Annotated in this window: 104 protein-coding genes and 1 tRNA gene (2 of these 105 cut by a window edge); 67 read left to right on the top strand and 38 right to left on the bottom strand. The window is 58.1% G+C overall.

Translation table 11 applies throughout. From position 1 onward, the window contains the following. The 6 genes from J3362_RS18075 to J3362_RS18050 form a co-directional block, all read right to left on the bottom strand. Window positions 1-403 carry the 5' portion of a 50S ribosomal protein L25/general stress protein Ctc gene (locus J3362_RS18075; RefSeq protein WP_349521637.1) on the bottom strand. Its footprint begins 245 nt before the window's first position, so the window shows 403 of its 648 coding nt (coding positions 1-403); its start codon is at window positions 401-403; the stop codon falls past the left edge of the window. A 166-nt stretch (window positions 404-569) separates the two neighbouring features. Further along, complete coding sequence (locus J3362_RS18070) at window positions 570-1520, bottom strand: ribose-phosphate diphosphokinase (RefSeq protein ID WP_008176348.1); 951 nt, start codon at window positions 1518-1520, stop codon at window positions 570-572. 52 nt (window positions 1521-1572) lie between these two features. Then, window positions 1573-1647, bottom strand: a tRNA-Gln gene (locus tag J3362_RS18065). A gap of 19 nt (window positions 1648-1666) precedes the next feature. Next, window positions 1667-2530 carry a 4-(cytidine 5'-diphospho)-2-C-methyl-D-erythritol kinase gene (gene ispE / locus J3362_RS18060; RefSeq protein ID WP_349521636.1) on the bottom strand — a complete coding sequence of 288 codons (864 nt, stop codon included), beginning with the start codon at window positions 2528-2530 and terminating at the stop codon, window positions 1667-1669. Further along, window positions 2527-3159: a lipoprotein insertase outer membrane protein LolB gene (gene lolB / locus J3362_RS18055; RefSeq protein ID WP_349521635.1), complete on the bottom strand. Its 633-nt coding sequence runs from the start codon at window positions 3157-3159 to the stop codon at window positions 2527-2529. The genes ispE and lolB overlap by 4 nt, the downstream gene beginning before the upstream one ends. Beyond that, window positions 3156-4904 (bottom strand): tetratricopeptide repeat protein, encoded by a 1749-nt coding sequence (locus J3362_RS18050; RefSeq protein ID WP_349521634.1) that lies wholly within the window; start codon window positions 4902-4904, stop codon window positions 3156-3158. The genes lolB and J3362_RS18050 overlap by 4 nt, the downstream gene beginning before the upstream one ends. 247 nt (window positions 4905-5151) lie before the next feature. Between J3362_RS18050 and hemA the strand changes: the two genes are divergently transcribed. Genes hemA through J3362_RS18030 form a run of 4 tightly spaced genes read left to right on the top strand, consistent with a single transcriptional unit; the run spans window position 5152 to window position 9128 of the window. Then, window positions 5152-6441, top strand: a complete 1290-nt coding sequence (gene hemA, locus J3362_RS18045; RefSeq protein ID WP_008176344.1) for a glutamyl-tRNA reductase — start codon at window positions 5152-5154, stop codon at window positions 6439-6441. After that, window positions 6438-7526, top strand: a complete 1089-nt coding sequence (prfA, locus tag J3362_RS18040; RefSeq protein ID WP_349521633.1) for a peptide chain release factor 1 — start codon at window positions 6438-6440, stop codon at window positions 7524-7526. Before hemA ends, prfA begins: the two co-directional genes overlap by 4 nt. Continuing rightward, the gene (gene prmC, locus J3362_RS18035; protein WP_349521632.1) at window positions 7516-8367 is read left to right on the top strand and encodes a peptide chain release factor N(5)-glutamine methyltransferase; all 852 of its coding nucleotides are present in this window, start codon (window positions 7516-7518) and stop codon (window positions 8365-8367) included. Before prfA ends, prmC begins: the two co-directional genes overlap by 11 nt. Window positions 8368-8381: 14 nt before the next feature. Next, window positions 8382-9128: a molybdopterin-synthase adenylyltransferase MoeB gene (locus J3362_RS18030; RefSeq protein ID WP_349521631.1), complete on the top strand. Its 747-nt coding sequence runs from the start codon at window positions 8382-8384 to the stop codon at window positions 9126-9128. 183 nt (window positions 9129-9311) lie between these two features. On the opposite strand, the gene phrB is transcribed toward J3362_RS18030, so the two are convergent. After that, on the bottom strand, window positions 9312-10715 hold the full coding sequence (gene phrB, locus J3362_RS18025; RefSeq protein WP_349521630.1) for a deoxyribodipyrimidine photo-lyase: 1404 nt from the start codon (window positions 10713-10715) through the stop codon (window positions 9312-9314). A gap of 165 nt (window positions 10716-10880) precedes the next feature. Here phrB and J3362_RS18020 point away from each other — a divergent pair, with 165 nt between their 5' ends. The 10 genes from J3362_RS18020 (at window position 10881) to J3362_RS17975 (ending at window position 22252) form a co-directional block, all read left to right on the top strand. Continuing rightward, on the top strand, window positions 10881-11690 hold the full coding sequence (locus J3362_RS18020) for a DUF432 domain-containing protein (RefSeq protein ID WP_349521629.1): 810 nt from the start codon (window positions 10881-10883) through the stop codon (window positions 11688-11690). A 51-nt stretch (window positions 11691-11741) separates the two neighbouring features. After that, the gene (locus tag J3362_RS18015) at window positions 11742-12602 is read left to right on the top strand and encodes a mechanosensitive ion channel family protein (protein WP_349521742.1); all 861 of its coding nucleotides are present in this window, start codon (window positions 11742-11744) and stop codon (window positions 12600-12602) included. Next, window positions 12583-13080 carry an ATP-dependent zinc protease family protein gene (locus J3362_RS18010; RefSeq protein ID WP_349521628.1) on the top strand — a complete coding sequence of 166 codons (498 nt, stop codon included), beginning with the start codon at window positions 12583-12585 and terminating at the stop codon, window positions 13078-13080. The genes J3362_RS18015 and J3362_RS18010 overlap by 20 nt, the downstream gene beginning before the upstream one ends. Beyond that, window positions 13077-13982, top strand: coding sequence for a 30S ribosomal protein S6--L-glutamate ligase (rimK, locus tag J3362_RS18005; RefSeq protein WP_008176329.1), 906 nt, complete (start codon window positions 13077-13079; stop codon window positions 13980-13982). Before J3362_RS18010 ends, rimK begins: the two co-directional genes overlap by 4 nt. A 3-nt stretch (window positions 13983-13985) precedes the next feature. Then, the gene (locus J3362_RS18000) at window positions 13986-15050 is read left to right on the top strand and encodes a succinylglutamate desuccinylase/aspartoacylase family protein (RefSeq protein ID WP_349521627.1); all 1065 of its coding nucleotides are present in this window, start codon (window positions 13986-13988) and stop codon (window positions 15048-15050) included. A gap of 14 nt (window positions 15051-15064) precedes the next feature. Continuing rightward, entirely contained in the window at window positions 15065-15490 is a 426-nt protein-coding gene (locus tag J3362_RS17995) for a secondary thiamine-phosphate synthase enzyme YjbQ (protein WP_349521626.1), read from the top strand. A gap of 224 nt (window positions 15491-15714) precedes the next feature. Next, on the top strand, window positions 15715-16692 hold the full coding sequence (locus J3362_RS17990) for a TAXI family TRAP transporter solute-binding subunit (protein WP_349521625.1): 978 nt from the start codon (window positions 15715-15717) through the stop codon (window positions 16690-16692). 90 nt (window positions 16693-16782) lie between these two features. Next, window positions 16783-18972 (top strand): TRAP transporter permease, encoded by a 2190-nt coding sequence (locus J3362_RS17985; RefSeq protein ID WP_349521624.1) that lies wholly within the window; start codon window positions 16783-16785, stop codon window positions 18970-18972. Between the two features lie 116 nt (window positions 18973-19088). After that, the gene (locus J3362_RS17980) at window positions 19089-20903 is read left to right on the top strand and encodes a sensor histidine kinase (protein WP_349521623.1); all 1815 of its coding nucleotides are present in this window, start codon (window positions 19089-19091) and stop codon (window positions 20901-20903) included. Beyond that, window positions 20900-22252: a sigma-54-dependent transcriptional regulator gene (locus tag J3362_RS17975; RefSeq protein WP_349521622.1), complete on the top strand. Its 1353-nt coding sequence runs from the start codon at window positions 20900-20902 to the stop codon at window positions 22250-22252. Before J3362_RS17980 ends, J3362_RS17975 begins: the two co-directional genes overlap by 4 nt. A 38-nt stretch (window positions 22253-22290) precedes the next feature. Here J3362_RS17975 and J3362_RS17970 read toward each other — a convergent pair whose 3' ends face one another. From J3362_RS17970 to J3362_RS17960, 3 genes are all read right to left on the bottom strand, one after another. After that, the gene (locus J3362_RS17970) at window positions 22291-23676 is read right to left on the bottom strand and encodes a PhoH family protein (RefSeq protein ID WP_349521621.1); all 1386 of its coding nucleotides are present in this window, start codon (window positions 23674-23676) and stop codon (window positions 22291-22293) included. Window positions 23677-23700: 24 nt separating this feature from the next. Further along, on the bottom strand, window positions 23701-24192 hold the full coding sequence (locus J3362_RS17965; protein ID WP_349521620.1) for a CBS domain-containing protein: 492 nt from the start codon (window positions 24190-24192) through the stop codon (window positions 23701-23703). An 82-nt stretch (window positions 24193-24274) separates the two neighbouring features. Continuing rightward, window positions 24275-25009 (bottom strand): START domain-containing protein, encoded by a 735-nt coding sequence (locus tag J3362_RS17960; RefSeq protein ID WP_349521619.1) that lies wholly within the window; start codon window positions 25007-25009, stop codon window positions 24275-24277. A 137-nt stretch (window positions 25010-25146) separates the two neighbouring features. On the opposite strand from J3362_RS17960, the gene J3362_RS17955 reads away from it, so the two are divergent. Next, window positions 25147-26154, top strand: a complete 1008-nt coding sequence (locus J3362_RS17955) for a DUF2804 domain-containing protein (protein WP_349521618.1) — start codon at window positions 25147-25149, stop codon at window positions 26152-26154. Window positions 26155-26191: 37 nt separating this feature from the next. Here the strand turns inward: J3362_RS17955 and minE are convergent, their stop codons facing one another. The 5 genes from minE to J3362_RS17930 form a co-directional block, all read right to left on the bottom strand. Then, on the bottom strand, window positions 26192-26443 hold the full coding sequence (gene minE / locus J3362_RS17950) for a cell division topological specificity factor MinE (protein WP_349521617.1): 252 nt from the start codon (window positions 26441-26443) through the stop codon (window positions 26192-26194). A 3-nt stretch (window positions 26444-26446) separates the two neighbouring features. Then, complete coding sequence (minD, locus tag J3362_RS17945; RefSeq protein ID WP_349521616.1) at window positions 26447-27259, bottom strand: septum site-determining protein MinD; 813 nt, start codon at window positions 27257-27259, stop codon at window positions 26447-26449. Window positions 27260-27336: 77 nt separating this feature from the next. Continuing rightward, entirely contained in the window at window positions 27337-28098 is a 762-nt protein-coding gene (gene minC, locus J3362_RS17940; RefSeq protein ID WP_349521615.1) for a septum site-determining protein MinC, read from the bottom strand. Further along, window positions 28095-28484 carry a HopJ type III effector protein gene (locus J3362_RS17935; protein WP_349521614.1) on the bottom strand — a complete coding sequence of 130 codons (390 nt, stop codon included), beginning with the start codon at window positions 28482-28484 and terminating at the stop codon, window positions 28095-28097. Before J3362_RS17935 ends, minC begins: the two co-directional genes overlap by 4 nt. Beyond that, window positions 28484-28762, bottom strand: a complete 279-nt coding sequence (locus J3362_RS17930; protein WP_088829593.1) for a DUF1244 domain-containing protein — start codon at window positions 28760-28762, stop codon at window positions 28484-28486. Before J3362_RS17930 ends, J3362_RS17935 begins: the two co-directional genes overlap by 1 nt. Before the next feature lie 115 nt (window positions 28763-28877). On the opposite strand from J3362_RS17930, the gene dinB reads away from it, so the two are divergent. Continuing rightward, complete coding sequence (dinB, locus tag J3362_RS17925) at window positions 28878-29942, top strand: DNA polymerase IV (RefSeq protein ID WP_349521613.1); 1065 nt, start codon at window positions 28878-28880, stop codon at window positions 29940-29942. Here dinB and J3362_RS17920 read toward each other — a convergent pair. Next, entirely contained in the window at window positions 29939-30487 is a 549-nt protein-coding gene (locus tag J3362_RS17920; protein ID WP_349521611.1) for a phosphatase PAP2 family protein, read from the bottom strand. The two genes, dinB and J3362_RS17920, sit on opposite strands and share 4 nt — an antisense overlap. After that, window positions 30453-31661 carry a glycosyltransferase family 4 protein gene (locus J3362_RS17915; RefSeq protein ID WP_349521741.1) on the bottom strand — a complete coding sequence of 403 codons (1209 nt, stop codon included), beginning with the start codon at window positions 31659-31661 and terminating at the stop codon, window positions 30453-30455. Before J3362_RS17915 ends, J3362_RS17920 begins: the two co-directional genes overlap by 35 nt. Window positions 31662-31787: 126 nt before the next feature. Here J3362_RS17915 and J3362_RS17910 point away from each other — a divergent pair, with 126 nt between their 5' ends. The 4 genes from J3362_RS17910 to J3362_RS17895 all read left to right on the top strand — a co-directional run bounded on the left by J3362_RS17910 (window position 31788) and on the right by J3362_RS17895 (window position 36183). Beyond that, window positions 31788-32825 carry an NADP(H)-dependent aldo-keto reductase gene (locus J3362_RS17910; protein ID WP_349521609.1) on the top strand — a complete coding sequence of 346 codons (1038 nt, stop codon included), beginning with the start codon at window positions 31788-31790 and terminating at the stop codon, window positions 32823-32825. 226 nt (window positions 32826-33051) lie between these two features. After that, window positions 33052-33375: a hypothetical protein gene (locus J3362_RS17905; protein ID WP_349521607.1), complete on the top strand. Its 324-nt coding sequence runs from the start codon at window positions 33052-33054 to the stop codon at window positions 33373-33375. 127 nt (window positions 33376-33502) lie between these two features. Continuing rightward, on the top strand, window positions 33503-35713 hold the full coding sequence (locus J3362_RS17900; RefSeq protein WP_349521605.1) for an acetyl-CoA hydrolase/transferase C-terminal domain-containing protein: 2211 nt from the start codon (window positions 33503-33505) through the stop codon (window positions 35711-35713). Then, window positions 35713-36183: an FKBP-type peptidyl-prolyl cis-trans isomerase gene (locus J3362_RS17895; RefSeq protein WP_008176279.1), complete on the top strand. Its 471-nt coding sequence runs from the start codon at window positions 35713-35715 to the stop codon at window positions 36181-36183. The genes J3362_RS17900 and J3362_RS17895 overlap by 1 nt, the downstream gene beginning before the upstream one ends. On the opposite strand, the gene J3362_RS17890 is transcribed toward J3362_RS17895, so the two are convergent. Both J3362_RS17890 and J3362_RS17885 read right to left on the bottom strand, forming a co-directional pair. Further along, window positions 36101-36898 carry a lysophospholipid acyltransferase family protein gene (locus J3362_RS17890; RefSeq protein WP_349521740.1) on the bottom strand — a complete coding sequence of 266 codons (798 nt, stop codon included), beginning with the start codon at window positions 36896-36898 and terminating at the stop codon, window positions 36101-36103. The two genes, J3362_RS17895 and J3362_RS17890, sit on opposite strands and share 83 nt — an antisense overlap. Before the next feature lie 80 nt (window positions 36899-36978). Further along, window positions 36979-37740, bottom strand: coding sequence for a GNAT family N-acetyltransferase (locus J3362_RS17885; protein ID WP_349521602.1), 762 nt, complete (start codon window positions 37738-37740; stop codon window positions 36979-36981). 246 nt (window positions 37741-37986) lie between these two features. On the opposite strand from J3362_RS17885, the gene J3362_RS17880 reads away from it, so the two are divergent. From J3362_RS17880 to glpK, 3 genes are all read left to right on the top strand, one after another. Further along, window positions 37987-38724 carry a response regulator gene (locus J3362_RS17880; RefSeq protein ID WP_349521600.1) on the top strand — a complete coding sequence of 246 codons (738 nt, stop codon included), beginning with the start codon at window positions 37987-37989 and terminating at the stop codon, window positions 38722-38724. Window positions 38725-38746: 22 nt separating this feature from the next. After that, the gene (locus tag J3362_RS17875; RefSeq protein WP_349521598.1) at window positions 38747-40366 is read left to right on the top strand and encodes an ATP-binding protein; all 1620 of its coding nucleotides are present in this window, start codon (window positions 38747-38749) and stop codon (window positions 40364-40366) included. A 257-nt stretch (window positions 40367-40623) separates the two neighbouring features. Further along, window positions 40624-42105 (top strand): glycerol kinase GlpK, encoded by a 1482-nt coding sequence (glpK, locus tag J3362_RS17870; RefSeq protein WP_349521597.1) that lies wholly within the window; start codon window positions 40624-40626, stop codon window positions 42103-42105. 9 nt (window positions 42106-42114) lie between these two features. Here the strand turns inward: glpK and J3362_RS17865 are convergent, their stop codons facing one another. Beyond that, window positions 42115-43188, bottom strand: a complete 1074-nt coding sequence (locus J3362_RS17865; RefSeq protein ID WP_349521595.1) for an ABC transporter ATP-binding protein — start codon at window positions 43186-43188, stop codon at window positions 42115-42117. Window positions 43189-43192: 4 nt separating this feature from the next. Continuing rightward, entirely contained in the window at window positions 43193-44107 is a 915-nt protein-coding gene (argF, locus tag J3362_RS17860; RefSeq protein ID WP_349521594.1) for an ornithine carbamoyltransferase, read from the bottom strand. A 239-nt stretch (window positions 44108-44346) separates the two neighbouring features. Between argF and grxD the strand changes: the two genes are divergently transcribed. Then, window positions 44347-44673, top strand: coding sequence for a Grx4 family monothiol glutaredoxin (gene grxD, locus J3362_RS17855; protein WP_349521593.1), 327 nt, complete (start codon window positions 44347-44349; stop codon window positions 44671-44673). A gap of 10 nt (window positions 44674-44683) precedes the next feature. On the opposite strand, the gene J3362_RS17850 is transcribed toward grxD, so the two are convergent. From J3362_RS17850 to J3362_RS17830, 5 genes are all read right to left on the bottom strand, one after another. Continuing rightward, window positions 44684-45436 (bottom strand): energy transducer TonB family protein, encoded by a 753-nt coding sequence (locus J3362_RS17850; protein ID WP_349521592.1) that lies wholly within the window; start codon window positions 45434-45436, stop codon window positions 44684-44686. Between the two features lie 5 nt (window positions 45437-45441). Continuing rightward, window positions 45442-47673: a DUF1631 domain-containing protein gene (locus J3362_RS17845; RefSeq protein WP_349521591.1), complete on the bottom strand. Its 2232-nt coding sequence runs from the start codon at window positions 47671-47673 to the stop codon at window positions 45442-45444. A gap of 195 nt (window positions 47674-47868) precedes the next feature. After that, window positions 47869-48471 (bottom strand): Yip1 family protein, encoded by a 603-nt coding sequence (locus tag J3362_RS17840; protein WP_349521589.1) that lies wholly within the window; start codon window positions 48469-48471, stop codon window positions 47869-47871. A 157-nt stretch (window positions 48472-48628) separates the two neighbouring features. Then, window positions 48629-49915, bottom strand: coding sequence for an HlyC/CorC family transporter (locus J3362_RS17835; protein ID WP_349521587.1), 1287 nt, complete (start codon window positions 49913-49915; stop codon window positions 48629-48631). Between the two features lie 85 nt (window positions 49916-50000). Beyond that, window positions 50001-50807, bottom strand: coding sequence for a cytochrome C assembly family protein (locus tag J3362_RS17830; RefSeq protein WP_349521586.1), 807 nt, complete (start codon window positions 50805-50807; stop codon window positions 50001-50003). Between the two features lie 182 nt (window positions 50808-50989). On the opposite strand from J3362_RS17830, the gene ffh reads away from it, so the two are divergent. The 13 genes from ffh (at window position 50990) to ung (ending at window position 64475) form a co-directional block, all read left to right on the top strand. Continuing rightward, the gene (gene ffh / locus J3362_RS17825; RefSeq protein ID WP_349521584.1) at window positions 50990-52381 is read left to right on the top strand and encodes a signal recognition particle protein; all 1392 of its coding nucleotides are present in this window, start codon (window positions 50990-50992) and stop codon (window positions 52379-52381) included. A 163-nt stretch (window positions 52382-52544) separates the two neighbouring features. Next, on the top strand, window positions 52545-52784 hold the full coding sequence (gene rpsP / locus J3362_RS17820; RefSeq protein WP_349521582.1) for a 30S ribosomal protein S16: 240 nt from the start codon (window positions 52545-52547) through the stop codon (window positions 52782-52784). A 27-nt stretch (window positions 52785-52811) separates the two neighbouring features. Further along, window positions 52812-53339: a ribosome maturation factor RimM gene (rimM, locus tag J3362_RS17815; RefSeq protein WP_349521580.1), complete on the top strand. Its 528-nt coding sequence runs from the start codon at window positions 52812-52814 to the stop codon at window positions 53337-53339. A 3-nt stretch (window positions 53340-53342) separates the two neighbouring features. After that, the gene (gene trmD, locus J3362_RS17810) at window positions 53343-54089 is read left to right on the top strand and encodes a tRNA (guanosine(37)-N1)-methyltransferase TrmD (protein WP_349521578.1); all 747 of its coding nucleotides are present in this window, start codon (window positions 53343-53345) and stop codon (window positions 54087-54089) included. Window positions 54090-54126: 37 nt separating this feature from the next. Further along, a complete protein-coding gene (gene rplS / locus J3362_RS17805) occupies window positions 54127-54483 on the top strand; it encodes a 50S ribosomal protein L19 (protein WP_215983577.1) in 357 nt (118 codons plus the stop codon). A 114-nt stretch (window positions 54484-54597) separates the two neighbouring features. Then, window positions 54598-55500 (top strand): site-specific tyrosine recombinase XerD, encoded by a 903-nt coding sequence (gene xerD / locus J3362_RS17800; protein WP_349521576.1) that lies wholly within the window; start codon window positions 54598-54600, stop codon window positions 55498-55500. Window positions 55501-55629: 129 nt separating this feature from the next. Then, the gene (locus tag J3362_RS17795) at window positions 55630-56361 is read left to right on the top strand and encodes a DsbC family protein (protein WP_349521574.1); all 732 of its coding nucleotides are present in this window, start codon (window positions 55630-55632) and stop codon (window positions 56359-56361) included. Window positions 56362-56506: 145 nt separating this feature from the next. Next, on the top strand, window positions 56507-57808 hold the full coding sequence (locus J3362_RS17790) for a homoserine dehydrogenase (protein WP_349521572.1): 1302 nt from the start codon (window positions 56507-56509) through the stop codon (window positions 57806-57808). Window positions 57809-57819: 11 nt separating this feature from the next. Further along, the gene (thrC, locus tag J3362_RS17785; protein WP_349521570.1) at window positions 57820-59220 is read left to right on the top strand and encodes a threonine synthase; all 1401 of its coding nucleotides are present in this window, start codon (window positions 57820-57822) and stop codon (window positions 59218-59220) included. Window positions 59221-59226: 6 nt separating this feature from the next. Continuing rightward, window positions 59227-60960, top strand: a complete 1734-nt coding sequence (gene recJ, locus J3362_RS17780; RefSeq protein ID WP_349521568.1) for a single-stranded-DNA-specific exonuclease RecJ — start codon at window positions 59227-59229, stop codon at window positions 60958-60960. 94 nt (window positions 60961-61054) lie between these two features. After that, window positions 61055-62150, top strand: a protein-coding gene (gene prfB, locus J3362_RS17775; RefSeq protein ID WP_148608074.1) for a peptide chain release factor 2 whose coding sequence is annotated in 2 segments (ribosomal slippage) — window positions 61055-61126 and window positions 61128-62150 — 1095 coding nt in all. Because the reading frame shifts where the segments join, the coding sequence is not laid out codon by codon here. Window positions 62151-62201: 51 nt separating this feature from the next. After that, the gene (gene lysS / locus J3362_RS17770) at window positions 62202-63737 is read left to right on the top strand and encodes a lysine--tRNA ligase (protein WP_349521566.1); all 1536 of its coding nucleotides are present in this window, start codon (window positions 62202-62204) and stop codon (window positions 63735-63737) included. A 3-nt stretch (window positions 63738-63740) separates the two neighbouring features. Then, a complete protein-coding gene (gene ung, locus J3362_RS17765) occupies window positions 63741-64475 on the top strand; it encodes a uracil-DNA glycosylase (RefSeq protein WP_349521564.1) in 735 nt (244 codons plus the stop codon). Between the two features lie 168 nt (window positions 64476-64643). Here the strand turns inward: ung and J3362_RS17760 are convergent, their stop codons facing one another. The 5 genes from J3362_RS17760 to nadB all read right to left on the bottom strand — a co-directional run bounded on the left by J3362_RS17760 (window position 64644) and on the right by nadB (window position 68984). Beyond that, complete coding sequence (locus tag J3362_RS17760) at window positions 64644-65477, bottom strand: HDOD domain-containing protein (protein ID WP_349521562.1); 834 nt, start codon at window positions 65475-65477, stop codon at window positions 64644-64646. Window positions 65478-65602: 125 nt separating this feature from the next. Continuing rightward, a complete protein-coding gene (gene ygfZ, locus J3362_RS17755; RefSeq protein WP_349521560.1) occupies window positions 65603-66598 on the bottom strand; it encodes a CAF17-like 4Fe-4S cluster assembly/insertion protein YgfZ in 996 nt (331 codons plus the stop codon). A 21-nt stretch (window positions 66599-66619) separates the two neighbouring features. After that, window positions 66620-67084 (bottom strand): hypothetical protein, encoded by a 465-nt coding sequence (locus J3362_RS17750; RefSeq protein ID WP_349521559.1) that lies wholly within the window; start codon window positions 67082-67084, stop codon window positions 66620-66622. Then, window positions 67068-67340 (bottom strand): FAD assembly factor SdhE, encoded by a 273-nt coding sequence (locus J3362_RS17745; RefSeq protein WP_349521557.1) that lies wholly within the window; start codon window positions 67338-67340, stop codon window positions 67068-67070. The genes J3362_RS17750 and J3362_RS17745 overlap by 17 nt, the downstream gene beginning before the upstream one ends. 39 nt (window positions 67341-67379) lie before the next feature. Further along, on the bottom strand, window positions 67380-68984 hold the full coding sequence (nadB, locus tag J3362_RS17740) for an L-aspartate oxidase (protein ID WP_349521556.1): 1605 nt from the start codon (window positions 68982-68984) through the stop codon (window positions 67380-67382). Between the two features lie 203 nt (window positions 68985-69187). Here nadB and rpoE point away from each other — a divergent pair, with 203 nt between their 5' ends. From rpoE to pdxJ, 13 genes are all read left to right on the top strand, one after another. Then, window positions 69188-69805, top strand: coding sequence for an RNA polymerase sigma factor RpoE (rpoE, locus tag J3362_RS17735; RefSeq protein WP_502882450.1), 618 nt, complete (start codon window positions 69188-69190; stop codon window positions 69803-69805). Window positions 69806-69820: 15 nt separating this feature from the next. Next, complete coding sequence (locus J3362_RS17730; protein ID WP_349521552.1) at window positions 69821-70381, top strand: sigma-E factor negative regulatory protein; 561 nt, start codon at window positions 69821-69823, stop codon at window positions 70379-70381. Window positions 70382-70448: 67 nt separating this feature from the next. Then, window positions 70449-71423, top strand: a complete 975-nt coding sequence (locus J3362_RS17725; protein ID WP_349521739.1) for a MucB/RseB C-terminal domain-containing protein — start codon at window positions 70449-70451, stop codon at window positions 71421-71423. After that, complete coding sequence (locus tag J3362_RS17720) at window positions 71420-71869, top strand: SoxR reducing system RseC family protein (RefSeq protein WP_349521550.1); 450 nt, start codon at window positions 71420-71422, stop codon at window positions 71867-71869. Before J3362_RS17725 ends, J3362_RS17720 begins: the two co-directional genes overlap by 4 nt. 134 nt (window positions 71870-72003) lie before the next feature. Continuing rightward, the gene (locus J3362_RS17715; RefSeq protein WP_349521738.1) at window positions 72004-73428 is read left to right on the top strand and encodes a DegQ family serine endoprotease; all 1425 of its coding nucleotides are present in this window, start codon (window positions 72004-72006) and stop codon (window positions 73426-73428) included. A 127-nt stretch (window positions 73429-73555) separates the two neighbouring features. Beyond that, complete coding sequence (locus J3362_RS17710; protein ID WP_349521548.1) at window positions 73556-76282, top strand: bifunctional diguanylate cyclase/phosphodiesterase; 2727 nt, start codon at window positions 73556-73558, stop codon at window positions 76280-76282. 104 nt (window positions 76283-76386) lie between these two features. Next, window positions 76387-78189 (top strand): translation elongation factor 4, encoded by a 1803-nt coding sequence (gene lepA, locus J3362_RS17705; protein ID WP_088829587.1) that lies wholly within the window; start codon window positions 76387-76389, stop codon window positions 78187-78189. Between the two features lie 12 nt (window positions 78190-78201). Further along, a complete protein-coding gene (gene lepB / locus J3362_RS17700; RefSeq protein ID WP_349521547.1) occupies window positions 78202-79008 on the top strand; it encodes a signal peptidase I in 807 nt (268 codons plus the stop codon). A gap of 26 nt (window positions 79009-79034) precedes the next feature. Then, window positions 79035-79424: a DUF4845 domain-containing protein gene (locus tag J3362_RS17695; protein ID WP_349521545.1), complete on the top strand. Its 390-nt coding sequence runs from the start codon at window positions 79035-79037 to the stop codon at window positions 79422-79424. After that, entirely contained in the window at window positions 79421-80110 is a 690-nt protein-coding gene (gene rnc / locus J3362_RS17690; protein ID WP_008176185.1) for a ribonuclease III, read from the top strand. Before J3362_RS17695 ends, rnc begins: the two co-directional genes overlap by 4 nt. Further along, a complete protein-coding gene (era, locus tag J3362_RS17685; protein ID WP_008176182.1) occupies window positions 80110-81027 on the top strand; it encodes a GTPase Era in 918 nt (305 codons plus the stop codon). The genes rnc and era overlap by 1 nt, the downstream gene beginning before the upstream one ends. 7 nt (window positions 81028-81034) lie before the next feature. Next, complete coding sequence (gene recO, locus J3362_RS17680) at window positions 81035-81763, top strand: DNA repair protein RecO (protein WP_349521542.1); 729 nt, start codon at window positions 81035-81037, stop codon at window positions 81761-81763. Beyond that, on the top strand, window positions 81753-82493 hold the full coding sequence (gene pdxJ, locus J3362_RS17675; RefSeq protein ID WP_349521540.1) for a pyridoxine 5'-phosphate synthase: 741 nt from the start codon (window positions 81753-81755) through the stop codon (window positions 82491-82493). Before recO ends, pdxJ begins: the two co-directional genes overlap by 11 nt. Window positions 82494-82505: 12 nt before the next feature. Here the strand turns inward: pdxJ and J3362_RS17670 are convergent, their stop codons facing one another. Further along, window positions 82506-85379 (bottom strand): ATP-binding protein, encoded by a 2874-nt coding sequence (locus J3362_RS17670; protein ID WP_349521538.1) that lies wholly within the window; start codon window positions 85377-85379, stop codon window positions 82506-82508. Between the two features lie 225 nt (window positions 85380-85604). On the opposite strand from J3362_RS17670, the gene cysM reads away from it, so the two are divergent. From cysM to J3362_RS17645, 5 genes are all read left to right on the top strand, one after another. Next, window positions 85605-86498, top strand: a complete 894-nt coding sequence (gene cysM, locus J3362_RS17665) for a cysteine synthase CysM (RefSeq protein WP_014576290.1) — start codon at window positions 85605-85607, stop codon at window positions 86496-86498. A 26-nt stretch (window positions 86499-86524) separates the two neighbouring features. Beyond that, a complete protein-coding gene (rlmD, locus tag J3362_RS17660) occupies window positions 86525-87874 on the top strand; it encodes a 23S rRNA (uracil(1939)-C(5))-methyltransferase RlmD (protein ID WP_349521536.1) in 1350 nt (449 codons plus the stop codon). Between the two features lie 57 nt (window positions 87875-87931). Next, the gene (gene relA / locus J3362_RS17655) at window positions 87932-90169 is read left to right on the top strand and encodes a GTP diphosphokinase (protein WP_349521737.1); all 2238 of its coding nucleotides are present in this window, start codon (window positions 87932-87934) and stop codon (window positions 90167-90169) included. Next, window positions 90166-91023 (top strand): nucleoside triphosphate pyrophosphohydrolase, encoded by an 858-nt coding sequence (mazG, locus tag J3362_RS17650; protein ID WP_349521534.1) that lies wholly within the window; start codon window positions 90166-90168, stop codon window positions 91021-91023. The genes relA and mazG overlap by 4 nt, the downstream gene beginning before the upstream one ends. Window positions 91024-91159: 136 nt before the next feature. Further along, window positions 91160-91504 carry a hypothetical protein gene (locus J3362_RS17645; protein ID WP_008176163.1) on the top strand — a complete coding sequence of 115 codons (345 nt, stop codon included), beginning with the start codon at window positions 91160-91162 and terminating at the stop codon, window positions 91502-91504. A gap of 32 nt (window positions 91505-91536) precedes the next feature. Here J3362_RS17645 and J3362_RS17640 read toward each other — a convergent pair whose 3' ends face one another. Beyond that, complete coding sequence (locus J3362_RS17640; RefSeq protein ID WP_349521532.1) at window positions 91537-91770, bottom strand: hypothetical protein; 234 nt, start codon at window positions 91768-91770, stop codon at window positions 91537-91539. 103 nt (window positions 91771-91873) lie between these two features. Between J3362_RS17640 and ppc the strand changes: the two genes are divergently transcribed. From ppc to J3362_RS17610, 6 genes are all read left to right on the top strand, one after another. Next, on the top strand, window positions 91874-94519 hold the full coding sequence (gene ppc, locus J3362_RS17635) for a phosphoenolpyruvate carboxylase (RefSeq protein ID WP_349521530.1): 2646 nt from the start codon (window positions 91874-91876) through the stop codon (window positions 94517-94519). A gap of 78 nt (window positions 94520-94597) precedes the next feature. Then, window positions 94598-95968: an HDOD domain-containing protein gene (locus J3362_RS17630; protein ID WP_349521528.1), complete on the top strand. Its 1371-nt coding sequence runs from the start codon at window positions 94598-94600 to the stop codon at window positions 95966-95968. Between the two features lie 201 nt (window positions 95969-96169). Next, on the top strand, window positions 96170-96823 hold the full coding sequence (adk, locus tag J3362_RS17625; RefSeq protein WP_202347133.1) for an adenylate kinase: 654 nt from the start codon (window positions 96170-96172) through the stop codon (window positions 96821-96823). A gap of 31 nt (window positions 96824-96854) precedes the next feature. Continuing rightward, window positions 96855-97550, top strand: coding sequence for a tRNA (adenosine(37)-N6)-threonylcarbamoyltransferase complex dimerization subunit type 1 TsaB (gene tsaB, locus J3362_RS17620; protein ID WP_349521525.1), 696 nt, complete (start codon window positions 96855-96857; stop codon window positions 97548-97550). Between the two features lie 133 nt (window positions 97551-97683). Continuing rightward, window positions 97684-98046 carry a UDP pyrophosphate phosphatase gene (locus J3362_RS17615; protein ID WP_349521523.1) on the top strand — a complete coding sequence of 121 codons (363 nt, stop codon included), beginning with the start codon at window positions 97684-97686 and terminating at the stop codon, window positions 98044-98046. Next, window positions 98046-98885, top strand: a complete 840-nt coding sequence (locus tag J3362_RS17610) for a class I SAM-dependent methyltransferase (RefSeq protein WP_349521521.1) — start codon at window positions 98046-98048, stop codon at window positions 98883-98885. The genes J3362_RS17615 and J3362_RS17610 overlap by 1 nt, the downstream gene beginning before the upstream one ends. Before the next feature lie 6 nt (window positions 98886-98891). Here J3362_RS17610 and plsB read toward each other — a convergent pair whose 3' ends face one another. Further along, window positions 98892-101360, bottom strand: a complete 2469-nt coding sequence (gene plsB / locus J3362_RS17605; RefSeq protein WP_349521519.1) for a glycerol-3-phosphate 1-O-acyltransferase PlsB — start codon at window positions 101358-101360, stop codon at window positions 98892-98894. A gap of 153 nt (window positions 101361-101513) precedes the next feature. Between plsB and nudC the strand changes: the two genes are divergently transcribed. Together nudC and murI are read left to right on the top strand one after the other, a co-directional pair. Continuing rightward, complete coding sequence (nudC, locus tag J3362_RS17600) at window positions 101514-102329, top strand: NAD(+) diphosphatase (RefSeq protein ID WP_349521517.1); 816 nt, start codon at window positions 101514-101516, stop codon at window positions 102327-102329. Further along, window positions 102326-103189, top strand: a complete 864-nt coding sequence (murI, locus tag J3362_RS17595; protein ID WP_349521515.1) for a glutamate racemase — start codon at window positions 102326-102328, stop codon at window positions 103187-103189. Before nudC ends, murI begins: the two co-directional genes overlap by 4 nt. Here murI and J3362_RS17590 read toward each other — a convergent pair. From J3362_RS17590 to J3362_RS17575, 4 genes are all read right to left on the bottom strand, one after another. After that, window positions 103167-104174 carry a DUF2156 domain-containing protein gene (locus tag J3362_RS17590; protein ID WP_349521513.1) on the bottom strand — a complete coding sequence of 336 codons (1008 nt, stop codon included), beginning with the start codon at window positions 104172-104174 and terminating at the stop codon, window positions 103167-103169. The genes murI and J3362_RS17590 overlap by 23 nt on opposite strands. 48 nt (window positions 104175-104222) lie before the next feature. Beyond that, on the bottom strand, window positions 104223-104876 hold the full coding sequence (locus J3362_RS17585) for a class I SAM-dependent methyltransferase (RefSeq protein ID WP_349521736.1): 654 nt from the start codon (window positions 104874-104876) through the stop codon (window positions 104223-104225). 233 nt (window positions 104877-105109) lie between these two features. Next, window positions 105110-107284, bottom strand: coding sequence for a putative bifunctional diguanylate cyclase/phosphodiesterase (locus tag J3362_RS17580; RefSeq protein ID WP_349521511.1), 2175 nt, complete (start codon window positions 107282-107284; stop codon window positions 105110-105112). Between the two features lie 24 nt (window positions 107285-107308). After that, window positions 107309-109294: an HDOD domain-containing protein gene (locus J3362_RS17575; protein WP_349521509.1), complete on the bottom strand. Its 1986-nt coding sequence runs from the start codon at window positions 109292-109294 to the stop codon at window positions 107309-107311. Window positions 109295-109501: 207 nt separating this feature from the next. Here J3362_RS17575 and J3362_RS17570 point away from each other — a divergent pair, with 207 nt between their 5' ends. The 4 genes from J3362_RS17570 to J3362_RS17555 all read left to right on the top strand — a co-directional run. Continuing rightward, window positions 109502-110827 carry a MinD/ParA family ATP-binding protein gene (locus tag J3362_RS17570; protein ID WP_349521507.1) on the top strand — a complete coding sequence of 442 codons (1326 nt, stop codon included), beginning with the start codon at window positions 109502-109504 and terminating at the stop codon, window positions 110825-110827. A gap of 221 nt (window positions 110828-111048) precedes the next feature. Next, on the top strand, window positions 111049-112584 hold the full coding sequence (locus tag J3362_RS17565; protein ID WP_349521505.1) for a fatty acyl-CoA reductase: 1536 nt from the start codon (window positions 111049-111051) through the stop codon (window positions 112582-112584). Between the two features lie 303 nt (window positions 112585-112887). Beyond that, on the top strand, window positions 112888-114837 hold the full coding sequence (acs, locus tag J3362_RS17560) for an acetate--CoA ligase (protein WP_349521503.1): 1950 nt from the start codon (window positions 112888-112890) through the stop codon (window positions 114835-114837). Window positions 114838-114881: 44 nt separating this feature from the next. Further along, window positions 114882-115343 carry the 5' portion of a response regulator transcription factor gene (locus J3362_RS17555; protein ID WP_008176124.1) on the top strand. It continues 204 nt past the right edge of the window, so 462 of the gene's 666 nt are visible here — the first part of the coding sequence; the start codon lies at window positions 114882-114884; its stop codon lies off the right edge, out of view.

Below are 115343 nucleotides of genomic sequence, written 5' to 3'. Positions count from 1 at the left end.
CTTCGTTGATCTGGTGGTTCGCTACGCCGCCGTGCAGCTTGATAGCCGGAGCGGTGTCTTCGTTGACGAAGTGCAGCGGTACGTTGACGTGGATCTCGTGGTCCTTGTCGACGCGCAGGAAGTCAGCGTGGGTCAGGATCGGCTTGTACGGGTGACGCTGCAGATCCTTCAGGATGACGCTTTCTTTCTTGCCGTTCAGTTCAACGGTCAGAACGTGAGAAAAGAAGGCTTCGTTCTCCAGGGCTTTCTTCAGCTCGTTGTGCCAGATAGCAATCGGAGTTGCATCCTTGTTGCCACCATAGATGATGGCCGGGATTTTCCGTTCCTCACGACGCAGGCGGCGGCTCGCACCTCTCCCCTGATCGTCACGAGGAAATGCTTCGATAACAAATTCCTGAGACATGGTAATAACCTCAATCGTCACCTGAACTGCCCGCGACCAGGCGTTGGATCAGGTGATGTTTTTGAAAAGCCGGATTTTTCCGGCTGACTAAAAGCGTCGGGAGCCTGTGTAGGCTCCCGACCCGGTAACTGCTTGTAATGCCTTGATATTACGACCGAAAGGTCACTCAGGCATTCTCGAACATGGCACTGATGGACTCTTCGTTGCTTACGCGGCGAATAGACTCCGCAAGCAGCCCGGCCATTCCGAGGACGCGGATTCTATCACAATTGTGCGCTTTGTCACCCAGCGGGATGGTATCGCAGACCACAAGTTCGTCCAGCTGCGAGGCATTGATGTTATCAATGGCCGGGCCGGAGAGAACCGGGTGGGTGATGTAGGCAACCACGCGGGCCGCGCCGTGTTCTTTCAGGGCGTTGGCCGCTTTGCACAGCGTGCCGGCGGTATCGATGATGTCGTCCACCAGGATACAGGTCTTGTCTTTGACATCACCGATGATGTGCATCACCTGGGACACGTTCGCTTTCGGGCGACGTTTGTCGATGATGGCAAGGTCGGCGTCGTCCAGGCGCTTGGCCACGGCACGGGCGCGAACCACGCCACCAACGTCCGGAGATACCACGACAAAGTTCTCGAAACGCTGCTTGAAGATGTCCTCGAGCATGACCGGTGTGGCGTAGATGTTGTCCACCGGAATATCGAAGAAGCCCTGGATCTGGTCGGCGTGCAGGTCAACGGTCAGAACCCGGTCAACGCCGATGCTGGAAATCATGTCTGCGACCACCTTGGCGCTGATGGCAACACGGGTAGAGCGTACCCGGCGATCCTGGCGCGCGTATCCGTAATAGGGGATAACGGCGGTGACCCGTGTAGCGGAAGCACGGCGAAGTGCGTCGGCCATCACGATCAGTTCCATCAGGTTATCGTTGGTGGGGTAGCAGGTCGGCTGGATGATGAACACATCATGGCCGCGGACATTCTCATTGATCTCGACGGTGGTTTCCCCGTCGCTGAAACGGCCTACAGTGGCCTGACCCATGGGAATGTGGAGTTTGCGGGCAATCGCCTGAGCAAGTTCAGGGTTGGCGTTACCAGCGAAGATCATCAGTTTGGACACGACGGCATCCTTCTCAGTATCGGCGTTTGATTCAGAAGAAGCGGGAGAAAGGTGGCTGGGGTGGCAGGATTCGAACCTGCGCATGACGGGATCAAAACCCGTTGCCTTACCACTTGGCGACACCCCAGTATCGTGCTTTTTTGGCATCATTTCAGCTCTGTTAGCTTTTTGTGTAGAGGTGACTTGTTCACCCCTTTAGCTACGAACCCCGTGACGCCGGAGGGTTTGCTTTCCCAGATGATCCGGGCTGCGGATTCTGTCGGGAAACGTCCAAATATGCAAGCCCCGGTTCCGGTTAATCTTGCAGGTCCGAATTGTGCAAGCCATTCCAGGCTCTGGTTAACCTCAGGATACAGTTTTCGAACTACATCCTCACAGTCGTTTCGGTACCTCGAGGCGTCTCCCTCAAAAGCGGGCGCTATTTTGATTCTCGGGGTGTTCCTTGTCAACCCTTGCTCGGAAAAAATCTTGCCAGTGTTTATGTTGCAGTCTGGCTTGAGAATAACGAACCAGTCTTCCGGTGGATTCGCCTTGGTTAATGTTTCACCAACGCCTTCGCCGAAGGCGGCATGGCCACGGACAAACACCGGTACATCGGCGCCCAGGCTCAGGCCGACTTCTGCAAGCTCATCGGTACTCATCTCGAGCTGCCAGAGATGGTTCAGTCCCAGCAAGGTGGTTGCGGCGTTCGAGCTGCCGCCGCCCAGGCCGCCGCCCATGGGCAGCCGTTTGGTGATGCCGATGGTAACTCCGGGCCGGTCGCCCTGAGCCCGTTCCTGAAGAACTCTGGCGGCGCGAACGATGAGGTTGTCGTCATCTTCGACGCCCGGAACAGGCTCCGCGAGCCTCACGCCGGGCTCGCCGGGCGTGAGGGTGAAGGTCAGTTCGTCTCCGTAGTCGAGAAACTGAAACAGGGTCTGAAGTTCGTGATAGCCGTCGTCCCGGCGCCCGACAATGTGCAGGAACAGGTTCAGCTTGGCCGGTGAGGGCAGTATCAGGTCGGGTGTCACTCGCGCTGCTCCTGCCAGTCGCTGACCACCAGCCGGACACGCTTTTCTTTCTTGAGGGCGGTGATGCGAGCGGGGAGTGCAGGATAACTGGAGAGGAAGGTCTGCCAGCGGTCATAGCGGATCTCCCAGCCGTTCTGGCGGATTATGGCAAGGGTGCCCTGATCATCAAACAGCAGGCGGTAATCGCTGGCCGGAGATGGCAGGCCCCGAATCCACCAGGTCAGGTTTTCCAGCGGCAACTGCCAGCCCGTGGCAGCCTCGACCAGCGCTTCCGGCTCGCCCGAGCGATAGGTTTCGCCGTTCGGTAGGGTCAGCTCGATAAACCCGGGAACCCCTTTGAGTGTTGTGCTGCCCATACCGAGGAAAGATGAGGAGAGGGCAAGATCGTAAGCTTCGCCATCCTGGATCCAGTGATTGATGATGGCGGTTCCGCTGTCGGATGGCTGGCGCACGGCCAGCTTCCCGGACAGCTTCCAGTGGTCGAGTTTGTCGAGACTGGCGGCGCGAGTGGTCCAGTTAGCCGGAGGCTGGTCTGTCATGCCCTCCGGCAATGGATCGATCTGGATCGTAGTACAGGCGCCGAGGGTGGCAAGCATCGTCAGTGCCGCCAGAATTCGCGCCAGTCTCATTCGGATTCACCACCATTGGTCAGCCGATCAATAGTTTCTCTGAGCACTTCGTGATTGCTGTCCTGCTCCAGGCCTTCCTGCCAGATGATTCGGGCCTGTTCTTCGGCTCCGTTCATCCATAGCGCCTCACCATAGTGAGCCGCAACTTCCGGATCGGGGAAGGCGGCCCAGGCACGAGAAAGGTAGTCGAGCGCCGGCTCGAGCTGGCCTTCTAGGAACAGGACCCAGCCCATGCTATCAAGGATGGCCGGATTGTCCGGATCCAGCCGCAGTGCTTTCTCGATATAGCCGCGGGCTTCTCTCAGTCTGTCTGTCCGGGTGGTCAGGATGTAGCCCAGGGCATTCAGGGCAACAGCGTTTTCCGGGTCCTGTTCGATAATCTGCTTCAGATCGGCTTCGGCTTCGGCAGGCTGTCCGATGCCATCGTAGAGCATGGCCCGGGCGTACCGGATCTCGATGTTGTCCGGATGTTCGTCCAGAGCCTCTGTGGCGGTGCTCAGGGCCTGCTGTTGCTGTTCCTGATCCAGCAGCAGGTTTACTTCCAGTAACCAGAAGTTCTCTGCCTGCCGCGGATTGGCTTCGCGCAGCCTGCGGATGCGGTCAATGGCGTCTTCAAGCTGTCCGTTTTCAGTCAGCAGGGAACTGGCGCGGGCGAGGGCCGGAAAGTAGTAATTGCCCTGTTCCACGCTCTGGTAATAGCCAATGGCCTGCTCGGTATTGCCTGCCTGGTCCTCAATTCGGCCCAGGTAGTAGTTGGCTTCGCTGGTATGGTGGCCCTGTTCGGCCAGCTGTGTCAGCTCTTGCCGTGCCAGGTCGGTCTGCCCATTTTCAAGAGCGACCAGCGCATGAGAGAGTCGCAGGCCCGGGGTGTCCGGGTGACGCTTTACGAGGCGGTTGAATTCATCCTGGGCAGCCTGTAATTCGCCTTCATTTATAAGCATGCGGCCGTAAAGCGTGCCCATCTGTCGGTTGCCCGGAAAGCGGCGGGTGTTGGTCAGCAGGTAATCCAGGGCGCTGCTTTTCTGACCAGTCTGGTAGAGCAGGTCGCCCTTGAGAATGATAGCCGGCTGGAAGTTCGCGTTTTCCTGCAGGAGTGGTTCGAGTCTGTCCAGGGCTTGCTGTGGCTGCCCGGTTACTTTCAACAGGAGCGCGATGCTGTATTCCAGTTCCGGTGTGTCGGGGTGGCGCTCCGACATCTCTTTATAGAGGGTGAGCAGTTCCTGCTGTTGCTCTGGTGGCAGATTGGCAGCCATCGCGGCAAGGCTGTCGAAGTCGGCATCGCCGCCCTGATCCATGATCCGTTCCATGTGATGAATGGCAGTCTGGAGGTCGTTTCCCTTTACGGCCTGAATCGCAGAGATTCTGTGGGCCTGGAGGTTATCCGGGTTGATCTCCAGCCACAGCTCGGCGAGCTGTTTCTGGGCGTTATCGCCGTTCAGGGACTGGGCGATTCGCATCGCCCGCTCAATCACCACCTGGTCTCGGGACTGTTTGGCAGCCTTCAGGTAGTTAACCAGGGTAATGTCGTAGCGTCCGCGCTGGGCTGCAATTTCGGCAGACAGAAGCAAATAGAGGGTTTCGGGCTCAAAATCGGCGTATTCAACCGGCGGCTGTGGTTCTGTCTTTTCCCCGGCGGCGACGGTTTCGCTCTTGGCGGGCACTTCCTCTGTGCCGGTGAGGCTGGCACAACCCGCCAGCGTGAGGCCAAGCAGGCAGGTAACCAGAAACGGTACGGATTTGTGCATGCAACTTCCCATGATCTGTCGAAAACGCATCTGAAATAACCACGCTCCAGCCCCGGATTTGAGGTAGATCGGGTCGCGGCCTCAGCCGAATCCCTATAATGGCATAAGCGCCTGATCTTGCCCAACCTGTCCGCACTTGCCGAAGCTGCGGTGGTTTTGGGTGGCAGCTCAGGCCGCTGGCCGTTAAAATGTTCTGTAATTGCGCGTATCTAAACCGCTCATCGGCAAAAGGTTGTACAACCACGAAATGGCACTGGTAACGCTGGGAATCAATCATCGCACGGCCCCCGTAGAATTGCGGGAGCGAGTAGCGTTTACGCCCGAGCGTATGGCGGAGGCATTTGCCGAGCTGCGTGCGACGTCAGGCGCCACCGAGGCTGCGATACTCTCTACCTGCAACCGAACCGAGCTGTACCTGGCCGGCGATGACGACTGCGCTCCCATGGTGCTTCGCTGGATGGCAGGCTTCCATGGTATGGACGCCGCGGAACTTGAAGAAGCGCTGTACGTGCACCGCGACGGTGATGCCGTCAGGCACATGATGCGAGTGGCCGCCGGCCTGGACTCCATGGTGCTGGGCGAGCCACAGATCCTCGGGCAATTGAAGGATGCCTATTCCCTGGCCCGGGAACACGGCGCCAGTGGCTCGTTCCTGTCCCGATTGTTCGAGCATACCTTCTCGGTCGCCAAGCGAGTGCGCACCCAGACAGCCATCGGTGAAAACCCCGTTTCTGTTGCCTACGCAGCGGTGAGCATGGCGCACCATATCTTTGCCGACATGTCCCGCAACAAGGCCTTGTTGATCGGTGCCGGCAAAACCATTGAGCTGGTGGCCCGGCACCTTGCAGATGCCGGAGTGAAAGATTTCCTGGTGGCCAACCGTACCCTTGAACGGGCACAGGCACTGGCAGAATCCCGCGGTGGCAAGGGCATTGTGCTGTCCGAGATCCCGGAACACCTGGCCGATGTCGACATTATAATTTCTTCAACGGCAAGCCCATTGCCGATCCTTGGTAAAGGTGCCGTTGAGCGTGCCCTGAAGAAACGCAAACACCGTCCCTATTTCATGGTGGACATTGCGGTGCCCCGGGATATCGAGCCGGAGGTGGCCTCGCTGGACGACGTCTATCTCTACACGGTGGACGACCTGCGCCAGGTTATCGAAGAAAATATCCGCTCTCGTGAGGGCGCGGCCCGGGAGGCCGAGAATCTTGTGGCGTCCGGGGTTCAGGACTTCCTGAACCAGCTAAGGGCGCTGGATGCGGTGTCCACGCTCAAGCAGTTCCGGCAGCGTGCCGAAGTGCTGCGCGATGCGGAGACCGAAAAAGCCCTGCGCGCCCTGCGCAATGGCACAGATCCTGAAACCGTGCTGCGCAGTATGGCACGCGGCCTAACCAACAAACTCCTGCACGAGCCCTCTGTGCAGGTTCGCAAGGCCACCACAGAAGGTCGCACCGAGGTGACAGAGTGGCTGCGTGAGTTGCACCAGCTGGATGCACTGGACGCGGACACGACGACAACCCCGGAAAAACTATGAAGCCATCGATCCAATCCCGCCTCGAGCAGCTTTCCGACCGCTTCGAGGAAGTCAGCGCATTGCTTAGTGATTCCACCATTATCTCCCAGCAGGCCAAGTTCCGGGACCTTTCCCGGGAGTTCGCCGAGATTGAGCCCATTGTTCATTGCTTCCAGGCGTGGCAGCACTCCCTGGATGACATCGAGGCTGCGCGCGAGCTGGCGAAAGATGGCGACGCCGATATGCGGGAAATGGCCGAGGAAGAACTGCAACTTGCCGAGCATAAGAGCGAGGAACTCGATGAAGAGCTCCAGCGCCTGATGCTGCCGAAAGACCCGAACGACGGCAAGAACGTATTCCTGGAGATTCGTGCTGGCACCGGTGGTGACGAAGCTGCCATTTTTGCCGGCGACCTGTTCCGGATGTATCTGCGCTATGCCGAGCGCCGGCGCTGGCAAGTGGAGGTTTTGAGCGAGAGCGAGGGCGAGCACGGCGGCTTCAAGGAACTGATTGCGCGCGTGGCCGGTGACGGAGTTTACGGTGCCCTGAAATTCGAGTCCGGTGCCCACCGGGTGCAGCGTGTTCCGGAAACCGAATCCCAGGGCCGGATCCATACCTCGGCCTGCACCGTGGCGGTAATGCCCGAGGCCGATGAGGCTGAGGCCATTGAGCTCAACAAGGCGGATCTGCGGGTAGACACGTTTCGTGCGTCAGGTGCTGGCGGCCAGCACGTAAACAAGACCGATTCGGCGATCCGGATAACGCATTTGCCAACTGGCATCGTGGTGGAATGCCAGGAAGAGCGTTCCCAGCACAAGAACCGCGCCAAGGCGTTGAGTCTGCTGGCCTCTCGGCTTCAGAATGCCGAGACCGAGCGGCAGCAGAAGTCCATGGCTGAGACTCGCAAGAGCCTGGTGGGCAGTGGCGACCGGTCCGAACGGATCCGTACGTACAACTTTCCCCAGGGGCGGGTGACGGATCATCGGATCAATCTCACCCTTTACAAGCTCGACGAAGTCATTGCCGGTGACCTGGACGCCGTCGTCGTGCCTCTGCAGCAGGAACACCAGGCCGAGCTGCTCGCCTCTCTCGCCGATGACCAGTAAGCCCTCGCTGACCTGCGAAGCCCTTCTGACGGAGGCATCCAGCCGAATTGAAAGTGATTCGCCGAGACTGGATGCCGAGCTGCTGCTGAGCCACATTGCGGGGCTCAGCCGAACCAGTTTTCGGGCCTGGCCGGAACGTGAGGTTACCGATGCTCACGCCGATGCCTTTGAGGCGCTTGTGCAGGATCGGGTGGCCGGCAGGCCAGTGGCGCACCTGTTGGGACAGCAGGAGTTCTGGTCGCTGCCGCTGAAAGTCAGTGCCTCCACCCTGATTCCAAGACCGGATACCGAATGTTTGGTGGAAGTCGCCCTGGACCTGGCGTTACCCCGGCAGGCCCGAGTGCTGGATCTGGGGACGGGTGCCGGCGCCATCGCCCTGGCTCTCGCCAGTGAGAATCCGGACTGGAGAATTTCTGCTTGTGATGCCGTGGCTGAAGCAGTCGCGCTTGCTCGTGACAATGCCGATGCGCTTGGTCTGACAGTTTCTGTGGTTCAGAGCTCCTGGTTTTCAGCACTCACGCCCGGAAGGTTTGATCTGATCGTCTCCAATCCCCCCTATATTCCGGATAGTGATCATCATCTGACCGAAGGCGATGTCCGGTTCGAACCTGCCTCGGCCCTGGTTTCCGGCAGTGATGGTCTGGATGATTTGCGGCTGATTATCAGCCAGGCGCCGGATTGGCTGGTTGAAGGCGGCTGGCTTCTGGTTGAGCATGGTTTCGATCAGGCGGAGGCCGTGGCAGAGTTGTTTCATGCTCGCGGGTTTAAAACCGTTGAGACCCGGCAGGATTATGGCAACCGGGATCGGATGACACTTGGGAAATGGTATTCCGGTGCCTGACAGTGGAGATGCAGATGCTCAGTGACGACGAATTATTGCGCTACAGCCGGCAGATCCTGATGCCCCGGTTCGATATTGCTGGCCAGGAAAAGCTGCAGTCGGCCAGGGTTCTGGTGATCGGTGCTGGCGGCCTGGGGTGTCCTGTCGCTCTGTATCTGGGCGCCGCAGGTGTCGGGACCCTGACCCTGGTGGATGACGATAATATCGAACTGGCTAACCTTCAGCGCCAGATCGGTTTCGAAACCGCGCAGTTGGGTGAATCGAAAGCGGAAAGTCTTGCCGATCGGATTCGGCGGATCAACCCGCTGGTCTCGGTCACCGCCCTGAATCAGCGCCTTGAGGGTGAGGCTCTGGCGCGGACGATCGCGAAGGCGACCCTGGTGGTGGATTGCACGGATAACTTCAACACCCGGTTTGCGCTAAACCGTGCCTGTGTGGCGGCAAAAGTGCCCCTGGTGTCCGGAGCGGCCATTCGGGGCGAGGGACAAGTTTCGGTTTACGACAGCCGGCGGGAGGAGAGCCCCTGCTACCACTGTCTGTATCCGGAGCAGGGCAATGAGGATCTGACCTGTTCCGAGGCGGGGGTGATTGCGCCGCTGGTAGGGATGATCGGGGCGACCCAGGCGATGGAAGCTATCAAGGTGATTTCTGGAGTGGGGACGCCGCTGGTTGGGCGGTTGTTGATTCTGGATGCGTGGGAAATGCAGTGGCGGGAGATGAAGCTGGCTCGGGATCCTTCCTGTCCGGTTTGTTCTGGCTAACTGTGTGCAGGCGGGCTTTCGAACTTTCGGGCTGCAGCGCCGGGGACGGCCTTCCCAAAACACGCTCCTTGCGGCACGTCCCTGTGACGCTTGGGCTCCGCCATCCATGGCTCCGCACAGTTTTGGGAAGGCCGTCCCCGCCACTGCGTCAGAGCTTTGATTTAGCCCGCCTAGTTGTGTATCTCAGTTCTTCAGCGCCTGAAACTTTGCGATAGCCTCTTTCCTGCTTTCTTTCAGATCAACGATCTGCCTCGGATACCCCTTCGGAATCACACCACTTTTCGCACCCGGATCATGGATCCGTTTGTTGTCCAGCTTGGCCAGTTCAGGGACCCACTCCCGGATGAAATCCCCATCGGGATCGAATCGCTCGCTCTGGGTAACCGGGTTGAACACGCGGAAGTAGGGGGCGGCGTCGGTGCCGGTGGAGGCGCTCCATTGCCAGCCGCCGTTGTTGGAGGCCAGGAAGCCGTCGATCAGTTTTGACATGAAGTAGGCTTCGCCCAGGCGCCAGTCGATGAACAGGTTTTTGGTGAGGTACATGGCGGTGATCATGCGCAGTCGGTTGTGCATCCAGCCGGTCTGGTTGAGTTGGCGCATGGCGGCGTCGACGATGGGGACGCCGGTGTTGCCGGTTTTCCATGCTTCGAACCTGTCGCCCGGTGTGTTCCATTCAAGGGCTTCGGTTTCCGGCTTGAAGGAGCGGTGCATGCTGACCCGCGGGTAGTGGTACAGGATGTTGATGTAGAAATCCCGCCAGGCGATTTCGGTGATCCAGGTTCCCAGGCCTTCCTGGTTGCCGCCGGCGCCTTGGGCCTGTTGACCGGCTATCAGGCATTGCCGGCCAGAGAGAACACCGTTGGCGAGATAAGGGGATATCTGGCTGGTGCCATCGATGGCGGGGAAGTCACGCTTTTCCTTGTACGCACCGCCGCGTTTTTCGAGGAAGCGCTCGAGCTGGTCGTGGGCGGCATCTTCACCGGTTGCAACGAGGGGCTCGGGGGCGTCTCGAAAGGCTTCGGGTATGGAGTCAATCTGTTCCGGGCTTACGGCGTTACCCCTGGCTTTGGGCGTTGGGAAAAGACCCGGATGGGTTTCTTCTATCCAGCTGCGCCAGCGTCTCGAAAACGGTGTGAATACGGAGTAGGGGTCATTCTGTTGGGTGAGGATCTCGCCTACTGGTGCAACTGTCTGGTCGCGGTATTTGCGAACGGCAATGCCGAGTTCATCAAAGCGATGCTTCACCGCTTTATCCCGTTTGCGCTCGTTGACGCCGTACTCTTCGTTGAAGTGCAGCGCTGTCGCCTTGTGCTGTTCACAGTAGTTCTGGAGTTTGCCGAGGCTGTCTTCGAAGCGCTTTGCGTGAATAAAGGACAACGGTATACCCAATTTGGCCAGCTCTTCGGCCAGGGCGTTGGCGTGGGCGATGACGAAGTGCACCCTGGCCGGCGACCAGTCGTGTTCCTGCCATTGCTCTGGCGTGAGGATGAAGCAGGCTCGCACCTGCTCGTTGCTCTCGCAGGCGGCTGTGAGGGCAGCGTTGTCGGCAATCCGGAGATCGTTTCGGAACCAGACCAGTTGTGTCATCCGTAATCCATAGTTGTCTGAGGGATTGATGTAAGTGTAATTACAGGCCGGTGTTTCAATAAAATCACCAACTTGGATATTCGCCCGGGCTGGCTGATTGGATTATAGTTAGGACACTTTTACAGCAAATCAGCCGGCCGATCCTCAAGGAGTTCTGTGGCGGGAATGGAGAACAACAGCGAAGGTCGCCGTGACGGCGTTTGGGCCCAGCCTTATTCACTGGCTTCCGGCCAGACCCAGTATCACCAACTGGGTCATATTCGTTTGTGGGTTACCCTTCTGGATCAGGAGTGGCAGATTCGTTCCGAAACGCTGGAACTGGATACGGATCCGGCCAGCTGGACAGAAACCATCGGCCATACCCTGCCTTCTGCCTCGGTGCCGCTGCAGCGGTTCATTCGGGAAAACCAGTCGTCGACCGTGACATTCCTGCCGGCACTTGCAAACCTGCCTACCGTGATTCGTCCTTTCCAGCCCCTGACGATTCCTGCCGGTGGCCGCTGCACGATCTACGTGGGCACGCTCGTCTGGATGAAGGTCTGCGCCGGCGACAAGCAAACCGTACTGACGGAGATCCCCCTGGCATCGGCTTCCCAGACCTGGGTAGGCCGAAACACCATGGAGGGGGAGCTGTGTTACGCGTCTCCCAGTTTTGCCCGTCTGGTACTGGAGGCAGTACCTAAACGTCCGTGGCGGGCCGTTACGCCGGTGACGTTGATCAACCGGCGGGATGAGCCCCTGCTGCTTGAGCGCTTCAGTCTGCCAACGCCGTTGCTGTCATTGCACCAGAACGATCGTGGTCAGCTGTGGACGCCGGGGGTAACGGTTGAAGTTGAGACCGACATGAATTCGGCGAGTCTGCATGTGGAGCAGTCGTTGCTGCCGGCAGCGGGCACCTGCCGGCCTGTGGCGAATGCTCGTGAAAAAATGGCACGCGGCCGGCTTGTCCGGGCGTTTGACCGGATGTTTGGCTGAAACGGATCTGACGGAGTCGACGTTTTGCTGGAAACAATGCAAACAGGCGTAATGAAGTTCTTTACCGATATTGCCTGGGGGCAGTGGATCAGTTCCGCCTTTCTTGTGGTGCTGGGTCTGTTTCTCGGGTCTCTGGCGGCCCGCAGTGTCGGCCGTTTCATGGCGCAGCGCACTTCACGCCATCATACCGTCATGGTTCGGCGGCTGGTGTTTTACGTCATCGTGGTGCTGTTTTTTGTGGCGGCCCTGCGGGAGGCCGGGTTCTCTTTGGATGTGGTGCTCGGCGCTGCCGGTATCCTTACCGTTGCCATTGGTTTTGCCTCTCAGACTTCGGCGTCGAATATGATCAGCGGCTTGTTTCTGCTGGTGGAAAAACCCTTTGAAATCGGTGACTTCATTGAGGTAGACGCGACCATCGGGGAAGTCGTCGGCATTGATATGCTGAGCGTGAAGTTACGCACGCCGGACAACCTGTATGTGCGGATTCCCAATGAAACCCTGATCAAGACAAGAGTGATCAACCGTTCCCGGTTTCCGATACGCCGGCTCGACCTGACGGTGGGGATTGCCTACGCTGAAGATGTAGAGCGGGTGGAAAGTCTGCTTCTGGATCTGGCAGAAAAGAATCCGGTCTGTCTCGAAGAACCCAAGCCGTTCACGCTGGTAACAGCATTTGGCCCATCCTCGGTGGATCTGCAGTTCTCTTACTGGGTGCCGAAGGAAAAGGTGCTTGAGGGGCGAAGCGGCATGATGGTCGCGATCAAGAAAACCCTGGATCGGGAAGGCATTGAAATTCCGTTCCCCCACACCAGCGTTTATGCGGGTAGCCATTCAGAGCCGTTCCGTGTTCAGCTGTTGGGGCCGGAAAAAATCACTGAAAAGGATCTCCCGGATGTCGATAAAGACAGCTGAAGTTATCAAAACCATCCCACCGACCCCCGCCGAGAGCAAGATGAGTCTTGGCTGGCGGGAATGGGTGGCGCTGCCGGACCTGGATATCAGCCGTATCAAGGCGAAAATCGATACCGGAGCCAGAACTTCCTGTCTCCACACGTTCCGTACCGAGCCGTACACTGAAAATGGCGAGCGGCGGGTGCGCTTCTGGGTGCACCCGGTGCAGAACGATCTGCATCAAGTTGTTGAGTGCGATGCCAGGGTGCTGGATGAGCGGAACGTCTCCGACTCCGGTGGCCACAAGGAAATGCGCCTGGTCATCGAAACCACGCTGCTGATTGGCGGCCAGAAATGGCCCATTGAAATGACATTGACCAACCGAGATTCCATGCGGTTCCGGATGTTGCTGGGCCGTACCGCTATGTCAGGGCGCTCAGTGATCTATCCCGAAGCTTCCTATCTTGCCGGCGAGCCGGCCTTAAGGACTGAAAAATGAAAATAGCGGTACTGTCACGAAACCGTCACCTCTACTCGACCCGCCGTCTGGTGGAGGAGGGCATTAATCGTGGCCACGAAGTGAAGGTCATCGACTGCCTTCACTGCTCCATGAATATCACCTCGGCCAATCCCCAGATCCACTACCACGAGGAGGTCCTCGAGGATTTCGATGTGGTGATTCCGCGGATCGGTGCATCGGTGACTTTTTACGGAACGGCGGTATTACGCCAGTTCGAGATGATGGGCGTGTTTCCGGTGAATGAATCCGTGGCCATCAGCCGTTCCCGGGATAAGCTGCGCTCGCTGCAACTGCTGGCCCGTAAGGGTGTCGGAATGCCGATTACCGGTTTCGCGAACAAGCCGGACAACGTTCCGGAGTTGCTCCAGATGGTGGGCGGGGCGCCGGTAGTGATCAAGCTGCTGCAGGGTACCCAGGGCATCGGCGTGGTGCTGGCAGAAACCCGCAAGGCTGCGGAAAGTGTGATCGAAGCCTTCATGGGCCTGAAAGCGGATATCCTCGTGCAGGAATTCATCAAGGAAGCCGGCGGTGCCGATATCCGTTGCTTTGTGATTGGCGACAAGGTGATCGCGGCCATGAAGCGTCAGGGCGCCGAAGGCGAGTTCCGTTCAAACCTGCACCGGGGCGGCACTGCCTCGCTCATACGCATTACCCCGCAGGAGCGCAGCACCGCAATCAAGGCCGCCAAAGCCATGGGCCTGAACGTTGCTGGTGTTGACCTGCTCCGCTCCAGCAGAGGGCCATTGGTAATGGAGGTGAACTCGTCGCCTGGCCTTGAGGGCATCGAGAACGCCACTGGCAAGAACGTTGCCGGCATGATCATCAACTGGACCGAAAAGAATCAGAAGCCCTGGAAGACCCGGACCAAGGGGAGAGGCTAAAGCATGGCCCGTGCCCCCTATGAAATTGCCGGGACCCAGGTAAAGGCCGGAACCCGGCAAACCGTGGAAGTTCCGGTTGCCAAGCTTTACACCCACACGCCGCTGCACATTCCCGTTGAGGTTGTGCACGGGCGGAGAAATGGCCCGGTATTAATGGTGTGTGGTGCCATTCACGGTGACGAGATCAACGGCGTGGAAATCGTTCGTCGGGTGCTCACCAATTCGGCTCTGAGGCATCTTCGGGGTACATTGGTTGCGGTGCCTATCGTCAATATTTTCGGATTCGTGCAGCGCACCCGATACCTGCCGGACCGGCGGGATCTGAACCGCTGTTTTCCCGGCACTGAAAGTGGCTCCCTGGGCGGGCGTATTGCCTACCTGCTGCGCACCCAGATTATGGAGCGGGTGACCCACATCATCGATTTGCACACAGGTGCTATTCATCGCTTCAACCTGCCGCAAATCCGTGCCGAGCTGAAAAACCCGGAAACCGTGCGCATGGCCGAGGCCTTCGGTGCTCCTATCATAATCAATTCGGGGCTCCGTGAGGGAAGCCTGCGGGCCTATGCTGATTCACAGGACATCCCGGTGATCACCTTCGAAGGCGGAGAAGCTCTGCGCTTTGATGACGTGGTGATCGGGAGCGGTGTGAAAGGCGTCATCCGGGTGATGCGTGAACTCGAAATGATCCCGGCGAAAAAGGGGCCCAAGGCGCCGAGAAAACGGTCTGAAACGGCGGCCAACTCCCAATGGGTGCGGGCGGATATCGATGGGATCATGAGGCCTGTTGCCCGGCTGGGCCAGAAGGTTCGCAAAGGCCAGAGGCTGGCCATGGTGGCGGACCCCTTCGGCGAATCGGAAACCGCGGTGGTGTCACCTTGCTCGGGGATCGTAATCTGCGTGAATAACCTGCCGCTGGTGAACGAGGGTGAGGCAATTTACCACGTCGCGCGATTTGACGAGCTCAGCGAGGCGGAAAAAGCCATGGATTATTTCCGCAGCAGCTACGAGGGCGATGTCGGCGACGATGTGGTTCCCGTTCACCCCTGGGATGACCGGCAGAAATAATCGAGAGGGCTGTCATGATCTGGGATCAGTCGTTTATCGAGTTGGCGCCGCTACCGCGGGGCTTTCATCTGGTCACCAATGAAATCCTTGCCCAGGCGCCGGACCTGACCAACTGCGAAGTGGGGTTGTTGCACCTGTTCATCCAGCACACCTCCGCTTCTCTGGCGGTGAACGAGAACGCCGATCCGGATGTGCGGGGCGACCTGGAACGCCATTTCAACGTCATGGTGCCTGAGAATGCGCCGCACTATGAGCACGTTATGGAAGGGGCCGACGACATGCCGGCTCATATCAAAAGCATCCTGATCGGCCCCTCGCTGACCCTCCCGGTCAGCCATGGTCGCCTGTCGCTTGGAACGTGGCAGGGACTTTATCTCTGCGAGCACCGGGATCGAGCCGGCAGTCGTCGTATTGTGGCGACGCTTCAGGGCCGCTGGTAGCCAGAACCCGAAACGCCCTACGTGTCGGGATTCACCCATCCGCTTTTTCAGATGGGTGGATATCCACCCATTTTTCAGCGCCTGAACTTGCTCTGTTTTTAGTAAGGCCCTGTTTTTCCATATTAATCGAGATCTGGTCTGCTCCTTGCTGATTGGGTTACCCACCGGAGCTGTTAGAGCTTCGTTGAGCACCCAACAAACAAAATGAATCGGGAGCATTCCTTATGAAAACCCAAGCCGTAATGGCGGTGGCCTTTGCCTCCACCTTCGCAGTCGCAACCCCCGCAACAGCTCAGGATCGTTCGGACTGGCCGAGCAACTTCACCGTTGGTACAGCCAGTCAGGGTGGAACCTATTTTGCCTATGGTTCCGGCTGGGCCAACTTTGTCGCGGAAAACCTGGGCGTTTCCGGCGGTGCCGAGATCACCGGCGGTCCGGTTCAGAATATGGCGCTGGTGCACACCGGTGACCTGAAGTTTGGCCTGACCACCATGGGCCCGGCTCGGGAATCCATGGACGGCAACAGCCCGCTTGCGCCGGGCATGAAGATGGACAACGTCTGCGCCATGTTCCCGATGTACGAAACGCCGTTCTCGGTAACCGCACTCTCCAGCTCTGGCATTACCTCCATCGCCGATATCCCCGATGGCGCCACGATCGGTTTTGGTCCGGCGGGCTCCACCTCGGACACCTACTTTCCGCGCATGATGGAAACCCTGGGCGTGAACTTTGAACGCCGCAACGGCAGCTGGTCTGATCTTGGCGGTCAGCTTCAGGATGGCCTGATTGATGTGGTTGCCTTCGCCGCCGGTATTCCCATTCCTGCGGTCAGCCAGCTGGAAGTGCAAACCGACGTGAACATCATCGGCATGAATGATGCCGAGGCCGAGACCATTATCAACAACTTCCCGGTATCCGAGTTCATCATCCCGGCGTCCACCTACCAGTCCCTGGATGCGCCTTCCCGCGTGGTATCCATGTGGAACTTCGCGATGGTCAACTGTGACGTCTCTGAAAGCTTCGTGTATGAAATCACCAAGCTGACCATGGAGAACAACGACAAGATGGTCTCCATTCACAAGGCGGCCCGCAACTCGGTACCCGAAAACTACACGAAGAACAACGTCCTGCCCTGGCACCCGGGCGCTGCGCGTTGGTTCAACGAGAATGGTTACCCGATCGAAGACAGCCAGATCAAGTAACAGTGCTCGAGCGGGAGGCTGCCCGGCAGTCTCCCGCAAAGTATGGCCAGCCGAGTTCTGGCCCCGATTTGCCTGCAAGCAGGGTGTGTCATGACTATCGAACAAGATTCCAAAGACCTTCCGGACATTGAAGTGGGCGAGGACCATGTACTCGCGCACAACGTGGACGATGAACCGGTCGAAGCCAACCGCCGGCTGTTTGAAGGCGGCCTGCTGAAATTTGTCGCCCTGCTGGCGATTGTCTATTCAGCCTTTCACCTGTATTCCCTGAACATAGCGCCCCTGGAAACCTGGTCGTTCCGGATTGTGCACATTGCCGGTGCCCTGGTGCTGGGTTTCGTGCTGTTTGCCGGCGCCCGGTTTGTGTCATCGGACGAGGGCGGTGCCCGCCACCGGTGGACAACCTGGATCAGCGCTGTCGCCATGCTGCCGGCTCTCTATGTGTTGTATCAGACATTTTCGTTCTGGCAGATGGTTCAGAATGGCGCCATGCGGATTCCGGTCGAACTGGAGGTGTGGCAGTTTGGGTGGCCGCTGCTGGCGGCCACCGGTGTCGGCATTGTCATGAGCTGGTTTCATCAGCGCGAGCGATCGGTATTCAGCGTACCCGACCTGGTATTGATCGTCTGTTCCCTGGCGGTCGCGGCCTATTTTCTGGTGGTCTACAACACGTCCATGCGGATGTCGACCGGCACCTCCTTCGCGCCGGTGGGTATTTCGTTCGCAGCGATTGCCGGCACGGCCCTGATCATGGAACTTACCCGGCGTGTGGCGGGGATGGCACTGGTGATCATTGGCCTGGTGTTTCTGGCCTATGTTTTCGCCGGACCCTATCTGCCCGGTTTCCTCGGCTACCCGGGGCTTTCGGTTCAGCGATTCTTCAGTCAGGTTTACACCGATGCCGGGATCCTCGGGCCGACCACTGCGGTGTCTTCGACCTACATTATTCTCTTCATTATCTTTGCCGCATTTCTGCAGGCCTCAAAAGTGGGCGACTATTTCGTCAATTTTGCCTTTGCCGCGGCCGGTCGCTCCCGGGGTGGCCCGGCCAAGGTCTCGATCTTCGCATCGGGCCTGATGGGTATGATCAACGGCACCAGTGCCGGCAATGTGGTATCCACCGGTTCGCTGACGATTCCACTGATGAAGAAAGTGGGCTACAGCAAACAGTCCGCCGGCGCTGTCGAGGCGGCCGCATCTACCGGTGGCCAGATCATGCCACCGATCATGGGGGCCGGCGCCTTTATCATGGCGGAGATTACCGGCATTCCCTACACCGAGATTGCCATTGCCGCGATCATTCCGGCGATCCTGTATTTTGCCTCGGTCTACTTCATGGTGGACTTTGAAGCTGCGAAGACCGGCATGCGTGGCATGCGTGAAGATGAGCTGCCGAAGCTCAAAACGATGATGAAGCAGTGCTACCTGTTTGTGCCGATCATTATCCTGATTGTGGCCCTGTTCATGGGCTACTCGGTAATACGGGCCGGAACCCTGGCGACCGTTTCGGCCGCCGTCGTGAGCTGGCTGTCTCCCAACAAAATGGGCCTGCGGCATATCCTGCAGGCGCTGGAAATCGCCTCCTACATGGCAATCCAGATTATTGTGGTGTGCGCAGCGGCAGGGGTGATTGTTGGCGTTATCTCCCTGACAGGGGTCGGCGCGCGCTTCTCAGTGCTGTTGCTGGACGTGGCTGCCACCAGCCAGTTGCTGGCGCTGATCTTCGCCATGTTCATCTCCATTCTGCTGGGCATGGGTATGCCGACCACGGCGGCCTACGCGGTGGCCGCTTCGGTGGTCGCGCCGGGCCTGATCCAGTTGGGTATTGAACCGCTGACGGCACACTTCTTCGTGTTCTACTTCGCTGTAGTCTCCGCGATCACCCCGCCGGTTGCGCTGGCCTCCTATGCCGCTGCAGGGATATCGGGTGCCAACGCCATGGAAACTTCCGTGGCCTCGTTCCGGATTGGCATCGCAGCATTCATCGTGCCTTTCATGTTCTTCTACAACGGCGCCTTGTTGATGGAAGCCGGCTGGTTCGAGATCGCGAGGGCACTGGTAACCGCAACCTTTGGCGTTTACATGCTCTCTGGTGGCGTGCTCGGTTGGTTTGCGAGCATTTCCGCGTCCTGGATAACGCGACTCCTGCTGATTGCGGCCGCGTTGCTGATGATAGAGGGTGGGCTCTGGACAGATCTCACTGGTATTGCTCTGGCGGTTCTGGCGTTCGTCATCCAGAAGCAGCGCAAAACTCGCCTTGCCGCAGCTGGCGCCCTGTAAAGGGGGGCTTGCTGGCTGCGTCAGAACAACCGTGCCATGGAAACATGGTACGGTTGTTCTACAACCGGCCTGGCTATACTCTAGCGGCTTTCCGCGGTTTTCGGGAACCGGACCCTATGCCTTACCGTATTGGCGTTTTTCTCCTGTTTGTAGCGACCCTGGTGGCCGCCTGGCTGCTCGGTGGCTGGGTTGGATACCGGCAGGTGGAGCAGGAGAGCCTGGAGGAGTCCTTCCGGTATCGCCAGTTGGTGGCCAACGAACTGAACCGGTATCTCCCGGTGCCCGAGCTGATGGCGGAGCATCCGTTACTGCAGCGGGCGCTGCAGGCGCCTGACAGTCGCTCTGCTATTCTCTCGGCCAATGAACAGATGCAGCGCATGGCCACTATCGTAGGCAGTTCGGATGTCTACCTGATGGATACTCGCGGCCTGACGATCGCAGCCAACAACTACCTGCAGCCAGACAGTTTTGTCGGTCGGAATTTCAATTTCCGGCCGTATTTCTATGAGGCGATGGAATCGGGCGATTCGGCGATCTATTTCGCCCTCGGCCTGATGTCTGGCGTGCGGGGTCTGTATTTCTCGCATCCCGTTCGAGACGAGGGCGGCCAGATTATCGGGGTGGTCGCCGTGAAGGTTCTGGTCCATGAACTGGAATCCCAATGGGATCGCCCAGCTGGTTTGCGAGAGGCGGAGATGGTCGTGCTTGATCAGAATGGCATCAGTTTTCTCGCGAGCAGACAGGACTGGCTCTACCGAAATTTTTCGGGGATGGCCGATGCCGTGCCCAACGAGTATTCCCGCCGGCGCTATCCAGACCGCGATTTGACGCCAATGGCGCTGAAAACGTTGGGAACCCCCTGGGGGCTTCTGGAGCAGTCAGCAACGCTTCGCATCCGGGACAATGGCAAACCCCGGGAGTATCTGAGCGTACGCACGCCTCTGCCACGGATGGACTGGACGCTTCAGGTCATGGTGAGCACTCGCTCGGTCGTCTGGACCCGGCTGGGATTTGCGGTCGGTGGCGCAGCGCTGTTCTTTGGTGGCCTGTTGACCTGGCTGTACCTGCGCGAGCGCTACCGGCGCGAGGCTGAACTGGCTCTCAGGGGCGAGCAGCTGGAGCGCAGCGTGGCCGAGCGGACCGCAGACCTGGAGAACTCCAACCGCAAACTGGTGGAGGAGATCCGAGAGCGTGAACGCACCCAAACCGAGCTTCGGGAAACCCAGCAGGAATTGATCCAGGCTGCGAAATTGGCGGTGCTGGGCCAGATGTCCGCGGGTCTCAACCATGAAATGAACCAGCCTCTGACGGCCATTCAGACCTATGCCCGAAACAGCCGTCGCTTCCTTGAGAAAGGTGCCGGGGAGATGGTGGATGCTAACCTGTCAGAAATCATCCTCCTGTGTGACAAGATGGCGGAGCTTACCCGGCAGTTCAAAGTGTTTGCGCGCAAATCCGAAGGCCCTCCAGCGGTGGTCGATCTCCGGCAACCGATTGATGCATCTCTGAAAATTATTGTTGCCCAGCAATCGAGTTCGGAAATCGATATCCAGTGGCACCGTCCGGACGCGCCGGTGATGTGCCACGGCGACCTGATACGGATAGAGCAGGTTATGGTGAACCTGATGGCGAATGCGGTTCAGGCGGTAGAGGGCGGTGCACGGCCGGAAATCCGGATCGATATAGAAGAAACGGAGCATTGCTGGAAATGCCTGGTGCGCGACAACGGGCCGGGATTGAAGGGCGACACCGAACAGATCTTCGAGCCCTTTTTCACTACTAAATCGGTCAAGCAGGGCCTGGGCCTGGGGCTCTCCATATCGCGCCAGATTGTGGATGCGCTGGGTGGCAGCCTGACCGGTCGGAACCGCCGGGATGGGCCGGGTGCGGAATTCGTCGTAACTCTCAAGAAGCGTGAGGACATGGAATGACAGAACCCTCGGTAATCTTTGTGGACGACGATCCACACATCCGCCAGGCCATTGCCCAGACACTGACCCTGGAGGAGTTGCCGGTCAGCTGCTTCGGGGATGCGCCATCGGCGCTCGGACATATCAATACCGACTATGACGGCGTGGTTCTCTGCGACTACAACATGCCGGAGATGAACGGCCTGGAGATGCTGGACCGGCTCCGGGCTATCGATAACACCATTCCCGTGATCATTCTTACCGGGCAGGGCGACATAAGCACGGCGGTAACAGCCATGCAGCAGGGCGCTTACGATTTTATCGAGAAGCCATTTGATCATGATGAACTGATAGAGCTGCTCCGCCATGCCCTGGAAAAACGGCACCTCGCCCTCGAGAACCGGCGACTGAAAGCACAGCTGCGCCACCTGGCCAGACCCGGTCCCCGGATGTTGGGGGATTCGCCGTTGATGCAAAAGGTCATGGCGACCATTGATCCCATTCTCGACATCTCGGCCAATATCCTTCTGCATGGGGAAACAGGGTCCGGGAAGGATGCGCTGGCACGATACATTCATGAGAACAGTGGACGTAGCGCCCACAACTTTGTGGCAATCAACTGCGGCGCGGTGCCCGAGAACCTGATTGAAAGCGAGTTGTTTGGCCATGAGGCCGGGGCGTTCACCGGGGCCGAAAAACGCCGTATCGGCAAGATCGAGCACGCCCACAAGGGCACGCTGTTCCTGGATGAAGTTGAAAGTATGCCCATGCCTTTGCAGGTGAAACTCCTGCGGGTGCTGGAAGAGCAACGGGTCGAGCGTCTGGGCAGCAATCAGGTTCAGGAGGTGGATGTCCGGATCATTGCCGCCACCAAGGCGGATTTGAAAAAACTCAGTGACGATGGCGAATTCCGGCCCGATCTCTATTACCGGCTGAATGTGGTCAAAGTTGACATCCCGCCGTTGAGAGAGCGGAAAGAGGACATCCCGCTGCTGTTCCACCATTTCGTGCTGATTGCCGCGGCCCGCTATGATCGGGAGAGCATTCCGCTTGATGCCGGTCAGGCGGCCCGGCTGATGCAACATTCATGGCCCGGCAACGTCCGCGAACTTCGGAACCTGGCTGAACGTTATGTCCTGCTGGGGCCTGCTGCGCTGGATGAGAACGAAGCTGCGGATACCGCCAATGTGGCGGGCCGACAGACGCTCGCCGAAATGATGGACGGTTTCGAGCGTTCCGCCATTATCAGCGCCCTGAATGCCAGCCATGGCAGCATCAAGGACACCATGGTCCAGCTCGGGATTGCCCGGAAAACCCTGTACGACAAGATGCGCAAGCATGGCTTGGATAAAGCCCAGTTCAAGGATTGAGAGGGGCTCTGGCAGGCCCCTCTTGGAGTAATGTCAGCCTACAGATTGGCCTCGGCAAACTCAGCCAGCAGCGAACGTGGAACGCCTTGCAGGTGAATATGGGCGCCGTGGCGGAAGCGCTTGAATCGTTCGGTCATATAGGTGAGGCCTGAGCTCAGGGCGCTCAGATAGGGCGTATCGATCTGCGCAAGGTTGCCCAGGCAGATAACCTTTGACCCGTTACCGGCCCGGGTAATGATGGTCTTGATCTGATGGGGCGTCAGGTTCTGGGATTCATCGATAATGATCAGGCTGTGCTGGAAGCTGCGGCCCCGGATGTAGTTCATGGACTTGAAGTGTAGGGGCACCTTGCTGAGTATATAGTCGACGCTGGCGGTCATGTTCTCGTCATCCTCATGAAGCGCTTCCAGGTTGTCGACGATGGCGCCCAGCCAGGGCTCCATTTTTTCGGCCTCGGTACCGGGCAGGAACCCGATGTCTTCATCCAGTCCCTGGGTGGAGCGGGTGGCAATAATACGCTTGTAGAGTTTGCTCGCCACGGTCATCTCAATACACGCAGCCAGCGCCAGGATGGTTTTGCCCGAGCCTGCGGAGCCGGTGAGGTTGACCAGGTGGATGTCCGGGTCCAGAAGCAAATTCAGCGCCATTGCCTGATAGATGTCCCGGGGAACCAGGCCCCAGACTTCCTCGTTCATCAGGTCGTGTTGGTGCAGGTCCTTGATGATCAACTGATCGTCGGAGAGGTCCACCACCTTACCGACGAAGCCCATTTGATCGATGACAAATTCATTGATGTTCAGCTTCGCCAGCTCGCCCTCCCGCTTGAGGATATGTTCGGTCGAACCCTCCCGCTGAACCGTTTCCACTTTCTCGATGGTGTCCCAGAAAGAGTTCGGGAACTCCCGGTAGCCCTTGGGCAGAAGATCGATGTCGTCGAGCAGTTGGTCGTTGTGGTAGTCCTGGGCTTCCACCCCGAAACCCCGCGCCTTAAGGCGCATGTTGATGTCTTTCGACACCAGGATGATATCCCGGGACTTGTGGCGGTTCTGGAGCGCGGCCAGGGTGTTGATGATCTTGTTGTCGTTCAGATGCTCTGGCAGCGAATGGTTGCCGCTGTCACCGGTGCTCATCAGGATCGAAAGAGTGCCCAGGGGTTCGGCCTTCTTGCCGCGCACGATGGGAACACCTTTTTCGATCACCTTCGGACTGGCATCGCCCAGCAACTTGTCGATGTTGCGGATGGCCTGACGGCAGTCAGCGGCCACGGCCTGCTTGCCGGATTTGAGGCTGTCGAGTTCTTCGAGGACCGTCATCGGGATGATGACATCGTGTTCTTCAAAGTTGAGGAGGGCGTTCGGGTCGTGGATCAGGACGTTGGTGTCGAGGACATACATCTTTCGGCGAGCTTGCGATGCTCTGGGCATAAGTGGCGCTACCTCTCTGGTGGCTCAGTCGTTATCGGCGCAGCGTTGCGTGAGTTCCTCATTTGAGATCACTTTCAGCATATCGTAAGTCGTTATGATGCCTGTAATTTTTGAATCATTGGTGACAAAGATCCGGTGCAGGTGCTCGCGCATCATGATATTCGCAATGTCGCGCACCGGCGTCTTCTCGTCAACCGATAAAACGATGGGGGTCATGATGTCGCGAACTTCTACAGGCACCTTCCCCATTTCTTCAAAGATCACCATCCGCAGGCGTCGGGCTTCCTCCCGTTCTTCGGGAGTCAGATGCCGGTCGGCATCGGAGCGCGTGGCGTTCCAACGGAATTCGGTGATGTCTTTAAGAGTGGCAATGCCGACAATTTCATCGTCGTCATCGGTGACTGGGCTGCCGGTTATCTCATTGTCGGTGAGGAAGCGGGCCAACCGGTCCATGGTCCAGGATTGCGGGACGGCCTTGATGCTGGGTGTCATGATCTCGTAGGCGAGAACGGTCATTGATCTGGGCTGCCTTCTAGAGTCCTTTCATAAAGCTTAGCGCGTGATACCGCGCGCGTCATCCCTTACTGTGCGCCGGGACTCAGGGTTTGTTCATACGAAGGCCGGTCAGTTGGCCCTGCTCATCGTAAACCAGTTGGTAACCCTGGTACTTGCTGCTGTTGGCAACGCGTTCCAGCGCTTCCATTGACCTCACGGGAATATCAACCAGCAGGGAATTTACCAGCCAGCCGGGCAGCGCCCCATTGGGGTCCGTGTGCTGGACCCACACCATCCGGGTGCTCTCCCCCTCTGGCGTGAACCGGTAAAGGGTGTCCGAACGATCGACCCTCACCCGGCTACTGTTTTCTGCCCGCTGATCGGGCATGGCGTTCAGATCCATGACGATTTCACCGGAGGTCTGATCGCCCCGTGTGCGTATGCGCAGGACATAGTCGCGGTCAGTAACCGGCCAGGGCATGTCATTCACGGAATAGGCAAAGCGATCGTGAAACCCGCCATCGCCAAACGCATAGGATTCTGTGCAGTTGTGCACCCACTCGACGCAGGAACCGGGGTTGGCCATCACAGCCATCAGGTTTTCGATAGGCGCGTCGAGCACCGCCACGGCCTTGAAGGCCTTGAAGCTGGAGCCTGGCTGCTCGATGGTATAGACCCGGATGTGATCGGCTTCCTTGCGTAGCGTCCACGCCTCGTCGCTTTCACTGGGCAGTTCAGCGCGGGCACTGGCGGCAACAGCAAACACCAGCAACGCACAGACCAGCCCACTGATCACCGAGGCCCAGCCCGTAATGCCATGGGCTATGCTCTTTCTCATAGGGTACACTTCCTTGCAGATGGTGGGCCGAGTCTAGCATGGGGCTTTTGCCGGCATGGCCACGGAAACAGTGGATTGTGAACCAGGTAGCGACCTGTTGATTTGGTAACCGAAATTGGCCCGATCTGACGACGACTATGACCATTAAGAAACTCATCAACGGCAAAGGGCAGGTGATTCCGGGACTGCTGGATGAACCGGTAGCAGAGATCAACTATCTGGATTATGACCTGCGTACGGTGATGGACCGCCCGCGTTCAAAACTGGCAAGGCGATGGCGGTTCAACCAGTTCCAGTTTGTCAGTGCCATGGGCCCGGGTTGGGTGTTGGGTCTGGCGGTGGTCGATCTGAAGCTGCTGGGCAGCGGATTCTTCTATCTCTATGACTTCGAGACTGGCCAGATGATGGAGCAGTCGTTCCTTCAGCCATTGGCCCGGCAAACCTGCATTGAGCCACGGCCAGAGGAAGGGGTGACAAGCTTCAGCAAAGGAGAGGTGGCCGTGCGAATTGCGCCTTCTGCGGATGGCCGGACAATTACGGTCTCGGCTCCTGGAGGTATCCGTATTGAACTGACGCTTTCAGAGGATCGGGACCCGCTCCGGCTGGTATGCCCGGCCGGCTACAATGGCTGGGTATTTACCCGCAAGTCGGCAGGCTTGCCGGTGGAAGGGGAAGTGCGCTGGGATCATCGTATCTGGCGCTGCGACGAGCAGACTCGCGGATCCATCGACTGGAGCTGTGGCTTCATGCGCCGGGAAACGGCCTGGAACTGGGCCTGCCTGGCCGGCCAGCTTGCGGATGGCCGGTCCCTGGGGTTGAACCTGGCAGCAGGGGTCAATGAGACGGGAATGACGGAAAATGCGCTCTGGCTGGATGGTGTCTGCCACAAGCTGGGAGCGTCACAGTTCCGATTTGATCGGTATCAACCAGGCGGAGACTGGCATGTGAGCACGGAGGATGGTCGGGTTGATCTGAATTTTGTTCCCGCCGGTTTGCGCAAGGAGAAACTGGACGCCTGGGTGTTGGCATCAAATTTCCGGCAATACGTGGGCACATTCAATGGAACGGTGACGGATGAGGCTGGCGGAAAAATTGAGGTTAAAGGTCTGCGGGGCCTGATGGAAGACCACTTTGCGAGATGGTAAGTGATGGCCTGTCCGGTTCTGGACAGGCCATACGGCTTTATCGTTCCGGCAGCGTGACGTTCAGCTCCAGTACCGAGCAACTCTCGTTGCGGTCCACTTCAACCTGAACCATGTCGTCACTGATCTGAACGTACTTGCGGATAACCTCAAGCAGCTCCTGCTGGAGCTGGGGCAGGTAATCCGGCTGGTCGCGCTGGCCCCGCTCGTGGGCGACGATGATCTGAAGGCGCTCTTTGGCAACGCTTGCGGATTTGTTTTTCTTGCCCTTGAAATAATCGAGGAAACTCATCCCTTAGCCCCCCTTGAACATCCGTGAGAAGAAACCCTTCTTCTGGGACGTCATGAAACGGTGTTCCCGTTCCTCACCCAGCAGGCGTGCGACTGCGTCTTCATAGGCCTGGCCGGCATCGCTGTCCTCTTCGAGGATAACGGGCAAGCCCTGGTTTGACGCATTCAGTACAATCTGGCTTTCGGGAATGACACCCAGCAGTGGAATCGCGAGGATTTCCTCAACATCCGCCACGGACAGCATCTCGCCCTTTTCGACCCGGGACGGATTGTAACGGGTCAGGAGCAGGTGTTCCTTGACCGGGTCCTGGCTCATTTCGGCTCGGCGTGATTTGCTTTGCAGAATGCCCAGGATGCGGTCGGAATCCCGCACCGAAGATACTTCGGGATTGGTAACCACAATCGCTTCATCGGCGTAATACAGCGCCATCAGGGCACCATGCTCAATGCCGGCAGGAGAATCGCAGACGATGTAATCGAACGTCTCGGAAAGCTCGTTGATGACCTTCTCGACGCCATCTTTGGTCAGTGCTTCCTTTTCCCGGGTCTGGGAGGCCGGAAGGATATACAGGGTATCGACCCGCTTGTCGCGGATCAGGGCCTGGTTCAGGGAGGCTTCGCCCTGGATCACGTTTACGAAGTCGTACACCACGCGACGCTCGCAATTCATGATCAGGTCCAGATTGCGCAGGCCCACGTCAAAATCGATGACTACTGTCTTGTGGCCTCGCTTGGCAAGGCCGGTGCTGATCGAGGCGCTGGTGGTGGTTTTGCCAACGCCGCCCTTTCCTGAGGTAACGACAATAATTCTAGCCAAGGTTCTGTTCCTGTTTCTCGGTGGATTCGTCGTGTCTGCCGAATTATCCGGTCAAGTTATTGTATTGAGCTCCAATATCAGGCCTTGTCCAGTGGCGTTACCACCAGCAGGTCGTCCCTGAGCTGGATTTGCACAGCGCTTTTCCAGCCATTGTCCTGAAGATCTTCGGAGATTTTATAGTGTCCCGCGATGGACACAAGCTCCGCTTCCAGGGATTGGCAGAAAACCCGTGCGGATTCTGCGCCATGGATGCCGGCCAGTGCCCGTCCCCGCAGGGGACCGTATACATGGATGTTACCTGCTGCAAGCACCTCTGCACCGGCCTGCACCGGTGCCAGAATAACCAGGTCACCTTCCGGTGCGTGAACCTGCTGGCCGGAGCGCACCGGCTGGGAGATGATCTTGGCCGGGGGCGGGTCGCCGGCAGTGCCGGTCGAGGCAGCAACAACTGCGGTTTCTGCTTCCTCCGCGGCTACCTGTTCGGCTTCATGGGCGCGATCCCGCTGGCCGTTGCCAGGAAGCAGTGCCAGTGCAGCTCCCCGGGCGAGGCGGCGCTGGTCGTCGGTGCCACCGCGCACGCCAATCACGTGGATGTTGTTGCGCCGACAGGTGCCGATGATCTTGAAAAAATCCAGTTCGCCGTCGAGACCTTGGTATTTTTCCAGACTGATGATCAGCGGAATATCCTTGAAGAACCCGGGCGCCTGGCTGATCTTGTCCCGCAACACTTCTTCGAACTCGCCGTCGTCGAAGTAGTAGAGCTCCAGGGCTGTCATGGACACGCTGGCGCTTTTTAGCTGAAAACCCTGTTTTACCCCGGAGGTGGCGGTATCGCTCATGAAGGAGTCTCTTCCCTGGTCATGTTGTCGGTTGGGTTCGGGCGCTGCCGGAGTGGCATGCCTTCGAATCGGATGCCTGACCATCCGGTGCTGATAAACTGGCGGATGTTGCCATGGCTCTCGCCGGTCGGGTCGTCCAGAACCTGCTGATAGTGTTCGGCAAACAGTTTGAGTGTGTCGACTTCACTCAGGTTGCAGTACTGGCCCAGGCCAAAGATCCGGCAAGACCCTGCGTTCTCGCCCTCCGCGTTCACCAGCGGGCCGTTGCGGAAGCTGCAGGGCTGGTACTCAAAATGCTCTTCGATCAGTGCCAGGGAGTCTTTGAAGCTGGCATGGCCAGCGTCCAGGGATGCCAGATGGATCCTCACGGCATCATTGACACTCATTATTTGTGTTCCTGCTTGGGGCCTGTCTGGTAGAGCGCCTTCCAGTCCTCATAGGGCATGCCGTAGATTTCTTCACGGGCCTGGGGGTCTGAAAGTTCAAAACCGCGCTCATTGGCTTCTGCCAGGTACCACTTGGAGAGGCAGTTACGGCAGAAGCCCGCCAGGTTCATCAGGTCGATGTTCTGCACATCGGTATTATCACGCAGATGCTTGACCAATCTACGGAAAGCTGCGGCTTCAATTTCGGTGCGTTCTGCTTCAGGAATCGGGTTGCTCATGATGGCCTCGCAATGGTTGATGCGCCGGTTGTTGGGGTTCCTGACATTCTCTGCATGTTAGCTTAAGATACAAGGCTGTATAAATGTACAGAAAGTCGACGCGAGCCCCCTGATTATGCCACAACGCAAGATCATCCACGTGGATTGTGACTGCTTCTACGCGGCCGTCGAGATGCGGGACGATCCCAGCCTCCGGGATGTGCCGCTGGCAGTGGGCGGTGATGGTGGTCGGGGCGTGGTAACGACCTGCAATTACAAGGCCCGCGCGTACGGTGTGCGTTCGGCGATGCCGGGTAGCGAGGCGCGTCGCCTTTGCCCGGGGCTGGTGACGGTACCGACGGACATGGGCCGGTATCGGGCGGTGTCACAGCAGGTGATGGCCATCCTGCGGGAGCTGACGGATCTGGTGGAACCGCTTTCCCTGGATGAGGCTTTTCTGGATGTCTCCGATGTGACCGATCACAAGGGCAGTGCCACGCTCATGGCTCGCCACCTTCGGGAGCGCGTGCGCCGGGAAGTGGGTATCACCATTTCCGCCGGGGTTGCGCCCAACAAGTTCCTCGCCAAGATCGCCAGCGACTGGGAAAAGCCGGACGGGCTGTTTGTGATTCGCCCGGAGGACGTAGAGGAATTCGTACAGGGATTGCCGGTTGAGAAGCTGTTTGGAGTAGGGCAGGTAACTGCTTCGAAACTGCACGCACTCGGAGTAAAGACCTGCGGCGACATGCAGGCGCTTGGGGCCGATGTTCTGATTGAGCGGTTCGGCAAGCAGGGCTATCGTCTTCATGAGATGGCCCACGGCCGGGATGACCGGGCTGTTGTGGTGTCTCGGATTGCCAAGTCGGTCAGTGTCGAGCGAACCTTTTCCCAGGATTTGCCAGACATGGCGGCATGCGAGACAGTCATGGCCTCGCTGGTTGCGGATCTCAATCTTCGCCTCTCGCGCAAGGCCCGTCGAAAACCGATCCACAAGCTCTTTATCAAGATCCGCTACAGTGATTTTTCAACCCATACCCTGGAGCGGGTCCGGGAACAGGTCAAAGAGCCCGCTCTGGAAGATTATCTGCCGCTGCTGGCAGAACTGGTGACCAACCGGGAACGACCGGTACGGCTGTTGGGGCTGGGCGTGCGTTTCCGCAACGATGATGCGCCTGTTACCCAGTTGCGTCTGTTTGATTAGAGGTGCAGCCAACTCATGGCCGCGTAACCCATCAGGCCACCGATCAGGGCGCCGGCAGCGACGTCGCTGGGGTAGTGCAGGCCGAGGACCACCCTCGATGCCGCCACACTCAACGTAAACGGAAGCACTATGAGAGCCAGCGCCGGTTCCGCCACGGTCAGCATGACCTGAAAGCAGGCGGCGTGGAGTGTGTGGCCGGACGGAAAGCTGTAGCGGTCCAGGGGCGGCGTGCCGCAGTTGATAGCGGGAAAGGATATAAATGGGCGTTCACGGATGAGCCAGCGCTTCAGTAACTTGTAGCTGAGGGTGCAGGTGAGGCCGGTCAGCGCCATGAGCAGTGCCAGTCCTGGCCCGGATTCCGGACGGAGAACGGGGATGAAAAGAATCAGTGCGTACCAGAACCAGCCGTCGCCAAGTCGGCTGACCAGTCGGAAATAGCCCAGGGCGGGTCGGAATTGAACAGCGCGGTTAATAGATTGACAGAAAGCGACTTCCCGCTGGTCTGCCAGTTCAAAGAAGCGAGACGCTTTGCTTGTTGATGGCATGGTATCCGGCCTTTGCGGTTTGGTTGAAAACCAGTTGTTCAAATTGTTCGATCTGCGAATTCCAGCTCTGTTCCAGGGCATCCAGCCTTGCCTGGGCCCTGATCCGGTTCAGCAGGGTTGGTTGATCGGCCAGGCGGAGAGCGCTGTCGACGTATGCTTCATCCTCGTCCAGAGGCACCTTCATGCCGTTTTCCTCGTGGCGGATGTGTTCGGCCGCTGCGGCGTCGTCAAAGCTGACGACGCCCAGTCCGCTGGCCATTGCCTCCAGCACCACGTTGCCGAAGGTGTCGGTCTTGCTCGGAAACAGGAACAGATCGCCTGAGGCGAAATGGCGGGCAAGGTCGTCGCCCCGACGGGTGCCGCAGAACACGTAATCGGGGTGGCGTTCAGCCAGCTGGCGCCGGAGTGGGCCGTCGCCAACCAGGATGAACCTGGCCTGGGGGTGAAGGCCGCGAATGCGTTCGAAGCAGGCAACCGCCATCCGAAGGTTCTTTTCCGGTGCAAGCCGGCCGACATACAGAATGGCGCGGTCATTGGCCTGCAAGCCCCAGGATTCCCGCAGTGCACTGTCTCGCTTGTGGGGCGTAAAGCGATGACAGTCCACGCCCCGACTCCAGAGGCCGGTCGCCGGAATACCCATGGCGCGGGTTGTCTGCTGCATTTTTCGAGTCGGCACCAGGGTGATGGCCGTGCGGTTGTGGAACCATCGACCATAGAGGCACAGCAACCTCTCCAGCATGCCGACGCCATAATAACGGCTGTAGCTGTGAAAATTGGTGTGGAAGCCCGAGCTGACCGGAATGCCCACCTGCCTTGCCGCTGTTGTTGCCGCAATGCCCAATGGGCCCTGAGTGGCAACGTAGACGGCATCGGGCCGGTCAGTGGTCAGGAGCTTTTTCAGATGGCCGGTTCTGGCCAGGCCAAAGCGCAGGTCCGCGTACCCGGGTAGCGGCAAGCCGGTCACCACATGTTCACGGGAGAAGAGTGCGTCGCCAGCACTGGCAAAGTGGCCTTTGCGCTCATGTTGCTGTCGTGGCCGTATAACCGTCACCCGGTGCCCACGTTGCATCAGCCCCTGGCAAAGCTGCCTGAGCGTGTTTGCCACGCCATTGATTTCCGGCGGAAAAGTCTCCGAAACAATGGTAATGTGTTGTGGGCGCCGGTTGGCCTGCATGGTCTCGGTCACGGTGTTTCCTGTGCTTCCTTTGACATGCCCCTACTATGAAAAGCCGGCATGACAGTTATGCGACACTCCCGTGACATTCCCTTTACCCGTTAACCGAACCGAATCGGAGACGATATGCAAACGCGAAAGCTTGGAAAGACCGATCTCGACGTTACCCTGATTTGCCTGGGCACAATGACCTGGGGGGAGCAAAACACCGAAAAGGAAGCATTTGAGCAGCTGGATTACGCAGTCGCCGAGGGTATCAACTTTATTGATGCCGCAGAGATGTACCCGGTGCCGCCCCGGGCGGAAACCCAGGGGCTGACCGAGACCTACCTGGGAAACTGGCTTGCCAGCAGGGGCAACCGCAACGACCTGGTAATTGCGTCGAAAGTGGCGGGGCCGGGCAACGGACTGAAGTACCTCCGTAATGGTCCGCGCCTGACCCGGGATCATATTATGGAAGCCTGCGACGCCAGCCTGAAACGCCTGCAGACCGACTACATTGATCTGTACCAGGTGCACTGGCCGGATCGCAGCACGAACTTTTTCGGCAAGCTCGGTTACGAGCACAGCCCGGAAGAGTCTTTCACGTCGATCGAGGAAACACTTGAAGCGCTGAATGATCTGGTTCGGTCCGGGAAGGTCCGGCACATCGGACTGTCCAATGAGACGCCCTGGGGCACCATGGAGTATCTGCGTCTGTCCGGCGAGAAAGGCTGGCCGAGAGTGGCCAGCATCCAGAATCCCTACAACCTCCTGAATCGGTCATTCGAGGTGGGGATGGCGGAAATTGCCCACCGGGAACAGGCCGGTTTGCTCGCCTACTCACCGCTGGCTTTTGGCATGCTCTCCGGCAAATATCTGGGCGGCAAGTGGCCCGAGAAGGCCAGAATGACCCTGTACGAGCGTTTCAGCCGCTACACCGGCAGTCGTGGCATGGATGCCACCCAGGCCTATGTTGAGCTGGCTCGGCAGAACGGATTGTCTCCGGTCCAGATGGCACTGGCTTACGTGAACAGCCGCAGCTTCGTGACCAGCAATATCATCGGAGCAACATCCATGGAGCAATTGCGGGAAAACATAGGGTCCGCAAAGGTCACCCTGAGCCCCGAGGTACTGGAAGCGATAGAGGTCATTCACCAGGAATTCACCTACCCCTGCCCCTGAGCCCGCCGGCTTTGTTGGTTTGAACCCCCGGCTGAGAAGCGCTGGCCGGGGGTGCTGTTACAGTCTGAAATATCGGGGATCATAAATTGACAAAAAGATGCTGATCCCGTGACAAAAAGTCGGCGTCTTTGTGTGCAGATTCACATCTTTCCAGCCCTTAATCATTAGACTTAAGCCTAAGGTATCCGTAGACTCCCGTGTCGGAAAAAAGGTCTCAGGCAGTGTCATGATTATTCGAATCTTTGTTGCGTTACTCGCTCTCAATCTTGTTGCTTTCGTCGTTCGCGCCGAAGCATCCGAGCGCGTGTTCGAACAGGTCGAAAGCAAGACCGCCAGCGAGCAGATTTTCGAAATCCAGGAACGGGTTTCCGGTGATTTTGACGAGGACGGTTCCGATGCGTTTGCCGAAATCGGTTCCCGCCTGCTGAGCCTTACGCTTACCCGTTCGAAGCACTCCGGCAAGCATTATGCGTCGGATCCGGCCCAGGCCGACCATGGCATTGCGCTCCTGAACGAGGGTGCCTGCCTGAACCTGAAGTGGAACTTCTGAACCTCGCAATTCCCCGCACCCGGTCCTATCATCAAACCCCAGAATCATGATCTGGCGCATTGTCTGTGTTCGATCCTCGTGTGATCATCCCCGCTAGCATGCTGATTAGCCAATAAGGAGCTTGGTAATGGCGGGTGATAGAGGGCAGTTATCGAACGATGTGAACGCTTGTGTTGATGAAGTGATTCGGCGGGTTGGCAAGGAAATCACACTTGGTTTGCCGCTTGGGCTTGGCAAGCCGGTCCGTTTTGTCAATGCGTTGTACGAGCGGGCCAAGGACGATCCGGAGATTCGCCTGCACATCGTGACAGCACTGTCGCTGCTGGCGCCAAAGGGCGGCTCCTCGCTGGAGAAGCGCTTCATGGGACCGTTTGTCGAGCGTCTCTATGGCCGGATTCCTGAACTGGCCTATGCCAGGGATGTATCGGCAAACCGTCTTCCTGAGAATGTTCAGGTCTCGGAGTTCTTCTTCAAAGCCGGCAGTTATCTGAACAATCGTTCCCAGCAGCGGCATTACGTGTGTACCAACTATACCCATGCCGTTCGCGATCTGATGGCGGTGGGTGTCAATGTCGTCGCCCAGATGGTGTCTCCGGGCGAGGCCCATGGGCAGCCCGGCCAGGTCAGTCTGAGCTGCAACCCGGATCTGACGCTGGACCTGATTCCCCTGCTCCGTGAGCGCGAGGCGGCTGGCACGCCGGTCGCGCTGGTGGCCGAGATGAACCAGAACCTTCCCTGGTTTGGCCATCATGCAGCGATTGAAGCAGACCGGTTCGATGTCTTGCTGGATCAGCCTTCGGGAGACTATCCGCTGTTCTCAGCGCCCCAGATGTCGGTCAGCCCGGAAGACCACCTGATCGGATTCTACGCCAGTACCCTCCTGAAGGACGGCGGTACGCTCCAGGTTGGCATCGGCTCACTGGGCGCGGCCCTGGTCCACAGCGCCATTCTCAGACACAGTCACAATAAGGCCTGGCGGCAGGTGTTTGACCATCTCCAGGTTGATCAGCATTTCCCCGTCGTTCGCGAGGACGGTGGCACCGGCCCCTTCGAGGAGGGGCTTTATGGCTGTAGTGAAATGATGGTGGATGGTTTCCTGTACCTGATGCAGGAAGGCATCCTTACCCGGGAGGTATACGATCACGCCGGTCTGCAGACATTGATCAATCGCGGTGATATTCCCGGTGAGGTGTCTCTCGCAACCCTCGATGTCCTGCGCCGCGAAAAGCTGATTGATAGCCCGTTGCGGGCAAAGGATGTTCATTGGCTGGTCCAGCATGGCATCTTTAAAGCAGCTGTCGAGTTCAAGGGCGGCCGGTTGCGCATTGGTGATCAGTCGGTCGAGGGTGATCTGGACAATCCGGAGGCCCGGCAGGCCATCGAAACCCTCATTCTCGGGGAACGGCTGACTGGCGGTATCGCCATGCACGGCGGTTTTTACGTTGGTCCCGAGCAGTTTTACCAGTACCTCAGGGAAATGACCGACGAGCAGCGTGCAAAAATCTGCATGACCAGCGTGAACTTCATCAACCACCTGTATGACCACCGGTTCGGAGACCAGAAGCTGAAAGCGGCGCAGCGCGTTCATGGCCGGTTCATCAATTCGGCTATGATGTACACCCTCAACGGTGCTGGCGTATCGGATGGTCTTGAGGATGGTCGTGTGGTCAGTGGCGTCGGTGGCCAGTACAACTTCGTTGCCATGGCTCACGAGCTGCCGGGCGCACGTTCGATCCTGTCGCTGCGCAGCACCCGATCATCCCAGGGCAAGGTACTGTCCAATATCGTGTTCAATTATGGTCATTGCACCATACCCCGCCATCTGCGGGACATCGTCATTACCGAGTACGGGATTGCCGATCTGAGAGGGCAGTCCGACGAGCAGGTCTTCCTGAGGCTGATCCGCATTGCCGACTCCCGGTTCCAGCAGGAGCTTCTGAAAAAAGCCCAGAAGGCGGGCAAGGTGGATCCTGCGTTCAAGCTGCCTGCCGACTGGTGTAACAATACCCCGCAAGCCATTCGTCGTGCCGTTGCGGCAGCGGGAGATGCCAGCCTGTTCCCGCCGTTCCCGTTTGGCAGGGACTTTACCGATGAGGAGCTGACGTTGGGGAAAGCCCTTAAGGGGCTCAAGGCCGCAACGGCCACTCGCCGTGGTAAACTGTCGACTCTGTTACAGGCCCTCCGGGCCCGGGATGACGAGGGCCGTTACGGGTCCCTGCTTGAGCGCATGGGCCTGAGTAACCCTTCAGGATTGCGGGACAAGCTGGATCAGCGACTGGTTATTCATGGCCTGCAACAGCTCGAAACACCACCGGATACAGGAAACTCGAAAACCTGATGACAGCTTCACAAGCAAGACCCGACGTTTTTACCGTTCACTATGTTTTGAAGAACAAGATCGGCGAGCTGGTTGATACTTCCGAAGGCAGTGAGCCCCTGCACTTCGTCTATGGCAGTCCCGAGATTATTGAAGGGATCCAACAGGCGGTGAAAGACCGCAACGTGGGCGATTGCCTTGAGGTAACGGTACCGCCGGCCATGGCGTACGGTGAGCACAAGCCCGAGCTGGTGCGCAAGGTGCCACGTTCACTGTTCGAAGGTATCGAGAACCTGCAGATTGGCATGAAGTTCCAGACCAACACGGGCGATGAAGCGCAGATCGTGCAGGTTGTCGGGATTGATGGCAACCTGGTTAAGGTGGACGCCAATCACCCATTGGCGGGCTTTACCCTGTACTTTGATCTGGAGATCGTTGGCCGCCGTGAAGCGACGGAAGATGAGGTAGCCCAGGGTCGTCCCCTGTTCTGAGGCACTCGGTTGCCGGTCTGTCGTATTCACCACGGTATATTCGGGTCAGTCCTTCCAGAACGGTCTCTCTCAGACTGGCGGCGAACTCTCCGGCCGGGATCTTTTCCGACGGGTGTACAGGTTCGTGGAAGACTACGTCGACCCGGGCAGAAGGCTGGGCTAGCATCCGCAACAAATGGTGGTGGAACTCATCATCACCAATGAAGGGAGCCAGATGGTCTGGTCGGCCTTCCCGGCGATAGGCAATGGTGATCGGCTGTACCGGGGTTCTGCTCTCTGGAGCGGCCTTGAGCAACAGGCCATGGAACGGCAATACCGTCAGACCTGCGCTGGTGGTTCCTTCCGGGTATATCAGGACACTCTCCCCGGCCCGCAAATTTCCGATGACCTGGTCCCGAACCCGGCGGGCCTGACCACCGCCGCGTCGAATGAAGAGCGTGCCGGCCTGTCGTGCCAGCCAGCCTATGACCGGCCACTGGCCGACCTCGGCTTTTGACAGAAACCGGATCGGTGCCAGGCTCCCCAGAATCGGAATATCTGACCAACTGATGTGGTTGCTGACGAACAGAACGGTATCGTCGGAAGGTGAGCCGTGCTGGCGTATAGTCAGTCCCAGGCACCGACAGGCCCACCGGAAACAGAATCTGGCCCAGGGTGTCCGGTCGATAGCATTGCGGGTAACAATTTCAGTGATCCTCAGAGCGGCGGCCAACATTGTGGTGGCTGCAAGGAAGGCTATAAAGGCAGTGATCCGAACGCAGAGTCTCAGCCAGCTCATATCCCAGACTCCCGTCTTCAGGATGCCGGGCGCATGAAGTGCCGGCTGTAGCGGCCGGCCAGTTTACTGACCTCCAGCACAACCAACAGGTCGGCACAGCGAAAATCCGGATCCCAGCAGGGCTCACCGCAGACACGGGCACCAAGACGCATGTAGGCTCGGATCAGAGCGGGAACGTCCACCGATCGATCGCTGTCTCGGGTGTGGGTCAGATGCGGCATCGCGCGAAGTGGTTTTACCAGAAAGGCCGGATCGGCCAGATACTCGGTCTGGAGGTGGCGGGCGATGCGCCAGGCTTTCAGGCCTCCGTCAGACATGCCGATGCTCGCGCAGCCAATCATATAGTCAACACCGCGCTCAACCAGGTATTCGGCCACTGCCGACCAGAGCAGGCTGATGGTCGCGCCGTTGCGATAATCCGGGTGCACACAAGTGCGCCCCAGCTCGGCTATGGTGCCAGGGAGTCTCTCCAGGGCGCTAAGGTCGAACTCCCCGGCCGAATAAAAGCCGCCAACATCTTTGGTGTCTTTCTGGTGCAGGATGCGTGTGGTCGCTACCAGTTCGCCCGAATCCAGGTCGGTAACGATCAGGTGGTCACACACTGCATCGAACTCGTCAGCGTCGATGCCGGGCGTCTGTGCGCCCAGGTCGCTGCCGTATTCCTCCGAAAATACCCGGTAACGCAGCCGCTGGGCCGCTTCGACCTGTCTGGGGCACCGGGTCATGTCGGTTTTCAGGCGACGGGCGCTGCGGCGGGCTTTCGCGGTTTGTGTGGTCATGGCGTCGTCTCTTTTGTTTCCATTTCCCGACAAGCCTATGAAGCCGGTATGACACATCGGTGACCACCAGGTGACGTGTCTGTGACATCGGGGTCCGATTGGCGGTTACGGGAGCTCTGTCACAGGGTGTAACGAAGCAGCGGTTCCATGTATATTTCTGAATAGCATGTATAATTGCTGTTACAGCAGGTTGCCTGTATCGTCAGGTACACAGAATGACCTGAAACCGGAATAACAAAACCAGAGATGGATGGCGTGGAACAGACAAATGAAAGTTGGCGAATTCTGATTGTCGAGGACGACGAGCGGTTGGCGGAGTTAACCCGCGAATACCTGGAAAGCAACGGGTTGACCGTCTCCCTGGAAACTCATGGTAGCCCTGCGGTAGAGCGGATCCGCAATGAGCAGCCGGATCTGGTGGTTCTGGATCTTATGTTGCCTGGCGAGGATGGGCTCTCCATTTGCCGTCGGGTGCGTCCCTTCTATTCCGGCCCGATTATCATGTTGACTGCCCGAACCGACGATCTGGACCAGGTCCTGGGTCTGGAAATGGGTGCCGATGACTATATTGGTAAACCGGTCAAACCCCGGGTGCTCTTGGCACGGATTCGCGCCATGCTGCGTCGGGTGACCGAAACCGGCTCGGGGTCGGCGGACGAGGCAGGGGGCGAAGAACCGGTGCGCCTCCAGTTCAATGATCTGGTTGTCGACCGCTCCATGCGGGAGGCCTGGCTGAGTGAAGAAAGCATTGATCTGACCAGCGCCGAATTTGATTTGCTCTGGTTGCTCGCCAGCAACGCGGGCCGCGTGCTTAGCCGGGAAGAAATCTTCACCGCCTTGCGTGGTATTGAATACGATGGTCAGGATCGATCCATTGATGTTCGCGTTTCCCGGATTCGACCCAAGATTGGCGATGACCCCATCCATCCGCGACGCATCAAGACCGTTCGTAGTAAAGGCTACCTGTTCGTAAAGGAAGCCTGACGATTCAGTCTCTGGAGCCGGTGTGCCATTCGCCCGCATACCGGTGCTCCATGCCAGGGTTGGTACCATGCCCCTGAAGTTCTTCCTCAAGCTTTATGCCCGCCTTGCCGGCCTGACCGCGCTGGTTGTTTTTTTATGTGTCCTGCTGTTCACCGGGATCAACTCGGTGCGCTCCCAATTCTGGCATGAACGCTTCCCCGAGCCACTGATGCGCTGGCTGGCTGCGGCCCCGGCACCGTTACAGCAATACCACTGGCTGAGTTCGACGGTTGATCTTCGCATGGGGGCTGCTTCCCGTTTCAACCTGTCACCGGTGGCTCTGGAGCGACTTGGCTACGGCCAGGTGGTTGGCATCGACAGTGACGTAGGGTATCGGGTTCTGGTAACCGGACTGACCGGAGAAATCGTACAGCTGCGTCTGAACGAGCCCTACCGGGACGTGTCAGAAACCATAGGGTTGATTTTCCGGTGGCATCTTGATTCAGCCTCTGCGGATGACCGTCTCAATGTTGCCTCGCAAATGGCCCGTTCTCTCAATGTAGAAGTGCAGCCCCTGGACGACGCCGACTTGCTGCCGGACTCCGACGTTCTGGATCAGGTCGCCGAGCGGGGCCAGGCCTTTTACACAGACGAATCAGACGGTTGCGGACGGGTGATCGTTCAGCTATCCGACGGTGAGTTGTACCGGATTGACATGCCCGCCGGGTTTGATGCCTGGGCCTGGCCGGTTGTCCTGCTGCTGATCCTGGTGCTTGGTGGGGTTTTGGCCGTTGCCCTTTTTCTTGCGCTCCGGGAAGTGGACAGTAACCTCAGAACCGTTGAGTCGGTAGCGGTTCGAATCGCACGTGGTGAAATGAGCGCCCGGGTCCAGGCGGGCGAGGGAACGCTGGTAACCCGTCTGGCCTCGTCATTCAACGGGATGGCTGAACACATCCAGCGCCTGGTGCAGGTGCAGCGGGAAATGATCCACGCGGTTTCCCACGAATTGCGCACTCCCGTGGCCCGTATCCGCTTTGGCGTCCAGATGATTGAGGACTGTCAGGACGAGACTGCCCTGCAAAGGCAACTGGACGGCATTGATGGCGATATCCAGGAACTGGACGAGCTGATTGATGAGATCCTGACCTATGCGAGGCTGGAGCAGGGCGGCCCGGTATTCTCCCTTCAGGAAACCTCGGTCACAGACATTGTCCGTCAGGTGGTTTCTGAACAACAGATGGTTCGGCCCGAGCTGAATATTGAAGGTAATATCGATGAGGTCTCCGAACGTTGGGCATTGTCGGATATCGAGCCTCGCTACCTGCACCGGGCGATCCAGAATTTGGTAGGCAACGCGGGACGCTACGCGGCTGGCAAGGTGCTGGTCAGCTGTCATTTCGATGAAGACAACTGTCGCGTTGACGTTGAAGACGATGGCCCCGGCATTCCCGAGGACGACTGGGAGAAAGTATTTACCGCATTTGCCCGACTGGACGACAGCCGTACCCGAACCTCTGGCGGCTATGGTCTGGGTCTGTCTATTGTTCGCCGGATTCTCTACTGGCACGGAGGGCACGCCTTCGTCAGCAGGAGCGATACGCTTGGCGGTGCAAAATTCAGCCTGGTCTGGCCCAGAAAAAAACCAGTGGACTCCATTGTGTGAGCCAGGCCCCATCGCATCACCTGATGTAACAAAGCAGCTACACAAGCACTACTGAAGTTTTTGGCGGCGCGGTCAATACTGCAAAGCGTAAGGGATGACTTTTGAGGTTGTAGTTCTTACGAACTTTCCTTGTTTCATTCGTCATTTGAGGGCCGGTTTTCCGGCCCTTTTTTTATGCCTGCTCCCAAATTCCATATCGGTCACCCTTTCCCGCCTGCTCTGCTGTTAGAATTCCGGGAAACAAAAGGAGGCCGTCCATGACCCGTTATCTGCTTGCCATCGACCAGGGTACAACCAGTTCCCGCGCTATTGTTTTTGATCAAACGGGCAACAGCGTTGCAACCGACCAGCAGGAATTTCACCAGTATTTCCCGAAAGATGGCTGGGTGGAGCACGATGCCCGTGAAATTTGGGACAGCACCCTGGCGGTGTGTCGCGGCGCGCTCGACAAAGCGGGCATCGAGGCCTCGGAGTTGGCGGGTATTGGTATCACCAACCAGCGGGAAACAACGGTGATCTGGGACCGGGCAACCGGCGAGCCGATATACCACGCCATTGTCTGGCAGGACCGTCGAACCGCGTCCTGGTGTACCAAGCTGAAATCCGATGGCCATGAGGACACGGTTGTTGAACGAACCGGGCTGTTGATTGATCCCTACTTTTCGGCCACCAAGATAGCCTGGATTCTGGATAACGTGGAGGGCGCCCGTGGCCGGGCCGAATCCGGTGCGCTGGCTTTTGGAACGGTCGACAGCTGGCTGCTCTGGAACCTGACTGACGGCAAATCCCACTGCACCGATGCCACCAATGCGTCGAGAACGGCTCTTTTCAATATTCACGAGCAGAACTGGGACGACGATCTTCTGGCCCTGTTTCGCGTGCCGCGGGCCTTGCTGCCGGACGTGCTCGATAGCGCCGCAGATTATGGCACCGCCGAAGCGCAGTGGTTGGGCGCGCCAGTTATGATTGCCGGCATCGCAGGGGATCAGCACGCGGCTCTCGTGGGGCAGGCCTGCTTTCGCCCGGGCATGGCCAAGAGCACCTACGGCACCGGCTGTTTTCTCATGCTCAATACGGGCGATAAGGCCGTTCGGTCCGAGAACCGGTTGCTGACCACCATGGCCTATCGGCTAAACGGCAAGCCCTGTTACGCGGTGGAAGGCAGTATTTTTGTCGCCGGTGCTGCCATGCAGTGGTTGAGGGACGGGCTCAAGCTGATTGCTCATGCCAATGAATCTTCCGCCCACGCGGAGGCGGTCGGAGTCGACAATCCGGTTTACCTGGTTCCGGCGTTTACCGGCCTGGGAGCACCTCATTGGGATCCCCATGCTCGCGGCGCCATCATGGGCCTGACGCGGGATACGGGCATCGGCGAGATCGTCACCGCCGGCCTGCAGTCGGTCTGCTATCAGACCAAGGATCTGGTACGGGCGATCCAGAACGACGGCGCCCGACTTGAATCGCTGCGCGTGGATGGCGGTATGGTGGTGAACGACTGGGTGATGCAATTCCTGGCCGACATACTGAATGTCACCGTTGACCGGCCTCGGGTTACAGAGACAACCGCTCTCGGAGCTGCCTACCTTGCGGGACTGCAGACAGGTGTTTTTGACAACCTTGAGCAGATCTCCGCGCTTTGGGAATGTGAGCGGCAGTTCCACCCGGGAATGCGCCCGGCTTTGCGAGAATCACTCTACGCTGGCTGGCTGGATGCTGTAGAGCGCGTCTGCAACAACTAAATCTCTCAATCAGGTGGTGCGTTCGAAGGCAATCAAGTGATCTGCCTCGACACGCACCGGCACATGCTCACCCAGGTTGAAATCCAGGTGACTGCGGAACAGAGCTTCGAACTCTGTGTCCTCGGAACAGCGGAAACGGTAGAGAGTAGAAGTGCCGGCAAAGGTTTTCTCAACCACCTTGGGCTGCAGATCCGAGTCCGGGTCATGAACGATGTCATCGGGCCGGATCAGAACGTCTACCAGAGTGCCGGGTTCCCATTTGTAGGCCCGGTTGCCGTGGATCACGCCCAGCTCGGATTCAATAGTATCCGGCCCAAGGGCGGTGCCGGGGACGAATCCGCCCTGACCCACGAAGCTGGCAACGAAACGATTCGCCGGTTCATGGTAGAGGTTGTAGGGCACGTCCCACTGTTGGATCTTGCCGTCCCGCAACACAGCGACCTGATCGCACATGGCGAAGGCTTCTTGCTGGTCGTGGGTAACCAGAATGGCGCTTATGCCCAGCGTCTTCAGGATTTCGCGAACATCCAGGCTCAGCCGACGGCGCAGATCTGCGTCCAGATTGGAAAACGGTTCATCCAACAAAATCAGGGTGGGCTCCGGTGCCAGGGCGCGAGCCAGGGCAACCCTCTGCTGCTGGCCACCGGACAGCTCATGGGGGTAGTTGTCTGCCAGATCCTGCAGGTGCACGACATTAAGGAGTTCCATGACCTTCTGCCGTTTTTCCGCCTTGTTTAGATTGCGCAGACCGAACCCCACGTTGTCAGCGATAGTCAGGTGCGGAAACAGGGCGTAATCCTGGAACACCATGCCGATCCGCCGCTTTTCCGGGGGCAGGGTGCGTCCGGGCAGGCTGATGGCCTGGGACTGCAGAGAAATCTCGCCACCGCTCAGTGGAAGAAAGCCAGCGAGGGCACGCAGTATGGTACTTTTGCCGCAGCCGCTCGGGCCGAGCAGGCAGCCGATGTCGCCATGGCTCAGGGCAAAGCTGACATCTTTGACCACAGAATCCCCGCCGTAGCCACAGGACAGGTTATTGACCTCGAGCAGCCAGTCTGCCGGAGATTGCGCGGTTGTACTCATGGAATCAGTCCAGCCGGTTCAGGATGAGAAATTCGAGCAGTGCCTTCTGGGCGTGCAGGCGGTTCTCGGCCTCGTCCCAGACCACGGAGGCAGGATGTTCCATCATGTCCGCCGATATTTCCTCGCCACGGTGAGCCGGGAGGCAATGCATGAACAGCACATCCTTATCGGCCACAGAGAGCAGCCCGGGATTGATCTGATAGCCACTGAAGGCCTTTTCACGGGCCTTCTGCTCGTCTTCCTGGCCCATGGAAGCCCAGACATCGGTCACCAGGAGCTGAGCGTTTCTGGCCGCCTCGGCCGGCTCCCGGAACACCCTGACCCGGTCTTCGTGGCCCTTGAGCATCGATTCCGCCGGCTCGTAGCCCTCAGGGCAGGCGATGTTCAGGTTGAAATCGAACTGGGCAGCGGCATTGATGTAGGAATGACACATGTTGTTGCCATCGCCGATCCAGGCCACGGTGGCCCCGCGAATACTGCCGCGGTGTTCCCTGAATGTTTGCATATCGGCCAGCAGCTGGCACGGGTGGAAGTCATCGGTCAGAGCATTGATCACCGGAACTCGTGATGCGGCCGCGAAGCGCTCCACGGTTTCATGGGCAAAGGTGCGGATCATCACCGCATCAACCATGCTGGAGATAACGATAGCGGAGTCTTCTATCGGCTCGCCGCGGCCAAGCTGGGTGTCCCGTGGCGACAGGAACATTGCGGAGCCGCCGAGCTGGGCCATGCCGGCTTCAAAAGAAACCCGGGTTCGCGTTGATGATTTTTCGAAGATCATCGCAAGCACACGGTTCTTGAGGGAGTCCCGGACCTTCCCCTTCCGCCACTCGTTGCGCAATGCTGTGGCATGATCAACCAGGCTTTCCAGCTCGTTGGTTGTCATGTCATTCAATGTCAGAAAATGTCTTGCCGCCATGCAATGGCCCTTATCTCAACGAACCCCGCCGTCGGCGGGATTGCCTGAACGTTGACTGAAAAAAATGGGGCATCAAGTCTAGCCCTTCGGAGCAGGTATGACAACGCTGTGGCCGGGCTGGAACTGCCGGTGTTGCGCAAGGTCAAATCAAGGTGTTTGGTGAGGTGTTCGGCACCCGTGTACAATAGCATCAAGAAAATTGCCGTGTGGCAAGACTGTTCCAACAGAGGTGAATGTTCATGGATATCAATGAAACCATTAAGAGCCAGCTTGAAGAGAATCCGATCATCCTGTATATGAAGGGCAGCCCTCAGGCACCCCAGTGCGGCTTCTCGGCCAAAACCGTCCAGGCTGTAATGGCCTGCGGCGAACGATTTGCCTTCGTCAATATTCTGGATAACCAGGAGCTCCGTGAAGCTCTGAAGGTGCATTCCAGCTGGCCCACTTATCCCCAGCTGTACATCAACGGTGAGCTCGTTGGCGGTTGCGACATCGTTCTTGAAATGTCCGAGAGCGGTGAGCTGGCCAAGCTTGTCAAAGAGGCAGCGAAGCAGGCAGAAGCCTGATCACTGGCGATCAGAGCCGTTTCGGGGTGAACAACAGTTCCACCTCGAAGCGGTTCGCGCTCCCGCCATCCTTCGGTGGCTGGGGGTAGGGGCTAGCCGCCAGTGCAGCCCGATATGCAGCTTCATCGATTGGCTTGATGCCTGTTGATTTCAATACCCTCGCCCGGGTCAGGGCGCCATTTCCCAGCAACTGCAGTTCCACTTCCATAGCGACCGTGTCAGTGAGGCTCCTCATGGCCGGCACTCTCAGTTCTTCAAGTTGATGGGCCAGATGGACGGCCAGTTTGACCGCATAGGGGTCGAGCTCGCCCGGTGACTCCGTAACCCTCGTAATGCTCTCCTCCGTTTTTTCAGGGAACTGTTCGGGTTCTTCTCCGGCAGCAGAGCTGGCGCTTGACTGTGCGGCTTCGCTGCGGGGCGCGCTGGTATTCGTTGCCTTTGTCGGGGCGGGGGTTTGCGGCTCGCGGGACGTAACAACCTCCGGTTTGGAGAGGGGGTCCGGCTCAGGAGGATCAATCTCAAACGGCGTTACCCGTGGTGCATCCCGACGAGGACTGGGGTCAGCTGACGGGTCGGCAACCGTTCTGTGAGTGCCCGGAGTTACCAGCTCGAACCGTACACTCTCTCTGTGCGTGGCCGTTGGTTCTTCCTTGGGCGAGGGGATGCCTGAAAGCAGGAGCGTGTGTAGGAAAAGAGCCAGAGACAAGGCAAGCCCAAGCCGGTAGGCAGCCGGCAGGGCATTGGGACTGCTTTTTTCAGGCATTGGCGTCAGGCGGTCTTGCTCCGGAGGGTGCCGACAACCGCATCCAGGGCCCGATCGATCAATGCGCCCTGCTCAAGCAGGGTCAGCCGGCCACGGCGCATTTCATGGGCCAGTTCAATCCGGGTTTTCTCGATCACTTTCAGCCCCATCCGGTTCACAAAGACAAAACATTCTGCTTCGTCAATGATCGCGGACAGCTTGCAGCGGAAGTTTGCGCCATTGACCAGACGGAACTCGACCCAGTTGCCAATCTGCATACCGTCTATCTGCGCGACATATTCAGACACGGCCGCGTCTTCCAATTCTTGCTGCCTGTTAGCCTTTTTCGAGGTGTGGCTTTCTGAATCATCAACTGACGTCGTACCTGCTTCCTCGCGGGGTTCAATTACAGCGTTTGTCCGGAATGCTTCAGCAAGCTCGTGTTTCAGTTGCCCCATCATTTCATCAAGTTTTGAGGAATTGTAGGAGACTTCCTCGAGTCCCGACCTTAGCGACTTCAGGAGGCTGGGAACCACGCGCACCCATTCGTCCCGTTCATTGTCCTCCTGATGAGGGTGCAAGCACCAGATGAGGTCATCAACAACTTTCACGGTTGAATTCCATCGGTGTTCGACATCGTCTCTGAGGTAGGCCAGGAAAAGAACTCGGCTCCACCCGTTCATTAGGATATCGTGAACGGATTGCGGCATTTTATAGCGGGAAACTTTCTCTTTCAGAAGGTTGTCGACTGTTTCTTGCGCCGCCTGGGATTTGATTCGCCCCCTCTCGGACTCTCGGGTTCGCTGCTCGACAAGTGATGCTTTGCGATTCTCGCGCTCTAGAAACTCTTCGAACTCCTGATTGAGCTGTTCAAAGAGAGAAATGTCACCATCGAATTCGTTTAGGATTCGCTGAACAATGTTATGAATCTGTCCGTACAGCTTATCTTTTGACTTTTCGTCACTATTGCTCCAGCCAATACCTGCCCTGGCAAGGGAGTTCAGCAGCCTGCGAGCAGGATGTGTGGCGCGACTGAAAAAGCTCTTGTCTCGAATAACTACTTTCAGGATCGGAATCTGCAGGCGGCTTATAAGAACCTGGACCGGAGCGGAGAGGTTGTAGTCGTCGAGAATGAACTCGAACAGCATAGAGACGAGATTGATCAGGTCTTCATCAACTTCATTGAGTGCGGGTTGCCGTCCATCACCGTGGTCAGCTTCTTCCTGAAGTAGCTGGTGGACCAGCTGTCTGAGGTCTACGTTTAGCGGTTCGCCATCACTTAAATTGCTTTGGTGCTGCCAACTAGCACCAGCAAGTGGCAGCGCATTGAGCAGGCTCGCTAATTCAGAGTCGCCGATAACTCGCAACGATGGATCAGATGCTCTCGGAGGCATGCCTGCGTTGGCCCTTTGTAATGCAAGCATCTGACGGATCTGCTCGAACACAGCGCTACCACCCACTGCATCCCGGCCACCTTCCAGGGTTTCAGCGCCTGATTTATTCGATTCGTCTTTCTCTGAGCTAGAGCCCTGTTTTCCAGAAGCCTCATGCTGCTGCCAGGCTTTGCCGTGATAACGGAAGTTCGGAATGATGCCGGCCTGGATCAGTATGCGGTTGGCTTCGTCCAGCAGCATGCCGAGGTTCGACACAACATAGCGGTCAAACTGTTTGAGCAGGATCAGGCGCTCACGAATCTGGATCTCAAGGGCCTGTATTGCCTCTGTGAACGCACTGCACAGGTGTTCCGGAGCCATCGGATTGACCGGTGATTCGTCGGTGGCTTCCGGGTACACCTGACTGAAACGGGTCTGGAGTTGGAGTAGTGGGCCCTGAAAGTGCGCCTTCGCCTTGGTGATCATGGCGTTGAGGGCAACCTGTTCCTCAAGGTCATCATTGCCGACCAGGGCAAGAGTGTCTGCGCTGGCCTGCTTGCTCAGTTGTTCTTCCTGAAGCGGTCCGGTGTGAGGGGGGGTGGCAAAATATTGGGCAACGGTGTTCTGGAAATGCCGCTCGACACCCTTACGCTTGATGCGAATTTCACGCATCGCCTCGAAATACCGGTTCTGTTCGTTGTTGCTGCGGGCATTATTGGCCAACTCGAACAATGAATCGTCGACGGCGTCGAAGGCGCCCTGCAGCAAATCACCGAGCCCGGCGACAACCGTGTCCCGGATGCGGGTGACCTCCGCAGGAACCGGTCTGTTACTTCCGGCTTCTCTGTGTTCGCGGAGGTAATGTATGCCGGACTGCTTGTTCATGGCAGACTCCTGTTTACGCCTCAACCGGATACATGACCGAGCTTGAAAACCTTGGATTCTCGTTATTGATTAAATTTACCGCATTTTGCCCAAAGTTAACATGACCAAACGCTAACGTGGGCGCAAATTCAAAAAAACACGGGGTGCCCGACAGGCACCCTCGTGCAGATTGCTGACTTGCCAAAGAATTTACGGTCAGCTCACGTAAACTGGTCCTATGCCCATGCTCCAGATGACAACACTGATGGCGAGCAAGGCAACAAACATGACCAGGCCAACCGTCAGGACTGCGGAAGCGAACATGAACCCTTTGTCCGCCGGAATCCTCATCAGGATCGGTAGACCTTCGTAAAGCAGGTAGACCGCGTAGGCAACCGCCACCAGGCCTGCCAGCATATTCACCCATATGTTCGGATAGGCGGCGATCACGCCAATCAGGAAAATCGGGGTTGCCGTGTACGCCGCCAGAGTGACGCCTCTGGGCGTCCGTTCCACCGCATCATACGTTGCGGCGAAAAAATCAATGAACTTGCCGAGTATAAAAATTCCGGCAAGCATGGCCGCGTAGAAGAGTGTGGATAGCTGGAGTGCGCTCGTAACCGAAAGCTTCGTGATCTGGCCATCACCAATTTGCCAGCCAACCTGGGTTGTTCCGATGAAGCCGGCAACAGCCGGGATCATCGCCAGCAATAGAATGTGGCCGGCGTAAAGTCTTGTGACAGTCTCGGATTCATTGCGAATCGCCTCCCACTCTTGATCGGGATGGGCGAGCAGGCCAAACGTGTGTGTCAGACTCATGGACGTATTCCTTGTGATTGTTTTTGTATCGCACGCCTCTTCAGTGTTGGTGGGGGATCACCGGGGGTCAAGCTGGCGGTTAAATTTTGATCTTTCAAGAACGGAGGGCGCTATAACCGAAGGGTCTATAGCGCCATGGGGAAGAGGTTTCCGGGTTTTACTGTTTCAGTGACAGAGAACGTTTTTTGCGTTTTTTCGGGTGCACAATGGCGGCTTTCACGACATTGTCCTTGATCTGAAGCACTTCTACCCGGTGCCCGTCCACTTTGAGGCAAACGTTGGTGTCGGGGATGTTTTCCAGGGTTTCGGTAATCAACCCGTTAAGGGTTTTGGGGCCATCGGTCGGGAGTTTCCAGCCCAGGGTCTTGTTGATGGTTCGAACGGCGGAAGTGCCATCAATAATAAAGGTGCCATTATCCTGGGGGATAATGTCCGGGCTGGTGGCGGCATAATCCGTCGTAAAGTCGCCGACGATCTCCTCAAGTATGTCTTCCAGTGTCGCAAGGCCAAGAACGTCGCCGTATTCATCGACAACCACACCAAACCTGCGGCGGCCCTTCTGGAAGTTGATCAGTTGGGTGTTCAGAGGAGTGCTTTCCGGAATGAAATAGGGTTCCTGGCAAAGCTGCATGATCATGGCCTTGTTGATCTCTTCCTGCTGGAGCAGTTTCGAGGCGCTGCGCAGGTGCAGTATGCCCTGAATGTTATTGATGTCGCCCTTATAAACCGGAAGCCGGGTATGCTGGCTGCTGCGCAGTTGGCGCAGGATTGTGTCGGTGTCGTCTTCCAGGTCGATACCCACCACCTCGTTACGGGGCACCATGATGTCATTAACGGTTACTTTTTCCAGATCCAGAATGCTAACCAGCATGTCCTTGTGCTTGGCGGGTATCAGGGCGCCTGCCTCGTTAACCAGTGTTCGCAGTTCTTCACGACTGAGGTGGTCGTTGGCAGCGTCTGCGGCGGAAACGCCCAGCAGCTTAAGTATGCCGCCGGTAAACAGGTTTACGGCCCAGACAATCGGATAGAGGATCTTCAGCAGAGGCCCAAGTATGTAGCTCGCCGGGAAGGCGATTTTCTCGGGAAACAGCGCTGCCAGGGTTTTCGGGGTGACTTCTGCGAATATCAGAATCACGATGGTCAGCAGGATGGTGGCGATTGCAATGCCGGCATCGCCCCAGACCCGAATTGCGATAACCGTAGCGATCGAAGAGGCAAAGATGTTCACGAAGTTGTTGCCGATCAGGATGACGCCGATCAGCTGGTCGGTGCGTTGCAGGAGGCCCTGGGCGCGCTTCGCACCCTTATGGCCGGTTTGGGCCATATGTTTGAGGCGATATCGGTTGAGGGACATCATCCCTGTCTCGGAGCTTGAGAAGAAACCGGAAAGCAGGATCAGTCCGACCAGGAGAATAAACAGCGCGGTAAGCGATGTTTCGTTCAAAAGAGGTGTCCTTATATTGCTGGCAAGTAGCGAAAATAGGGTTTTGGCGAGCGTTGTGTCAAGAGAATAGCCGGTGCTTCCGGTGTCAGCCGCCGCGCTGGAAGATCAGTTCCAGCACAAACTTGCTGCCGTAGAAGGCCAGCATCAGGAGCGCGCAGCCTGCGAGGGTCCAGCGGCTGGCGGTAATGCCGCGCCAGCCCTTGGTATAACGACCAATCAGGAGCGCCACGAAAACCAGCAGGGACAGGATCGAGAACAGGGTCTTGTGGGCGAGGTTCTGGGCAAAGAGATCCTCTATAAAGAGGGCGCCGGTCACAATAGCCAGAATCAGCATAACGACACCGGCCCAGACCATCTCGAACAGCAGCGACTCCATGGTTTGCAGAGGCGGCAGGTTGCGAACCAGCAGGCTGTTGTAATTGTGCTTCAGTTGGCGATTCTGGAAGTAAAGTAGAACCGCCTGGATGGCCGCCAGAGTAAAGAGGCTGTAGGCTGTAACCGAAAGCGCGATATGGGAGAGCATGCCGTAGCTTTGCTCGGATACCAGTCTCGAGGGTCCGTGGGTAACCAGGGCGAGAATAATGGTGAGCCCGGCAAGCGGGTACACGCCGAGAAACAGGCTTTGCACAGGCTTTTTAAGGTTGAGACCCATTAGAAGGAAGACGATCAGCCAGGAAATAAGTACGGAGCTTTTGAAAAAACTGAAATCGAAGCCGCCGTCGTGGTGGACTGTCTGGCCAATAAGAAGTCCGTGGCTGGTCAGGGCGAGAACGCCAATCAGGGTGGTAATGGCAATGTTGCTCTGAACCCGGCCCCTGAAATGCAGGGCCTGCAGCGCGGTACCGACGCTGTAAAGAAAAAGAGAGGTGACCGCGAGAATCAGCGTTCCCATGACTTCCTTATTAACCACTGTTCTGACTGGAGATCGGCGCTGGTTTGCGCCGATTTGACCGGGCTGGTCGTTTCAGGGCGATAGTCTGGTTATAATGTCGCGATTATGCAACTGGAATCAAGGAGTCCTCGCCGGCTCTGTCGATTCACGCACTCAATTTATCCGAGGTACGGAAGAGCAACATGTTTGAGAACCTCCAAGACCGACTTTCCGGCAGTCTGCGCAAGATTTCCGGCCAGGCGCGCCTCACTGATGACAATATAAAGGACACTCTGCGGGAAGTGCGCATGGCGCTGCTGGAGGCGGATGTTGCCCTGCCGGTGGTGAAGGACTTTGTTGAGGGTGTACGTAAGCGTGCCATTGGCCAGGAGGTGCAGCGCAGTCTGACGCCGGGCCAGGTCTTTGTGAAAGTTGTCCAGCAGGAGCTGGAGCGCGTCATGGGCGAGGGTAATGAGTCCCTCAACCTCAATGTCCAGCCGCCGGCCGTAGTCATGATGGCGGGTCTGCAGGGTGCAGGTAAGACGACCACGGTCGCCAAGCTCTCGCGCTTCCTTAAAGAACGGCAGAAAAAGTCCGTCTTGGTGGTCAGCGCTGACGTCTATCGTCCTGCGGCGATTCGCCAGTTGGAAACCCTCGCTGGCGAGGTGGGTGTCGAGTTCTTCCCGAGCAGTGCCGATCAGGACCCGGTTGATATTGCCGAGGGTGCCATTGCCGCGGCCAGGAAGAAACACATTGATGTGGTGATTCTTGATACTGCTGGCCGACTTCACGTCGACGAACAGATGATGGGAGAGATTGGCCGGCTGCATAAAGCGGTCAACCCGGTTGAAACCCTGTTCGTCGTCGATGCCATGACGGGCCAGGATGCTGCCAACACCGCCAAGGCGTTCAACGATGCCCTGCCGCTGACCGGCGTGGTATTGACCAAAACCGATGGCGATGCCCGCGGCGGTGCTGCCCTGTCTGTTCGGCATATTACCGGCAAGCCGATCAAGTTCCTGGGTGTGGGCGAAAAGTCCGATGCCCTGGAGCCCTTTTACCCGGATCGGGTCGCTTCCCGGATTCTCGGTATGGGCGACGTGCTTTCCCTGATCGAGGAGGCGGAGCGCAAGCTGGATCAGAAAAAGGCCCAGAAGCTCACCAAGAAGATCAAGAAAGGCAAGAGCTTTGATCTTGAGGATTTTCGGGATCAGCTGCAGCAGATGAAGAACATGGGGGGCATTGGTGGCCTCCTCGACAAGCTTCCGGGTATGGGGCAGATGGCCCAGGTGGCGCAGCAACAGGTCAACGACAAGTCCATGGGGCAGATGGAGGCTATCATTTGCTCCATGACGCCAAAAGAACGGCGTTACCCGGATGTGATCAACAATTCTCGCAAGCGCCGGATTGCCACTGGTTCTGGTACGCAGATCCAGGATGTGAATCGTCTGCTCAAGCAGCACAAGCAGATGCAGAAAATGATGAAAAAGTTTGGCAAGAAAGGCGGTATGGCGAATATGATGCGCGGCATGGGTGGAATGATGCCCCCAGGCGGCGCTGGAGGGGGCGGGAAGCCTCCGTTTGGCCGTATGTAAAAAGCCTTACATGGAAAACGGGGAAACAACTGGTTTTGCTGTTTTCTTTGGCGCTTTTTTAGCATAGAATAGCGCCCCTTTCGAGTATGGGTCTTCGCGTCAGCTGGTGTTCAGCAGGCGTGAATCGTACAAAGTTCGTTCAACAGAACAGGATATTGGTTAAATGGTAATTATCCGTTTGGCTCGTGGCGGCTCCAAGAAGCGCCCGTTCTACCATCTGACAGTCACCGACAGCCGCAAATCCCGCGACGGTCGTTTTATTGAGCGTGTAGGCTTCTTCAACCCGGTTGCCCGTGGTCAGGAAGAGAGTCTTCGCGTTGATCGTGATCGTGTTGAGTTCTGGCTCGGTCAGGGCGCGCAGACCAGCGAGCGCGTTGCACAGCTGCTGAAGACTGCTGGCTAAGACAGCACTGACGCCGGGGTTTATGGCATGACACAGAATTCGCAGGAAACTGTGATCGGCCGGATTACCTCGGTGTTTGGGGTCAAGGGGTGGCTAAAAGTTTACTCCTTTACTGACCCCAAGGAAGGGATACTGAACTACCCGGATTGGATGCTCGATCTGGATGGTAAACGTATTCCGGCCAAGCTTGAGGAAGGTCGCCGCCAAGGGCAGGGGATCGTTGTCAGGCTGAAAGGTATTGATGACCGTGATCTGGCCCGCACCTACTGTGGTGCCGAAGTCAGGGTCTCGAAAGCTGAGTTGCCAGAGCTTCCCGAAGGTGAGTTTTACTGGTTTCAGCTCGAAGGTCTTGACGTGTTTACGGTAGAAGGTGAGTGCCTTGGTAAAGTGCATCATCTTTTGGAAACCGGATCCAACGATGTTCTGGTGGTGCAGGCGACAGCAGGCTCCATCGATCAGCGTGAGCGTCTGATTCCCTATTTGCCGGGCGAGGTGGTCCAGGGGGTTGATCTGGCCGCAAATCGCATGGTGGTGGACTGGGATCCGGAGTTCTAACGGGTGTGGATTGGCGCAGTCAGTCTGTTCCCGGATGTGTTCAGTGCGGTAACGGATTACGGGATTACGGGCAGGGCAGTTCGAGATGGTCTGCTGACTTTTCGGAGCTGGAATCCCCGTGATTTTACCCATGACCGGCACCGTACGGTAGACGACCGGCCCTATGGTGGTGGCCCGGGCATGCTGATGAAAATTCAGCCCCTGAGGGACGCTATCCATGCGGCACGGGAAGCGGCACCTGGAAAGTCCTGTGTGGTTTACCTCTCGCCTCAGGGTGAGACGCTGGACCAGTCTGTTGTCGAGTCGCTTGCGGCGGAGCAGCAGCTGATTCTGGTGGCAGGTCGGTATGAGGGTGTTGATGAGCGCCTGATAGCGACGGAAGTCGATCGGGAAGTGTCACTGGGTGATTTCGTGCTTTCCGGTGGCGAGCTCGCAGCCATGGCTGTGATTGATGCGGTTACACGCCTCATCCCCGGAGCGCTGGGTCATGCGCAGTCGGCGGAGCAGGATTCTTTCGCCGACGGTTTGCTGGATTGTCCGCACTATACCCGGCCCGAAGTGTATGAAGGTCAGGCGGTGCCGGATGTTTTATTGGGCGGTCACCATGATCAGATCCGGCGTTGGCGGCTGAAACAGTCGCTGAGGCGAACCCGGGAGCGACGCCCCGACCTGCTGGAAAAGCGGGTGTTTACGGATGAAGAGCGTGAGCTGCTGGAAGAGATTTTGAAAGAACCGGGTGCCTCTGAATGATCAGGGCATTAACAGATTGTGTATCAGGAGCATTACGATGAGCGGCAAGAACAACATCATCAGTCAACTTGAAGCAGAACAGATGACCAAGGAAATCCCTGCGTTTGCGCCGGGCGACACCGTGGTCGTTCAGGTTCGCGTAACCGAGGGTAACCGTGAGCGTCTTCAGGCGTTCGAGGGTGTTGTCATCGGCAAGCGTAACCGTGGCATGAACTCCTCTTTCACCGTGCGTAAGATCTCTTACGGTGTTGGTGTTGAGCGTACTTTCCAGAGCTTCTCCAAGCTGATCGACAGCGTCAGCGTGAAGCGTCGTGGCGACGTTCGCCAGGCCAAGCTTTACTACCTGCGCGACCTGTCTGGCAAGGCGGCTCGTATCAAGGAAAAGCTGGGCTGATCAGCAGTGCGCTGAACAGCAGTCAGGAAAAGGCAGCCGAGGGCTGCCTTTTTTGTGTCTGAGGTTTCGGTATGCTTGGTGTGTTGTGGGACCTGTGCAGTCTGGGAACTTGCCATGAGAGCAGAAGATGAATCGGTGATCGTCAGGTTTGTTGATGCCATATGGCTGGAGGACGGACTGGGCGAAAAAACCCGGCAGGCTTACCGGAGCGATCTGTTGCGATTGTCGGAATGGCTCGAAAGTCAGCCTGGCAAGCCGGTGCTCAAGGATGTTCGCCGAACCGACTTGCTGGCGTGGATGTCCATTGGCCTCGCACAGGGCATCAAGAGCTCCACGGCGGCCAGACGGTTGTCCGGGCTCCGACGGTTTTATCGGTTTCTGCTGCGAGAAGGTCTGATAACGGAAGACCCGACCCTGCGGATTGACAGTCCCAAACTGCCTCGGCGTCTCCCCGATTCGCTGACTGAGGGCGAGGTGGATGCGCTGCTTTCTGAGCCGGACCCCCGAATTGCCATTGAGCTTAGGGACAAGGCCATGCTGGAAATACTCTACGGTTGCGGTCTGCGGGTCTCCGAGCTGACCGAGTTGCGGGTCGATCAGGTAAACCTTCGTCAGGGCGTGGTTCGGATCACCGGCAAGGGCGACAAGGAGAGGTTGGTCCCCCTGGGTGAAGAGGCTGTGGACTGGTTGCTGCAATATATGAAGGAAGGGCGGCCGGAACTCCTTAAGGGGCGATCCTGCGATGCGCTGTTCCCGGGCAATCGTGCTGCGGCGATGACTCGCCAAACCTTCTGGCATCGTATAAAACACTATGCGGTTCGAGTGGGTATTCGCAAACACCTGTCGCCTCATACACTCAGGCATGCCTTTGCCACACACCTCCTTAATCATGGTGCGGACCTGCGTGTGGTGCAGATGCTGCTGGGCCACTCTGACCTGTCGACAACCCAGATATACACCCATGTGGCTCGTCAGCGACTGCAGTCGCTGCACCAGGCTCACCATCCCAGGGGCTAGCAGTGGGGCAGTTCCGCGATTGGGGGATGAACTTTCTTTTTGAGTACTTGTCGCATTGAATTGATTCCCGGCCTGTGCCAATACTGCCCGGGTTGTTTAATTGCTTACTGGAAAAGGTTGTTTGCCAGAATGAATATGAAACATGTGGTTGTGGCGCTTGGAGTTGTCCTGGGCGCCTTTGGCGCGGCCAGCGTCAGTGCCGGTGAAGTGGAAGACCGGATTTCCGAGCGTCTGACCCAGGCCGTCCCAGGCCTAAAGGTGGTTTCGGTAAAGGAATCCGAAGCCAAGGGCCTCTATGAGGTTCAGAGCAACAACGGCGACACGATCTACGCGACCGAGGATGGCCAGTACCTGATGACGGGAGATCTTCTCAAGATTACCGATCAGGGCATTGCCAATGTCACCGAAGCCGCCCGCACGGAGGCCCGTCGCGAAATGATGGCGGACTATGGTAACAAGGGAGTTATCAGCTTCCCGGCCAAAAACGAAAAGGCCGTGGTAAACGTGTTTACTGATATCGACTGCCCTTACTGTCGGAAGCTGCATGACGAGGTACCGCAACTGAACGACTATGGCATTACCGTCAATTACTACGCGTTCCCCCGGTCCGGTCCCAATACAGCGTCTTTCAGAAAGTATGAGTCGGTCTGGTGTGCTGACGATCAGCAGGCGGCCATGGACGCAGCCAAGGCCGGCCGCACAGTGCCCGACGCAAGTTGCGAAAATCCGGTGGGCGAGCAGTATGAGCTTGGTGGCAGGGTCGGCGTGACAGGGACACCTGCCATTGTTCTGGAAGATGGCAACATGGTTCGTGGTTATGTCCCGGCGCAGCGTCTGGCCGAAGGCCTCGGGCTGCTCTGAAATCCTGGCGCACCCATCTTACGGGGTGCGTTACGCGGTATTTTCGAAGGATCCGATTCAGGGCTTATTCAGTGAGGCCTGAATCGGTATACTATGCCCGCCTAATATAATTCATCAGCACCCCTTCGGGATCAGAGGTGAGAGTTTGAAAGACGTCAGTGTCGGAATCTGCGGATTGGGAACCGTCGGCGGCGGTACCTTTAATGTCTTGACCCGCAACGCCAGGCTGATTGCCGGTCGGGCCGGATGCAATATCCGGATTACCCGGGTTGCCAGTCGCCGGGCCCGCGAGGATATGGACCTCGGCGATGTGCCTTTTAGCACCGACATTTACGACGTGGTGAACGATCCCGACGTGGATATCGTGGTCGAGCTTATCGGTGGTTATGATGCGGCCAAAGAGCTGGTGCTGGCGGCGATCCGCAACGGCAAGCACGTGGTTACAGCGAACAAGGCCCTGATTGCCGTCCACGGCAACGAAATCTTCGAGGCGGCCGAGAAGGCTGGTGTTGTGGTGGCTTACGAGGCGGGTGTGGCCGGCGGTATTCCGGTCATCAAGGCTGTTCGTGAAGGCATGGCGGCAAACCGCATTGACTGGATTGCGGGCATCATCAACGGCACCGGGAACTACATACTGACCGAAATGCGTGCCGGTCGGGAGTTTTCCGAGGTTCTCAAGGAAGCCCAGGATCTTGGGTACGCCGAAGCAGACCCGACCTTTGATGTGGAAGGCATTGATGCTGCCCACAAGCTGACCATACTGGCATCGGCCGGGTTTGGTGTGCCTCTGCAGTTCGAGAAAGGCTTCACCGAAGGCATCTCCAAGATTACGCCCTACGATATTGCCCACGCCGAATTGCTGGGCTATCGCATCAAGCACCTCGGCATCGCTCGCCGTCGGGATGATGGCATTGAACTCCGCGTTCACCCGACCCTGGTGCCCCAGAGCCACCTGATTGCGCAGGTTGATGGCGTTCTCAACGCGGTCCTGGTGGATGGAGATGCCGTTGGCCAGACCATGTATTACGGTCCCGGAGCAGGGGATGAGGCAACCGGGTCGGCTGTTATTGCCGATATCGTCGACGTGGCCCGTGTCGTGTCGACCGAAAGCAAACTGCGTGTGCCCTACCTTGGCTTCTCACCGGACGCCATGGAAGACCTGGATGTGCTGCCGATGGAGGACATCCAGTCTGCCTACTACCTCCGCATTACTGCTCTGGATCGTCCGGGTGTGCTGGCCAAGATCGCTTCCATTCTGAGTGAGCATGGCATCAATATCGAGTCGATCATGCAGAAGGAATCCGAGCTGAAGGACGGGCGTATTCCGGTGATCATCCTGACCCACACCGTTCAGGAACGCCAGATCAACCGTGCGATCGAAGAGTTGGAAGCCCTGTCCGACACCGATGGCCATGTTGTCCGCATCCGCGCTGAAAACTTCAACTGACAGGTACGAACGTGAGATACATCAGTACGCGGGGCGAAGCGCCCGCACTGGGCTTTGAGGATGTTTTGCTGACCGGTCTGGCGACAGACGGCGGCCTCTACGTCCCCGAATCCCTGCCACATTTTACTCTGGAAGAAATCCGGAGCTGGCGCGGGCTTTCCTACAGTGAGCTGGCGTTCAACGTCATGCATCCGTTTGTGGATGATGCCGTGCCCGCGGATGATTTCCGCAAGATGCTGGACGAGACCTACTCGGTTTTCTCCCACAAGGCTGTGGCCCCGTTGGTTCAGCTGGATACCAACGAATGGGTGATGGAGCTATTCCGCGGCCCGACCCTGGCGTTCAAGGACTTCGCCCTGCAGCTGTTGGGGCGCCTTCTGGACTACGTCCTGGAAAAGCGCAAGCAGCACGTGGTTATCATGGGTGCGACCTCCGGTGATACCGGCTCGGCTGCCATCGAAGGCTGCCGCCGGTGCGAGCACGTGGATATTTTCATTCTGCACCCCTACCAGAGGGTGTCAGAGGTTCAGCGCCGTCAGATGACCACAGTCCGGGGTGAGAACATCCACAACATTGCGGTGCGTGGCAACTTCGACGATTGTCAGCGAATGGTGAAGGAGAGCTTCGGCAACCAGTCGTTCCTTGGTGGCAAAACCCAGCTGGCAGCCGTCAACTCCATCAACTGGGCCCGGATAATGGCCCAGATCGTCTACTACTTCCATGCCTCCCTGGCACTGGGTGGTCCGGATCGGAGCATGGCGTTCTCCGTGCCCACCGGGAACTTCGGCGATATCTTTGCCGGCTACCTGGCCAAGAAGATGGGGCTGCCGATCTCCCAGCTGGTTATTGCTACCAACCGCAACGATATCCTGCATCGGTTCATGAGTGGCAACAAATACGAACAGCACCAGCTGGAACACACCCTGTCTCCGAGCATGGATATCATGGTTTCCAGTAATTTCGAGCGCCTGCTGTTTGATCTCCATGGCCGTGACGGACTGGCGGTGAAAACCCTGCTGGAAAATGCTGCGAAGGGGCCGGTCAGTATCGAGGATTACCGCTGGAAGCATGCCCGTAAGCTGTTTGACAGCGACGCGGTGGATGACAAGGCAACCTGCGATACCATCCGTGAGATCTACCAGCAGAACGAGTATCTGCTGGATCCTCATACCGCCATCGGGGTCCGCGCTGCCCGCAACTGTCGTCGTGACCAGGCGGTGCCGATGATCACCCTGGGGACCGCACACCCGGCGAAGTTCCCGGATGCCGTGGCCGAGTCCGGCGTGAGTGTAAAGCCGCCGCTGCCGGCCCATATGGCCGACCTGTTCGAGCGGGAAGAGCGCTACACTGTGCTGGATAACAATATCGCCGGTGTTCAGGAGTTTATTGCCAAGCACTGGAAAAACGCCTGACCGGGTATGACACCAAAAAAGATCCTGCGTCGCCCCCACCCCGAGACTTTCCCGGACTGGGGGCAAAACCTGCCTCCCTTGCTACGCCGTCTGTACGCCGCCCGTGGCGTCACCTCTGATGAGCAACTGAGCTACACCCTGAAACATCTGGCTTCACCGTTGTCGCTGCGGGGTATTGATCGGGCCGTTGAACTTCTTGCCGAGGCTATCCATCAGCAACAGCGGGTGCTTGTGCTCGGCGATTTCGACGCCGATGGTGCCACCAGTACAGCCGTTGCCATGCTTGGGCTCTCCATGCTGGGTCTGCAGAGTATCGATTTTCGCGTGCCCAGCCGGTTTGCAGATGGCTACGGTCTGACGCCGGGTATTATTGAGCGCTTGCGCGATGAAGGTGAGCTTCCCGACCTGATGGTTACCGTCGATAACGGCATATCCGCCGTTGAGGGCGTCAGGGCGGCCAAAGAGCTTGGTGTGAAGGTCGTGGTGACTGATCACCACCTGGCCGGTGAAGAGCTCCCGGATGCCGATGCCATCGTCAATCCCAATCAGCCGGACTGTCCCTTCCTGAGCAAGAATGCCGCCGGTGTTGGTGTGATGTTTTACGTCCTCACGGCGCTGCGGAAGCAGCTCCGGGAAACCAATCGCCTGCCCAATCCCGAGCCAAACCTGGGGAGCCTGCTTGACCTGGTTGCCCTGGGCACGGTGGCCGACGTTGTACCCCTGGATCATAACAACCGGATCTTCGTGGAGCAGGGCCTGCGCCGGATACGTCAGGGCGAGGCCCGGCCCGGTATTCTGGCTCTGCTGGAAGTCGCGGGCCGCGACCACACGGCCATCAGCTCAACCGATCTTGGATTTGTGGTTGGTCCTCGCCTCAATGCCGCGGGCCGGCTTGATGACATGAGTATCGGGATTGCCTGCTTACTGGCGGACAGCCCGGACGAGGCTCGCCGACTGGCCCGGGAGCTGGACACGTTCAACCGTGAACGCCGGACCATCGAAAAGGACATGAAAGCCCAGGCCCAAGATCTGCTGTCATCAATGTCGCTGGACCTGGATGGACTGCCCTGGGGTCTTGCGCTTTTCGATACCGATTGGCACCAGGGCGTTATCGGAATCCTGGCTGCCCGTATCCGTGAGCAGACCCACAGACCAACCATTGCCTTCGCGCCGGACGAAAACGGCGTAGACATCAAAGGTTCTGCTCGCTCCATTCCCGGGCTTCATATCCGGGATGTGCTTGCCGTGGTCGACTCACGCCATCCGGGGATTATGAAAAAGTTTGGCGGTCACGCCATGGCCGCGGGCATGACCCTCGCCAGGGATGATCTGGATGCCTTTTCTGAGGCCTTCGATCGCGCCGTTCGAGACACGCTTTCCGCCGAAGATCTGGAAGCTGCGATCACAACCGATGGGCCGCTGGGGCCAAACGAACTGTCGCTGGACACCGCGGCGCTGCTCAAGCGGGCCGGTCCCTGGGGGCAGCACTTTCCCGAGCCATTGTTCGACGGCGAATTCCGCGTGGTCAGCCAGCGTATTGTTGGGGATAATCACCTGAAACTGGTGCTGCAACCTGTCGAAGGCGGCGGGATTGTCGATGGCATTGCCTTCAACACCGGCCCGGAAGTGCCTGACTATACCCGCACCGGAGCCAGGGTGGTTTACAAGCCGGATGCCAATACCTTCCGTGGGCGAACCAATCTGCAGCTGCTTGTGGATTACCTCGAGCCGCTTGCCTGATTCGCGGAAACCCGCAGGCTGATTTACAAACCGATTTCCGGTAGAATCCCGCCTCTGTTTTTACTCTCCATTTTCTAGAGCGAGTAAGGGTTTCATGGAAATTAATCCCATTGTGACGAAGATTAAAGAGCTTCGTGAGCGCACTGAAGCGCTCAGGGGGTATCTTTGACTACGATCAGCGTAGTGAACGACTGATCGAAGTTGAGCGCGAACTGGAGCAGCCAAGTGTCTGGGACGACCCGGAGCGGGCTCAGGCTCTGGGCAAAGAGCGCGCGGATCTTGAACTGATCGTCAAGACCATCGATAACCTCACCTCCGGCCTGGAAGACGCCGAGGGCCTGCTGGATATCGCCGCAGAGGAAGAGGATGAGGGCACGGTCGCCGAGATCGAGTCTGATCTGGAAAGTCTTGATAAAGAGCTTGAGAAGCTCGAATTCCGCCGCATGTTCTCCGGCGAAATGGACGCCAACAACGCCTACCTCGACATTCAGGCGGGCTCTGGCGGTACCGAAGCCCAGGACTGGGCGAACATGCTCCTGCGGATGTACCTTCGCTGGGCCGAGCGCCGCGGCTTCAAGGCCGAGATAGTCGAACTGATGGAGGGCGAAGTGGCGGGCATCAAGAGTGCCACCATTCACATCCAGGGCGATTATGCCTATGGCTGGCTGCGTACCGAAACCGGCGTTCACCGTCTGGTGCGCAAGTCACCGTTCGATTCCGGCAACCGTCGGCACACGTCTTTCTCTTCCGTGTTTGTGTCACCGGAAGTGGATGACAGCTTCGAAATTGAAATCAATCCAGCGGATCTTCGGGTGGATGTTTACCGTGCCTCCGGCGCTGGTGGTCAGCACGTTAACCGGACCGAGTCGGCGGTGCGTCTGACTCACAATCCCACCGGTATTGTCGTGGCCTGTCAGGCTGGTCGAAGCCAGCACCAGAACAAGGACCAGGCCATGAAACAGCTCAAGGCGAAGCTGTTTGAGCGTGAGATGCAGGAGCGCAACGCCGAGAAACAGAAAGCCGAGGACGCCAAGGCCGACATCGGTTGGGGCAGCCAGATCCGTTCCTACGTTCTGGACGACAGCCGTATCAAGGACCTGCGCACCAAGGTAGAAACCAGTAATACCCAGTCGGTGCTGGACGGTGACATTGACAAGTTCATCGAAGCCAGCCTGAAGATGGCGCTGTAACCAGCGCCTTTGCCACGCTAACCCGGACAACCCGATTCCTAGTGAGCCAAAATGACTGATCAAACTCAGAATGCCGCACCGCATGAGGACAACAAGCTGATTGCCGAGCGCCGCGCCAAACTGTCAGAAATGCGCGACCAGGGCAACGCCTTCCCGAACGACTTCCGTCGTGACGCCACCGCCGCCGAACTGCAGGCGAAATACGGTGAAAAAACCAAGGAAGAGCTGGAGTCCCTCGGTATCAAGGTGGCCATTGCCGGCCGCATGATGCTCGATCGCAAGGCATTCAAGGTGGTCCAGGACATGACTGGCCGGATCCAGATCTACGCGTCCAAGGATGTCCAGAAAGACACCAAGCACTGGGATCTGGGGGACATCGTGGGCGTGCGAGGCACCCTGTCCAAATCAGGCAAGGGCGATCTGTACGTGACCATGGACGAGTACGTGTTGCTCACCAAGTCCCTGCGCCCGTTGCCTGAAAAGCACAAGGGCCTGACCGATACGGAAGCCCGTTACCGCCACCGCTACGTCGATCTGATGGTCAACGAGGACAGCCGTCGGGTGTTCTATGCGCGCTCCAAGATCATCAGCGCCATGCGTCAGTACTTCACCGACCGGGACTTCATGGAAGTTGAAACCCCGATGTTGCAGGTGATTCCTGGCGGCGCCACGGCGCGGCCCTTCGTGACCCACCATAACGCGCTGGGTATCGACATGTACCTGCGTATTGCCCCGGAATTGTTCCTGAAGCGCCTTGTCGTTGGCGGCTTTGAGCGGGTGTTCGAGATCAACCGGAACTTCCGGAACGAGGGGCTTTCCACCCGTCATAATCCAGAGTTCACCATGGTGGAGTTCTACCAGGCATACGCTGACTACAACGACCTGATGGATCTCACCGAGGACATGCTGCGCACCATTACCCAGAAAGTCCTGGGCACGACCACCGTGGTGAACAGCCGAACCCTGGCAGATGGCAGCGAAGAGACTGTTGAGTACGATTTCGGCAAAACCTTCGAGCGCCTGACCGTGGTCGATGCCATCCTGCGCTACAACCCGGATATCAAGCCCGAGCAGCTGGCGGACGACGCCAGGGCCCGTCAAGTCGCCAAAGATCTGGGTATTCACCTCAAGGAAGGTTGGGGCCTGGGCAAGGTGCAGATCGAGATTTTCGAGGCGACCGCCGAGCATCGCCTGATGCAGCCGACGTTTATCACCGAATACCCGAAAGAAGTGTCGCCCCTGGCGCGCTGCAAAGACAGCAACCCGTTCGTCACCGAGCGCTTTGAGTTCTTCGTGGGTGGTCGCGAAATCGCCAACGGCTTCTCGGAGCTGAATGATGCCGAAGACCAGGCGGAACGCTTCCAGGCCCAGGTGGCTGAGAAAGAGGCGGGTGACGACGAGGCGATGTTCTATGACGAGGACTACGTGATGGCCCTGGAATACGGCCTGCCGCCTACAGCGGGCGAAGGTATCGGTATCGACCGCCTGGCCATGCTGCTGACCAATTCGCCGTCAATTCGCGACGTTATCCTGTTCCCGGCCATGCGCCCGGAGCACAAGGCGGAAAGCCGGAAAGACGAGGACTGATCCATGAGCCCGGTTGAGGTACTGGCCAGCCAGCTCAGGCCCGACCGGGGCTGGAAAGATCATCTCGCGGAAGAGTTCCGCCAGCCCTACATGCAGGGCCTGGCGGAATTCCTCGCCGCCGAGGAACAGGCCGGCAAAGTCCTGTTCCCTGCGAGCCAACACTGCTTCAACGCCCTGAATAGCACGCCCCTGGATAACGTAAGGGTCGTTATTCTCGGACAAGACCCGTACCACGGCCCCGGCCAGGCCCACGGCCTGTGCTTCTCCGTACGCCCGAACGTGGCAATCCCGCCGTCTCTGGTAAACATCTTCAAGGAAATCCAGGACGACCTTGGCATCGCTCCCCCCGACCACGGCTGCCTGCAGCCCTGGGCAGAGCAGGGCGTATTGCTGCTCAACAGCGTCCTCACCGTCGTTCAGGGCCAGGCCGGCGCCCACCAGGGTAAAGGCTGGGAAACCTTCACCGACAAAGTCATCGAAACCATCAACCGTGAACGGGAAGGCGTGGTATTCCTGCTCTGGGGCAGCTACGCCAAAAAGAAAGGCCAGCACATCGACCGCAACAAACATCTGGTCCTCGACGGCCCCCATCCCTCGCCACTGAGCGCTTACCGGGGCTTCTTCGGTTGCAAGCACTTCTCAAAGGCCAACGACTGGTTGCAACAGCAGGGAAAGCCCACGGTTAACTGGGCGCTGCCAAGCAAAGCTGAGCTGATCGAGAGATACAAGAAGAGTTGAAAGGGTAGGTAAGAAGTGCCCTTCCAATGCTCGATCGGTGTGGGGGCGGTGAGTCTTTCCCGACAGGAAAAGGTGTCTGAGCGCAGCGAGTTCTTTTCCCGAGGGAAAGGCTCACCACCCCCGCGCCAGCCCCCTCAGTCGAAGGGGCTAGGGACGCCGAGGCAGGCGTTACTGAAGCAGCGCCATAGCCGCTTCCATCTGAGCGTTCAGATCCTCTTCCTCGCTCATGTCGATATTCGGATCCAACCCAAGACGATCGAACGCCGAAATCTTCGTCCAGTCCATTTCATTCCACGGATGCTCTGACCCCGCAACCAGCTGCAGATTGGCAACCATCACCAGGTCTGCATAGTCGGCCGATGGCACTTCACGGTTGAAGTTGGCGTATTCCAGGGGAACGTTCTGAAGCTCTTTCGGGAAATCCCACTTCTTGAGGATGGTCGCCCCGATCTTTGGATGCAGCTCATCAACCACGTTGTCCAGCATGATGCTGCTGATCTGGATATCCTGGTCCTCCACATAGCGCAGGATTGGGAGCACACCAATCAGATGAACCAGACCTGCGAGAGTAGCCTGGTCGGGCTTGAGTTTCGTGTAGTGTTGCGCCAGCACATGGCATACACCGGCCACCTCAGTACTGGTCTGCCAGGTGGCGCGCATGCGCTTGTCGATCATGTCGGACGTGGCCTGGAACATCTGCTCCATGGCCAGGCCCATGGCCAGGTTGCTGGTGTAGGCCATGCCCAGGCGGCTGACCGCCATGTTCAGGTTCTCGATGGCGCGACTGCCGCGAAACAGCGGGCTGTTGGTCACCCGGATGATGCGTGCGGAAAGCGCCGTGTCATTGCTAATGACTTTGACCAGATCGCCGATTGAAGAATCCTCGGATTGCGCAATATCTCTGACCTGAAGGGCCACCTCGGGAAGAGTGGGCAGCACCAGCTTGTCATTTTCAATGGCAGCGTTGAGATCAGCTTTAATGGTTTCGACAATATTCGACATGGTCAGTAAAGGTCCGCGTGTAGGTTCCGGCTCATGGTCCTCGTTTGCGGGGCGCTGCCGGAACAATCAAATATGTGAGCTACTGCATAGCAAAATAGCAAATTCTGGCGCGTTTGCCTGTCAACTTATGTATCTGATTGTGCGCTTTTTTCCCTTTCGGGCACCGGGTAGGGCAGCGGCATTGGTTCCAGTTTCGCCTGTGGCAGGCCTTCCGGATGCAACGTATTTTCCGCGGCATCGTGGCGAACCACCGCAAGTAATTCAACGCTGCCGCCGCGGTAATTGACCGCGTTTACTACTTCCCCGATTGACCGCTCTCCGGAAATCAATGCGGTTCCGGGGGTTGGCAGGTCCTCTGGGTGTTCAATACGGAAACGGAAAAGACTCTTTTTCAATTGCCCGAGGAAGTGCATGCGGGCAATCACTTCCTGACCCGTGTAGCAGCCTTTCTTGAAATGCACGCCGCCCACATGCTGCCAGTTCAACATCTGTGGCACGAAGGACTCCTGTGTGGCGGTAGTGAGAGAGGCGACGCCCGCCGCGATTTCGGAGGCTTGCCAGTCGGCCAACGACATACGGGCATTGGCGGGAAGTGCTGCTTCGCCCTCCTCAGTGTGCCAGAGCTCGAAGCGGGACGTGCCCTCGGCTGTCGATTGCGTCTTTACGAGTATGCCATCAGGTAGTGTGCAGGCGTTCCCGGGCTCTTTCAGAGAATCCAGTGGCTTTCCGGCGAGTGTTTCTGCCAGCCCGTTGCCCAGAATCCCGATAATCTTCGTTTCCTGAACCACCTCCATGGTGGTTCCACGAAACAGCATCAGATATTTGCGCAAGTGGCTGATGATGTCGTCAGCGAGTTCGGCAGGAAAGTCCATCAGAATGTCGTCGCCTGACCGGACCATGCGAGTGAGGCAGTAGGCACGACCCTTGGGCGTTGCTGCGGCCGCTCGCGGAGCGTGCTCCGGGGTTACCTCATCGAGGTTCTGGCTGAACTGGCCCTGGAGAAACTTGTCGGTGCCCGGGCCGCTGACGCGCACAACCACTCGGTCGTCGAGGGCCGCCCAGCCGTCGCTCGGCAGGGGATACTCTGCAACGGCAGATACAGAAGCGTCTGTGTCGGTCATGGCGTGCTCCAGGTCATTGAATCAGTGAGATGATCGCCGGGGACGGCCCAGTCTAAGCCATACCCTGAGGCGACGGAAATCCTCCGCCGGAACATTGCCCGGCCTTCCGGCCAGTGGTGCCAGCAGGATTGAAGTGTATGAGCGGAATCTGGTGCCGGTAGGCCGAAGTTTCAAGAGTGCCAGCCCGGACCAGATCCGGCTGGAGGCGACCGGAATAACCTCGACCTGCCGGTTGTCTCCGATTCGGGCATACATTTTACCGTGTTCGATCAGAAGGCCATTCACGGAACCGATGCCCAGAAGTGACCCGTTTGACCGATACTGCAGGGCGGCTCCCCAAAGTGCAATCGGGATTGCAACGAGAAGCCAGAACTTGCCTGCCAGCACCGCCACCACCAGGAAAGCCAGCAGCAACAGCCATGGCAGCACCGCAAGCAGGCCAACCCGTATGGAGGGCGTGAGCGTTAGCTCAATCCGGCTGGACACGTTTGAGAATGATGTCGACCATGCGTTGAAGATCGGGATCTGCCGGGCGGCTGCGTTGCATGAACCACTCAAACATGTCGTTGTCTTCGCAGGTGAGCAGTTTTTTGTAGCGGGCCTGGTCTTCAGCGTCCAGATCGCGGAAGGCCTCTTCCATGAAGGGAATCAGAAGGTTGTCCAGCTCCAGCATGCCTCTACGGCTATGCCACCAGAGGCGGTTGAATTCTGCTTTTTCAAACGATGCAGGTGTCTCTGACATAGTGTTTACCATTGAATCCTGTGTAAAAACGGTGTTCGTTCAGGGCGCGAGTGTACGGTAGGTGGTGGGAACCAGCAGGGTATCACGCACCTCATTCATCAGTCCGGGATAATCGAGAGTGTAGTGCAGTCCTCGGCTTTCCCTGCGCTGCAGTGCCGAACATATTATGAGATCAGACACGGTGACCAGGTTCCGAAGTTCCAACAGGTCGTTGGTGACACGGTAGTTGCTGTAGAACTCACCGATTTCTGCAGATAAGAGGTCCACTCGGTGCTTGGCCCGCTGCAGCCGCTTGGTGGTCCGCACAATGCCGACGTAGTCCCACATGAAATGGCGGAGCTCGTCCCAGTTGTGGGAGATCACCACGTCTTCGTCGGAGTCCCGGACCTGGCTTTCATCCCAGTCTGGTGCCTCTGGCGGTGGCGGAATGTCGGCTTCCCGTCGTGCGATATCCGCCGCAGCTGCACGGCCATAAACCAGACATTCCAGCAGGGAGTTGCTGGCCATTCGGTTGGCCCCATGGAGCCCGGTGAAGGCAGCCTCGCCGACCACGTAGAGCTGGTTGACATCGGTTCGGGCACGTTCATCGCTCATGATCCCGCCACAGGTGTAGTGAGCGGCCGGAACCACGGGAATGGGCTCGCGGGTAATATCGATACCGAAGCCCAGGCACTTCTCGTAGATGGTGGGGAAGTGGTGCTTTATAAAGTCGGCGGGTTTGTGGCTGATGTCCAGGTACAGATGATCAGCGCCCAGTCGTTTCATTTCGTGGTCAATGGCCCGGGCAACGATATCGCGGGGCGCCAGCTCGCCACGCTCGTCAAAGCGATCCATGAACCGGGAACCATCCGGCAGTTTCAGCAGGCCACCCTCGCCCCTCACGGCTTCCGTGATCAGGAAGGATTTGGCGTGGGGGTGATAAAGGCATGTGGGGTGAAACTGGTTGAACTCCATGTTTGCCACCCGGCAACCGGCCCGCCAGGCCATCGCAATCCCGTCTCCGGAAGCGCCGTCCGGATTGGTTGTATAGCGGTAGGCCTTGGAGGCGCCACCGGTGGCAATCACTGTGAATCGTGCCCGGAACAGCTCCACATGGTTGTCTTCAAGGTTCAGTATGTAGGCACCGACGCATCGGTTTCCCGGCAGGGACAGTTTGCGGTTGGTGATCAGATCCACCGCCACCCGACCAGACATGAGTTCTATGTTTGATCGTGCCTCCGCCTGGGAGGTGAGGGTGGTTGAAACCGCATGGCCGGTGGCATCGGCTGCGTGAATGATACGCCGGTGACTGTGGCCGCCTTCACGCGTCAAGTGGTAATGGGCGTCCTGATCCCGGGTAAAATCCACACCGGAATCAATCAGCCAGTTGATGCTTTCCTTGCCATGTTCGACGGTGAAGCGCACGGCGTCCTCATGGCAAAGGCCGGCGCCGGCGTTCAGGGTGTCAGTAATGTGGTTTTCGGTGGAATCCTGATCATCCAGAACTGCGGCGATACCGCCTTGCGCCCAGAGAGTGGCGCCGCTGCTGATCTGCGCCTTGCTCACCACGCAGACCTTCAGATGCTCCGGAAGATTGAGCGCGACAGTGAGGCCGGCAGCACCACTGCCGACAATGAGAACATCGTATTCGAAGGACTGTGGCATCGGATCGTTATCGCAGGCCATAATGTGGACGTGTATTGAACTAAACTTTACGCTTGCTGTCTATTTGGCCTGACAGGGTGAGCCGCCTGACCGGTGGTCTAGCCCGTTTCATCAACGGACGCCGGATAGCATCAATGACGCAGCGAAACTTGGTACAGGCCGGACAGCTGGCCATCAAATCAGGGAACCCCGGCAACCAGTCCATGACTCCTGATACAGAGAAACAACAGGGCGATCACTCTGACAGCCAGACGGATCTGCAGCTGGTACGCAAGGTCCGTAATGGTGATCGCGCCGCCTTCGATCTTCTGGTGGTCAAGTACCAATCCAGAGTCGCATCCATAATCAGCCGGTACGTCTACGACAGTCAGGAAGTCATGGATCTGACCCAGGAGACCTTCGTAAAGGCGTTCAGGGCGATCGAGCGCTTCCGCGGGGACAGCGCCTTCTATACATGGCTGTACCGGATTGCTGTCAATACCGCGAAGAACTACCTGGAATCCCGTGGCCGGCGTCCACAGGGCAGTGCCGACTCAGCGGAAGCGGAGAACTTCGATGACGGTTCACGGCTGCGTGACACCGCATCGCCTGAACGACTCCTGCAGCGGGAACAGCTCCAGAAAGAATTGAACAAGGCGATCGCCCAGCTTCCTGAGGAGCTGCGCTCTGCCTTTCTGCTCAGGGAATACGATGGACTGAGCTATGAGGATATCGCGGGTATCCTCGAGTGCCCGATCGGTACTGTCCGTTCAAGAATATTCAGAGCCCGGGATGCGGTTGATCGGCATCTTGGGCCTTTACTCAATCACTCGGTGACGTAATTGAGGTTGCATCCCATGGATGATCGTCTCAGAGAAACACTGTCCGCAATGATGGACGACGAAGCTGACGAACTTTCGGTACGTCGCCTGCTTTCACACGATCGCCAGGACGAGGTTCGGGCGCAGTGGCAGCGTTGGCAGGATGTTCGCGACCTTATGCATGACGGCCATTCCCCGGCTCACGGTATGGACGTCAGCGTTAGCGTCCGTGAATTGCTTGACGGGCGGGGTTCCACCGCGGTCAGGCCTGAAACTGCCCTACAGGCTACCGGGTCCGGCCGCTGGCATTGGCCGGCTGCCGCCATGGTTGCCATGGCGCTCCTGGTCGGGTTCGGTGCTGGTGCCGGTTGGGATTCATCCGCTACCGGGCCGGTTCAGCCCGTGACCGCAGCCACACCAGAAACGTCTGTGCAGGACCCGCCGGTCAGGGAAATTGCCTTGCAGGGTCTTGATGAGGAGCAGTGGGAGTATATGAGTCGCTACCTGCTGGAGCACGCACAGCACAACAGCGTTGGCGCCGGGCGGGGCGCCGTCGGCTATGCCCGTCTGGTCAGTGCCAATGGTGCCAGCTACTGATCCCCGGAGCGAGAGTTTAATCATGCCTCAAGTCTGCATTAATGTTTTCCCAAGCCGTGCGCTGTCCATGCTCGTGGGTGTTTTGCTCGCGCTTGCTGGATCGCTGCCGGCTGCGGCGGACGAAGACGAGGCATCCGCCTGGCTTGAAAGGCTCGGGCCGGCCCTGAACATGACGTCCTACCGCGGTGTGTTTGTTTATGCCCGGGGCGAGAGCGTGCACTCCATGCAGATTGCCCATCGTTACAATGATGGCGTTGTAGAGGAACGGCTGGTCCTGCAGGACGGCGGCAGTGGTGAAATTGTTCGCAAAGGCATGAATGTTGTCTGCGTGCTTCCCGAAACAGGCCGCGTCAAGCTTGACCAGGTGATCCCTTCAGGCCCGTTTGCCGAAGCGTTCACCAGCCAGCTGATGCCGGTCAGCCACTGGTATCGGGCGGAAATGAAAGGTGAGGACCGGGTCGCGGGATACGACGTGGTTTCAGTGGCGTTAAGCGCCAAAGATCCCTACCGCTACAGTCATCGGCTCTGGCTGGAAAAATCCACTGGTCTTTTGGTGAAGAGCCACGTTCGTAATGCCGAGGGGGAAGTGCTCGAGCAGTTTCAGTTCACCAGTCTGCACATCGGCGAAGACATTCCCGATAGCGAATTTGAGATCCGCACCCAGGGCCGGGAAATTTCCAGAACGCTGGATGAGCCTGCTGCTAAGGCATCGGTGGTCCAACGTATGGATGGGTGGCAGCTTGGGTGGCGACCGGAAGGGTTTGTGCCCGCTGCGGCGCCTCGCTCCGGCAAGGGTCAGGCGGTTGCCTTCTCCGATGGCCTCGCCGCTTTCTCGGTCTTCGTTGAGCCGGCTGGCCCGGTTACCATGCCGACGGGTGCTTCCCTGATTGGCGCCACCACCGTTTATATGCACCAGATGACGGAAGGGGATAGCGCTTTTCTGATTACCGTTGTGGGTGAGCTGCCCCCGCAGACTGCGCGACAGGTTGCCGAATCGGTGCGTATTGAAGACTCAGTGGCTTTGGGTGCGGGTGAACCGTGATTACTGAAACTGGAAAAGTGGTCGCGCTCAAGGGCGATAAGGTCTGGGTCCAGACGATTCGAACCAGCGCCTGCCAGAGTTGCGCTGCCCGCAATGGTTGTGGCCAGAAAGTCCTGGCGGCTGCCTCCGGCGGGCGCGCCAACCAGATTCTGGTGACCAACTCGGTCAATGCCAGGGTGGGAGATGAAGTAACCATCGGGATCGATGAGCAGGCGTTGCTGGGTGCTTCCATTCTGGTCTACGCGGTCCCACTGATCCTGATGGTCGTCGCAAGTATCCTCGGGCACCAGCTGTCCGGTGGTAGCGATGGCGCTGCGATGCTGGCCGCTGTCGCTGGCCTGGCTCTGGGTTTTTTCGCAGGACGCAAACTGCAAGACGCGGGCGGCAAGGAGTATGAGCCCCGCCTGGTCCGGGTAAGCCGGATAGCCTCTGAAAACTGTCTGTAAACCCTACGGTTTTGTAAGTTGAAAATCGGTGGGCCGAACCCAAAACTACGCCTAGGTGTAAGCACAACAGGGGGTACAACATGTCGAGTGCAACAGCAGTTGCCCAGTCGTCACGTAATTTCATACCCGGAAGGATGCCGGCCGCTTTGCTGATCTTGCTGTCCGCCATGGTGTTGGCGGGCTGGAGTCAGGCGAGCTCAGCCCGAAGCCTGCCCGATTTTACCGAGCTGGTTGAGGATAACGCCGGTGCGGTGGTGAACATCAGTACAACCACCGAGCCTACGCGCCGCAATTCCGGCTCTCCCGGAATGCCGTTTGACGAGCGTCAGCTCGAACAGCTTCCCGAGTTTTTCCAGGATTTCTTCCGCGGCCCCCAGTCTCCATTTGGAGGTGGGCCTGGCAACTCCCAGCCACGCCGCTCCATGGGCTCCGGGTTTATTGTCTCCTCGGACGGTTACGTCCTGACCAACAATCACGTGGTCGAGGGTGCTGATGAGATCATCGTGCGGCTGAATGACCGGCGCGAGCTGCCCGCGACCCTGGTTGGAACGGATCCCCGTTCCGATATGGCCGTACTGAAGATTGAAAACGGAGATGACCTGCCAGTCGTTAAGGTAGGTCGGTCCCGGGATCTGAAAGTCGGTGAATGGGTCTTTGCGATTGGCTCGCCATTCGGGTTCGATTATACGGTAACGGCCGGGATCGTCAGCGCCCTGGGTCGCTCGTTGCCATCGGAAAACTACGTGCCTTTCATTCAGACTGATGTGGCCATTAATCCGGGCAATTCAGGCGGGCCTCTGTTTAATCTGGACGGTGAGGTCGTGGGTATCAACTCCCAGATCTACACCCGCTCTGGCGGTTTCATGGGAGTCTCGTTTGCCATCCCTATCGACGATGCCATGAATGTGTTCCGCCAATTGCGTGACCAGGGTTCGGTCTCCCGCGGTTGGCTCGGGGTGCTGATCCAGGAAGTGAACCGGGATCTGGCCGAATCCTTTGGTCTCAAGCGGCCCCGCGGTGCGCTGGTTGCCGAAGTGATGGCGGACTCGCCGGCGCAGAAAGCGGGTCTGCAGGCGGGGGATATCGTCCTTAATTATGACGGCGATGAGGTGCAGCTTTCCTCTGATCTGCCGCCCATGGTCGGTCGCACGCCGGTCGGTGAAACCGCCGAGCTGAGGGTGCTTCGTGGGGGCGAGGAGATTGAACTTGAGGTCGAAATTGGCCGCCTTCCCGAGGAGGGAGGCCAGCAGGCTGCTGCGCCCTCCGGTGACAGTGGTGGCCCCGCCTCCGCGCCCCTGGGCATGATGGTTGAACCGCTGCCGGCAGACATGGCCGATTCCATGGGCGTTGAAGGAGGTGTTGTGGTCAGTGACGTTGCCCGGGGTGCTGCGTCTGAAGCCGGCATTCGGGCGGGGGATGTGATCACCGAAATTAACCGCCAGAAAGTGACTTCGGTACAGGAGTTCCGCGAGGCTGTGCGGTCGCTGCCTGAGGGTAAGGCAGTGTCGGTCCGGGTGGTTCGCCAGGGCCGGGCACTGTATCTGGTGATGAAGCCCTGATATCCCTCTGCTGAGCTAAATCAACGGGAGAGAAAGCCCCCGCGGGTGTCGGAAACGACACCCGCGGGGGCTTTTGTTATACTCGGCGGATCAATAAAAATGAGTGGCCATGGAACGGACCAGCCCCATGATGAACAGACAGGAACTCTCGCTCCGTAAATTACTGGAATTTCGCAACGCCTGGGTCGCCTGGCTGATTTTTGCCGTTGCCATTGCCGTCACCCTGTTGCTTTGGCAGGTGTCCATCCGGCTTGTTGAAGACCGCACGGAAGCCCGGTTCCGCACCCAGTCGCTGCAACTCAAATCCGCCATCGAAGAACGCTTGCTAAACTACGAGCAGGTGCTGGCCGGCAGCGCCGGTCTGTTTGCGGTGGCCGGAGACGTTTCCCGTGACCAATGGCGCGAATACATCGACAAGGTGGATATCAACCGCTACTACCCGGGCATTCAGGGTATTGGCTATGTTCGCCGTATCGGTGTCCGCCAGATGGCTGATCACATCGCCTCGGTCCGGGCGGAAGGGGTGCATAATTACCTGGTGAACCCGCTGGGTAACGGCCCCTACTACTACCCCATGGTCTACCTGGAGCCCGGCACGGAGCGTAACCGACGGGCCCTCGGCTACGATGCCTTCAGCGATCCCATTCATCGCCGGGCCATGGAGCAGGCCAGGGATGATGCTATCCCCACGGTGACTGCCAAGGTGGTGCTGGTCCAGGAGGAGCTCGGTGAGGATCAGGCCAGTTTTCTGATGTATTACCCCGTCTACCAGGGTGGAGAAGTACCCGAGATCCGGGCCGAGCGTCGCATGATGTTGGCGGGCTATGTGTTCAGTGCCTTCCGGATGAACAATCTTATCGACGGCATCGTTGGCCTGATCTCGCCGTTTCTTGATGTCCGGATCTACGATGCCGGAGTCGTGCAACGGCAGAACCTCATGTACGGCTCCAATCTGGGCTCTCTGGACAACGAATTCAGTTTCCAGATGAGTCAGACCATCAGCCATGGTGGTCGCGACTGGCTGCTGCAGACCCGTTCCACACCCGCCTTTGATTTTCTGGCCTCGGATCCGCGGCCTCCGATTGTTCTGGGCAGTGGCCTGGTGATCAGCGCCCTGTTGTTCCTCTTCGTGCTGGCTTTGATCCGGTCACGCCTGATGGCGCAGATCAGTGCCGGCCGCTATCGGGCGATTACCGAGGGCGCAGCCAATGTCACCCTGGTGATGGACCGTGCGGGGCGGGCCCTTTACGCGAGCCCGTCCAGCCTCGATATCCTTGGCTTCGAGCCAGATCAGGTACAGGCCCTGAACTTTGAGGAGCTCGTTCATGGTGACGACTGGCCCCAACTGCAGAGAGGCTTTGACGATTCCGTTCAGTCGCCGGGCAAACAGATGCCGGTCATCCGGGTCCGTATCCGTGATGCCCAGGGCCAATGGCGGGATATGGAGGGCACATTTACGGCCATGTTGTCGGTGCCCGGCGTCAATGGCGTTGTGCTGAGCCTGCGGGATCTGACCCAGCTCAAGGCCGCCCAATCCGAGCTGCACAGACTGGCATTCTATGACCCGCTCACCGGCCTGGCGAACCGGCAACTGTTCCGGGACCGTTTGAATCACGTGGTCAGCCGCAGTCGCCGGAGCGGTGAACCAGCCGCCCTCATGTTCCTGGACCTCGACGGTTTCAAGCGTATCAACGACACCCTGGGCCATGATTCCGGCGATGAACTGCTTTGCCAGGTGGCGCAGTGGCTGGTGGGTTGTGTCCGTGAGGAGGATTCGGTTGCCAGGCTTGGCGGCGATGAGTTTGTGGTTTTGCTGTCCCGGATCAGTGACTCCGATGCCGCCGGCAAGGTCGCAGAGACCATCTTGCGCAGCCTTTGCCAGCGAATCCGGCTGAACGATCACGAAGTCGGCATCACGGTCAGTATCGGCATCACCATGATTCCCCACGACAGTGAGGACGCCGGAACCCTGATGAAGTTCGCTGATCTGGCCATGTATCGTGCCAAGGAGCTGGGCCGGAATACGTTCCAGTTCTTCACCCCGGCCATGAACATCAAGGCGGCAAGGCGGCTTCTGCAGCAAGAGGAGTTGGCCACGGCCCTGGATGGCGATCGCTTCGTTCTGCACTACCAGCCGAAGATTGATCTGGCCAGTGAGCGGGTGATCGGGGTGGAGGCGTTCCTGCGCTGGCATCATCCGGAGAAGGGTCTGGTGTCGGCACAGCAGTTCATCGGTCTGGCCGAGGAAACGGGGCTGATTGTCCGCTTGGGTGAATGGGCCCTGAGACAGGCCTGTATTCAGGTTCAGGCCCTGGAGCGGGCCGGCTTTGAATCCCTGAAAATGGCGGTGAATCTGTCCGTTCGACAACTGACCGATTCGGGCTTCCTGGACATGATCAGACAGGTTATCACCGAGACGGGCGTCTCGCCGGAGCGGCTGGAGCTGGAGATGCCGGCGGAGCTGCTCAATGAAGATCCGCGAATGCTCAGGGAGTTACTGGTGTCACTTCATGATCTTGGGGTCTGCCTGATCCTCGATGATTTTGGCACCGGCTCCTGTTCACTGGTTGCTTTACAGCAGCTGCCGCTGGATGTCATCAAGATTGATCACCGATTCATTCGCGACATTCCCTACAATGTCAGTGCCACGGATGTTGCCTCCGCAGTGATTGCCCTGGCCCGCAAGCTTCACCTCACGGTGGTCGCGGAGGGTGTGGAAACCCCACAGCAGTTGAGCTTCCTGAAAACCCACGGCTGCGCCCAGTGTCAAGGCAACCTGTTCAGCTATCCGCTGGACGAGGATGCGCTCATTGGTTTCCTTATCCGGCAGTACGAACGGCCGCTGATTTCCTGATCATGGCAATGGCGGCCGGTAACCGGTAAAATCACGCCGTTCCCGGATCCGGGTAGCGGCCCCTCCGGGCTCAATCCTTCGTCTTAACTGAGTATTCATTGTCTGTGACTGAACTGAGCCGAATCCGTAACTTTTCCATCATCGCCCACATCGACCATGGTAAATCCACGCTGGCAGACCGTTTTATCCAGGTTTGCGGCGGCCTGACCGACCGTGAAATGGCCGAGCAGGTCCTGGACTCCATGGATCTCGAGCGTGAGCGAGGGATTACCATCAAGGCCCAGAGTGTCACGCTGAATTACACCGCCCGTGACGGGCAGGAATACAAACTGAACTTTATCGATACCCCGGGCCACGTGGATTTTTCCTACGAGGTTTCGCGCTCGCTCTATGCCTGCGAGGGCGCACTGCTGGTGGTGGATGCCGGGCAGGGCGTTGAAGCCCAGTCTGTAGCGAACTGCTACACCGCCATTGAGCAGGGTCTTGAAGTCGTGCCGGTTCTGAACAAGATGGACCTGCCCCAGGCCGAACCGGAACGGGTGGCGGCGGAAATCGAGGATATCATCGGTATTGAAGCCTCTGACGCGGTCCGCTGTAGCGCCAAGAGCGGCCTTGGCGTGGAAGATGTGCTGGAAGATCTGATCAAGAAGATCCCCCCACCGAAGGGCGACCGAAGCGCGCCCCTGCAGGCTCTGATCATTGATTCCTGGTTCGACAATTATCTCGGAGTCGTGTCTTTGGTGAGGGTGACCGAAGGTACCCTGAAAAAGGGCGACAAGATCGTCATCAAGTCCACCGGCAGGGCCTGGAATGCCGATAAGGTTGGTATTTTCAATCCCAAACCGAAAGACACCGACATGCTGGAATCCGGCGATGTCGGCTTTGTGGTGGCAGGCATCAAGGATATCCACGGTGCGCCCGTGGGCGACACCATCGTGCACCAGAAGTTCGCCGAACAGACCCCGATGCTGCCGGGGTTCAAGAAGGTCAAGCCCCAGGTTTATGCGGGGCTATTTCCGGTCAGTGCCGATGACTACAACGATTTCCGGGATGCCCTGGAAAAACTGACGCTGAACGATGCCTCCCTGTTTTTCGAGCCAGAGAGCTCCGATGCTCTTGGCTTTGGTTTCCGCTGTGGTTTCCTCGGCATGCTGCACATGGAAATTATCCAGGAGCGGCTGGAACGTGAATACGACATCGACCTGATCACCACGGCGCCAACGGTTATCTATGAGGTGGTTACCAAACAGGGTGAGACCCTGTCGGTAGACAACCCGTCCCGGCTTCCGGATATTGGTTCCATTGAGGAAATGCGTGAGCCGATTGTAGAAGCGAATATCCTGGTGCCCCAGGAGCATATCGGTAACGTAATAGCCTTGTGTGAGGAAAAGCGTGGCGTCCAGAAGAACATGCACTTCATGACGACCCAGGTTCAGCTGACTTACGAGTTGCCGATGGCCGAGGTGGTGATGGACTTCTTCGATCGCATCAAGTCGGCCAGCCGCGGCTTCGCCTCTCTGGATTACCACTTTACCCGATTCCAGACCGCCAATCTGGTGCGGCTGGACGTGCTGATCAATGGCGAGCGCGTTGATGCCCTGGCTCTGATCGTGCACAAGGAACAGGCCAATTACAAAGGCCGCCAACTGATTGAAAAAATGAAGGAACTGATTCCGCGGCAGATGTTTGATATCGCGATTCAGGCCGCCATTGGTAACCAGGTGGTCTCGCGGGTCACAGTCAAGGCGCTGCGCAAGAACGTAACCGCCAAGTGTTACGGTGGCGATGTGAGCCGGAAGAAGAAACTGCTGCAGAAGCAGAAGGAAGGTAAAAAGCGTATGAAGCAGCTGGGTAATGTCGAGGTGCCTCAGGAAGCGTTTCTTGCCGTACTGAAAGTGGATAAATAAAAGGCCTCCTGGATGGATATCGATTTTCCCCTGGTACTGGTAGTACTGACCTTTGCAACGGGTCTGATCTGGCTGGCGGACAAGCTGTTTCTTCGTGAGCGTCGTCTAGCTGCCTACCGTGCCAGCGGCACCGGCGACGCAGTGGATGAAGGCTCCCCAGCGGAATCGGAGGAGCCTAAAGAGCCCTATCTGGTTGACCTTAGCCGATCGTTTTTTCCGGTGCTGGCCATTGTGCTGGTGCTTCGGTCCTTCCTGGTTGAACCGTTCCAGATTCCGTCGGGATCCATGTTGCCCACCCTGGAAGTCGGCGATTTCATTCTGGTGAACAAATACGCCTATGGGTTCAGGCTTCCGGTTGCCGGCACCAAAGTGATTCCGGTCGGCGATCCCCAACGCGGCGATGTGATGGTCTTCCGCTACCCGGAGGACGGCGAGACCAACTACATCAAACGGGTGATCGGTCTGCCGGGCGACCACATCCGCTACCGTGACAAGCAGCTGTTCATCAATGGCGATCGGGTGGAAACCCGGTTTATCGCGCGTTTACCGCCGATGGAGCTGCGCCGCGAGGATCTCGGTGAAGTGGAGCACGACATTTTCCTGACCATGGGCCGGTCTGGCGGCAGTGGTGAGGGCGAGTGGCTGGTGCCCGAGGGTCATTATTTCGTCATGGGTGACAATCGCGACAACAGTAATGACAGCCGCTATTGGGGCACGGTCCCGGACGAGCTGGTGGTGGGCAAGGCCTTTGCTATCTGGATGCACTGGAAATCCCTTACCAGTCTGCCATCCTTTGATCGTGTAGGCGGAATCGAGTAACTCGGACTATCTGGAGCGCAGTCATAATGAAGAAAAACAATCTTTCCGGCATGGGCCGTCAGGGCGGTGCTTCGGCACTGGTCATGATGGTTATGGTGCTGTTTTTTGGTGGTCTGTTGACGCTGGTGATCAAGCTTGGTCCCGCCTATCTGGATGACATCACCATTCAGGAAGCGCTGGAAAGCCTTGATGGCACCGAAGGTCTCTCCCAGATGGGGCCCGCCCAGGTTCGTACGTTGATCAACAAGCGGCTCAGCGTGAACAATGTCCGGGGATTTGACGCCAAGAATATTTCGGTCGATAAAGACGGCGATCTGGTCGTTATCAATGTTGATTACGAAGTGCGCAACAACCTGTTCAGTAATGTGGATACGGTGGTTCACTTCAAGCACAAATATGAGATGAAGGGCAAGTGAGTTCACAACCGGATCTGGATCAGTTACAGCGGCGCATCGGCTATCAGTTCAAATCGCCGGAGCGGCTTCTGCTGGCACTTACCCACCGGAGCTATGGAAATCAGAACAACGAGCGCCTCGAATTCCTCGGTGATTCCATTGTGAATATGGTGATTGCCGAGTATTTGTTTCTGCACTTCGAAAAAGCCCGGGAAGGTCAGCTGAGTCGCCTGCGGGCCCGGATGGTAAAAGGCGTTACACTCGCCGAAATTGGTCGGGAGTTCCAGCTCGGCACATACCTTCGGCTGGGCTCGGGGGAGCTGAAAAGCGGGGGCTTCCGCCGGGAATCCATCCTGGCCGACGCCGTGGAGTCCATCATCGGCGCGATCTACCTGGACAGTGATTTCCACACTTGCCGGGAGCAGGTACTGCGCTGGTTCGAGCACCGCCTGGAAAAGCTCGACCTGCAGGATACCCAGAAAGACCCCAAGACCCGTTTGCAGGAGTACCTCCAGTCTCGTCAGTTTCCGCTGCCACGTTATGACGTCATTTCTGTGGACGGCGAGGCCCACAACCAGACATTCCATGTATCCTGTGCGCTGCCATCGCTGGACCGCAAGACCACCGGGACCGGCAGCAGCCGCCGGGTGGCCGAGCAGCAGGCAGCCCGTAACGCCCTGAAAGAACTGGGCGTGGAGAACCAGTAATGAACGATATCACCCGTCCGGAAAACCCGGACAGCCGCTGCGGTTTTGTGGCCATCGTCGGCCGTCCGAATGTGGGAAAATCCACGCTGCTGAATCACATCCTCGGGCAGAAGCTGAGCATAACCTCCCGCAAGCCGCAGACCACCCGTCATCAGGTGCTGGGCATCAAGACAGTGGGGCCGGTGCAGGCGATCTATGTGGACACACCGGGCATGCACGAGGAAGAGCCCCGGGCCATTAACCGCTACATGAACAAGGCGGCCACGTCGGCGCTCATTGATGTCGATGTCGTGGTGTTCGTGGTGGATCAGCTGGCCTGGACGACCGCGGATGAGATGGTGCTGGAGAAACTCAGCCGCCTGAAATGCCCGGTGATCCTGGCGGTGAATAAGGTCGACAAGATCGAAAAACGGGAAAGCCTGCTTCCGCATCTGGATATGCTCTCGAAAAAGCGCGAATTTGCCGAAATCATTCCACTATCGGCCCTGAAAGAGACCAATCTGGAGCCTCTGGAAGAGGCCGTGGGCCGGTTCCTTCCGGAGAGTATCCACTTCTATCCGGACGACCAGATCACCGATCGCAGTGAGCGTTTCCTGGCTTCGGAGATCGTCCGGGAGAAGATTACCCGCCAGCTGGGTGCCGAGCTTCCTTACTCAGTGGCTGTGGAAATCGAGGAGTTCAAACGCGAAGGCAAGACCCTGCATATATCCGCACTGATACTGGTCGAGCGAGAGGGCCAGAAGAAAATCATCATTGGCGAGAAGGGTGAGCGGATGCGCCGCATAGGCCAGGAGGCGCGCACGGATATGGAACGTATGTTCGACAGCAAGATCATGCTGAGGCTCTGGGTGAAGGTAAAACGTGGCTGGGCAGACAGCGACCGGGCCCTGAAGAGCCTGGGCATGAACGACCTCTGAGGCGTTTATGAAGGGGCCTGAGCAGCAGGAGCCCGCTTATGTCCTTCACCGCCGGCCCTGGCGGGAAACCAGCCTGATGGTGGATATATTTTCCCTGAATCACGGGCGCATGACGCTCATTGCCCGTGGGGCGAGCAGCGCCAAGAGCCCCCTCAAGGCCCAGCTCCAGCCGTTTCAGCCGCTGGTTTTGGACTGGGCAGGTCGGGGCGATCTGAAAACCCTGACACAGGTCGACGTGCGTGTCGGCCCTGCACTTACCCGGACGCTGTCCCTCTATAGTGGCCTTTACCTGAATGAACTGCTGCAGCGGATTCTGCCCGCTGCAGATCCCCATCCCACGCTTTTTGCGGCCTACATCGATGCGGTTGGGCAGTTGTCCGATACCAGGGATGTGGAGCCGGTGCTTCGGCGTTTCGAACTCGCCTTTGCCTCTGCCCTAGGCTATGACTTTGCCTGGGATCTTGCCACCGATACCGGACAATCCGTCGAGCCCGGCGGGGAGTATTGTTATGATCCGGAGCAGGGCATTGTGTCCGGGTTGTCGCCCGGTGTGCGCCTGCGGAATCTGCCGGGGGACGTTTTACTTGATCTGGCCCGCGAGGATCTGCAATCGGAGCGCTGTCGGCGCTTGGCGAAACGGGTCATGCGGGTCCTGATTGATTATCTTCTGCAGGGGCGTCCCCTGAACAGTCGCAGCCTTTTCACTCACCTTCAGGGAGAATCCCATGAATCCTAGAGTACTGCTTGGCGTCAATATTGATCACGTTGCCACCCTCCGCCAGGCGAGGGGGACCCGGTACCCTGATCCGGTGCAGGCAGCGCTGATGGCAGAAGAGGCCGGTGCAGACGGCATCACGATCCATCCCAGGGAAGATCGGCGTCATATTCAGGATCGGGACGTGCTGCTGCTCAAAGAAGTACTCCAGACCAAGATGAACCTGGAAATGGCGGTAACCGATGCGATGCTGGCGTTTGCCGAACAGGTGCGGCCGGAATGTGTTTGCCTGGTGCCAGAGAAGCGTGAGGAATTGACCACCGAGGGCGGTCTGGATGTCGAGGGTCAGGAATCCCGGGTGGCCAAGGCCTGTGAACGCCTCGCCCGGATTGGTGCCGAAGTATCGCTGTTTATTGATCCGGACCCTGCCCAGATCGATGCGGCGGTTCGCTGCGGCGCTCCGGTGGTGGAACTGCACACCGGTGAGTATGCCGAGGCCGAAACACCTGAGGCGGAAAACGCCGCGTTCAAAACCATTGCCGACGCGGTCGCCTACGCCCGCAAGAAGGGTCTGATTGTGAATGCAGGCCATGGCCTGCATTACCACAACACCGAGCGAGTGGCGGCAATCCATGGCATCAACGAACTGAATATCGGCCACGCCATCATCGCCCGCGCGGTGTTTACCGGTCTCAAAGAGGCGGTCCGGGACATGAAAACCATCATCGATCAGGCCCGAAGTCGGGTCTGATGCGGGGCAGCCTCAGGTCGTTTCGGCGGCCTCATGGCGTTGCCGGAACAGCTGCTGCCAATCGGTCTGGTCGCTCCAGATCTGCAGGCGCTCCATGGCCGAGAGCAGCTGGTCTTTCTGGTGTTCCAGATCCGGAGCAGAGCATTTGATGGCCGTTTCCAGATGGTTGGCTGCGGCTCTCAATTCCGGTACGCCGCAGTAGCGGGTAGCGCCATGGAGCTTGTGAACACACTCCAGTAGCTCATCCATGTTGTGGTTGGCCCAGAGTTCCGGAATCCGCCCGCGGTCTACATGTACCTGCTCCAGCAGCATGCTGAACAGTTCCTCGGCCAGGTCCGCCTTGCCGGCGGCCAGTTGGATGCTTTCGTCCACGCTGACGCAATCCTGCTGCATTTTGCGCGTTGAGGGCCGGAGCGCCCGACGGGTGTCGCGAACTTCCGGAACGGGAAGCCGGCCGTCGCTTCCACTTTTCGGGCAAACATAGCCGGTGTACTCATGAATGATGTCGTTGAGCTGGCCACTGCTGATGGGTTTGGGCATGTAGCCATCGAAGCCCTGCTTTGTCAGTCGTTCCTGCTCGTCTGCTAGGGCATGGGCAGTCAGCGCAATGATCGGGGTCCGGTGATTGCCGGTATCCATCTCCCTCAGCCTTGCAGTAGTTTCCACCCCGTCCATGCCGGGCATCTGAAGGTCCATGAAGACCAGGTCGAAGGGTTTCTGTCTGGCCTTGCTCAGGGCTTCAAAGCCGCTGGAAGCGCTTTCGGCATCCAGTTGGCAGTCTTCGAGCAGGGTCATCACCAGCTTGAGGTTGGCATCGTTATCGTCCACGGCCAGCACTCTCGGAACAGTTGCGGTCGTTGCCCGGTTGGCGGAAATCTCGTATTCGGGGACCCGCCCGCTGGAATTGATGCCGTGCACCAGCAGCAGAAGCTCGTCGTAAAGGGAATCTCGGCACACCGGTTTGGTGAGATGGCCGCTTGCAAGCCCCGATAGCGGTGTGTCGTGGGTCTCAAGGGTGGGGGTCAGTAGCAGTGTCCGGCAATCCCGTTCAATCTCCAGGGTACGGACAAGTCCGCAGTACTGGCTGGAGTTGAGCAGGTGACGGGTTATGCCCAGAATCGCCACGGCATAGCCTGCCTGGCTTTTCTGGGCCTCTTCAATGTGTTCCTGCAGGCCACCCGGTGACGCCACCCGGTCGACCACCATGCCCCAGTCCCGTAGCAGGTGTTCCACGGCCAGCCCGGTGGTTTTTTGTTGTTCCAGGTAAATGACCCTTTCTCCTCGAAGGGCATCCCTGGGCGCAATGGCTTCACCGCTGGTGGCAAGCTCCGAGGTGAGGGTGAACCAAAAGGTTGAGCCTTTGCCCAGTTCGCTCTCGAGCCCGATCTTGCCCCCCATTTCTTCTACCAGGCGCTTCGAGATGGCCAGTCCAAGGCCGGTGCCACCATATTGCCGGGCGGTAGAGGCGTCAGCCTGGCTGAACGCGTTGAACAGGGATTGCTGCTGGGCCCGGGACAGGCCCACGCCGGAATCGGTAATGCTCAGGCGCAGGGTAACGCGGTTGGTATCGGCTTCTTCCTCTTCCAGGCTCGCCCGCAGGACCACCTCGCCGGTCTGGGTGAACTTGATGGCGTTGTTGACCAGGTTGGTGATCACCTGTTTGACCCGCAGGGGGTCGCCCATGATGTTGTCCGGCACATCGTTATAGACCAGTGGCACCAGATCGAGATTCTTGGCGTGTGCCGCTGGTGCCAGCATGACCATGACTTCCTCGACGATATCCCGTAACTGGAAAGGCACGCGGTCCAGGATCAGCTTGCCGGCTTCGATCTTCGAGAAATCGAGGATGTCGTTGATGATTGTGAGCAGGATCTCCGACGATTTCCTGATGGTGCTCAGGTGATCCCGTTGTTGGCGTGGCAGGGGACTCTTCAGGAGCAGTTCGGTGAAACCTATGATGCCGTTCAGCGGTGTGCGGATTTCGTGGGACATGTTGGCCAGGAACTCGGATTTGATCCGACTGGCCTCCAGTGCTTCTTTTCGAGCGAAATCGAGCTCGATGTTCTGGATTTCGATGGTCTCCAGCGTTTCCCGCAGATCTTCGGTGGCCTGATCAATGTTCTGCTGCATTTCAGCCTGGGCCTTGCTTAGTTCCTCGGCCATGGCATTAAGGCCGGATTCCAGCTGCTCGAACTCAGGGCCCGCGCCGGTATATACGCGAGTATCCAGCTTGCCTTCCTTGAGTTTGGCGACGGCTTCGTTGAGCTCGAACACCGGATTGGTAAACGCCCGGCTCAGCCGCAGCGCAATGGCCATGCTCAGAATCACGCCGCCGAGAATCAGCAGCAGGGAGATCAGCAGGGCTTTGTAGGTCTCCTTTTCGGTGCGGATATGGGACATTTCCACGACCACCCAGCCCAGAGGCTCCCGCAGATTCGACATTGACTGGCGAGCATCCGGGTCCAGCATGCTCTCGATCATCAGGTCCTGGAGAAAAACGGGGGTAATGAAGCGGGTGCTGTTTTCCCGGGATATCCGGGTTGCGTGTTCGGCAGTGAGTTCCCCGGACTGCACAGTTTCTGAGCTTCCCGGCCCCGTATGGAGGAGGCGGGAGCCGTCACTGCCAAAGAACGTGATGGAGCGGACGTCCTGCTCTTCCAGAAGAGCATTGGAGAGGCTGCTGAGCAGGCTGCGATTGGCGGTAAAAAGGCCATACTCGGAACCGGCGGCGAGCTGACGGGAGAGTGATTCGCCCCGGTCCTTCAGCAGGCTTTCTATGTTGTTAACCCAGCTGTAGGTAAAGAACAGCCCCAGCATCAGGGTGGTCAGCAGGGTGGGAACCAGCGTGACCACCAATACCTTCTTGCGAATGCCCCAACGTCGCATACCGTGATCCTGAATTATTGCTTTTGTCCGCGTCGCAGAGCGGAAAACGTCCGTGTTAAGAATAGCTGATCCGGAACGGGATAACTGTGGTATCAGTCCCGACAGTACCGGAAAATCCCGTGGCGGATATAGCCGCCGGTCATGGATATAGCGAGAAGCTGTATTGGGAGACCGGGGCGATAACGCGTATCATGCGAAGCCAAAAGTGTACCACAGGGTTATCATATGCATTTTCCCACCATTGAAGATTATGTCGGGCACACCCCTCTGGTTCGCCTGCAGCGTCTCCCCGGTGAGACGAGTAACGTGATTCTCGCCAAGCTGGAGGGCAACAACCCTGCCGGCTCGGTGAAGGATCGCCCGGCCATCAGCATGATCCAGGAAGCGGAGCGCCGAGGCGACATCAAGCCAGGCGATACGCTGATTGAGGCGACCAGCGGCAATACTGGCATCGCGTTGGCGATGGCGGCGGCGATCAAGGGATACCGCATGGTGCTCATCATGCCCGCGAACATGAGTGAGGAGCGCCGGGCATCCATGCGCGCCTATGGTGCGGAGATTGTCACGGTCACCAGGGAAGAAGGCATGGAAACGGCCCGTGACCTGGCCCTCAAGATGCAGGCGGAAGGCAAGGGTACCGTGCTGGACCAGTTCAGCAACCAGGACAACCCCCTGGCGCACTACCGTACCACCGGCCCGGAAATATGGGAGCAGACCGGCGGGCGTGTCACCCATTTTGTCAGCTCCATGGGCACCACCGGCACCATTATGGGTGTGTCGCGCTACCTCAAGGAGCGCAACCCGGATATCCGTATCATCGGTCTGCAGCCAAAAGAGGGCGCCTCGATCCCCGGGATCCGGCGCTGGCCCGAAGCTTACCTGCCGAAAATCTACGATGCGGCACGCGTCGATCAGGTTCTGGATGTAGGCCAGGAAGAAGCCGAGACCACCATGCGGGCCCTGGCTTCCGAGGAAGGCATTTTCTGTGGCGTATCCTCTGGCGGTTCGATTGCGGCCGCGCTCAAGCTCTCCCAGCAGGTTGAAAACGCCATCATCGTGGCCATTATCTGTGACCGCGGCGACCGCTACCTTTCCACCGGTGTGTTCCCCGGCGCCTGAATACGACTTTACCAAGAGACCCAAGTATGAGCAGACGACGCAGGAAGGTTCTTCCAAAAGAGCCCGTGCGCTGTGAGATTGAAACCCTGAGCCATGACGGCCGGGGTATTGCCCGTCAGGACGGTAAAACCCAATTTGTCGATGGCGCCCTGCCAGGCGAAACCGTGATGGCGAAAGTGGTGTCCAGTCGAAGCAAGTTCGATGAATTGCGTACCGAAGAGGTTCTGGACGCTGCGCCCGGTCGCCAGGCGCCCCCCTGCGAGTTTGCCGACTTGTGCGGTGGTTGCAGCCTCCAGCACATGAGTGGCGATGCCCAGATCGAGTTCAAGGAAAATACCCTGCGGGAACATTTTGCCCATTTCGGGGGCATCGAGCCTGAGGAATGGATTGCCCCCCTGCGCTCGGAAGAGAGTCTGGGGTACCGTCGCAAGGCTCGCCTGGGTGTTCGTTATGTCAAGGCCCGGGAGTCTGTCCTGGTTGGCTTCCGGGAGAAACGCAACAGTTTCCTGACCGACATCGATCGATGCGTGGTGCTGGATCCGCGCATTGGCGAGCGGATATTGCCGCTGCGCAACATGCTTCACGAACTGGAGGCCTACAGCCGAATCCCCCAGGTGGAAGTTGCCTGTGGCGACGACGTTGCCGTGATGGTGTTCCGTAACATGGATGAGCTTTCGGCTGGTGACCGGGAAAAACTCATCGCCTTTGGTCAGGCCCACGAATTGCATATTTACCTGCAGCCCAAAGGGCCCGACACCGTTCATCGGATCTGGCCCGAGTCAGCGGGCCGGGATGATGAACGGCTGAGCTACCGACTGGATGAATTCGACCTGACCATGAAATTTCATCCCATGGACTTTACCCAGGTCAATGCAGGCATCAATCGCGCAATGGTACACAGGGCCGTGGAATGGCTGGATGTCCAGCCCGGGGAGCGAGTCCTGGATCTGTTCTGTGGTCTGGGGAATTTCACCCTGCCGCTTGCCACGCGAGGTGGGCAGGTCGTTGGCGTGGAAGGCGACGAGACCATGGTCGTACGGGGCCGGGAAAACGCGGAACTAAACGGTCTGGACAATGTCGCTTTTCACGGTGCCGACTTGCACGGCGATTTCACGGGCCAGAGCTGGGCTAAAGAAGGGTTTGACAAGATTCTGATTGATCCGCCCCGTTCCGGTGCCGAGGAGATCTGCAAGTACCTCACGGCCTTCGGGGCACAAAAGATAGTCTATGTCTCCTGCAACCCGGCCACCCTGGCGCGGGACGCAGGTGTTATGGTGCGCAACGGCTATCGACTGGTGCGCGCTGGTGTGATGGATATGTTCCCCCACACCACCCATGTGGAATCCATTGCGTTGTTTGAACGGGATTCCGGCTGACGATGTTGTGGGCAGTCAGGGATGGCTGCGGAAACCATCAGGAATAACAAGACCGATATGGTAAAAGTTCGCGAAGACTACGCAATGACTGGCGATGGCCAGGTGGATATCGAGGGCTGGGTAAACCAGATAGCCTCGCAAACGCACCTGGACGACGCGGACCAGTTCCGGTTGGCCTGCGAAAAGGCCGCGGAAATCGATCTTCAGGCTTTTCGGCAGGATCGCCAGTGGGCACCTGGCTCCAGCAGCTTCCGGATTGGCATCGAGATGGCCCAGGTTCTGGCGGAGCTGCACCTGGATCAGGCCAGCCTGGTGGCGGCGATCCTGTACCGCGCCGTGCGTGAAGAGCGCGTTCCCCTGGAGACAATCCGCAAGGAATTTGGCGATGAGGTGGCGGGCCTGATCAACGGCGTGCAGCAGATGGCGGCTATTTCGTCCATCCACCACCCGCTGAAGGGCAACGTTCTGGGCCAGAGCGAAGGCCAACTGGACAACGTCCGCAAGATGCTCGTCACCATGATCGACGATGTCCGGGTTGCCCTGATCAAGCTGGCGGAGCGCACCTGCGCCATTCGGGCGGTAAAGGATGCTCCGGAAGAAAAGCGCATGCGCGTCGCCCGGGAAGTGTTTGATATCTACGCGCCGCTGGCCCATCGGCTTGGCATTGGTCACATCAAGTGGGAGCTGGAAGATCTTTCTTTCCGGTATCTGCATAGCTCCGCCTACAAAAAGATCGCCAAACTGCTGGACGAAAAGCGTCTGGATCGTGACGGTTACATCAAGCGGGTGATTGAAACCCTGCAGACCGAACTGAAAGCCTATGGCATTGAGGGCGAGCTGTCCGGACGTGCCAAGCACATCTACAGCATCTGGCGAAAAATGCGCCGCAAGGGCATCGATTTTTCCCAGGTTTACGATGTTCGCGCCGTGCGCATCCTGGTTCCGGAGGTTCGCGACTGTTACGCCGCACTGGGTATTGTCCACACGCTGTGGCGCCACATCCCCAACGAGTTCGACGATTACATCGCCAACCCGAAGGAAAACGGTTACCAGTCCCTGCATACCGCCGTGATCGGGCCCGAGGGCAAGGTCATGGAAGTGCAGATCCGAACCCACACAATGCATGAGGAGGCGGAACTGGGCGTCTGTGCCCACTGGTTGTACAAGGGCATGGACAAAGGCAACAAGTCGACGGGCTACGATGCCAAGATCAACTGGCTGCGCCAGGTTCTGGAGTGGCAGGAGGAGCTGGGCGACCTGTCCGGGCTGGCCGACCACCTGAAATCCGATGTCGCATCGGATCGGGTGTACGTATTCACACCCGAGGGCCATGTGGTGGATTTGCCCCAGGGGGCAACGCCGGTGGATTTCGCCTACCGGGTTCATACCGAGATCGGCCACGCCTGCCGCGGTGCGCGGGTGAACAGCCGAATCGTTCCGCTGACCTATCCACTGAAAACCGGCGATCAGGTGTTTATCCTGACCTCCAACAACCCGGCCCCAAGCCGCGACTGGCTGAACCCGAGTCTTGGTTACATCCAGACTTCGAGGGCGCGCGCCAAGGTAACCCACTGGTTCAAACAGCAGGATCGTGGTCGCAATATCGTTGATGGTCGTGCCATTCTCGAGGACGAGTTCAGGCGTCTGTCGCTGTACGATGTGGATCTTGGTGAGCTTGCCAGGAAGGTTAATTACCAAAGTGCGGAGGACATGTTTGCAGCCACTGGAGCCGGTGACCTTCGCCCCACGCATGTCGCCAATGTGGCTCAGCAGATGCTGGAGCCCAAGTCCGAACAACTGGATCTGAAACTCAGCGCCCAGCGCCGCAAGCCCTACGATACTGAATCGGACATCCAGATTCTGGGCGTGGGTAAGCTCAAGACCCAGGTGGCGAAATGTTGCAAGCCGCTGCCCGGAGACGCGATCGGTGGATACATCACGGTTGGCCGTGGTGTTACGGTCCATCGTCAGGACTGTCTGACGTTCCTGCATCTGCGTGAGTTCGAGCCCAACCGGATTATTGAAGTCAGCTGGGGTGGCCGGCAGGCTGCTGTTTATCCTGTCGACATTGAAATTGAAGCCTATGACCGATCGGGACTGTTGAGAGATATCACCCAGGTGTTGTCAGCCTCGAAGAGTGATGTGCTGTCGCTCAATACCCTGAGCAACAAGGACGAGAACACGGCCACCATGACCGTGACGGTGGAGATTTCCAGCCTCGAGCAGCTGGCGCGGTTGCTGGCGCAGATCCGTAACCTGCCCAATATCATTGATGTAAGGCGTAAACGCGGATGACCTATACCATCGACGATCTGAAAAATCTGATGGCCCGCCTGCGGGAACCGGAGACGGGCTGTCCATGGGATACCAGGCAATCCTACAAGACCATCGTGCCGCACACGCTGGAGGAAGCCTACGAAGTTGCCGATGCCATTGAGCGTGAGGATTATCCGCATCTGAAAGACGAGCTGGGGGATCTGCTGTTCCAGGTCATCTTCTACACCCAGCTTGGCAGGGAAGATGGCCATTTCGATTTTGACGGTGTGGTCGATCATCTGGTGCGCAAACTGGTACGGCGGCATCCACACGTTTTTCCGGAAGGGACCCTGGAAAGTCGCATTGATCCGGATAACCGGCCGGATGAGGCCTGGATCAAGGAAAGCTGGGAGCGCATCAAGGCCGAGGAGCGGGCAATGAAGCCGGCGTCGGAAGCCAGCGCCTCGGTAAGTCGGCTTGACGGCATTGCCCGGACCCTACCTGCAATGGCTCGGGCCGAGAAGCTCCAGAAACGGGCAGCCCGGCACGGCTTCGACTGGCCGAATGTTGACCCGGTTTTCGACAAACTCCATGAGGAAATCGACGAGCTCAAGGAGGCATGGGAAGCCGCACAGATGGGCACCGGCGATCCCGATGCCGTTGAAGATGAGCTCGGCGATCTCCTGTTCGTCTGTGTGAACCTGGCACGGTTCATGAAGGTTAACCCTGAGCAGGCACTCAATCGAACCAACCATAAATTCGACGCCCGGTTCCGGGCGATTGAACGTGTGCTGGAACGGGAGGGCCGCGATATGGACGAAGAATCTCTGGAGGCGCTGGATGCCGTGTGGCAGGCGGTGAAAGGCGTGGAGCGGGGAGAGAGCGAGCGCTGAAAAGGGCGGATCGGTAAGTACAATCCGTTACCAATTTTCTCGCCCCCGGACCGACGGCTTCGTCTACACTTCCGGAAACGGATGTACAGTTTTCGTGCGCCGTGCGCCATCAATAAGATGCAGGAGTGAAGGCACCATGAAAATCAAAGATCTGGTCAACTACTGGGACAAGCATGCACGTGGTCGGCTTACCCGAGACGCCTACTTCATGGCGTTGTCTGACCAGCATCACAAGCGCCTCGAGAAACTCGCAGCGCTTTACCCGATGAAGTCACCTCAGGATCTGATGCGGGATCTGATTTCTGCAGCACTGGACGAGATGGAGACCAGCTTTCCGTATGTTCAGGGCACTAAAGTGGTGGCGTACGACGAGGATGGCTTCGAGATCTACGAAGATCAGGGCCTGACTCCCAAGTTTGTCAGCCTGAGCCAGAAGCACATCCAGCGCCTCAAAGCCCGTCAGCTGGAATCAGTCGCCTGACGACACGGGCAGCGAACGCTGCCCGCCGCTATTTACTTGTCTTTCCCTTCCAGCCTGTCTTTTAGTGGGCTCTGGCGCACCAGATCGTCCAGAGCTGCACCAATCATGTCGTTCAGAATATCGCTTTCACTGCGGTCCGGGTAAAGTTCCGCCAGCGCGGCCACGCGTGCGGCATCTTCCAGCGGCAGGCGCAGGTTATAATCGTGGGTGCGCTCCACGGGCTCTTTTTGCTGTTCCCAGTGTTTGGGCAAATCAGTGACCTTCATGATAACTCCTTGCAGCTACAGGCTTGAATCGCCAATAGACTTTCTCGACTGTTCCTTAGTATCGTAAGTTTACTTCGCCTCCGTCAATTAAAAGGACGTCAATGTGACTGAGCTACATCCCGAACTCCGAGAAAACGTACGAATGCTGGGCGAACTTCTGGGCCAGAGCATACGGCGGTATCCCGGACAGGAATGCTACGAGCTGATTGAGGAAATCCGGGCGGCTGCCAAGTCCGACCGTCGCCAGGAAAGCGGGTCCGGCCAGCGGCTGGTCAATCTCCTGCGCAAGTTAAGCGATGATGAGCTGCTTCCGGTGACCCGTGCTTTCAACCAGTTCCTGAACCTGGCCAACCTTGCCGAGCAGTACCACGGTATTCGTCGCAAAAGAGGGCACCAGTCTGATCTCATGGTCGAATCGCTCGGGGAGGTGTTTGAGCGGCTCAAGCAAGGTGATGTCACGCCGGAGGAACTGCATCAGAGGGTGGCAGATCTGCGAATCGAGTTTGTGCTGACGGCCCACCCCACCGAGGTGGCGCGTCGCACCCTTATTATGAAATACGACGAGATGTCGGACTGCCTGGCGCGTCTGGACCATGACGACCTCATGCCCGCTGAACGGGAGGAAATCGTCAATCGCCTGTCTCAACTGGTTACCGAAGCCTGGCACACCGACGAGATTCGTCAGGAGCGACCAACCGCAGTGGATGAGGCCAAATGGGGCTTTGCGGTCATTGAAAACAGTCTGTGGCAGGCCCTGCCACAGTTTCTGAGGAGCCTGGATACGTCGCTGGAAGACGCGACCGGAAAGGGCCTTCCCCTGCAGGCATCCCCCATCCGGATTGCATCATGGATGGGCGGTGATCGTGATGGCAATCCGAATGTCACCCACAAGGTGACCCGCCGGGTCTTCCTGCTTGGCCGCTGGATGGCAGCGGATCTCTATCTTCGTGATATTCAGGCGCTGCGGGCCGAACTGTCCATGTGGCAGGCCAGCGACGAGCTCAAAGCCGTTGTTGGCGACTCCCGGGAACCCTATCGCCACGTGCTCGCCGAACTCCGTGAGCGGCTGATCAAAACCCGGGACTGGGCAGAGGCGAGTGTCAACGGCGAGACCGCGGATGCCAACGGTATTCTCTTTGAGAACGAGGACTTCACCGGTCCCCTGGAGCTCTGTTACCGGTCACTGGTTGAGTGCGGACTCGAGGACATTGCCAATGGTCCGCTGCTGGATACCATCCGCCGGGCGCATACCTTTGGCCTGCCTCTGATTCGCCTGGACATCCGCCAGGAAGCCAGCCGCCACGCGGAGGCCGTTGCCGAAATGGTCGACTATCTTGGCTTGGGGGATTATCTGTCCTGGTCAGAACAGGAGCGCCAGGCATTCCTGGTGAAGGAACTTCAGGGCCGGCGCCCCTTGGTCCCCCGAAATTGGGAGCCCTCGGAATCGGTCGGCGAGGTCCTGGCAACCTGTGAAGTGGTGGCGCAGCAAACGCCGGAAGCCCTCGGGTCCTATGTTATCTCCATGGCCAGCAAGCCCTCTGATGTATTGAGCGTGATTTTGCTGCTCAGGGAATCCGGGATGAAGTTTCCGATGCGGGTCGTGCCCCTGTTTGAGACCCTGGATGACCTGCGGGGTGCGCCAGACAGCATGTCTGCGCTGTACGAGGTTGAATGGTATCGGGAGTATTGCCAGGGCCGGCAGGAAGTGATGATTGGCTACTCGGATTCCTCCAAGGATGCTGGCCAGCTGATGGCGGCGTGGGCCCAGTACCAGGCCCAGGAGAAACTTACCCACGTTGCCCGCCAGTATGGCGTGCATCTGACCCTGTTCCACGGCCGGGGCGGTACCGTTGGCCGTGGCGGCGGACCGGCCAACCGGGCGATACTGTCCCAGCCGCCGGGCTCGGTAAACGGCAGTTTCCGGATTACCGAGCAGGGCGAAATGATCCGCTTCAAGTTCGGTTTGCCGAGGCTGGCAGTTCAGAGCCTGACGCTCTACACCACGGCGGTTATCGAAGCTACCCTGGCCCCGCCACCCCAGCCCGAGGACAGCTGGCGGGAAACCATGGACTGGCTTACCGAGCGGTCCTTGAAAGCCTACCGCGATGTGGTCCGGGAAAATCCGGATTTCGTGCCCTATTTCCGTCAGGTCACACCGGAGCAGGCCCTGGGGAAACTGGCACTCGGAAGTCGCCCGGCCCGGAGGAAGGCCACCGGCGGTGTGGAAAGCCTCCGGGCCATTCCGTGGATCTTCGCCTGGACCCAGATGCGGCTGATGCTGCCCAGTTGGCTGGGCAGTGATGTGGCGCTTGAAGAGGCGGCCCAGGACCACCGGCTCCCGGTATTGCGTGAGATGATGCAGGGCTGGCCGTTCTTCCGCACCTATGTGGACATGCTGGAAATGGTGCTGGCCAAGGCAGACCTGCGCATCGCCAGCTATTATGAGCAGACGCTGCTGGACGATGATCGGTTGAAAGCCCTGGGGGAGAGTCTTCGCGTGCGCCTCCAGGGTTGTATCGAGCGACTTCTGGAACTCAAGGAGCAAACGGATCTGCTGGAGGGAGAGCCGGTCTTTGCGCACTCGATGAGAGTGCGTAGCCCATACACGGATCCACTGCATTACCTTCAGGCCGAATTGCTACGGCGGGATCGGGAAAGTGAAGGCAAGGGCGAGGTGCCGGAACTGGTGGAAAGGGCACTGAAAGTCACCATGGCAGGTATCGCTGCGGGTATGCGAAATACTGGCTGACCTCGCAGCAGAATAGAAAAAAGTGCCGGGACAAGGCCGGGTAGTCTGGCCACCGACCAAGAACAAAGGGAGTAAGCTGTGGCTCTGGCTGCACGATTGGAACGTTTTCTCGCCCGCAAGGGCATCACTTATCGGGAGTTGCCGATAGATCAGGTCACCAGCCTGGATGCGGCAGTGAGTGCCTCGGGGATGTCGCAGGACAGCTTTGTACAGGCCACTCTGCTGATCGACATTACCGGTGTCGTGATGGCCGTGCACAAGTTCGACAGTTCCCTGGACCCGGATGCCGTTCACCAGCTGACCGGTCGCCGTCTTCAGCCGCTGACCGCACGGCAGACCATGCGCCTGTTCAGTGACTGTGATCCCGGCTTCACCCCGCCCATCGGACAGGCTTACGAGCTGCCCGTTATCGTGGACGAGGATGTAATGCTGGCGGATCAGGTCGTGTTTTCCAGTGGCACTGATCATTCCCTGCTAGAGATGGATGGCCGATCCTTCCGTCTGGCCCTCGCCGGTGCCAGGGCGGGTCACCTGGTTATCCGGGGGCCGGGTAACGGCAACCGCGAGGCTCTGACGCTCGAGGAAGTGGCCGACAAGCTACAGAAACTTTACCGTCTGCCCCCCATGCCGGCCCTGGCGCTGCGTATTTTGCGGCTGACTGCCAACACCGATGCGACGGCTCGTGAACTGGCAGAGCTGATCGAGTTTGATCCCAGTCTCACGGCCCAGATCATGCGTTACGCCCGTTCTGCACTGTTCAATTATCCCGGCCAGGTCAATTCGGTGCAGGAGGCGGTCACCCGTGTGCTGGGCTTCGATCGTGTGGCCCACATCGCCCTGGGTATTGCCTCCGTTCGTGCCTTTGAAGTACCCCGTCACGGCATTCTGGGCATGGACAATTTCTGGCGCCACTCCCTGTACTGCGCGTTCCTTTGCCAGATCATTGCGCCGCGATGTGGCGCCGAAAAGGGGCTGGGCTATCTCTGCGGCCTGTTGCACAACTTCGGCCTGTTGCTGGTCGGGCATCTGTTCCCGGCCGAATTTGATGAGCTCAATGAGCTTCGCGAAGCGAATCCTGAAGCCAGCATGCACTCGCTTGAGCAGCAGGTGTTCGGGCAGGGCAATGGCCAGGAAATCCTGTCGGTGGGCCATGGCGCTATTGGCGGTATCCTCCACCGTCTATGGCAACTGCCTGATCCTGTGGTCAAGGCGGCCGGCGTGCATCAGCAATCCGGTTACCATGGCGAGCACGAGAATTACGTTTTGATGGTACAGCTGGCCAACGCCCTGTTGAAGGATCGAGGTATTGGTGATGAATTCAACCCCGACGACGTGCCCGCTTTGCTGGAAGGCCTGGGACTGACGCCCAATGTTGTGGAAGAACTGAATGCTGAACTGGATCGTGTGGCTCCGGATCTGGACGCACTGGCCAGCTCCCTGTCATCCTGACACCCTGTCATTACTCGCTGGGAAATACGGACTTCCGGTGCATGATACGGAGGTCGACTTTCTCTGACGTGGCTGACTTCGTATAATGCGCCTTCGCCGATTTCGGCTGACACCTGTTCCGTGCAGGAGAGGCTGTCGCAAAGGCACGGGTTTTTGCCACAGCTTTTCAAATGATAATGACTAAAACGGGAGCACAGCGTTATGCGAATCATCATGTTAGGCGCGCCGGGCGCAGGCAAGGGAACTCAGGCCCAGTTCATTACTGAACGGTTTGGTATTCCCCAGATCTCCACCGGTGACATGCTGCGTGCGGCGGTGAAAGCCGAGTCCGAGCTGGGCAAGCAGGTAAAGGAAGTCATGGCAACAGGCGGCCTGGTGTCTGACGACATCATCATTGCGCTGATCGAAGAGCGTATTCAACAGCCTGATTGCAAGAACGGTTTCCTGCTCGACGGCTTCCCGCGGACCATCCCCCAGGCTGAAGCTCTGAAAGACCAGGGAATTGCCATCGACTATGTGGTCGAAATTGCCGTGGATGACGAAGAAATCGTCAGCCGTCTGTCCGGTCGCCGGGTGCATGAGGGAAGCGGTCGTATCTACCACGTGAAATACGATCCGCCCAAGGTCGAGGGTAAGGATGACCAGACCGGAGAGCCGCTGGTTCAACGTGAGGACGACAAGGAAGAGACGGTTCGCAAGCGTCTGAAAATCTACCACGACCAGACTGCACCGCTGGTTGGCTACTACCAGGACTGGGCGTCGAAAGAGCCGGCTGCGGCACCGAAATACGTCCGTGTCGAGGGCGTTGGCAGTCTGGACAGCATTCGCGACCAGATCCTGTCTGAACTCAAATAAATTGGCATCCTGACCTGAGGTTTTCACACCGGTGAAACTGTTGGCACTGGATACGTCATCAGAGGGCTGCTCGGCAGCCCTTCTTGTTGATGGCGAAATCTCTGAACGCTTTGAGCTTGCCCCCAGAGGCCATACCCGGCTATTGATGCCGATGGTGCGGGAGCTTCTGGCGGAGAAGAACCTTGCTCCTGCAGAGCTTGATGCCCTGGCCTTTGCCTGCGGGCCGGGCTCTTTTACCGGTGTCAGGATCGCGACCGGTGTTGTGCAGGGTCTTGCCTGGGGGCTGGACATTCCGGTGGTGCCGGTGTCTTCACTGCAGGCCGTGGCGCTGGGTGCCATGGATGCTCTGGATCCTCACGAGGAAACCGGTATTGCGGTAGCCTTTGATGCCCGCATGGGCGAGGTCTATTGGGGCTGCTTCGCTGCCCGGGCAGGACTGCCTGAGGCGTTGGCTTCGGAACAGGTCTGTCCACCCGAGGCAGTCACACTGCCAGCGGGCCCCGAGCGCTGGTGCGGAGCAGGGCCGGGCTGGCAATACCGCTCCGCCATGCCAGCGGAGGTGTCAGAGCGCGTTGAGCCCGTCGATGAAACCCTGGTGCTGCGAGCAGCCTGGGTTGCGCGCCTGGCGGTGATCGCATTCGGGCAGGGCAAGGCGGTGCCGGCGGAGCAGGCTCAACCTGTCTACATCAGGGATGAAGTGGCCTGGAAAAAACTGCCTGGTCGATAGCGACCCCGGCCGCCCGGTTTGATCCGGGCAAACCGCTTTGGGTAAAAACTGACCAGCTGTCTTTTCTTCCGTGCGATAATCTTCCATACTTCCATCTCACGTTTTCCTGTCATCCGGCCAGCGGTATCTGAACATGATTGGCGGAATTAACCCGGGTAACAATTTCAATTTCCAGACCGGCAACAACAGCCTGGTCAGGGAGCGCAGCGATGCGGCCCGTGCGCCGGCATCAACGCCCGAAAAAACACCTGACGCGGCCCGCCGTGACCTTGCCGATGGCAGTCAGGGTGTTGTCAGCGACCGCAATGCGACCGAGAGCCTCGAGCGGCGTGTAGAAGCCCGTCGTGCGGCTGAAGACGCCCGTCTGGAGCGGTTCCGCGCAGACGAAGTGTCCCTGCCAGCCGCCAGGGCGCTGTCGACCTTTGCCTCTGTCGCCGCAGCCGGCCAGGAAACGGGCGGTAATGGAAGCCTGGCCGGAATTGATATTCTGGTCTGATGCCTGACTCGTCCCCGTCCGCTCCGTACGCCCTCCCTGCGCGTTTCCAGAACATCGTCGCTGTTGCCCGCAGTGCACTGGGTGACCGATTGCAGGCCGATGCTCTTGCCGATTCGCTCGGGGTCCCGAATCTTGGTGTCGTCCGCCCCAGAGACATCCGCGACTTCCCGGTTTTACTATTCCTGGATGAGCAGGGCCTTGGCCTGCAGATGACTGGCAAAGGTGCGCCGGGACCGGTGCGTGCAGAATTCGTGACCGGCAAGATGGGGTATCGGCGGGAGCACGGCGGTGGCGTGGGCCAGTTGGTGGCCAAGGCGGTCGGCTTGCAGAAAACACGGGCCGCATTGCATGTCGTTGATGCGACGGCGGGACTTGGCCAGGATGCCTTTGTGCTTGCCAGCCTTGGCTGCACGGTTACCCTGTTCGAGCGTAACCCGGTCATTCATGCTCTCTTGGCCGATGGTCTTGCGCGCGCAGCCCTGAATGTGGATTGTGCTGCCATTGTCGAGCGCATGCGACTGCTGGAGGGCGGCAGTATTGAATGGCTGGCCCAACCAGGCACCGAGGCGGCGGATGTTGTCTACCTGGACCCGATGTTCCCGCATCGGGACAAGTCGGCCCTGGTAAAAAAGGAAATGCAGGTTTTCCGCACCATCGTAGGAGACGACGAGGATTCCGCACAATTGCTCGCGGCCGCTCTGGAGCGCGCCCGTTACCGGGTGGTGGTCAAGCGGCCCCGTAAGGCATCGGCCATTGAGGGAGCGGAGCCAACCAACCGCATTGAGGGCAAGAGCAGCCGCTACGATGTGTACGCCATCCGGGCGCTGCCACCGCAGTAAATGCCATCAGGCACCCAGCATGGTGACTTGCTGGATTGCCTGTCGCTTCTCGACACTCAGCACTAGGCGGGCATCGTCCGCCACCTCATCCAGCCCCTCCCCGTAGCAGAGCAGGCCATTGTCATCGGTGGTGATAACGCCATTGTTTTGCATATTGGCAATAAAGTTGCGGAACAGGCTCTTGTCGAAAAACTCCGGCGCATTCAGGCCGAACAGGATCGACATCCGCTCGGCCAGCAGCGCGCTCTGTTCTTCCAGTTCGGCGGCGCTGATCTTGCCCGAGCCGTATTTGCGGAGAATGCCCAGAGCGATGTGGTAGCGCTCAACCGTCTGGATGATAAAGCGGGAAAGAACCCTGAGCCTCAGCATGGTCTCGGTGCCTTCCTCGGGTCGACCGATCCTGTCATCGTCCAGGGGCTTCAGCAAGTCATGTTCGATGAGAACGTCAATCCACTGGTTGATGACCTTTCTGGCTTCATCGGGCTGGTATTTCAGGAACAGTTCCGATTGCAGATAGGGGTAGGCTACGCTGGCGAGGAACACGATCTTTTCCCGGCCCAGCGAATCCTTGTTCTCGAACAGGCTGGCAATCAGTGAGGGCAGCGCAAACAGGTGCTGTATGTTGTTCCGGTAATAGGTCATCAGGATTGCGTTGCTGCCTTCAAGAGCAATAATGTCGCCCAGCTTCTGTGGCTGGCGTGTCACCAGGCCCATGCCCTCACAATAGGCGATCCAGTCCGTGCCGGATCCCTCGGGCAGGGTTACCGTTTCCGCATACGGGAAAGCCTTTAGCAGGGCGGCGTACTGGTCCATCAAGCGGATCAACTGGCCCTCGTCCATAGCCAGTCGCTCGGTACCCAGAAGAACCGTGGCAGCCATGCCGATCGGGTTTACGGCAACCGACGCGTTGATGTTCGACGCTACCCGGAATGACAGCTCCGAAACCGCTCTGTTGAGCCACTTCGGACGATACTCGGCGTCGTAGGCCTCGTCGCGCCAGCTACCGTGAACATCGTCCAGAACCTCGGACAGATGAATGGCTTCGCCGAAGTTCACCGCGACGCGACCAAATGAGTTGCTGAGTTTGCGAACGGTTTTGGCAAGACCGAATACGCTTTCTTTTTCCTTTTTCTTGCCGCGAAGTTCGCCCAGATAGGAGCGGCCTTCCATCACCTTTTCATAGCCGATGTACACGGGCACGAACACGATGGGTTTGCGATGATCGCGCAGGAAACTGCGCACGGTCATTGCCAGCATGCCCGGGCGGGGCTGAAGCATACGGCCTGTCCTGCTACGGCCGCCTTCGACGAAGTACTCCACGGAATAGCCCCGGGAGAACATCACGTGCATGTATTCATTGAACACGGTGGCGTACAGCGGGTTGTCCTTGAAACTGCGGCGCATGAAGAACGCTCCGCCGCGGCGCAGGATCGGTCCGACCACGGGCATGTTGAGATTGATGCCAGCGGCGATGTGGGGCGGCATCAGACCGTTCTTGTAAAGTACGTAGGACAGCAGCAGGTAGTCGATGTGTGACCGATGGCAGGGCACATAAACCACGGCATTGTCTTGCGCCACTTCTTTCACCACCCGGATATTGTTGATGGCGATGCCATTGTAGATCCGGTTCCAAAGCCACGATAGCACCACTTCCAGAAACCGGATGGTGACAATGGACATGCTGGCGGCGATTTCGTCGGCGTACTTGTAGGCCTTGGCACGGACTTTCTCCGGCGGGATGTCGTCTCGTGCAGCAGTTTCCCGAATGGCTTCCTTGACTGCCTGGGTCCTTACCAGGCCAGCGACCAGAGTACGGCGGTGGGAAAGGTCGGGGCCCAGCACGGCCTGGCGAACCCGGCGAAAATGCGTCCTCAGAATCCGGGCCAGCTTGCGGTTGGCGCGCTCTTCGCTGCGCCGGTATTCGTCGATCACCTGCTTCAGTGAGAGCGGCTGGTTAAACTGAACGTAGGTGTTGCGGCCATGAACCATGATGATCAGAAACTTCTGAAGCCGGCCGGCGATGGACCAGGTGTCGGACAGCAACAGCTTTACCAGGGACTTTTCCTTGTCCGGAGAGCGGCCCCAGAACAGGGACACAGGAACAATCTGCACGTCCTGGTCCGGATGTTCGAGACCGTAGCGAACCAGGGCCTGAAACTCGTTCGTGGGTGCCGGCGCCTGACGCCCCCTGAAAAAGCCACCGATGCGGCGATAGAGGAAAAAGAAGGAGTGGGACGGGCCGTTCTTCACCGGCAGGGCTTCGGTCGCGCCAGGAAGTCCTGCCCGGATAACTTCCTGCTCCAGAACCAGACGGCTCGACAGCGAGCTGTATTGCAGCACGTAGCAAACCGGTTTGTCGGGATCCAGGGCGAGGGCTTCAACGCTGTTGCCGCTGACATCAGTCCGGACCCAGACAAAGAGTATCTTGCGAAAAAGGGTCAGGATCAGGCTGCGAATGCCCTGGTAAAGACGCATAAATGGCAACTCCGTTGACGAAACAGGTGCCAAGTTTACTTGGTTGAGTTCAGGGCGGAAAGGTGGACCTTTCATTCTTGGCCGGTGCAGCAATGTGGTACATTTCCGGTTGATCTTTCAATAACCCAGTTGATGCATCGAATGGTGATCGCAATGAATCAGTGGATACCGGGCTGGACGACCCGCCGGCCGGAAAACGGCGATCTGATCCTCGCGCTGTCGGGATCGGGTGTGGTCAAGCCCGATAACGGCTGGCTGCACAGTGGCGACAGTCGCCTTTTCCGGGGCGAATTGCCCGATTCAGTATCTCTGGGCAGTTACAATGGCCGCGGTGTATTCGTGACCGAACTGCCGGACACCGGCGTCGGTAATCAGGAAGTTGTACCGCTGCGGGATGCACTCTTGATGGTTGGCGATGCACCGGCGGATATGCTCAGTACCGGCTTTCAGGTCTGGCAGTGGTGGCGCGACCACCGATTCTGCGGCCGCTGCGGCGAGGAAACCGGCTTCCATCCGCGGGAGCGGGCCAAGTGGTGCGAATCCTGTGGCATTCCCTGGTACCCGAGGTTGGCGCCCTGCGTGATTGTCGTCATACGCCGGGATGATCGGCTTCTGCTCGCGAAGTCCTCGCGGGTCAAGAGGCACTTCTACAGCCTCATCGCCGGTTTTGTTGAACCGGGCGAAAGTCTGGAAGGCGCTGTGCACCGTGAAGTGAAAGAGGAGACCGGGCTGGACGTCACCAACATCCGCTACCACGCCTCGCAACCCTGGCCATTCCCCCATCAGCTTATGGTCGGCTTCTTCGCCGATTACGCTGGAGGAGAGCTGGTTCTCCAGGAAGACGAGCTTGCCGATGCAGACTGGTTCCTGCCGGGCGATACGCCACCGGTACCACCGGAAACCACCATTTCTGGCCGATTGATCCGGGCCATGGAAAACGAGATTTCCCGGGGAGGCATTCCGGTTTGAGCGGGCAGTCGCCTCCAAGAGTTCTGGTGTTTGACTCCGGTGTCGGTGGTCTAAGCGTTGCGACCTGCATTCACCGGCAACTGCCGGGACTGGAGATCGTCTATCTGGCAGACAACGCAGGCTTTCCCTATGGCGACAAATCCGAGACGGTTGTGATCGACCGTTGTTGCGGTCTGATCACCAGAGCACTTGAGCTCTACCCGTCAGACGCCATTGTGGTGGCCTGCAATACCGCCAGTACCGTGGTTCTGCCGCATTTACGGGCGATGACGGCGGTGCCGGTTGTGGGGGTGGTGCCGGCCATCAAACCGGCGGCAGCAAAGACCGTGAATCGGCGAATGGGGCTGCTGGCGACACCGGCAACGGTTCGCAGGCCTTATCTCGACAGGCTGGTAGAGGAATTCGCTGGCGATTGCAGGATTGAACGGATTGGCCATCCGGGGCTTGTGCGCTGGGCAGAAGACCTGGTTTCCGGAATCGAGGTTCCGCTTGTCGAGCTGAACGAGGCGATGAGGCCTTTTCAAGAGGCTGGTGTGGACACCGTGGTGCTTGGTTGCACTCATTATCCATTGTTACTGGATAGTCTGAAGGCGAGTCTGCCGTCGGTTCGTTTCTGGGTGGACTCGGGTGAGGCCATTGCCCGACGGGTAGCCTGGCTGCTGGAACAGACCGGGCGGCTTGATGTTGCTCAAGGCGCAGTTGCCGGCGCAGGGAAACAACCTGTGAGTGCTGCGCTGTTTTCGGGGCCGGCACCGAAGGGCATCGCGCCCTTCATGGCGGGCCTTGGCCTGGAGGCCAAACGGGTGAGCGAACACTGGCCGGGAGACCGCCTGGGGGCTACAGCAACCGGGTCAGCTTGAACATGGCGAGAAACTCCAGCGCCGGAATCGACCGTTTGTGACAGCAGTACGTCTTGAACCTCTCCCCCCGGAAACGTGATTTGGTGAATTCCAGGCCTTTGAAGTTGTAAAGGAAGTTGCCCTTCTCATAGAGGCCGTGCAGCAGGCCTTTCAGCAACCGACTCTCCTGATGCTCTGTTGCCGGATCCAGTGACAGGGGAATCAGCCCGAGATCAAGGTAGGGCACGCCTTCCGCCTTGAAAACGTCCATCGCATGGGCCATCAGGGTATAGAAAATCCCCTGGCGGAAATCGGCGTTGGCCCGGGAAATGTTGGGCACATAGCTGATGATCTCGTTGTTGCGATAGATCGGGTCAAAATAGATAAACCCAACGGCCTTGCCGTCCTGATACGCGTAGAAATGCCGTTCGTTTTCGCGATAGTCCATTTCCATGGGGCGGATCAGAAAGCGGATTTCATTGCTCTTGCATTTGCGGGTTCGTATCCAGGCCTCGGATATTTCACGGGTGTGATCGTCACTGAACCGCTCTTTCACCGTAATCCCGTTTTTTTCTGCCTGGTTCAAAGCGGTTCGCAAGATCTGTTTTTTCTTTCCGCTGAGTGACCAGCGGCCCAGATCGATGCGGGATTCGCTGCCAAACTGGGTGCCGTAGAGACCAAATCGCAGGTGCAGGAAATCGACGACGGGTTTGGAAACCTGGATGTAACTGGCGTTCGGAAAGCGTTGATGGAAGCTCTCCAGCAGGTTGCCAAAGTCTTCCGGAGCACAAACAGGATCCGAAAGCACGAAGGTGGCACCCCATTTACGCATGTAGGCGATATACCCCATGCCCGGCACATCGAAATACTGCATACCCGGTTGGAGCGTTGAAAACGACTGGGAATGGGTACCGTACTTCTTCAGAAAACCGACCCGCTCGGTAAACGTGAATGAGCCGCTCTCAAGTGTGCCAACCCTGTCCAGTGCGAGTATCTGATCCGACATGCTGCTGCTCCCTGATTATTTTTGTTGGGTGACTCTCTAGCGAAGTCCTCAGGCCTGCTTGCGTCCGAGAATGGACCAGTAGCAGTTCATGTTCAGAAGCTTGAAGTGCTTCTTGTCCGTGACCTGAAGCCCCAGCCGCTGCATGTGCTCGGGATAGTTGTAGATTTTGTGGAAGGCATTGTTGGCGAATAGCCAGAAAATGAAGACCGCCATGTACCAGTAAAGCTTCTTGAACATTCTGGAAAGCAGGTTGCCAGTGGGGTAGGAAAAGTCACCAACAACGACCCGGGCGTCGGCTTTGCCCAGCCGTATCAGATGCTCGAGGACCCGGACCATCATGTCTTCATCGAACACGTTCAGGAAGAAGTTGGCCACGACCATGTCGTACTGCTCGAACTCATCCACTTTCATGATGTCGCTATGGATGCGCCGGATCGTGAGTTGTGGTGCCTCTTTTTCCTGAGCTTCGGCAAACTTGCGCAGCATGGTTTCGGACAAATCGACCACGGTCACCTCTGCGCCCAGCTCAGCCGCTCGAATGGCGTCCCGGCCATGGCCAACTCCGGCAAACAGAATTCTGTCTCCGGGCCGGACGGTTTCCACATCCAGCATGGCGGTTTTGCAGCGGTGAATATTCTTGCCGCTATAGAGATTGCTCAGGAAATCGTAGAGAGGACCAATGTACTTGTACTTGTCGCGCATGATGACTGCTGCCTGTTCTTGTCCCTTGGATGCTGTCACCGTTTTTGTCGTTATTGGCCCGAGAATGTCGGACATTCCGGTAATCAGCGCCTATGGATTCGAGCTTAGAGAACAGGGTGGGAGAAATATGTGCAGTAATGCGCATTTCAGGATACACAAAGTAACGTACTGCAATACTTTGCAAACCCGATCGCGGTTTTATATCGGAGTGTCTGACAATCAATAATCGTATTTCAGAATGAGGCAGCTTTAGCCCTGGTGGTTCCGAGGGTTCTGGAAATCTCGGCGGCGGGTCTGGCAGGACCGTAGAAGAAGCCCTGAACCTGGTGGCAACCCAGGCTCCGCAGGTAGTCCAGTTGCTCGTCGGTTTCCACGCCCTCAGCAACGATCTCCAGCTTGAGTCCATGGGCCATGGCGACAATGGCGTTTACGATGCACGCACCATCGTCGCCACTGCGGATGGCTTTCACGAAAGACTGGTCGACTTTGAGGGTGTGAATGGGTAGGCGATGCAGGTAATTCAGTGACGAATAGCCTGTGCCGAAATCGTCGATCGCTATCCGGACACCCAGAGCTGCCAGTTCCCGGAGTTTCTGGGAAATCTGTTCCAGATCGTTCATGATCACATTTTCAGTGATTTCGATTTCCAGATTGCCGGCCGGGAAGTTGTGGGCCTTTACCTGCTGCATCAAAGTTTCTACAAACCGCGGATGCTCAACCTGACTGGGGGACAGGTTGACGGCCAATCGGAGGTGGGTGTGTCCCTCCTGGATCCAGCGACCGACATCCTGGCAGGCCTGGTCGAGAACACGTTCACTGAGCTGGCCTATCAGTTTGGTTTCCTCCGCCAGGGGCAAGAAGTCTCTCGGGTATAGGAGTCCCCGCTCCGGGTGCTGCCAGCGAACCAGGGCCTCAAGACCCACAACCCGGTTGGTTGTGGAGCACACCTGGGGTTGGTAGAAAACCCTTAACTCGTCCCGTTCCAGAGCCAGGCGCAGATCCCGCTCCAGATTAAGCCGGTTGGCGGTATCGATACTCATGCTGTCGGAATAGAACCGGTAACCGTCTTTGCCCTTGCCTTTGACATGGTACATGGCAATGTCGGCGTTCTGGATCAACTGGTCCATGGATTCGCCGGCTTCCGGGAAGATGGCGATACCGATACTCACACCGACAAACACCTCGTGATCACCCAGTTGGAAGGGAGCACGGAGGGCGTCAATAAGCTTTTTTGCGATTTGCCTGGCATCGTCGTGATTGTGGATGGAGGGCAGCAAAAGGGTAAATTCGTCGCCACCGAACCTGGAAAGGGTGTCGCCCTTGCGCAGGCATTTCTCGAGCCGGTGGGTCACTGCCTGCAACAGCCGATCTCCCATCGCGTGGCCGAGGGTGTCGTTGATGACCTTGAAACGGTCAAGGTCCAGAAACATGACCGCCAGTTTCTGGCCACCGCGGTTGGCGTGGGTGATTGCCAGCTCGAGTCGGTCCTTGAAAAGCGCGCGGTTAGGCAGTCGCGTCAGAAGGTCATGGTAGGCCTGGAAATTTATGAAGGCTTCGGCTTCCTTCCGCTCGGTAACATCTCGGGCCGTGCCGTAATAGCGTGCACCGTTGCCGTTGCCGCCCCCCTGGGTGGTCCCGGAGTGGGGCCAGGTTTGCGGATCGATGGGAAAGGCGGTTATCTCGAAATGACGGGTGGCTCGACGGCTGCCACGGGTTTTCAGGCGGACTTCCAGGGTTCGTGGGTTATCTGCAGTGATGTTTGGCCCCTTCAGGGCCAGTGTTCCGCGGGTCACGTCCCGGTCGTCAAGAATGTGCCGGAAGTGCTGGCCACACAGTTCCGCCGGCTGGTAGCCGAGCAGGCTCTCAACCTTGCTGTTCACAAAGCAAAAGTGGCCGTCCTGATCAAGCATGAACACGATGTCGGGAGAGCTGTTAACAATGTAACGATGCAGGGCTTCGGATTTTTCCAGCCGCATCTGGATATGTTCGTGGGCTTCGAGAAGTGACTTTTTTCCGATCACGCTCTCAACGGTGGCCAGCAGTTCCTCAGGATCGAAGGGTTTACGGATGTAGTCCAGGGCGCCCCGCCGCAGTGCGCGGCTCACGGCACTGAACGAGCTTTCGCCGCTGACTACGATCACGCCGCAATCTGGCTGCCCGTTGGCAAGATGGGCCATAACGTCGAAACCTGTGACCTCGGGCATCCGGAGATCCAGCAAGGCCAGATCGAACGATTGCTGGTCGATCAGCTCGCAGGCTTTTCGGCCCCCGTGAGCTTCCGCAACATCATAACCGCGGCTACGCAGCAGCGAAGCCAGGGTCTTCAGCAGGCGGGGTTCGTCATCCGCTACTAGTATCCGTGCCGTTAACCCGTGACTGAAAGGCTGATCAGTGTGTTCAGGTGCCATCGGTCTGTGTCCGTTGTTTCTGCGTCAGTCGGTCTCATTCTTTTTGTGGCTGGCCGCTGGAAGCAGAACCCTGAAGGTGGTTCCTTTCTGCCCCGTGCGACAAGCAATGATGCCCTCCATGTCATCAACGAGCTGTTTCACAATGCTCAGGCCCAAACCGCTGTGGCCCTCTCCCTTTGTGGTTTTCACCGGTGAAAACAGGGCGTCCCTGACTTCACCGGGTATTCCTCTACCTGTGTCCGAAATTTCCAGTTCAACCCAGGTGCGATGATTCTGCCAAACCGGGGAAGACGTCCGTATTTCAACCGTGCCGCCCTCATCCGCGAGGCTCTCTGCCGCGTTTCGAACCAGATTGATCACAATCTGGCGAATCCTCGTGGGGCCAGCCTCAACCCGCGTTTGCTCGCTGCAAAGCGATAGCCGGAGGCTGCGGCTATCGGAGCTGAACAGACTATCTTCAAGGATACGAGCCAGACTTTCCAGTTCGGCGTTGAGCTCAACTCCGTCATCGCCCTGATCCACGGTGTCAGTATGGCTCATTTGCAGTAAAAGGTTGCCGGCCCGATCCAGCTCATCCCGGATCACGTCCAGCTCCTGCTGGACACCGGCATCTTCAAGCCTGCCTCGCAGCTGGTAAATATACTGTCGGATAATGGTCAGCGGGTTGCTGACTTCGTGAACCTGTTTGCGCAGCCGGTCGCGGGCGATTTCCTGATCCAGCCCCTCTGTACCAGCTTCGGCGTTGGTTTGGCCCGGCGCCCGGTCTGCCAATACCGAAGCCAACTGAGCCGTGAAGATATCAGCCAGTTCCAGGGTTGTCGGCAGATGCTCGTTGTCTGTGCCCAGAGCGAAGACGCCAGGGCAGCTGCCGCCACTGTTAACCGGTACTGCGAGTATGGATGGCGTATGGAGCAGTGACAGCAACTGTCGGTCGAGTACTGTCGGGGATCGATCACCCAGGCTGACTGGCAGGCCAGAAATGAAGGCTTCCGTAAGAACGCTGCCGCCTGGCTTGGCGGTTACCGCAAGGTCGGGGATGTCGCCAATGGTCCCGGACAGGAGCACAAGGTTTTCGCCGGCGTGCCCAAAGCACAGCGCCGGCAGGCCGGTGATCAGCGTGAGACTGTTGACCGTCTCGGCGAGAATGTCTTCTGTTTCTCCGGTCAGATCGGCGAGGTTGATCGCCTGGTTTGCCATGGCCTGGCGCAGAATAGTCTGTTTCAGCTGTCGCGAAGCGCTCTCGCCGCAGTAATCCTCATCCAGCGGAATCCCCAACGATGCAGCCATACCCGAGACTTCGTGGGTTATGCGGCGATTTATCTCCCGGGTGAGCTCCTCGTTCAGCCCGAATACCGTGCCTGCCGCTGCAATGCCGGCGGCATCGGATAGAGCAAGCCGGGTGGCCAGGCTGATCAGCTTTACCAGATGTCCGGCATCCCGTAGCTCCGAGGGCAGTGCCTGCTGATAGCGCATGGCATCGGCTGCCATCGGTCCGAGGCCCCAGGAGGCCACGAGTTCGGCGGCGATGTCGGACTGATGATCAAGATAGTGTTGCTTCGCTTCGGTGGCTGGCGTTTTAATAGCGATCAGCTCGCCGATGTTGTGAAGCATGCCCAGCATGAAGGCTTCGTCAGGCTCCGGGTAACGGGTCAGCGTTGCCAGGGCCCGGGCGGTCAACGCGGTGGTCAGGGAATGTCGCCAGAAATCTCTGAGTTGTTGCCATTCCTCACCGCCCAGTTCGAACAGCAGTTGGCGCAGGGCTGCGGTCAGCACCAGGGTGTGAAAACGTCGGGTGCCGAGTCTCAGGAGGGCCTGGTCGACGGAGCGGATCGGAGTAGAAGGGCCGTAAAGTGCGGAATTGGCCAGTGCCAGTATACGAGCTACCAACGCGGTATCGGCAGAGACAATTTCGCTGATTTGTCGGTAGCTCTCGTCCTGATGACAAGCATCGAGCGCCCGCAAGGTGACTTCCGGGAGACTCGGTAGCTGTAAATCAGGCGCAATGTGCATAGGCTTACCTGCCGTGCGGCGAAACAAGTCATTAACTGACGGAGCGTTCATTCTTATTGTCCGAAAAGAGCTTAGACAATAATCCGTCGTTATTAAATACTTATTGCTCTTTTTTTAAGCAATATATTATCTGATTCGTGATATGTGTAGAATTTTTACAGGTTAAAATACAGAAAACCGAAAAATCAGGGACCTAGATTACCGGTGATGAACGCCAGAGAACCTGTCAAGCACAATCCGAACCAACCTCGCACCATTGCCATTACGGGTGGTAAGGGCGGGGTGGGCAAGACCTCGGTCGCCCTGAATCTCGCGCTTACCCTCGCAAGGCAGGATAACCGAGTTCTGTTGCTGGATGGCGACACGGACCTGGCCAACGTCAGCATCATGGTTGGGCTTTATCCGAGAAAAACCCTCGCCAATGTGATGGCCGGAGAGTGTCGTCTGGAGGACATCATCCTTGAGACCGACTACGGCCTGAACATTGTTCCGGGGGCATCCGGTGTGCAGGAATGCATGGATATGGGGCCAACGGAGAGCCTTCGCATACTGCGGGCACTGTATAACCTGGAAAACCGCTACGATTACGTCATTACCGACACCGCTGCCGGTCTGCAGGCCGCCGGGCTGCATATGATTGCCGCGACAGAGCTGGCCTGCATGGTGGTGACCCCGGACCCCGCGTCCCTGACCGACGCCTTCTCACTGATCAAGGTTCTCCGGCGCAGGGGGTATAACCGGATTCCGAGCATTCTGGTGAATATGGCCCAGGGCGCCAGTCAGGCACGGTCCGTGTTCCAGCGCCTGGACGCCGCTGCCCAGCGCCACCTGGGAATCTCGCTCCACTACATGGGCGGGATCTGGCGTGACGAGACCCTTCGCCAGTCGGTTCTCAACCAGAAGCCGGTCGCGCTTCTGCCTGTTTCAGACCCTTCGTGCCGCCAGTTTCATACCCTCGCGGATATGCTTGATGTGCGGCTGTCCCAGTTGCCGAGACGAAAGGCTGGCATTGCAGCCTACTGGCACAAGGTGTCCAAAAGAGGATCCGAGAACCCGCTCAAAACAGTGAACAAGCCGGGGCCCGGAACCGAAAGTGAGGCTCAGACCCTGAAAGATCGGTGCCTGCAGGCCGTGGGTGAGATTGAGTCCGTTTTCAATGCAGGTCCGATCGATCCGATGCTGCGTTATGAAGCATTTACCCGTCTTTTTGCACTGCTGGGGAGCACGTTGGACAGTGATGCCATCGAGATTGTGCAGACCGGTCTCGGGTCGTTCCAGTGGGAGAGTCTCAGCCCCGAGCGAAAGAATCATCTGGCCATTCATCTTCGCGAGCTGGCGGACCAGATTTCACCCCTCGAACGCAAAGCGAAGCCCTCCGAGCCGACCCAATCCGTGCTCCGCGAGCCGTTTTACGATCGCATCAGCTTTGGTGAGCAGGATCGTCTGGTGCGCGTACTGAAGGAGCAGCCTGCAGATATCTCGCTGGATCAGCTTCTGCGATCTCTTTCGGGCAATGATCAGGGCGGCTCCTGATAAGCAGAAATACCCACCTTTTTTTCCGTCATTTTTTTTACACTTTTTGTAGCGTAAGTTTGCTGTGTGTCACCGCTCTGTCACCAAAGTTGTGCAAGGATTGAGCATAAATCTGAATCGTGGCCCGCAATATGCACAGGTTGTTTTGAAGCTGATTCGCAAACTTACCTTTTGTTGGCAGGTGTTCGCCGACAACGAATTGAAATGAGAAGGAGTTCTCCATGGCAACACAGCAGCTGAATCCCGAGGCGTCATCAAAAGTACTTGAGCGACTCCGGGGCAAGCAGGTTCTGATCACCGGCACCACCGGCTTTCTCGGCAAGGTGGTTCTGGAAAAGCTCATTCGCGCCGTCCCGGACATTGGCGGCATTCATCTGCTGATCCGTGGAAACAAACGCCATCCCGATGCGCGAGATCGTTTTTTTGAGGAGATCGCCACGTCGTCAGTCTTCGATCGTCTGCGTCAGGACGACAACGAGGCTTTCGAAACCTTCATTGAAGAGCGTGTGCATTGCGTAACCGGGGAAGTGACCGAGCCTTTGTTTGGTCTGGCCGCTGACCGTTTCCGCAAACTGGCCGGAGGCATCGATGTGGTTGTCAACTCCGCCGCCAGTGTGAACTTCCGGGAAGAGCTCGATAAAGCGCTTGCCATCAATACCCGTTGCCTCGATAACGTCGCCGAGCTTGCCCGACAGAACAAGTCGCTGGCGGTGCTTCAGGTCTCGACCTGTTATGTAAACGGTATGAATTCCGGACAGATCACGGAGACCGTGATCAAGCCGGCAGGTGAATCCATTCCCCGGAGCACGGAAGGCTACTATGAGATCGAGGAACTTGTCCGGCTGCTGGAAGACAAGATAGCGGACGTGCGTTCCCGCTACTCCGGCAAGGCACTGGAAAAGAAACTGGTGGACCTTGGTATCCGTGAAGCCAACCATTACGGTTGGAGCGATACCTATACCTTTACCAAGTGGCTGGGTGAGCAACTCCTGCTCAAGGCCCTGTCCGGGCGGGCACTGACCATTGTGCGCCCATCCATTATTGAAAGTGCACTGGAGGAACCCGCGCCAGGCTGGATCGAAGGTGTGAAGGTGGCTGATGCCATTATCCTCGCTTATGCCCGCGAAAAGGTTACGCTCTTCCCTGGCAAACGCGCTGGCGTCATTGATGTTATTCCCGTGGATCTGGTGGCCAATGCCATCATCCTGGCGGCGGCCGAAGTCGTTGCTGATTCGCCGCGTCACCGGATTTACCAGTGTTGCAGTGGCAGCTCCAACCCGGTTTCCCTCGGGCAGTTTATTGACCATCTTATGGCGGAATCCAAAGCCAACTTCGCCGAATACGATCAGCTTTTCTACCGGCAGCCGACCAAACCCTTCATTGCAGTCAACCGCCGGCTGTTCGATGCCGTTGTGGGCGGGGTGCGCATTCCACTGAGTATTACCGGGAAGGTTTTGCGCATGCTGGGCCAGAATCGCGAGTTGAAAGTGCTCCGGAATCTGGACACGACCCGCTCTCTGGCCACCATTTTCGGTTTCTACACCGCGCCGGACTACATCTTCCGGAACGACGACCTATTGGCCCTGGCCTCTAGAATGGGCGAACTGGACAAGGTGCTGTTTCCGGTAGACGCACGCCAGATTGACTGGTCTGTTTATCTGCGCAAGATCCACCTGGCAGGACTCAACCGCTACGCCCTCAAGGAGCGCAAGGTGTACAGCCTGCGCTCAGCCAAGGCTCGTAAAAAGGCGGCATGAATCCAGAGCCCGGTCGCGAAGACCGGGCTTTTTGCCCGGCCGTCCCTCTTCCCGGTTTGCCATCGGCTCCAACCGAACTATCCTTAAGAAAGCTTCTCGTTCGGTGCAATTTACCGTTGTTTTCTTGCAGGTTACCGACCTTTTTTGGCTAAAAGTTCAGGCGGATTAGGACGTTAGTCTAATTCATTGTGTGGTGGCTAGCATGGTGAACTACCACTATCCGTCTACTGGGCCGGAGAGGCCTCAACGTCTGAATTCCAAAAACCGACAATGACAACAGACTCTGACTAAAGGGGGAGCACAATGACTGGTAAACAGGTATATCCGGTAAGCCCGGAGGTGGCCAAGCAGGCCCTTCTGAACCGGGAACAGTATGAAAAAATGTATCGTCAGTCAGTTGAAGACCCGGATACTTTCTGGGGTGAGCACGGCAAGCGCCTTGAGTGGATCAAACCTTACACCAAGGTCAAAAACACGAGCTACGATTACAACAACCTGTCCATCAAGTGGTTCGAAGATGGACAGCTGAACGCCTCTGCCAACTGCCTCGACCGTCATCTGGATAAGCGTGGCGACCAGACAGCCATCATTTTTGAAGGCGATGATCCTGCCGATTCCCGCAATGTCACTTATCGCGAACTGCACGAGGAAACCAGTAAGTTCGCCAACGTCCTGAAAGGTCTGGGCGTTAAGAAGGGGGATGTTGTAACGATCTACATGCCGATGATTGTTGAGACAGCCGTCGCCATGCTGGCCTGCGCACGTATCGGCGCGATCCACTCCGTGGTGTTCGGCGGTTTTTCTCCGGAAGCGCTTGGCGCGCGGATCGTGAACGGCAAATCCCGCTTCGTAGTCACCGCTGATGAAGGCGTTCGTGGCGGCCGCAAGATTCCGCTTAAGAAGAACGTGGACGCGGCCCTGAAGAATGAAGATACCGCAAATGTCGAGAAGGTGGTGGTTGTTACCCGGACCGGCAATTCCGAAGTACCCTGGAATGACGCCCGCGACGAGCGTTATGAAGACCTGATGAAGTCTGCCTCTGCCGATTGCCCGCCAGAGCCCATGAACGCTGAAGATCCGCTGTTCATGCTGTACACCTCAGGCTCCACCGGCGCGCCCAAGGGTGTGCTGCATACAACCGGCGGCTACATGGTCTACACATCCATGACCCACGAGTACGTCTTCGATTACCACGATGGCGATGTCTACTGGTGTACTGCCGATTTCGGCTGGGTCACCGGCCATAGCTACATCCTGTATGGCCCGCTGGCCAATGGTGCCGTTACGGTTCTGTTCGAGGGCGTGCCCAACTACCCGGACAGCTCTCGCATGGGGCAGGTTGTCGACAAGCACAAGGTCAACATCCTTTACACCGCCCCGACTGCGATTCGGGCCCTGATGGCGGAAGGCGAGTCCTGCATGAACGGCACCACCCGCGAAAGCCTGAAATTGCTGGGTTCCGTGGGCGAACCGATCAACCCGGAAGCCTGGGAGTGGTACCACCGTGTCATCGGTAACAGCAAGTGCCCGATTGTTGACACCTGGTGGCAGACCGAGACCGGGGGCATCCTGATTTCTCCGCTGCCTGGCGCCATTGATCTGAAGCCGGGTTCAGCCACCGTTCCGTTCTTCGGCGTTCAGCCAGCGCTGGTGGATAACGATGGCAACATCCTCGAGGGCAAGACCGAGGGTAACCTGGTTATCCTGGACAGCTGGCCCGGCCAGATGCGGACGATCTTTGGTGATCACGAGCGCTTTGCACAGACCTACTTCAGTACCTACAAAGGCATGTACTTTACCGGCGACGGCGCCCGTCGCGATGAAGACGGGTACTACTGGATCACAGGTCGTGTCGACGACGTTCTGAACGTGTCAGGCCACCGCCTGGGTACCGCCGAAGTCGAAAGCGCTCTGGTCTCTCATGAGAAGGTCGCAGAAGCTGCGGTTGTTGGCTATCCGCATGACATCAAGGGGCAGGGCATTTATGTCTACGTAACGCTGGTGCATGGCGAGGAACCTTCTGACGAGTTGAAGAAAGAGCTGGTCCAGTGGGTGCGCAAGGAGATTGGCCCCATCGCCTCTCCAGATGTGATCCAATGGGCGCCTGGACTGCCTAAAACGCGTTCTGGCAAGATTATGCGGCGTATTTTGCGTAAGATTGCCGCTAACGAGCACGACCAGTTGGGTGATACCTCTACGCTGGCAGATCCGGGTGTAGTTGATGACCTGATCACCGGTCGTGCGAACCAGTAACGCCTGTGTGTTACCAGGCCATGTACCTGTAAGGAATCTGTTGAATGGCACAAACAATTATCGTCGCTGATGATCACCCGCTGTTTCGCGCAGCATTGAAGCAGGCGGTCAGTCAGGCGGTGCCCGATGCCGAGACGGTGGAAGTCGACAGCATCAAGGCACTGCAGGCGGCGGTAGAGTCGCACCCGGATGCGGATCTGGTTCTGCTGGATCTCAATATGCCTGGTGCCCACGGCTTCTCGGGGCTCGTCTTTATGCGAGGCCAGTACCCGGGGCTGCCGGTGGTGGTTGTGTCAGGATCCGAGGAATTGCAGGTAATGCGTCGTTCGATTGACTACGGCGCCTCCGGTTTCATACCGAAATCGGCGCCGCTGCCTACCATTACCGAGGCGATTCAGGCGGTCCTGGAAGGTGACGTCTGGTTGCCGCAGGGAGTGGCCGACAAGATCGAGCGAATGCATTCAGATGCCACCGACTTTTCCGAGAAGCTGGCATCGCTGACGCCT

Source organism: Marinobacter sp. NFXS11 (assembly GCF_040148675.1).
In the GTDB taxonomy this organism is placed as follows: Bacteria; Pseudomonadota; Gammaproteobacteria; order Pseudomonadales; family Oleiphilaceae; genus Marinobacter.
Note: the sequence above shows the minus strand (reverse complement) of the source record. Positions and strands in the feature narration are given on the sequence as shown.

Bases quoted from the DNA above. Each gene is read 5' to 3' on its own strand.
- lolB (WP_349521635.1), bottom strand. From the start codon at position 3,159: ATGAGACTGGCGCGAATTCTGGCGGCACTGACGATGCTTGCCACCCTC.
- J3362_RS18050 (WP_349521634.1), bottom strand. From the start codon at position 4,904: ATGCACAAATCCGTACCGTTTCTGGTTACCTGCCTGCTTGGCCTCACG.
- hemA (WP_008176344.1), top strand. From the start codon at position 5,152: ATGGCACTGGTAACGCTGGGAATCAATCATCGCACGGCCCCCGTAGAA.
- prfA (WP_349521633.1), top strand. From the start codon at position 6,438: ATGAAGCCATCGATCCAATCCCGCCTCGAGCAGCTTTCCGACCGCTTC.
- prmC (WP_349521632.1), top strand. From the start codon at position 7,516: ATGACCAGTAAGCCCTCGCTGACCTGCGAAGCCCTTCTGACGGAGGCA.
- J3362_RS18030 (WP_349521631.1), top strand. From the start codon at position 8,382: ATGCTCAGTGACGACGAATTATTGCGCTACAGCCGGCAGATCCTGATG.
- phrB (WP_349521630.1), bottom strand. From the start codon at position 10,715: ATGACACAACTGGTCTGGTTCCGAAACGATCTCCGGATTGCCGACAAC.
- J3362_RS18020 (WP_349521629.1), top strand. From the start codon at position 10,881: ATGGAGAACAACAGCGAAGGTCGCCGTGACGGCGTTTGGGCCCAGCCT.
- J3362_RS18015 (WP_349521742.1), top strand. From the start codon at position 11,742: ATGAAGTTCTTTACCGATATTGCCTGGGGGCAGTGGATCAGTTCCGCC.
- J3362_RS18010 (WP_349521628.1), top strand. From the start codon at position 12,583: ATGTCGATAAAGACAGCTGAAGTTATCAAAACCATCCCACCGACCCCC.
- rimK (WP_008176329.1), top strand. From the start codon at position 13,077: ATGAAAATAGCGGTACTGTCACGAAACCGTCACCTCTACTCGACCCGC.
- J3362_RS18000 (WP_349521627.1), top strand. From the start codon at position 13,986: ATGGCCCGTGCCCCCTATGAAATTGCCGGGACCCAGGTAAAGGCCGGA.
- J3362_RS17995 (WP_349521626.1), top strand. From the start codon at position 15,065: ATGATCTGGGATCAGTCGTTTATCGAGTTGGCGCCGCTACCGCGGGGC.
- J3362_RS17990 (WP_349521625.1), top strand. From the start codon at position 15,715: ATGAAAACCCAAGCCGTAATGGCGGTGGCCTTTGCCTCCACCTTCGCA.
- J3362_RS17985 (WP_349521624.1), top strand. From the start codon at position 16,783: ATGACTATCGAACAAGATTCCAAAGACCTTCCGGACATTGAAGTGGGC.
- J3362_RS17980 (WP_349521623.1), top strand. From the start codon at position 19,089: ATGCCTTACCGTATTGGCGTTTTTCTCCTGTTTGTAGCGACCCTGGTG.
- J3362_RS17975 (WP_349521622.1), top strand. From the start codon at position 20,900: ATGACAGAACCCTCGGTAATCTTTGTGGACGACGATCCACACATCCGC.
- J3362_RS17970 (WP_349521621.1), bottom strand. From the start codon at position 23,676: ATGCCCAGAGCATCGCAAGCTCGCCGAAAGATGTATGTCCTCGACACC.
- J3362_RS17965 (WP_349521620.1), bottom strand. From the start codon at position 24,192: ATGACCGTTCTCGCCTACGAGATCATGACACCCAGCATCAAGGCCGTC.
- J3362_RS17960 (WP_349521619.1), bottom strand. From the start codon at position 25,009: ATGAGAAAGAGCATAGCCCATGGCATTACGGGCTGGGCCTCGGTGATC.
- J3362_RS17955 (WP_349521618.1), top strand. From the start codon at position 25,147: ATGACCATTAAGAAACTCATCAACGGCAAAGGGCAGGTGATTCCGGGA.
- minE (WP_349521617.1), bottom strand. From the start codon at position 26,443: ATGAGTTTCCTCGATTATTTCAAGGGCAAGAAAAACAAATCCGCAAGC.
- minC (WP_349521615.1), bottom strand. From the start codon at position 28,098: ATGAGCGATACCGCCACCTCCGGGGTAAAACAGGGTTTTCAGCTAAAA.
- J3362_RS17935 (WP_349521614.1), bottom strand. From the start codon at position 28,484: ATGAGTGTCAATGATGCCGTGAGGATCCATCTGGCATCCCTGGACGCT.
- J3362_RS17930 (WP_088829593.1), bottom strand. From the start codon at position 28,762: ATGAGCAACCCGATTCCTGAAGCAGAACGCACCGAAATTGAAGCCGCA.
- dinB (WP_349521613.1), top strand. From the start codon at position 28,878: ATGCCACAACGCAAGATCATCCACGTGGATTGTGACTGCTTCTACGCG.
- J3362_RS17920 (WP_349521611.1), bottom strand. From the start codon at position 30,487: ATGCCATCAACAAGCAAAGCGTCTCGCTTCTTTGAACTGGCAGACCAG.
- J3362_RS17915 (WP_349521741.1), bottom strand. From the start codon at position 31,661: ATGCAGGCCAACCGGCGCCCACAACACATTACCATTGTTTCGGAGACT.
- J3362_RS17910 (WP_349521609.1), top strand. From the start codon at position 31,788: ATGCAAACGCGAAAGCTTGGAAAGACCGATCTCGACGTTACCCTGATT.
- J3362_RS17905 (WP_349521607.1), top strand. From the start codon at position 33,052: ATGATTATTCGAATCTTTGTTGCGTTACTCGCTCTCAATCTTGTTGCT.
- J3362_RS17900 (WP_349521605.1), top strand. From the start codon at position 33,503: ATGGCGGGTGATAGAGGGCAGTTATCGAACGATGTGAACGCTTGTGTT.
- J3362_RS17895 (WP_008176279.1), top strand. From the start codon at position 35,713: ATGACAGCTTCACAAGCAAGACCCGACGTTTTTACCGTTCACTATGTT.
- J3362_RS17890 (WP_349521740.1), bottom strand. From the start codon at position 36,898: ATGTTGGCCGCCGCTCTGAGGATCACTGAAATTGTTACCCGCAATGCT.
- J3362_RS17885 (WP_349521602.1), bottom strand. From the start codon at position 37,740: ATGACCACACAAACCGCGAAAGCCCGCCGCAGCGCCCGTCGCCTGAAA.
- J3362_RS17880 (WP_349521600.1), top strand. From the start codon at position 37,987: ATGGATGGCGTGGAACAGACAAATGAAAGTTGGCGAATTCTGATTGTC.
- glpK (WP_349521597.1), top strand. From the start codon at position 40,624: ATGACCCGTTATCTGCTTGCCATCGACCAGGGTACAACCAGTTCCCGC.
- J3362_RS17865 (WP_349521595.1), bottom strand. From the start codon at position 43,188: ATGAGTACAACCGCGCAATCTCCGGCAGACTGGCTGCTCGAGGTCAAT.
- argF (WP_349521594.1), bottom strand. From the start codon at position 44,107: ATGGCGGCAAGACATTTTCTGACATTGAATGACATGACAACCAACGAG.
- grxD (WP_349521593.1), top strand. From the start codon at position 44,347: ATGGATATCAATGAAACCATTAAGAGCCAGCTTGAAGAGAATCCGATC.
- J3362_RS17850 (WP_349521592.1), bottom strand. From the start codon at position 45,436: ATGCCTGAAAAAAGCAGTCCCAATGCCCTGCCGGCTGCCTACCGGCTT.
- J3362_RS17845 (WP_349521591.1), bottom strand. From the start codon at position 47,673: ATGAACAAGCAGTCCGGCATACATTACCTCCGCGAACACAGAGAAGCC.
- J3362_RS17840 (WP_349521589.1), bottom strand. From the start codon at position 48,471: ATGAGTCTGACACACACGTTTGGCCTGCTCGCCCATCCCGATCAAGAG.
- J3362_RS17830 (WP_349521586.1), bottom strand. From the start codon at position 50,807: ATGGGAACGCTGATTCTCGCGGTCACCTCTCTTTTTCTTTACAGCGTC.
- ffh (WP_349521584.1), top strand. From the start codon at position 50,990: ATGTTTGAGAACCTCCAAGACCGACTTTCCGGCAGTCTGCGCAAGATT.
- rpsP (WP_349521582.1), top strand. From the start codon at position 52,545: ATGGTAATTATCCGTTTGGCTCGTGGCGGCTCCAAGAAGCGCCCGTTC.
- rimM (WP_349521580.1), top strand. From the start codon at position 52,812: ATGACACAGAATTCGCAGGAAACTGTGATCGGCCGGATTACCTCGGTG.
- rplS (WP_215983577.1), top strand. From the start codon at position 54,127: ATGAGCGGCAAGAACAACATCATCAGTCAACTTGAAGCAGAACAGATG.
- xerD (WP_349521576.1), top strand. From the start codon at position 54,598: ATGAGAGCAGAAGATGAATCGGTGATCGTCAGGTTTGTTGATGCCATA.
- J3362_RS17795 (WP_349521574.1), top strand. From the start codon at position 55,630: ATGAATATGAAACATGTGGTTGTGGCGCTTGGAGTTGTCCTGGGCGCC.
- recJ (WP_349521568.1), top strand. From the start codon at position 59,227: ATGACACCAAAAAAGATCCTGCGTCGCCCCCACCCCGAGACTTTCCCG.
- lysS (WP_349521566.1), top strand. From the start codon at position 62,202: ATGACTGATCAAACTCAGAATGCCGCACCGCATGAGGACAACAAGCTG.
- ung (WP_349521564.1), top strand. From the start codon at position 63,741: ATGAGCCCGGTTGAGGTACTGGCCAGCCAGCTCAGGCCCGACCGGGGC.
- J3362_RS17760 (WP_349521562.1), bottom strand. From the start codon at position 65,477: ATGTCGAATATTGTCGAAACCATTAAAGCTGATCTCAACGCTGCCATT.
- ygfZ (WP_349521560.1), bottom strand. From the start codon at position 66,598: ATGACCGACACAGACGCTTCTGTATCTGCCGTTGCAGAGTATCCCCTG.
- J3362_RS17745 (WP_349521557.1), bottom strand. From the start codon at position 67,340: ATGTCAGAGACACCTGCATCGTTTGAAAAAGCAGAATTCAACCGCCTC.
- nadB (WP_349521556.1), bottom strand. From the start codon at position 68,984: ATGCCACAGTCCTTCGAATACGATGTTCTCATTGTCGGCAGTGGTGCT.
- rpoE (WP_502882450.1), top strand. From the start codon at position 69,188: ATGACTCCTGATACAGAGAAACAACAGGGCGATCACTCTGACAGCCAG.
- J3362_RS17730 (WP_349521552.1), top strand. From the start codon at position 69,821: ATGGATGATCGTCTCAGAGAAACACTGTCCGCAATGATGGACGACGAA.
- J3362_RS17725 (WP_349521739.1), top strand. From the start codon at position 70,449: ATGCTCGTGGGTGTTTTGCTCGCGCTTGCTGGATCGCTGCCGGCTGCG.
- J3362_RS17715 (WP_349521738.1), top strand. From the start codon at position 72,004: ATGCCGGCCGCTTTGCTGATCTTGCTGTCCGCCATGGTGTTGGCGGGC.
- J3362_RS17710 (WP_349521548.1), top strand. From the start codon at position 73,556: ATGATGAACAGACAGGAACTCTCGCTCCGTAAATTACTGGAATTTCGC.
- lepB (WP_349521547.1), top strand. From the start codon at position 78,202: ATGGATATCGATTTTCCCCTGGTACTGGTAGTACTGACCTTTGCAACG.
- J3362_RS17695 (WP_349521545.1), top strand. From the start codon at position 79,035: ATGAAGAAAAACAATCTTTCCGGCATGGGCCGTCAGGGCGGTGCTTCG.
- era (WP_008176182.1), top strand. From the start codon at position 80,110: ATGAACGATATCACCCGTCCGGAAAACCCGGACAGCCGCTGCGGTTTT.
- recO (WP_349521542.1), top strand. From the start codon at position 81,035: ATGAAGGGGCCTGAGCAGCAGGAGCCCGCTTATGTCCTTCACCGCCGG.
- pdxJ (WP_349521540.1), top strand. From the start codon at position 81,753: ATGAATCCTAGAGTACTGCTTGGCGTCAATATTGATCACGTTGCCACC.
- J3362_RS17670 (WP_349521538.1), bottom strand. From the start codon at position 85,379: ATGCGACGTTGGGGCATTCGCAAGAAGGTATTGGTGGTCACGCTGGTT.
- cysM (WP_014576290.1), top strand. From the start codon at position 85,605: ATGCATTTTCCCACCATTGAAGATTATGTCGGGCACACCCCTCTGGTT.
- rlmD (WP_349521536.1), top strand. From the start codon at position 86,525: ATGAGCAGACGACGCAGGAAGGTTCTTCCAAAAGAGCCCGTGCGCTGT.
- relA (WP_349521737.1), top strand. From the start codon at position 87,932: ATGGTAAAAGTTCGCGAAGACTACGCAATGACTGGCGATGGCCAGGTG.
- mazG (WP_349521534.1), top strand. From the start codon at position 90,166: ATGACCTATACCATCGACGATCTGAAAAATCTGATGGCCCGCCTGCGG.
- J3362_RS17645 (WP_008176163.1), top strand. From the start codon at position 91,160: ATGAAAATCAAAGATCTGGTCAACTACTGGGACAAGCATGCACGTGGT.
- J3362_RS17640 (WP_349521532.1), bottom strand. From the start codon at position 91,770: ATGAAGGTCACTGATTTGCCCAAACACTGGGAACAGCAAAAAGAGCCC.
- adk (WP_202347133.1), top strand. From the start codon at position 96,170: ATGCGAATCATCATGTTAGGCGCGCCGGGCGCAGGCAAGGGAACTCAG.
- J3362_RS17615 (WP_349521523.1), top strand. From the start codon at position 97,684: ATGATTGGCGGAATTAACCCGGGTAACAATTTCAATTTCCAGACCGGC.
- J3362_RS17610 (WP_349521521.1), top strand. From the start codon at position 98,046: ATGCCTGACTCGTCCCCGTCCGCTCCGTACGCCCTCCCTGCGCGTTTC.
- plsB (WP_349521519.1), bottom strand. From the start codon at position 101,360: ATGCGTCTTTACCAGGGCATTCGCAGCCTGATCCTGACCCTTTTTCGC.
- nudC (WP_349521517.1), top strand. From the start codon at position 101,514: ATGAATCAGTGGATACCGGGCTGGACGACCCGCCGGCCGGAAAACGGC.
- J3362_RS17590 (WP_349521513.1), bottom strand. From the start codon at position 104,174: ATGTCGGATCAGATACTCGCACTGGACAGGGTTGGCACACTTGAGAGC.
- J3362_RS17585 (WP_349521736.1), bottom strand. From the start codon at position 104,876: ATGCGCGACAAGTACAAGTACATTGGTCCTCTCTACGATTTCCTGAGC.
- J3362_RS17580 (WP_349521511.1), bottom strand. From the start codon at position 107,284: ATGGCACCTGAACACACTGATCAGCCTTTCAGTCACGGGTTAACGGCA.
- J3362_RS17575 (WP_349521509.1), bottom strand. From the start codon at position 109,294: ATGCACATTGCGCCTGATTTACAGCTACCGAGTCTCCCGGAAGTCACC.
- J3362_RS17570 (WP_349521507.1), top strand. From the start codon at position 109,502: ATGAACGCCAGAGAACCTGTCAAGCACAATCCGAACCAACCTCGCACC.
- J3362_RS17565 (WP_349521505.1), top strand. From the start codon at position 111,049: ATGGCAACACAGCAGCTGAATCCCGAGGCGTCATCAAAAGTACTTGAG.
- acs (WP_349521503.1), top strand. From the start codon at position 112,888: ATGACTGGTAAACAGGTATATCCGGTAAGCCCGGAGGTGGCCAAGCAG.